The organism is Pseudomonas sp. ADAK21, from assembly GCF_012935735.1.
Lineage (GTDB): Bacteria > Pseudomonadota > Gammaproteobacteria > Pseudomonadales > Pseudomonadaceae > Aquipseudomonas > Aquipseudomonas proteolytica.
This window is the reverse complement of record NZ_CP052857.1, coordinates 3,957,726-4,073,068: the sequence shown is the minus strand read 5'-3', so window position 1 is coordinate 4,073,068 and position 115,343 is coordinate 3,957,726. Positions and strand designations below refer to the sequence as shown.

Annotated in this window: 95 protein-coding genes, 1 other RNA gene and 2 pseudogenes (2 of these 98 cut by a window edge); 51 read left to right on the top strand and 47 right to left on the bottom strand. The window is 60.8% G+C overall.

The genetic code is table 11. The annotated features are described in order from the left end of the window. Positions 1-111, bottom strand: the start of a protein-coding gene (locus HKK57_RS18460) for a hypothetical protein (protein WP_169390521.1). Its footprint begins 882 nt before the window's first position; 111 of the gene's 993 nt are visible here — the first part of the coding sequence; the start codon lies at positions 109-111; its stop codon lies off the left edge, out of view. A gap of 123 nt (positions 112-234) precedes the next feature. On the opposite strand from HKK57_RS18460, the gene HKK57_RS18455 reads away from it, so the two are divergent. Further along, complete coding sequence (locus HKK57_RS18455) at positions 235-1,083, top strand: LysR family transcriptional regulator (protein ID WP_029293949.1); 849 nt, start codon at positions 235-237, stop codon at positions 1,081-1,083. Positions 1,084-1,191: 108 nt separating this feature from the next. On the opposite strand, the gene mqo is transcribed toward HKK57_RS18455, so the two are convergent. After that, positions 1,192-2,838, bottom strand: coding sequence for a malate dehydrogenase (quinone) (gene mqo, locus HKK57_RS18450; RefSeq protein ID WP_029293947.1), 1,647 nt, complete (start codon positions 2,836-2,838; stop codon positions 1,192-1,194). Positions 2,839-3,328: 490 nt separating this feature from the next. On the opposite strand from mqo, the gene HKK57_RS18445 reads away from it, so the two are divergent. The 3 genes from HKK57_RS18445 (at position 3,329) to tal (ending at position 6,935) form a co-directional block, all read left to right on the top strand. After that, positions 3,329-4,516, top strand: a complete 1,188-nt coding sequence (locus HKK57_RS18445; RefSeq protein ID WP_092231583.1) for an MFS transporter — start codon at positions 3,329-3,331, stop codon at positions 4,514-4,516. A 249-nt stretch (positions 4,517-4,765) separates the two neighbouring features. Next, positions 4,766-5,752, top strand: coding sequence for a tRNA dihydrouridine(20/20a) synthase DusA (gene dusA / locus HKK57_RS18440; protein ID WP_169390520.1), 987 nt, complete (start codon positions 4,766-4,768; stop codon positions 5,750-5,752). Between the two features lie 256 nt (positions 5,753-6,008). Further along, the gene (gene tal / locus HKK57_RS18435; RefSeq protein WP_029293848.1) at positions 6,009-6,935 is read left to right on the top strand and encodes a transaldolase; all 927 of its coding nucleotides are present in this window, start codon (positions 6,009-6,011) and stop codon (positions 6,933-6,935) included. 134 nt (positions 6,936-7,069) lie between these two features. On the opposite strand, the gene rssC is transcribed toward tal, so the two are convergent. Together rssC and rssB are read right to left on the bottom strand one after the other, a co-directional pair. Next, positions 7,070-7,552, bottom strand: a complete 483-nt coding sequence (gene rssC / locus HKK57_RS18430; RefSeq protein ID WP_029293846.1) for an anti-sigma factor antagonist RssC — start codon at positions 7,550-7,552, stop codon at positions 7,070-7,072. Further along, a complete protein-coding gene (gene rssB, locus HKK57_RS18425) occupies positions 7,552-8,733 on the bottom strand; it encodes a two-component system response regulator RssB (protein ID WP_029293844.1) in 1,182 nt (393 codons plus the stop codon). The genes rssC and rssB overlap by 1 nt, the downstream gene beginning before the upstream one ends. A gap of 277 nt (positions 8,734-9,010) precedes the next feature. Between rssB and HKK57_RS18420 the strand changes: the two genes are divergently transcribed. Beyond that, complete coding sequence (locus HKK57_RS18420) at positions 9,011-9,307, top strand: PilZ domain-containing protein (RefSeq protein WP_029293842.1); 297 nt, start codon at positions 9,011-9,013, stop codon at positions 9,305-9,307. Positions 9,308-9,366: 59 nt separating this feature from the next. Here the strand turns inward: HKK57_RS18420 and HKK57_RS18415 are convergent, their stop codons facing one another. Beyond that, complete coding sequence (locus HKK57_RS18415; RefSeq protein WP_029293840.1) at positions 9,367-10,053, bottom strand: MlaA family lipoprotein; 687 nt, start codon at positions 10,051-10,053, stop codon at positions 9,367-9,369. Between the two features lie 195 nt (positions 10,054-10,248). On the opposite strand from HKK57_RS18415, the gene HKK57_RS18410 reads away from it, so the two are divergent. Then, positions 10,249-10,860 (top strand): phosphatase, encoded by a 612-nt coding sequence (locus HKK57_RS18410; RefSeq protein WP_104910671.1) that lies wholly within the window; start codon positions 10,249-10,251, stop codon positions 10,858-10,860. Between the two features lie 110 nt (positions 10,861-10,970). Beyond that, on the top strand, positions 10,971-11,237 hold the full coding sequence (locus tag HKK57_RS18405) for a DUF4404 family protein (protein WP_029300769.1): 267 nt from the start codon (positions 10,971-10,973) through the stop codon (positions 11,235-11,237). A 75-nt stretch (positions 11,238-11,312) separates the two neighbouring features. Here HKK57_RS18405 and queF read toward each other — a convergent pair whose 3' ends face one another. Next, complete coding sequence (gene queF / locus HKK57_RS18400; RefSeq protein ID WP_029300772.1) at positions 11,313-12,143, bottom strand: NADPH-dependent 7-cyano-7-deazaguanine reductase QueF; 831 nt, start codon at positions 12,141-12,143, stop codon at positions 11,313-11,315. A gap of 67 nt (positions 12,144-12,210) precedes the next feature. Then, a complete protein-coding gene (gene copI, locus HKK57_RS18395) occupies positions 12,211-12,735 on the bottom strand; it encodes a copper-resistant cuproprotein CopI (RefSeq protein ID WP_070994627.1) in 525 nt (174 codons plus the stop codon). 156 nt (positions 12,736-12,891) lie between these two features. On the opposite strand from copI, the gene HKK57_RS18390 reads away from it, so the two are divergent. Both HKK57_RS18390 and HKK57_RS18385 read left to right on the top strand, forming a co-directional pair. After that, complete coding sequence (locus HKK57_RS18390; RefSeq protein WP_029300776.1) at positions 12,892-13,572, top strand: heavy metal response regulator transcription factor; 681 nt, start codon at positions 12,892-12,894, stop codon at positions 13,570-13,572. After that, positions 13,572-14,933 (top strand): heavy metal sensor histidine kinase, encoded by a 1,362-nt coding sequence (locus tag HKK57_RS18385; protein WP_169390519.1) that lies wholly within the window; start codon positions 13,572-13,574, stop codon positions 14,931-14,933. Before HKK57_RS18390 ends, HKK57_RS18385 begins: the two co-directional genes overlap by 1 nt. A gap of 956 nt (positions 14,934-15,889) precedes the next feature. Here the strand turns inward: HKK57_RS18385 and HKK57_RS18380 are convergent. The 3 genes from HKK57_RS18380 to HKK57_RS18370 are packed head-to-tail and all read right to left on the bottom strand — an operon-like array spanning position 15,890 to position 19,135. After that, a complete protein-coding gene (locus tag HKK57_RS18380; RefSeq protein WP_029300111.1) occupies positions 15,890-17,134 on the bottom strand; it encodes a lipoprotein-releasing ABC transporter permease subunit in 1,245 nt (414 codons plus the stop codon). Between the two features lie 59 nt (positions 17,135-17,193). Next, the gene (lolD, locus tag HKK57_RS18375; protein ID WP_166647875.1) at positions 17,194-17,877 is read right to left on the bottom strand and encodes a lipoprotein-releasing ABC transporter ATP-binding protein LolD; all 684 of its coding nucleotides are present in this window, start codon (positions 17,875-17,877) and stop codon (positions 17,194-17,196) included. Between the two features lie 7 nt (positions 17,878-17,884). After that, positions 17,885-19,135 (bottom strand): lipoprotein-releasing ABC transporter permease subunit, encoded by a 1,251-nt coding sequence (locus tag HKK57_RS18370; protein WP_029300109.1) that lies wholly within the window; start codon positions 19,133-19,135, stop codon positions 17,885-17,887. A 94-nt stretch (positions 19,136-19,229) separates the two neighbouring features. On the opposite strand from HKK57_RS18370, the gene HKK57_RS18365 reads away from it, so the two are divergent. Then, positions 19,230-19,814, top strand: coding sequence for a PilZ domain-containing protein (locus HKK57_RS18365; RefSeq protein WP_029300107.1), 585 nt, complete (start codon positions 19,230-19,232; stop codon positions 19,812-19,814). Between the two features lie 42 nt (positions 19,815-19,856). Beyond that, entirely contained in the window at positions 19,857-20,579 is a 723-nt protein-coding gene (locus tag HKK57_RS18360) for a glycerophosphodiester phosphodiesterase (RefSeq protein WP_070994690.1), read from the top strand. Between the two features lie 42 nt (positions 20,580-20,621). Here HKK57_RS18360 and sthA read toward each other — a convergent pair whose 3' ends face one another. Next, on the bottom strand, positions 20,622-22,016 hold the full coding sequence (gene sthA, locus HKK57_RS18355; RefSeq protein WP_029300105.1) for a Si-specific NAD(P)(+) transhydrogenase: 1,395 nt from the start codon (positions 22,014-22,016) through the stop codon (positions 20,622-20,624). A gap of 190 nt (positions 22,017-22,206) precedes the next feature. Continuing rightward, positions 22,207-23,220: an FAD:protein FMN transferase gene (locus tag HKK57_RS18350; protein ID WP_178121976.1), complete on the bottom strand. Its 1,014-nt coding sequence runs from the start codon at positions 23,218-23,220 to the stop codon at positions 22,207-22,209. A gap of 262 nt (positions 23,221-23,482) precedes the next feature. On the opposite strand from HKK57_RS18350, the gene HKK57_RS18345 reads away from it, so the two are divergent. Continuing rightward, a complete protein-coding gene (locus HKK57_RS18345; protein ID WP_029300103.1) occupies positions 23,483-24,781 on the top strand; it encodes an MFS transporter in 1,299 nt (432 codons plus the stop codon). Positions 24,782-24,891: 110 nt separating this feature from the next. On the opposite strand, the gene HKK57_RS18340 is transcribed toward HKK57_RS18345, so the two are convergent. Continuing rightward, complete coding sequence (locus HKK57_RS18340) at positions 24,892-26,355, bottom strand: glyceraldehyde-3-phosphate dehydrogenase (protein ID WP_029300102.1); 1,464 nt, start codon at positions 26,353-26,355, stop codon at positions 24,892-24,894. Between the two features lie 338 nt (positions 26,356-26,693). Between HKK57_RS18340 and mfd the strand changes: the two genes are divergently transcribed. The 3 genes from mfd to HKK57_RS18325 are packed head-to-tail and all read left to right on the top strand — an operon-like array spanning position 26,694 to position 33,426. Next, complete coding sequence (gene mfd / locus HKK57_RS18335; protein WP_029300101.1) at positions 26,694-30,143, top strand: transcription-repair coupling factor; 3,450 nt, start codon at positions 26,694-26,696, stop codon at positions 30,141-30,143. 10 nt (positions 30,144-30,153) lie between these two features. Then, positions 30,154-30,723, top strand: a complete 570-nt coding sequence (locus HKK57_RS18330) for a CsiV family protein (RefSeq protein ID WP_029300100.1) — start codon at positions 30,154-30,156, stop codon at positions 30,721-30,723. 9 nt (positions 30,724-30,732) lie between these two features. Then, entirely contained in the window at positions 30,733-33,426 is a 2,694-nt protein-coding gene (locus HKK57_RS18325; protein ID WP_070994691.1) for a DEAD/DEAH box helicase, read from the top strand. Between the two features lie 95 nt (positions 33,427-33,521). Here the strand turns inward: HKK57_RS18325 and nagZ are convergent, their stop codons facing one another. Continuing rightward, the gene (nagZ, locus tag HKK57_RS18320; RefSeq protein ID WP_169851773.1) at positions 33,522-34,520 is read right to left on the bottom strand and encodes a beta-N-acetylhexosaminidase; all 999 of its coding nucleotides are present in this window, start codon (positions 34,518-34,520) and stop codon (positions 33,522-33,524) included. Between the two features lie 152 nt (positions 34,521-34,672). Further along, a complete protein-coding gene (locus HKK57_RS18315) occupies positions 34,673-35,380 on the bottom strand; it encodes a TetR/AcrR family transcriptional regulator (protein ID WP_029300097.1) in 708 nt (235 codons plus the stop codon). 263 nt (positions 35,381-35,643) lie between these two features. On the opposite strand from HKK57_RS18315, the gene lexA reads away from it, so the two are divergent. After that, a complete protein-coding gene (gene lexA, locus HKK57_RS18310; protein ID WP_029300096.1) occupies positions 35,644-36,252 on the top strand; it encodes a transcriptional repressor LexA in 609 nt (202 codons plus the stop codon). Between the two features lie 10 nt (positions 36,253-36,262). After that, on the top strand, positions 36,263-36,742 hold the full coding sequence (gene sulA, locus HKK57_RS18305; RefSeq protein WP_070994692.1) for an SOS-induced cell division inhibitor SulA: 480 nt from the start codon (positions 36,263-36,265) through the stop codon (positions 36,740-36,742). A 149-nt stretch (positions 36,743-36,891) separates the two neighbouring features. Here sulA and HKK57_RS18300 read toward each other — a convergent pair whose 3' ends face one another. The 7 genes from HKK57_RS18300 to HKK57_RS18270 form a co-directional block, all read right to left on the bottom strand. Next, positions 36,892-37,125 (bottom strand): hypothetical protein, encoded by a 234-nt coding sequence (locus HKK57_RS18300; RefSeq protein ID WP_029300092.1) that lies wholly within the window; start codon positions 37,123-37,125, stop codon positions 36,892-36,894. A 198-nt stretch (positions 37,126-37,323) separates the two neighbouring features. Beyond that, positions 37,324-37,845, bottom strand: a complete 522-nt coding sequence (locus HKK57_RS18295) for a DUF6586 family protein (protein WP_029300090.1) — start codon at positions 37,843-37,845, stop codon at positions 37,324-37,326. A gap of 140 nt (positions 37,846-37,985) precedes the next feature. Beyond that, positions 37,986-40,607, bottom strand: a complete 2,622-nt coding sequence (gene topA / locus HKK57_RS18290) for a type I DNA topoisomerase (RefSeq protein ID WP_092231741.1) — start codon at positions 40,605-40,607, stop codon at positions 37,986-37,988. A 114-nt stretch (positions 40,608-40,721) separates the two neighbouring features. Further along, positions 40,722-40,958, bottom strand: coding sequence for a DUF1653 domain-containing protein (locus HKK57_RS18285; RefSeq protein ID WP_029300088.1), 237 nt, complete (start codon positions 40,956-40,958; stop codon positions 40,722-40,724). 94 nt (positions 40,959-41,052) lie between these two features. Next, a complete protein-coding gene (gene fadA, locus HKK57_RS18280) occupies positions 41,053-42,228 on the bottom strand; it encodes an acetyl-CoA C-acyltransferase FadA (RefSeq protein WP_029300086.1) in 1,176 nt (391 codons plus the stop codon). 29 nt (positions 42,229-42,257) lie between these two features. Next, positions 42,258-44,405, bottom strand: coding sequence for a fatty acid oxidation complex subunit alpha FadB (gene fadB, locus HKK57_RS18275; protein WP_029300084.1), 2,148 nt, complete (start codon positions 44,403-44,405; stop codon positions 42,258-42,260). 570 nt (positions 44,406-44,975) lie between these two features. Then, entirely contained in the window at positions 44,976-45,413 is a 438-nt protein-coding gene (locus HKK57_RS18270) for a hypothetical protein (RefSeq protein ID WP_070994694.1), read from the bottom strand. 95 nt (positions 45,414-45,508) lie between these two features. On the opposite strand from HKK57_RS18270, the gene HKK57_RS18265 reads away from it, so the two are divergent. Continuing rightward, entirely contained in the window at positions 45,509-45,946 is a 438-nt protein-coding gene (locus HKK57_RS18265) for a universal stress protein (protein ID WP_029300080.1), read from the top strand. Positions 45,947-46,061: 115 nt separating this feature from the next. On the opposite strand, the gene HKK57_RS18260 is transcribed toward HKK57_RS18265, so the two are convergent. Continuing rightward, on the bottom strand, positions 46,062-47,978 hold the full coding sequence (locus tag HKK57_RS18260; RefSeq protein WP_029300078.1) for an ATP-binding cassette domain-containing protein: 1,917 nt from the start codon (positions 47,976-47,978) through the stop codon (positions 46,062-46,064). A 212-nt stretch (positions 47,979-48,190) separates the two neighbouring features. Between HKK57_RS18260 and HKK57_RS18255 the strand changes: the two genes are divergently transcribed. Further along, positions 48,191-50,119 carry a transglycosylase SLT domain-containing protein gene (locus HKK57_RS18255; protein WP_029300076.1) on the top strand — a complete coding sequence of 643 codons (1,929 nt, stop codon included), beginning with the start codon at positions 48,191-48,193 and terminating at the stop codon, positions 50,117-50,119. Between the two features lie 64 nt (positions 50,120-50,183). Here HKK57_RS18255 and HKK57_RS18250 read toward each other — a convergent pair whose 3' ends face one another. Then, positions 50,184-51,959 (bottom strand): ABC transporter transmembrane domain-containing protein, encoded by a 1,776-nt coding sequence (locus tag HKK57_RS18250; protein WP_169391206.1) that lies wholly within the window; start codon positions 51,957-51,959, stop codon positions 50,184-50,186. 245 nt (positions 51,960-52,204) lie between these two features. Between HKK57_RS18250 and HKK57_RS18245 the strand changes: the two genes are divergently transcribed. Continuing rightward, on the top strand, positions 52,205-52,378 hold the full coding sequence (locus HKK57_RS18245; RefSeq protein ID WP_029300072.1) for a PA1571 family protein: 174 nt from the start codon (positions 52,205-52,207) through the stop codon (positions 52,376-52,378). A 54-nt stretch (positions 52,379-52,432) separates the two neighbouring features. Here the strand turns inward: HKK57_RS18245 and pdxB are convergent, their stop codons facing one another. Continuing rightward, positions 52,433-53,566, bottom strand: coding sequence for a 4-phosphoerythronate dehydrogenase PdxB (gene pdxB, locus HKK57_RS18240; RefSeq protein ID WP_169390518.1), 1,134 nt, complete (start codon positions 53,564-53,566; stop codon positions 52,433-52,435). Between the two features lie 142 nt (positions 53,567-53,708). On the opposite strand from pdxB, the gene HKK57_RS18235 reads away from it, so the two are divergent. Further along, positions 53,709-55,091 (top strand): MATE family efflux transporter, encoded by a 1,383-nt coding sequence (locus HKK57_RS18235; protein WP_070994697.1) that lies wholly within the window; start codon positions 53,709-53,711, stop codon positions 55,089-55,091. A gap of 28 nt (positions 55,092-55,119) precedes the next feature. On the opposite strand, the gene tusA is transcribed toward HKK57_RS18235, so the two are convergent. Beyond that, on the bottom strand, positions 55,120-55,371 hold the full coding sequence (gene tusA, locus HKK57_RS18230; protein WP_070994698.1) for a sulfurtransferase TusA: 252 nt from the start codon (positions 55,369-55,371) through the stop codon (positions 55,120-55,122). A gap of 39 nt (positions 55,372-55,410) precedes the next feature. Next, the gene (rlmM, locus tag HKK57_RS18225) at positions 55,411-56,484 is read right to left on the bottom strand and encodes a 23S rRNA (cytidine(2498)-2'-O)-methyltransferase RlmM (protein WP_029300064.1); all 1,074 of its coding nucleotides are present in this window, start codon (positions 56,482-56,484) and stop codon (positions 55,411-55,413) included. A 190-nt stretch (positions 56,485-56,674) separates the two neighbouring features. On the opposite strand from rlmM, the gene acnA reads away from it, so the two are divergent. The 3 genes from acnA to HKK57_RS18210 all read left to right on the top strand — a co-directional run bounded on the left by acnA (position 56,675) and on the right by HKK57_RS18210 (position 62,043). Further along, entirely contained in the window at positions 56,675-59,416 is a 2,742-nt protein-coding gene (gene acnA, locus HKK57_RS18220) for an aconitate hydratase AcnA (protein WP_029300063.1), read from the top strand. Positions 59,417-59,569: 153 nt separating this feature from the next. After that, positions 59,570-60,358 (top strand): CPBP family intramembrane glutamic endopeptidase, encoded by a 789-nt coding sequence (locus tag HKK57_RS18215; RefSeq protein ID WP_029300061.1) that lies wholly within the window; start codon positions 59,570-59,572, stop codon positions 60,356-60,358. A 119-nt stretch (positions 60,359-60,477) separates the two neighbouring features. Next, the gene (locus tag HKK57_RS18210) at positions 60,478-62,043 is read left to right on the top strand and encodes a methyl-accepting chemotaxis protein (RefSeq protein ID WP_029300060.1); all 1,566 of its coding nucleotides are present in this window, start codon (positions 60,478-60,480) and stop codon (positions 62,041-62,043) included. Positions 62,044-62,368: 325 nt separating this feature from the next. Here the strand turns inward: HKK57_RS18210 and HKK57_RS18205 are convergent, their stop codons facing one another. Then, a complete protein-coding gene (locus tag HKK57_RS18205; protein WP_237150380.1) occupies positions 62,369-63,061 on the bottom strand; it encodes an alpha/beta family hydrolase in 693 nt (230 codons plus the stop codon). 79 nt (positions 63,062-63,140) lie between these two features. Between HKK57_RS18205 and ccoN (HKK57_RS18200) the strand changes: the two genes are divergently transcribed. From ccoN (HKK57_RS18200) to hemN, 16 genes are all read left to right on the top strand, one after another. Further along, entirely contained in the window at positions 63,141-64,565 is a 1,425-nt protein-coding gene (gene ccoN / locus HKK57_RS18200) for a cytochrome-c oxidase, cbb3-type subunit I (RefSeq protein ID WP_070994710.1), read from the top strand. Positions 64,566-64,575: 10 nt separating this feature from the next. Further along, positions 64,576-65,184: a cytochrome-c oxidase, cbb3-type subunit II gene (ccoO, locus tag HKK57_RS18195; RefSeq protein ID WP_029300055.1), complete on the top strand. Its 609-nt coding sequence runs from the start codon at positions 64,576-64,578 to the stop codon at positions 65,182-65,184. A gap of 3 nt (positions 65,185-65,187) precedes the next feature. After that, positions 65,188-65,406 carry a cbb3-type cytochrome oxidase subunit 3 gene (locus HKK57_RS18190; RefSeq protein ID WP_029300053.1) on the top strand — a complete coding sequence of 73 codons (219 nt, stop codon included), beginning with the start codon at positions 65,188-65,190 and terminating at the stop codon, positions 65,404-65,406. After that, positions 65,403-66,326, top strand: a complete 924-nt coding sequence (gene ccoP / locus HKK57_RS18185) for a cytochrome-c oxidase, cbb3-type subunit III (protein ID WP_029300050.1) — start codon at positions 65,403-65,405, stop codon at positions 66,324-66,326. The genes HKK57_RS18190 and ccoP (HKK57_RS18185) overlap by 4 nt, the downstream gene beginning before the upstream one ends. Before the next feature lie 545 nt (positions 66,327-66,871). After that, positions 66,872-68,314 (top strand): cytochrome-c oxidase, cbb3-type subunit I, encoded by a 1,443-nt coding sequence (gene ccoN, locus HKK57_RS18180; RefSeq protein WP_057439486.1) that lies wholly within the window; start codon positions 66,872-66,874, stop codon positions 68,312-68,314. After that, a complete protein-coding gene (gene ccoO / locus HKK57_RS18175; RefSeq protein WP_029300047.1) occupies positions 68,314-68,922 on the top strand; it encodes a cytochrome-c oxidase, cbb3-type subunit II in 609 nt (202 codons plus the stop codon). Before ccoN (HKK57_RS18180) ends, ccoO (HKK57_RS18175) begins: the two co-directional genes overlap by 1 nt. A gap of 5 nt (positions 68,923-68,927) precedes the next feature. Then, complete coding sequence (locus HKK57_RS18170; protein WP_169390517.1) at positions 68,928-69,113, top strand: cbb3-type cytochrome oxidase subunit 3; 186 nt, start codon at positions 68,928-68,930, stop codon at positions 69,111-69,113. After that, entirely contained in the window at positions 69,110-70,084 is a 975-nt protein-coding gene (ccoP, locus tag HKK57_RS18165) for a cytochrome-c oxidase, cbb3-type subunit III (protein ID WP_029300040.1), read from the top strand. The genes HKK57_RS18170 and ccoP (HKK57_RS18165) overlap by 4 nt, the downstream gene beginning before the upstream one ends. Before the next feature lie 158 nt (positions 70,085-70,242). Next, positions 70,243-70,497 (top strand): type II toxin-antitoxin system Phd/YefM family antitoxin, encoded by a 255-nt coding sequence (locus tag HKK57_RS18160; RefSeq protein WP_029300038.1) that lies wholly within the window; start codon positions 70,243-70,245, stop codon positions 70,495-70,497. Continuing rightward, complete coding sequence (locus HKK57_RS18155; RefSeq protein ID WP_070994712.1) at positions 70,497-70,907, top strand: type II toxin-antitoxin system VapC family toxin; 411 nt, start codon at positions 70,497-70,499, stop codon at positions 70,905-70,907. The genes HKK57_RS18160 and HKK57_RS18155 overlap by 1 nt, the downstream gene beginning before the upstream one ends. Positions 70,908-71,114: 207 nt before the next feature. Beyond that, positions 71,115-72,530, top strand: coding sequence for a cytochrome c oxidase accessory protein CcoG (ccoG, locus tag HKK57_RS18150; RefSeq protein ID WP_029300034.1), 1,416 nt, complete (start codon positions 71,115-71,117; stop codon positions 72,528-72,530). A 14-nt stretch (positions 72,531-72,544) separates the two neighbouring features. Beyond that, complete coding sequence (locus HKK57_RS18145; RefSeq protein WP_029300032.1) at positions 72,545-73,084, top strand: FixH family protein; 540 nt, start codon at positions 72,545-72,547, stop codon at positions 73,082-73,084. Positions 73,085-73,199: 115 nt separating this feature from the next. Further along, positions 73,200-75,650 (top strand): heavy metal translocating P-type ATPase, encoded by a 2,451-nt coding sequence (locus HKK57_RS18140; RefSeq protein WP_092231770.1) that lies wholly within the window; start codon positions 73,200-73,202, stop codon positions 75,648-75,650. Between the two features lie 22 nt (positions 75,651-75,672). Then, positions 75,673-75,900 carry a cbb3-type cytochrome oxidase assembly protein CcoS gene (gene ccoS / locus HKK57_RS18135; RefSeq protein ID WP_029298166.1) on the top strand — a complete coding sequence of 76 codons (228 nt, stop codon included), beginning with the start codon at positions 75,673-75,675 and terminating at the stop codon, positions 75,898-75,900. Beyond that, positions 75,893-76,576 (top strand): sulfite exporter TauE/SafE family protein, encoded by a 684-nt coding sequence (locus HKK57_RS18130; RefSeq protein WP_092231773.1) that lies wholly within the window; start codon positions 75,893-75,895, stop codon positions 76,574-76,576. The genes ccoS and HKK57_RS18130 overlap by 8 nt, the downstream gene beginning before the upstream one ends. 102 nt (positions 76,577-76,678) lie before the next feature. Further along, the gene (gene hemN / locus HKK57_RS18125) at positions 76,679-78,061 is read left to right on the top strand and encodes an oxygen-independent coproporphyrinogen III oxidase (RefSeq protein ID WP_169390516.1); all 1,383 of its coding nucleotides are present in this window, start codon (positions 76,679-76,681) and stop codon (positions 78,059-78,061) included. Positions 78,062-78,067: 6 nt separating this feature from the next. On the opposite strand, the gene HKK57_RS18120 is transcribed toward hemN, so the two are convergent. Further along, positions 78,068-78,538, bottom strand: coding sequence for a hypothetical protein (locus HKK57_RS18120; protein WP_029298171.1), 471 nt, complete (start codon positions 78,536-78,538; stop codon positions 78,068-78,070). 154 nt (positions 78,539-78,692) lie between these two features. On the opposite strand from HKK57_RS18120, the gene fnr reads away from it, so the two are divergent. After that, a complete protein-coding gene (gene fnr, locus HKK57_RS18115; RefSeq protein WP_029298173.1) occupies positions 78,693-79,427 on the top strand; it encodes a fumarate/nitrate reduction transcriptional regulator Fnr in 735 nt (244 codons plus the stop codon). 90 nt (positions 79,428-79,517) lie between these two features. Next, positions 79,518-80,066, top strand: a complete 549-nt coding sequence (locus HKK57_RS18110) for an adenine phosphoribosyltransferase (protein ID WP_029298174.1) — start codon at positions 79,518-79,520, stop codon at positions 80,064-80,066. 104 nt (positions 80,067-80,170) lie between these two features. On the opposite strand, the gene HKK57_RS18105 is transcribed toward HKK57_RS18110, so the two are convergent. The 5 genes from HKK57_RS18105 to dnaX form a co-directional block, all read right to left on the bottom strand. Next, entirely contained in the window at positions 80,171-81,319 is a 1,149-nt protein-coding gene (locus HKK57_RS18105) for an acyl-CoA dehydrogenase family protein (protein ID WP_169390515.1), read from the bottom strand. Positions 81,320-81,442: 123 nt separating this feature from the next. Next, positions 81,443-82,045, bottom strand: a complete 603-nt coding sequence (recR, locus tag HKK57_RS18100) for a recombination mediator RecR (RefSeq protein WP_070994718.1) — start codon at positions 82,043-82,045, stop codon at positions 81,443-81,445. A gap of 59 nt (positions 82,046-82,104) precedes the next feature. Beyond that, positions 82,105-83,130, bottom strand: a complete 1,026-nt coding sequence (locus HKK57_RS18095) for an NADP-dependent oxidoreductase (RefSeq protein ID WP_169390514.1) — start codon at positions 83,128-83,130, stop codon at positions 82,105-82,107. Positions 83,131-83,269: 139 nt separating this feature from the next. After that, positions 83,270-83,608 (bottom strand): YbaB/EbfC family nucleoid-associated protein, encoded by a 339-nt coding sequence (locus HKK57_RS18090; protein ID WP_003193199.1) that lies wholly within the window; start codon positions 83,606-83,608, stop codon positions 83,270-83,272. 66 nt (positions 83,609-83,674) lie between these two features. Continuing rightward, positions 83,675-85,714 carry a DNA polymerase III subunit gamma/tau gene (gene dnaX / locus HKK57_RS18085; RefSeq protein WP_169390513.1) on the bottom strand — a complete coding sequence of 680 codons (2,040 nt, stop codon included), beginning with the start codon at positions 85,712-85,714 and terminating at the stop codon, positions 83,675-83,677. 134 nt (positions 85,715-85,848) lie between these two features. Here dnaX and HKK57_RS18080 point away from each other — a divergent pair, with 134 nt between their 5' ends. Further along, complete coding sequence (locus HKK57_RS18080) at positions 85,849-86,616, top strand: substrate-binding periplasmic protein (protein ID WP_169390512.1); 768 nt, start codon at positions 85,849-85,851, stop codon at positions 86,614-86,616. Here HKK57_RS18080 and HKK57_RS18075 read toward each other — a convergent pair. The 3 genes and pseudogenes from HKK57_RS18075 to HKK57_RS27385 form a co-directional block, all read right to left on the bottom strand. Then, positions 86,589-88,286 (bottom strand): putative bifunctional diguanylate cyclase/phosphodiesterase, encoded by a 1,698-nt coding sequence (locus HKK57_RS18075; protein WP_050492965.1) that lies wholly within the window; start codon positions 88,284-88,286, stop codon positions 86,589-86,591. The two genes, HKK57_RS18080 and HKK57_RS18075, sit on opposite strands and share 28 nt — an antisense overlap. Positions 88,287-88,304: 18 nt before the next feature. Next, positions 88,305-88,796: pseudogene (locus HKK57_RS27390) on the bottom strand (methyl-accepting chemotaxis protein); the annotation flags it as partial. Positions 88,797-89,588: 792 nt separating this feature from the next. Further along, a pseudogene (locus tag HKK57_RS27385) lies at positions 89,589-89,870 on the bottom strand (PAS domain-containing protein); the annotation flags it as partial. Between the two features lie 458 nt (positions 89,871-90,328). Between HKK57_RS27385 and HKK57_RS18065 the strand changes: the two are divergent. Next, on the top strand, positions 90,329-90,643 hold the full coding sequence (locus tag HKK57_RS18065) for a helix-turn-helix domain-containing protein (RefSeq protein WP_029298195.1): 315 nt from the start codon (positions 90,329-90,331) through the stop codon (positions 90,641-90,643). A 190-nt stretch (positions 90,644-90,833) separates the two neighbouring features. After that, positions 90,834-91,736, top strand: a complete 903-nt coding sequence (locus HKK57_RS18060) for a DUF2167 domain-containing protein (protein ID WP_029298197.1) — start codon at positions 90,834-90,836, stop codon at positions 91,734-91,736. 131 nt (positions 91,737-91,867) lie between these two features. Here the strand turns inward: HKK57_RS18060 and ffs are convergent. From ffs to HKK57_RS18030, 6 genes are all read right to left on the bottom strand, one after another. After that, positions 91,868-91,964: signal recognition particle sRNA small type (gene ffs, locus HKK57_RS18055), an RNA gene on the bottom strand. A gap of 228 nt (positions 91,965-92,192) precedes the next feature. Beyond that, positions 92,193-93,356 carry a zinc-binding metallopeptidase family protein gene (locus tag HKK57_RS18050; protein ID WP_092231801.1) on the bottom strand — a complete coding sequence of 388 codons (1,164 nt, stop codon included), beginning with the start codon at positions 93,354-93,356 and terminating at the stop codon, positions 92,193-92,195. Between the two features lie 192 nt (positions 93,357-93,548). Further along, a complete protein-coding gene (ligA, locus tag HKK57_RS18045) occupies positions 93,549-95,906 on the bottom strand; it encodes an NAD-dependent DNA ligase LigA (protein ID WP_169390510.1) in 2,358 nt (785 codons plus the stop codon). 88 nt (positions 95,907-95,994) lie between these two features. Beyond that, positions 95,995-96,858, bottom strand: a complete 864-nt coding sequence (gene zipA, locus HKK57_RS18040) for a cell division protein ZipA (RefSeq protein ID WP_029298204.1) — start codon at positions 96,856-96,858, stop codon at positions 95,995-95,997. Positions 96,859-97,111: 253 nt separating this feature from the next. Beyond that, positions 97,112-100,600, bottom strand: coding sequence for a chromosome segregation protein SMC (gene smc / locus HKK57_RS18035; RefSeq protein ID WP_133715017.1), 3,489 nt, complete (start codon positions 100,598-100,600; stop codon positions 97,112-97,114). 2 nt (positions 100,601-100,602) lie between these two features. Then, positions 100,603-101,262, bottom strand: a complete 660-nt coding sequence (locus tag HKK57_RS18030; RefSeq protein ID WP_029298208.1) for a GntR family transcriptional regulator — start codon at positions 101,260-101,262, stop codon at positions 100,603-100,605. A gap of 267 nt (positions 101,263-101,529) precedes the next feature. On the opposite strand from HKK57_RS18030, the gene xdhA reads away from it, so the two are divergent. The 4 genes from xdhA (at position 101,530) to guaD (ending at position 107,640) form a co-directional block, all read left to right on the top strand. Then, positions 101,530-102,978 (top strand): xanthine dehydrogenase small subunit, encoded by a 1,449-nt coding sequence (gene xdhA / locus HKK57_RS18025; protein ID WP_092231814.1) that lies wholly within the window; start codon positions 101,530-101,532, stop codon positions 102,976-102,978. Beyond that, positions 102,971-105,370: a xanthine dehydrogenase molybdopterin binding subunit gene (xdhB, locus tag HKK57_RS18020; RefSeq protein WP_169390509.1), complete on the top strand. Its 2,400-nt coding sequence runs from the start codon at positions 102,971-102,973 to the stop codon at positions 105,368-105,370. Before xdhA ends, xdhB begins: the two co-directional genes overlap by 8 nt. Before the next feature lie 115 nt (positions 105,371-105,485). Beyond that, positions 105,486-106,328, top strand: a complete 843-nt coding sequence (xdhC, locus tag HKK57_RS18015) for a xanthine dehydrogenase accessory protein XdhC (protein ID WP_169390508.1) — start codon at positions 105,486-105,488, stop codon at positions 106,326-106,328. Between the two features lie 7 nt (positions 106,329-106,335). Further along, positions 106,336-107,640 carry a guanine deaminase gene (gene guaD / locus HKK57_RS18010; RefSeq protein WP_169390507.1) on the top strand — a complete coding sequence of 435 codons (1,305 nt, stop codon included), beginning with the start codon at positions 106,336-106,338 and terminating at the stop codon, positions 107,638-107,640. A 123-nt stretch (positions 107,641-107,763) separates the two neighbouring features. Here the strand turns inward: guaD and HKK57_RS18005 are convergent, their stop codons facing one another. After that, the gene (locus tag HKK57_RS18005; protein WP_029298219.1) at positions 107,764-108,528 is read right to left on the bottom strand and encodes a GntR family transcriptional regulator; all 765 of its coding nucleotides are present in this window, start codon (positions 108,526-108,528) and stop codon (positions 107,764-107,766) included. Between the two features lie 354 nt (positions 108,529-108,882). Between HKK57_RS18005 and HKK57_RS18000 the strand changes: the two genes are divergently transcribed. Beyond that, positions 108,883-110,073, top strand: coding sequence for a benzoate/H(+) symporter BenE family transporter (locus HKK57_RS18000; protein ID WP_029298221.1), 1,191 nt, complete (start codon positions 108,883-108,885; stop codon positions 110,071-110,073). A 51-nt stretch (positions 110,074-110,124) separates the two neighbouring features. On the opposite strand, the gene HKK57_RS17995 is transcribed toward HKK57_RS18000, so the two are convergent. Then, positions 110,125-110,469 carry a YggL family protein gene (locus HKK57_RS17995; protein ID WP_003219101.1) on the bottom strand — a complete coding sequence of 115 codons (345 nt, stop codon included), beginning with the start codon at positions 110,467-110,469 and terminating at the stop codon, positions 110,125-110,127. Positions 110,470-110,706: 237 nt separating this feature from the next. Here HKK57_RS17995 and dacB point away from each other — a divergent pair, with 237 nt between their 5' ends. After that, complete coding sequence (gene dacB, locus HKK57_RS17990; RefSeq protein ID WP_029298225.1) at positions 110,707-112,167, top strand: D-alanyl-D-alanine carboxypeptidase/D-alanyl-D-alanine endopeptidase; 1,461 nt, start codon at positions 110,707-110,709, stop codon at positions 112,165-112,167. Between the two features lie 217 nt (positions 112,168-112,384). Here dacB and HKK57_RS17985 read toward each other — a convergent pair whose 3' ends face one another. After that, the gene (locus tag HKK57_RS17985) at positions 112,385-114,784 is read right to left on the bottom strand and encodes a sensor domain-containing diguanylate cyclase (protein ID WP_154906801.1); all 2,400 of its coding nucleotides are present in this window, start codon (positions 114,782-114,784) and stop codon (positions 112,385-112,387) included. Between the two features lie 135 nt (positions 114,785-114,919). Continuing rightward, a protein-coding gene (gene rlmKL, locus HKK57_RS17980) for a bifunctional 23S rRNA (guanine(2069)-N(7))-methyltransferase RlmK/23S rRNA (guanine(2445)-N(2))-methyltransferase RlmL (RefSeq protein ID WP_057439518.1) crosses the window boundary here: on the bottom strand, positions 114,920-115,343 show its end. 1,847 nt of this gene lie beyond the right edge of the window; only the last 424 of its 2,271 coding nucleotides appear in the window; its start codon lies beyond the right edge, outside the window — the gene reads right to left on this strand; it ends in the stop codon at positions 114,920-114,922.

Here is a 115,343-nt window from a genome sequence, read left to right as displayed (position 1 = left end):
GGTATACCCAGGCAATGTCGAATATTTCTCAGCGTTTTCAATCGTCCAAATGTGCCCGCCAAACTCATGATGACTCTGCAAAGATGCGACAACCAGCGTGTTGATATCCATATGTACGCTCCGACTCTTTTTATTCGATATGCAGGCGCGCTCCTGTTTGACCCAAAGACTAGGATGAAGGCATGATTTTGTATATTTGAATAATCCGCATAACTAATCCCGAAAAGAGGGATCATGAACAAGCAACTGAACATTGACCTCTTGCGTACCTTTCATGCTGTTGCCCGCTTCAGGCGTTTCAACGAAGCCGCCAACCATGTGCATCGCAGCGCCTCGACCGTCACGACACAAATTCACAAGCTGGAGAACCTGGTAGGCCAGAGGCTCTTCAGTCGCAACAACCAGGGCGTAGAACTGACGATGTATGGCAAGAAATTGCTGAGTGAGACCACTGATTTCCTGAAAAGCCATGACCGTTTACTCGCCTCGCTAACCCCACAGCGCATGCAGGGCAAAATCCGCCTGGGTTTACCTGACTCCTACGCGCCGGCGTTTATGCGTGACTTCCTTCCGCAACTGATTGCAGACAACCCTCTGCTCGAACTGGAAGTGGAGGCAAGGTCCAGCGGCGAACTGTCCATGATGTTCAGTCGTGAGCAAGTTGACCTGGCATTGATCGTCAGCGCGCAACCGCTGGAACAAGGCGAGCGGCTGGGTGCAATACAGCCGGTGTGGGTCGTGGCCGAGCACTTCCAGAGACCTGAACAGGCACCGCTTCCCATCGCCGTCCAGTTGAGCGGGTGCCCATACCGGGAGTCGGCCCTGCGTGTGCTGAAAGAGCACGGGGTGTATTACCGAATCCTGCTTGAGAGCGCCAGTTCAACAGCCGTAGAAGCCGCCATCATGTGTGGGTTGGCGGTGGGGCTGATCGAGGAGGAACGTATGGTCGCAGGGCTGACCCAAGTCATTCCTGGCGTTCAGTTACCGGGGTTGTCGCCGCATCAGGTTTATCTACTGTCTGATAGCGGCAATCACCTGGCGCTTCATCTGCATGAACAGGTCAAAAAAGGTTTCCGTATTTGACCGGTGTAAATACATCGAAACGCCACAACCAAAAAACCCGCTGACCGTTTCCGGTTCAGCGGGTTTTCAAGTATCGATGCAGCCCTGGATCAGGACTGCCTCAACCGCTTACAGCGCGATATCAGCCGCCGGCTTGCTCGGCTCGGCCGCAGGCTTGGCAGCCTCGGTCGCTTGAGGCGCTGCCATTTCAGGAATGGCTGGCGGAGGCGTCAGTTGCAGAACCTTGGCGGTGTAGGCCCATTCTTGCGCAACGCGCTCAGGGCTGCCGTTCAGCTTGGTGCCATAGCTTGGCACGATCTGCTTCAGCTTTTCCTGCCAGGCCGGGGTAGCGACCTTGTCCTTGAACACTTTTTCCATCACGGTCAGCATGATCGGCGCTGCGGTGGACGCACCTGGCGATGCACCTAACAGGCCTGCGATGGTGTTGTCGGCAGAGCTGACCACTTCGGTACCGAGTTTCAGGACGCCGCCCTGCTCTTCGTCACGCTTGATGATCTGCACACGCTGACCGGCCTGCCACAGGCGCCAGTCTTCTTTCTTGGCGTTCGGGAAGTACTCTTGCAGCGCCTTGAAGCGGTCGTCATCCGACTGCATCAGTTGGCCGGCAAGGTACTCGACCAGCGGGTATTCACGAATACCGACTTTGGTCATTGGCCAGATGTTGTGGGTCGTGGTGCTGGTCAGCAGGTCCAGGTACGAGCCTTCTTTCAGGAACTTGGTGGAGAAGGTCGCGAATGGGCCAAACAGGATCACGCGCTTGCCATCCAGCACACGGGTGTCCAGGTGCGGCACCGACATCGGCGGCGAACCCACCGAAGCCTTGCCATAGGCCTTGGCCAGATGCTGCTCGGCAATCGTTGGGTTCTCGGTTACCAGGAACGAGCCGCCAACCGGGAAGCCGGCGTATTCCTTGCCTTCAGGAATGCCCGACTTTTGCAGCAGGTGCAGGGCACCGCCGCCCGCGCCGATGAACACGAACTTGGCGTCGGTCTCGGTCTTGGTGCCGTCTTTCAGGTTTTTGTAGCTGACGCGCCACGAACCGTCGGCGTTCTTGGTGATGTCCTGCACTTCGCTCGACAGTTTCAGGTCGAACTTGGGCGTGGTCTGCAGGTGAGCGACGAACTGGCGGGTAATCTCGCCGAAGTTCACATCGGTACCGATCGGAGACCAGGTAGCGGCGATTTTCTGGTTCGGGTCACGCCCTTCCATCATCAGCGGAACCCACTTCTTGATCTGTACCGGATCTTCGGAGTATTCCATGCCGGCAAACAGCGGGCTCGCCTGCAGCGCTTCGTAACGTTTCTTCAGGAACTTGATGTTGTCATCGCCCCACACAAAGCTCATGTGCGGCGTGGAGTTGATGAACGAGCGAGGGTTCTTCAGAACGCCTTGCTGAACCTGCCACGACCAGAACTGGCGGGAGATCTGGAACGCTTCGTTGATCTCGACCGCTTTCGGGATCTCAACGATGCCGTCCTTGTTTTCCGGGGTGTAGTTCAGCTCAGCCAACGCGGAGTGACCGGTACCGGCGTTGTTCCAACCGTTGGAGCTTTCTTCGGCGACGCCGTCCAGGCGCTCGACCATCTCCATCGACCATTGCGGCTCCAGCTCATTGAGCCAGACACCCAGGGTCGCGCTCATGATGCCGCCGCCGATCAGCAGCACATCAACTTTCTTTGCCTCTTCCGCCTGAACGGAAGTAATCCCCATCGACAAAGCCAACCCCAGCAGGGCGGTGTTCACTTTTTTAAACATCGTAGCACCTATGATAAAACGCCTTCCGCCCGACCGCCCTCGACCTTCCGGCAACCGTGGTGCGCAAAACATCAGGCAATGTTTTGCTGGTTCCCGTACTCGCAAGAACTGCAGGGTGGGCACACAAGGCCGACGTATCGACCTCACTTTTATGTCCCTTCTGCGCTGACTTCTTATCATTATTGGCTTCAGCTACCTCGGCGACAGCCAATCGCTGGGACGTATGCGGATGTACGCACCAGAGAAAGACTAGACCAAGACGGCGCGCAGAATATCACGGCAAAAGGCGTTTATGCGCCGTTTGGCCAATTGACAGCTCTAAATCGAGGGTTTTAACGCGCCAGTGTCAAGCGCGGGAGACGCGACGTGGAGTCACAGGGCCGCCATCCACATGGAACTCTGTGAAAAAAGCCTGTTCTAGACACTTTCGCCGCTGCTTACGTAGGATCGGCGGCGTTCCTTCGTGCAATCCACTCAAACAGAGCGATCCATGTCTATCCACCAAACACCCGGGCACGTACTGCCCGCGCGCAGCGCCGCCAAAATGGAAGCTGCCATGGCCGTGGGCGCTTTCGCGATCGGCACCGGCGAATTCGCCATCATGGGCCTGATGCCCGACATCGCCGGCAATCTCGGTTTAAGCGAACCTCAGGTTGGCCACGCCATTAGCGCTTACGCCCTGGGCGTAATGGTCGGTGCTCCGCTACTGGCCATCCTCGGCGCCAAGCTGCTGCGCAAACATATGTTGCTGTTGCTGATGGGGCTGTATGCCCTGGGCAACCTAGCCACCGCGTTCACCCCGACCTTTGGCTCGCTGGTGGCATTCCGCTTTATCAGCGGCCTGCCCCACGGCGCCTACTTCGGCATTGCCGCCGTAGTGGCATCGAGTATGGTGCCTAACGACAAACGCGCCGGTGCCGTCGCCCGCGTGATGATGGGCCTGACCCTGGCGATGCTGCTCGGCAACCCCATCGCCACCTTCCTCGGCCAGCATCTGGGCTGGCGTTCAGCGTTTGCCCTGGTCAGCGTGATCGCCCTCTTCACCATCGCCCTGGTCTGGCAATTCGTCCCCCACCGCCATGATGAACAACGTAGCGACCCGCGCAAGGAACTGCGCGCCTTCACCAAGCCGCAGGTGTGGATGGCGCTGTCCATTGGCGCTATTGGCTTTGCGGGAATGTTCTGCGTATTCAGCTACCTTGCCCCGACCATGCTGGAAGTGACCAAAGTGTCGCCGCAGTGGATCCCATTCGGCCTCGCCGCGTTTGGCGTGGGCGGCATTATCGGCAACATCGCGGGCGGCAAATTGTTTGATCGCATGCAGTTTCGCGCAGTCGGCTTGATTCTGGTGTGGTCGATGGCGGTGTTGCTGTTTTTCCCCTTCGCGGCGTCCTCGCTATGGGGCGTGCTGCTGAGCATGGGCCTGGTCGGCACCATGGTGGCCTTGGCCGCACCGTTGCAGATCCGCCTGATGGACATCGCCCATGAAGCACCGAGCTTGGCCGCGGCTTCCAACCATGCCGCGTTCAACCTGGCGAATGCCCTGGGACCGTGGTTTGGCGGAATGGCAATTACCGCAGGGTATGGCTGGACCAGCACCGGCTACATAGGCGCAGCGACAGCACTGGTCGGTTTAGGCCTCTACCTGATCGCCCGCCGCATGAAGGGCGGGCACTAACGCCCACGCCACTGAACCCACCGGCGCGCCAATATGGGAACGCCGGTCCTCACAAAGCTCTGCAACTGATGGCGCGCCTATCACGCAGGGTTTTCTCCCACACTTCCTGGGACTCTCGACCAGCGAAATCCGTACAACCGCATTAATACTCCAGACCTGCGTGCGCCATGAAAGCACTCGCCTCTCCCGACACCCAAGATCCATCCCTGATAAACTGCGCGCCACTCGCCTTGTTGACTCAGATTCCCAATGTCCTTACAAACTGCTGCACTCTCACGCCGCTTCTCCGTCGCGCCGATGATGGATTGGACCGACCACCACTGCCGCTACTTCCTGCGCCTGCTCTCCAAGCACGCCCTGCTCTACACCGAGATGGTCACCACCGGCGCCATCTTCCATGGCGATCACGAACGTTTCCTGCGGCACAATGAAGCCGAGCACCCGTTGGCGTTGCAGTTGGGCGGCAGTGTTCCGGCGGATTTGGCCGCTTGTGCCCGCATGGCCCAGGACGCGGGTTATGACGAGGTGAATCTGAACGTCGGCTGCCCCAGCGACCGGGTGCAGAACAATATGATCGGGGCATGCCTGATGGGGCACCCCGCTCTTGTGGCGGACTGTGTGAAGGCAATGCGCGATGCGGTGTCGATTCCGGTGACGGTCAAGCATCGTATCGGGATTAACGGGCGGGACAGTTATGCCCAGCTGTGTGATTTCGTCGGGCAGGTGAAGGACGCCGGTTGCACCAGTTTTACCGTGCATGCGCGGATTGCGATTCTGGAGGGGCTCTCGCCCAAGGAGAATCGGGACATTCCGCCGCTGCGTTATGACGTGGCGGCGCAGTTGAAGCGCGATTTTTCCGAGCTGGAGATTGTTCTCAATGGCGGGATCAAGACGCTGGAGCAATGTGCAGAGCATTTGCAGGTGTTTGATGGGGTGATGCTGGGGCGCGAGGCCTATCACAACCCGTACTTGCTGGCAGAAGTGGATCAGCGGCTATTTGGCAGTACGGCGCCGGTGATCAGTCGGGCCGAGGCGTTGGCGCAGTTGCGGCCGTATATCGCCGCGCACCTGGCTACGGGTGGGGCGATGCATCACATTACGCGGCACGTGCTGGGGTTGGGCACCGGGTTTCCTGGGGCGCGCAGGTTTCGGCAGTTGTTGTCGGTGGATATTCATAAGGCTGCGGACCCGCTGGCTTTGCTGGATCAGGCTGGGGCGCTGCTGGAGGGTCGCTGACGGAGGGTGCCAGTCAGTTTATGCGGTGCTCGGTCCGTCGCTATCGCGGGCAAGCCCGCTCCCACCTTTGATCTCGGCGTTTATTGCATCGGGTTGAACCCGATTACGATTTTGCCCTCCTATTTACCTGCAAGGTCGGTCATTCAAACGCCTGTTTTCAGGTTGTTGCCCTCGCAAACGATCGAACGCATTTGCGCCCTTGAGCGGCTAGCAGCCCTCGGGTAATGTCATCAGACCCATAGGACAGAGCACGCCCATGACTTCCAAGCTGGAACAACTCAAGCAATTCACTACTGTAGTTGCCGACACCGGCGATTTTGAAGCTATCGCTCGCGTCAAGCCGCAGGATGCCACCACTAACCCTTCCCTTCTGCTCAAGGCTGCGTCAATTCCAGCCTACGCCAAGCTGCTAGATGCCTGCGTGCAGGATTGCAACGGTGATGTGGGCCTGGCCAGTGACCGTTTTGCGGTGGCTGTCGGTCAAGAGATCCTCAAAGTGGTGCCGGGGCGTATTTCCACCGAGGTGGATGCGCGCCTGTCGTTCGACACTGACGCGGTACTCAAGCGTGCGCATCGCCTGATCGACCTGTACGAAAAGGCAGGTATTGGCCGCGACCGCGTGCTGATCAAGATTGCATCCACTTGGGAAGGCATTCGCGCCGCCGAGCAATTGGAAAAGGAAGGCATCCAGACCAACCTGACCCTGCTGTTCTCCTTCGCCCAGGCCGTGGCCTGCGCTGAAGCCGGGGTGTTCCTGATTTCGCCGTTTGTCGGTCGTATCTACGACTGGTACAAAAAGGCCAATGGCAACGACTACACCGGCACCGATGATCCAGGCGTGCAGTCGGTAACGCGCATCTACAACTACTACAAGGCCAATGGCTACAAGACGGTGGTGATGGGCGCGAGCTTCCGTAACCTGAGCCAGATCGAAGAGTTGGCCGGCTGCGACCGCCTGACCATCAGCCCGGACTTGCTGGAGAAACTGGCGGCCGACAATGGCAAGCTGGAACGCAAACTGGCGCCAGGCAATGCCGGTGAACCTCGTGTGCACATGACAGAAGCGCAGTTCCGCTGGGAGTCCAACGAGGATGCGATGGCCACGGAGAAGCTGGCTGAGGGCATTCGCCAGTTTGCTCGTGATCAGGAGAAGCTGGAGGCATTGCTGAGCGCCAAGCTGTAAAAAGCGGGCGTGGTAAAAAGGGCGGCATCCGTTAGGGTGCCGCCCTTTTTTGTACCGTTCAGTATGTGTTGGTTGGGCTGGCGCTATCGCAGGCAAGCCAGCTCCCACATTTTGACCGTGCTCCAACCGTGAGGTCAGTGCCGCTCGAGGGCGTTGACCAGGTCGTGGAAGGCTTCGCGGTTGGATTCGTTCAGGCCCATGAGAATCTTATGCGCCTCCAGCACCTTGAGCCGCACCACTTCCTCGGATTGATCCTGGGACGGCAAGTCGGTCAGGCACTCCGGGCATGGGATCGGGCGGTCAACGATGTTGAACACCTGGTCGAAACCCATCGACTGCAACAGCCGGGTGATGTCTTCGTGGGTGGTGACGACGGTCGGCAGCAGTCCTACCTTCTGCCGAGACAGAATGGACAACTTGGCCAACAGCCCAAGGGTGGTGCTATCGATGCTGCGGGTTTCGGTCAGATCGATCACGATCGCCGAGAAATTCAAGGCAGTGAAAATCCGCTCAATCGTTGCATCCAGCGCCGAACACAAGGTCAGGCGCACTTCACCGACAAACTTCAGGACGAAGGTCCCATCTTGCTCGGCGAATTGGATTCTTCCGGTACTCATCAAAGATTCCTGCTCAACACCAATAGGGCGATATCATCCGGCATCTCCCCTAGCGTGGCCAATCCAAAAACCTGCCGCAGGCCATCCAGGCTGCCGCCCGCCGACCTGACCCGTTGGGGCAAGGCGGCTTCTTTCTCCTTGAGTGTAGGCTCTGGAAGAAGGTCCAGGATGCCATCAGACATCAGCGTCAGGCTGAAGGCCGGTGGCAATTCCAGGATGTGGTCTTCATAGGTGGCTTCATTGAACAAGCCAACCGGCAGACCACGCCCTTCCAGATAACGCACACTGTCCGGAGTGTATAAAACCGGCAATGGCAGGTGACCGCCAATGCTATAGGTCAAAAGACCGGTTTCTTCGTCAATCACGCCGCCGACCATCGTCACGTGCTTGCCCAGCTTGCAACTGATCAGGCCTCGGTTGATGTGGCCCAGCACTTGCGAGGGAGTGAACTCCGGCAAGGTGCCGTTGCGCTTGGATTCGAACAACAGCCGTGTGGTCATGAACTTCAACAACACGGTCACGAATGCAGAGGATGCGCCGTGTCCGGAGACATCGGCCAGATAGAACGCGACACGGCGCTCATCCACGCGAAAATAGTCGACAAAATCACCCGACAGGTACAACGACGGGATGATCTGGTGGGCGAACTGGAACTCGTCGATAGTCCAGGGACTGACCGGCAGCATGTTCATCTGTACCTGGCGACCGGCGTTCTGGTCTTCCTGGAGCAGGTTGAGGCTGGCTTCGAGTTCACGGTTGGCGGTTTCGAGCTTCTCGCGATAACGCTGGTTTTCCAGCAGCAGGCGGGCACGATCCAGCGCTCGGCGCACTGAGTGCTCCAATACGGCCAGGTCTTCCAGGGGTTTGATCAGGTAATCGGCGGCGCCCAGGCGCAAGGCTTCCACGGCGTCGTTCATCACCCCGGCACCGGACACGACAATCACCGGCGTCTGCGGGGCAAGCTCAGTCACCTGGCGGATCAGCTCAAGGCCGCCCATCTGGGGCATGCGCAGGTCGCAGATCACCAGGTCGGGCTGGTCGCGCTCAAACACCTGGAGACCCTGAAGACCATTGCCGGCCTGCAGGACGCTGAAGCCACTGTCTTCCAAATAGGCCGCGAGACTCGCGCGCACTACTTCGTCGTCATCGATTATCAGCAGCGTGGCACTGGTTTTTTGCATGTGGGCAAACGGCGCCAGAATTAGGTTGGCGTAGGCAGCTTGGCAATGGCCGGGCTCGCACTACTGGATTCGCTTTCTAGCCTCTCTGTCCTACAAAACATGAGCTTTTGGCTCACGCACAAAGGTAAAGCAGAGGTGCCCTTCTAAGGCGCAGACGGTACTCCCATCCGCCAGGGGTTTCAAGCTCATGCCGATGGTCGCTGGGCGTCTTTACATCGCAAATCACCGGGAGTTATAAGAACAGGCAAAACCACAACGCAATGGAAGGATGAAACCTATGAGCGCAAATGAACGTGACTACGCGGAAAAGCGCGATTTCATCCGCATGCGGGTGGAGGCCGACGTGTCGCTGATCCACGCCGGCCAGGAGATTGCCGGGGTCTGCCTGGACCTCTCCAGCTCTGGAATGCAGGTTCAGGCGCAGCACCCATTCAACGTGGGCGACCAACTGAAGGTGCGTATCGACTCAGAACATGCCGCACTCAAAGGACTGGAAGCGGACACCGAAGTGGTATGGGCCAGGAAAGAAGGCGACGACCAACACTTGGGCCTGAAAATTCTCAAGATGTACTGAAATCAATGCACACAAAAAAGGCGGCCTCGATGGCCGCCTTTTTCATTCAAGGTTTAACCTTAAAAATCATCCACTACATTGCCGTCCTTGACCTTGAACTCACGGTTCTGCAGGTAGGCATTGCGGATAAAGGTGTATTTGTCGCCGTTGATCAGCTTTTCAGCCGACAGCAGGCTGGCGCGGGTATCGATGATATCCAGGCCCATGGCGCTGTTACGCGTAGGAATGTCGTTCATGTAGCGGTACGGTTCGGTGTAGCTGTCGACATACTTGGACGGAGCATCACGCAGGGTGCTTGGGCCCAGCAATGGCAGCATCACGTAAGGACCGCTGCCCACGCCCCAGTAACCGAGGGTCTGGCCGAAGTCTTCATCACTGCGTTGCAGCCCCATTTTGGTGCCGACATCAACCAAGCCCAACACGCCAAACGTGGTGTTGACCAGCAAGCGCGCGGTATCGACACCCGCCTGATGAGGCTTGAGCTGCAGCACGTTGTTGGCCAGGTTGCCCACGTCACCGATATTGCGGAAGAAGTTATGGATACCGTCTTCGACAAATTGCGGAGTAATGAACTGATAGCCCTGGGCCAATGGCTTGAGTGCGTAGGTATCAACGGTGTCGTTGAAGGTGAAGATCGGGCGGTTGATGCTTTCCCATGGGTCGTCTTCCGCAGCCTGGGCGGCGAAAGGTACCAGCAGGACACTGGCACACACGGATAGTTGAGCAAGACACTGGCTCCAGCGCATAGCTTGAACTCCTTGAATAATCTGTCATGGGCGCTATGCCCTGAATAAGGCGGCAGTATATGACGGAAGTGTAAGATTAGGCAGCTTGACGGAAGTGTCATTCAGAAAATGTACAATTTTCCCACAATCTAATCAGGTGTCATCTACCTGTCACGGACCTTCGATAGCGTCACAGCTATTTTCAGGGACGTCCCAATGCCCCACCCCCAGATCGTTGCAGAGAACGCCCCCGCCCTCACCGCCGTATTGTTTGGGCTCAGTGGCTGCCTGGTGGACTTCGGTTCCATGGCCCACGCCGACACCATCCCCGCTGGCGAAACCCTGGCCACCCCTGGCGCCCTGAATATCCTGCAATCGCTCAGTCGACAAGGCACCCCCTGCGCCTGGCTGGATGAGTTGCCCTCCACCGTCACCACGGCACTGGCCGCAGCCCTGCCCGGCTGGGTCCAGGGCACCCGTCCCGCGGCCACCCCTTGGCCTGCGCCCCATGCTTGCTGGCAAGCCTTGATGGACCTGAACATTGAGCGCCTGGACGGCTGCGTGCTGGTCAGTGGAGAGCCTCGACTGCTGCAATCCGGGCTCAATGCCGGGCTCTGGACAATTGGCCTGGCGTCCTGCGGATCGCTATGCGGGCTCTCTCCGACCCAATGGCAAGCGTTGGACGAACAGGCGCGCGAACACAAGCGTGCCAAGGCTACCGTCGCACTGTACGGGCTTGGCGTGCACTCGGTGATCGACCACCTGGGTGAATTGGACACGTGCCTGGCAGACATCAGCCTGCGCCGGCTCAAAGGCGAAAAGCCCTGATCAAGATCATGCACAGTCGGCGCCAGTGGATTAATCTACAGGTCATCCCGTAGACCTTTCTCGGCGTGCCGTGGTCTATGCCAGTGCCTATCGATAAAAGGAAGAACGCCATGCCTGCCCGCGAAAAACTGCAAGAACAGGTTTCCATCCTGCGCGAGCAATTGAATCAGGACCCGCCTCTGCCACTGGAAAAACGCGAAGCGCTGGAAGCCTTGATTGCCAAGTTTGAAGTGCAACTGGAACTGGAACCTGCCACTCAACCGCCCAGCATTGCCGATGATGTAAACCTGGCAGTCGAACGTTTCGAATTGGACCATCCGGGCATTGCCGGGACATTGCGCAATATTGTGGTGGCCTTGGGCAATATGGGCATCTGATCCAAACCCCAAGCCAAGCACAGAACCCAATGTGGGAGCAGGCAAGCCAGCTCCCACATTTGTTTGGTGTAAAGCTTACTGCCGGGCCAGGCGCAGGTTCTGGAACGGCACGTCCTCGGTACTGCGGTAAGGATTGATATCCAACCCGCCCCGACGCACATACCGCGCATACACCGTCAACTTCTCAGGCTTGAGCAAGCGCTGCAGGTCGAGAAAGATCCGCTCCACGCACTGCTCATGAAAGTCCGAATGCTGGCGAAAACTCACCAGGTATTCCAACAGGCTGGCGTGATCCAGCGCTGCGCCGCGGTACTCCACCGCCACGCTGCCCCAATCCGGTTGGCTGGTCACCGGGCAGTTGGACTTGAGCAGATGGCTGTGCACGCTCTCCTCGACCACACGGGAATCGTCGCAACGCAGCAGTTCCGGGCGCGGGTGCTCGTAGTTGCTGACACTGATATCCAGGTCATCAATGCATACCCCCGGCAGGCGTACCAGGCCTTCGTCTTCCACCTCGGCAAGGCTGCGGATGCGCACGCCCACCGGCTTGCCGGCCGCCGCGCTCAAGTCGGCACGCAGGGTCGCCTCAAGGTTGGACACCTGGGCAAACGGCGTCTGGTTCAACGAATTGAGGTAGAGCTTGAAGGACTTCGACTCGATGATGTTCGGCGAGTCAGCCGGGATGCTGAACTCACCGATCGCCACCACCGGCTTGCCGGACGGCAACAGCCAGGACAGTTCAAAGCAGTTCCAGAAATCCACGCCGTTGTAGGGCAGCGTTTCGGCGGTGAGGCCCAACTCGGCCCATTTGGCGGCACGAGGGATAGGGAATAGCAATGAGGGTGTGTAAGTGGAAATGTATTCACTGGACTTGCCCAGCGGCGAATGTTCGGCTGCGGGATGCATGGCGGAAACCTGGCTAAATAAACCCCGCCAGTCTACCAGCCTTTGCGCCCGCCTTTGAGCATCGCCTTTATGGACTGACGTGCAGCTTGCCAACCATTCCCGCCTGATAGTGCCCTGGGAGGTTGCAGGCAAACTCCAGCGCGCCGGCCTTGCTGAAGGTCCAAGTCAGTTCGGCGGTCTTGCCCGGCTCCACCAGCACGCTGTTGGGATCATCATGTTTCATCCCGCCCATGTCGCCATGGCCCATCGCCGCGTGGTCCATCTGGCCCATACCGGTGGCGGTCAGCATGCCGCTGGCCTGCATCTTGAGCATTTCTTTCTGGTGATCGGCATGCATGCTCGCATCCCCCAGGTTGAATTCGTGCAGCAACTGGCCCTTGTTGACCAGCACAAAGCGCACCGTCTCACCGGCTTTTACGTCAAGTGAGGTGGGGGCAAAGGAAATATCCTGCAGCACCACCTCCACCGTACGAGTGGCCTTGGTCGCCGGCGCCGCCTGGCCAAAGGCAAAAGTGTGGGCGCCATCGGCCAGCGCCGGAACACTCAACACCATCAGGCAACCTGCCAGCCACCAAGATTTACGCAAAAACATGTTTATCCTCCAAAGGTATAAAGCCAGCCTGTGGGACACTCTAATAATGCGCCGCTGCCAGCTACCTGACTGCTAGATTACAACTTTGTCAGGTTGCGCCAGCCCCCTGGCGCACACGGTATAAAGCCCGCTGCTACCCGTTGCCATGAGTTGCCTATGAAACTGCTGATCGTCGAAGACCAACCCAAAACCGGCCAATACCTGCGCCAGGGCCTGACTGAAGCCGGGTTCAATACCGAACTGGTGGCCGACGGCACCACCGGCCAGCATCTGGCGCTGACGGGCGACTACGACTTGCTGATTCTGGATGTGATGCTTCCCGGGCGCACCGGCTGGCAAATCCTCCAGGCCGTGCGCAGCGCCGGCCTGGAGATCCCGGTGCTGTTCCTCACCGCGCGGGATGCGGTCGAGGATCGGGTCCATGGCCTGGAGTTGGGGGCCGACGACTACCTGGTCAAGCCTTTCGCCTTTTCCGAACTGCTGGCCCGGGTGCGCAGCCTGTTGCGCCGGGGCAGCAGCACGCCCCAAGAGACCAGCCTGCACCTGGCCGACCTGCGCCTGGACCTGATCCGCCGTCGCGTAGAACGCAGCAACCAGCGCATCGACCTCACCGCCAAGGAGTTCGCCCTGCTGGAAATGCTCCTGCGCCGCCAGGGTGAAGTGCTGCCCAAGTCGCTGATTGCCTCCCAGGTCTGGGACATGAATTTCGACAGTGACACCAATATCATCGAAGTCGCCATCCGCCGCCTGCGCTTGAAGATCGATGACGGGTTTCCCAATAAACTGATCCACACCGTGCGCGGCATGGGCTATGTGCTGGAAGAGCGGTTCAGTTGATGAAGCGTATCTCCCTGGCCAGCCGTCTGGCGTTGTTGTTTGCCGGCTGCACTGCCGTGGTCTCGCTGTTGGCGGGCGTACTGTTCAGCCAGGCCAGCGAAAAGCACTTCATCGAGTTGGACCAACAACTGCTCGACAGCAAACTGATGGCCCTGCGCAGCGCCCTGCAAGATGCCGATACCCCGGCGCTGTTCGCCCAACGCGTGGCCGCACTGACAGAAGAACTGAGCCATCAACCCGACCTGTCGGTGCGCATCAACGCCGCCGATGGCCAGCGCTGGTTTGACAGCTCCCCGTCCATTCCCGCCCAATTGCCCGCCACCCCTGGCCTGCACAGCCTGCAAAACGCCGGCACCCATTACCGGGTGTACAACGCCCCCTTGAATCCCGGCAAGCCAGGTTCGGCGCAGCTTGTACTAATGCTGGACATCACCCATCACCAACACTTCCTGCAACGCATGCAGCACCTGATCTGGCTGACGGTCGGCCTGTCCGCCGTGGCGACCGCACTCCTTGGCGCCTGGGCCGCACGTAGCGGCCTGCGGCCCCTGCGACGGATGACCGAAGTGGCCAGCCGCGTGCGTGCCCACTCCCTGACCCAGCGCCTGCCCCAGGAACAGATGCCGGCCGAACTGGCGGAACTGGCCCAGGCCTTCAACGCCATGTTCAGCCGCCTGGACGACGCGTTCCAGCGACTTTCGGCGTTCTCTGCCGATATCGCCCACGAACTGCGCACGCCGTTATCGAACCTGCTGACCCAGACCCAGGTGATCCTCACCCATCCCCGCCCTCTGGAGGACTACCGCGAAGCGCTGCACAGCAATCTGGAAGAGCTGCAATGGATGGCCCAACTGGTCAATGACATGCTGTACCTGGCCAAGGCCGACCACGGGTTGCTGAACCCCAGACGCGAACCGCTGGCCCTGGCCAACGAGGTGGACGCACTGCTGGAGTTTTTCGCGCCATTGGCCGAAGACGCCCAGGTCAACCTGCTGCGCGACGGCAGCGCCAGTACCGCCGGTGACCGCAGCATGCTGCGCCGGGCGTTTTCCAATCTGCTGGACAATGCCGTGCGCTTTACGCCTCCGGGGGGTGAAGTACGGGTGCGGATCAGCGAAAACACCCAGGGCGTAACGCTGAGCGTGGAAAACACCGGGACCGGAATTCCCCAAGGGTTACTGCCCAAGCTGTTTGACCGGTTCTACCGCGTTGATCCGGCGCGGCATGAGGGTAGCAGTGAGCATGCGGGGCTTGGGTTGGCGATCACCCAGTCGATTGTGCGGGCGCACGGGGGGAGGATTTTCTGTGAGTCACAGCCGGGGTGGACGCGGTTTGTGATTGAGTTGCCCAAGGGGGATTGATGCAAGCCGGGCGGGCCTCATCGCGGCATGAGTATCTACACAACTCTCTGATACTTCTGGGCTCTGGGTTTTGGGCTGATGTAGGGGGCATATCCATTGCTGCGGTAACGGCGGCCATGGGTTCCGCTTTTACAGCGGCCCACTTTTGAACAGCGCAAAAGTAAGCAAAACGCTCTTGCCCACCACTCGGTGCCTCGCCTAGGCTCGGCATGCCCGCAGTCAGGCATTGCTCCGTGGGCCCGCCGCGATCGGCCATCCATGGCCGTGTCGCGGCTACCCCGGCATCCTGCCGGGGTGCTCACTGCGCAATACCTGCCTGCGGCCATCGTGGTTTAACGGGGCGCCTTAGATCAAAAGCCAGATCAAAAGCAGAGCAATAGCAACGCCAGAACGCGGAGCTGCATTCCCCTGTGGGAGCTGGCTTGCCTGCGATAGCGGTGTATCAGCCGATAAATATATTGACTGATCGACCGCTATCGCAGGCAAGCCAGCTCCCACAGGTATACGCGTAAGCCTCACCGATCAGGTCGGCTGTCAGGCCGCCTCGCTCTGCTTGTGATTTTGATCTTAGGCGCCCCGTTAAACCACGCTGGCCGTCATCCGATATTGATTTGGGGGGTAAACCGGCAGGACGCCGGTTTAGCCGCGCTGGGCCATGGATGGCCCATCGCGGCGGCCCCCCAAATCAATGTCGGATTACGGGCACACCGAGCCTAGGCGAGGTGCCGAGTGGTGGGGCAAGAGCGTTTTGCTTACTTTTGCGCTGTTCAAAAGTGAGCCGCCGTAAGGGCGGAACCCATACCCGCCGCGACCGCGGCAACGGATATATACACATACCCAGAAGAGCGAGTTGTGTAGATACTCATGCTCATCGCGGGCAAGCCCGCTCCCACATTTTGATTTGTGAATACAGTCAAATGTGGGAGCTGGCTTGCCTGCGATAGCGATCTCAAGACCTACGAGTATCTCAGGGCATGCGCCGGCTCAATCTTCGCCGCGCGATACGCCGGGTAGATCGTCGCCAAAAAGCTCAATACAAACCCGGCGCTGCAAATCAACAACACATCGCCGCCTTGCAGTTCCGAAGGCAGGTTGCTGACAAAATATACGTCCGAACTGAAGATATGCTGCCCAGTCACGCGCTCCATCCAGCCCACCAGTTCGCTGACGTTGAGCGCGGCAATCACCCCCAGCACACCACCGATCAACGTGCCGACAATACCGATTACCGTGCCCTGGACCATGAAGATCGCCATGATCTGCCGTGGCGTGGCGCCAATGGTGCGCAGGATCGCGATGTCCGCGCCTTTGTCGTTCACCACCATGATCAGCGTGGCGATGATATTGAAGGCCGCGACGGCGACGATCATCAGCAACAGCAGGCCGATCATGGTCTTTTCCATCTTCATCGCGCTGAACAGGCTGCCCTGGGTATGGGTCCAGTCGTCCGCCTTATAGGCTGCGCCGAGGCCAGTGGCGATATCCGCCGAAACCTTGGGCGCCGCATACAAATCCTTGACCGCCAGGCGCACGCTTTGCACCTGGTTGGGCTGCCAACGCAGCATTTGTGCGGCATCGGCGACGTGGATCAGGGCCATCGAACCATCCAACTCGGCACCGACCTTGAACACGCCCACCACATTCAAACGCTGCATGCGCGGGGTGATGCCACCGGGTGCAGTGCTGATTTCGGGGACGATCAGCGTCAGCTTGTCGCCCACGTTCAGGCGGAAACGGCGCGCGGTGATTTCCCCGATCACCACGCCGAATTCACCCGGTTGCAGGTTCTCCAGATTGCCCTGGACGATATGCTGGGTGACGATGGACACCTTGCCTTCCTGGGCCGGGTCGATCCCGCTGATCTGGATCGGCTGCATCGAGCCCTTGTACGACAGCATGCCCTCCATCTCGGTAAACGGCACGGCCGCTGTGACTTCCGGGTTCTTCAGGGCCGCAGCAGCCACCGGTTGCCAGTCGCTGATCGGGTTGACGCCAACAATCGTCGCGTGCGGCACCATGCCGAGAATGCGTGAACTCATTTCCCGCTGGAACCCGTTCATCACCGACAACACCACGATCATCGCCAGCACGCCCAGGGCGAGGCCGATCATCGAGGTCATCGAGATAAACGAAACAAAACGGTTGCGGCGCTTGGCACGGGTATAGCGCGTGCCGATGAAAATCGATAACGGTCTGAACATTCGCTTGCACCGCCTGGAAAAATAGAAAACCCGGCGTCAGGCACCGGGCTTGAAACAGGTCAGATGGCGACCAGATGACCTTCCTGCAGGTGCAGCACACGGTCCATCTGCCGGGCCATGCTCATGTCATGGGTCACCACCAGGAACGCGGTGCGCATCTGGGTGCTCAGCTCCAGCATCAAGTCCTTGATGCCCTGGGCGGTGTGGGAGTCGAGGTTGCCGGTCGGCTCGTCGAGCATCACCAGGCCCGGGTTGTTCACCAGGGCACGGGCAATCGCCACACGCTGGCGCTCGCCACCGGACAACTCTGCCGGCTTGTGCTCCAGGCGATGGCCGAGGCCGACGCGCTCGAGCAACGCCGTGGCACGCTGGCGAGCCTCCGGGATCGCGGTCTTGCCGATCAAGAGCGGCATGCACACGTTTTCCAGGGCGGTGAACTCTGGCAGCAAGTGGTGGAACTGGTACACAAAGCCCAGGGAGCGATTGCGCAACTGGCCACGGGCCTTCTCGTTCAGCGCCGAGAGCTCTTCACCGGCCAGCCACACACTGCCTTGGGACGGCGTATCAAGGCCGCCCAACAGGTTGAGCAAGGTACTTTTGCCAGAGCCGGAACTGCCGACGATCGCCACGCGCTCGCCGGGATGCAGTTCCAGTTGCAGGTTGGACAAGACCACCACCGATTCCGGGCCTTCCTCGTAGGATTTGCCCAGGTCGCGGCAGCTCAGGATTGCTTTTTCACTCATGCCCGATTCACTCATAACGTAAAGCCTGCGCCGGCTGGGTACGTGCCGCGCGCCAGGCTGGATACAGGGTGGCAAGGAAACTCAGGACCAACGCGGCGCCGCCCACCATCAACACATCCTGGCTCTGCACCTGGGATGGCAAGTAGTCGATGAAATAGACGTCGGCGTTGAGAAACTTGTGGCCGATCAGGGTTTCGACACCGGCGATGGCGGCGCTGACGTTCAGCGCGGCGAAAATGCCCACCACCGTGCCGATCAAGGTGCCGACCACGCCAATCACCGTGCCCTGGACCATGAAGATCGCCATGATCTGCCCCGGCGTGGCGCCGAGGGTACGCAGGATGGCGATATCGCCCTTCTTGTCGTTCACCACCATCACCAGGGTGGAGATGATGTTGAAGGCGGCCACGGCGACAATCAGCAGCAGCAGCAGGCCGATCATGGCCTTTTCCATGCGGATCGCCTGGTACAGGTTGCCGTGGGTACGGGTCCAGTCGCGGGCGTAGTACTGGCTTTCACCCAGGTGCTGGGCGATTTCCCAGGCACCGCGCGGGGCCTCGAATAAGTCGTTGAATTTCAGGCGCAGGCCCTGCACCTGGTCCGGCTTCCAGCGATGCAGGCGGGCCAGGTCAGTGAGATTGGTCAAGCCGAGGAAGCCGTCGATCTCGCCGGCACCCACATGAAAGATGCCGACCACGGTAAAGCGCTTCATGCGCGGGAACATACCCGCCGGAGTCACCGTGACTTCTGGGGCGACGAAGGTCAGTTTGTCGCCGATGGCCACGCCCAGCTTGGCTGCTGCGCGGTCGCCAATGACGATGCCGAAGCTGCCAGGCGCCAGATCGTCAAGTTTGCCCTGCTGCATGAACTGGTCAATGATCGAGACCTTGCGCTCCTGCGCCGGGTCGATGGCATTGAGCAGGACTTTCTGCACCTTGCCATCGTTGGTCAGCAGCCCCTGCATCTGGGTAAATGGCGCGACGGCCAGCACCTTGGGGTTCTGCTTGACCTTGTCGGCCAGGCTTTGCCAGTCGCCCAGGGGCTCACCGGACTCGATGGTCGCGTGGGGCACCATGCCCAGCACGCGGGTACGCATCTCATGATCGAAGCCATTCATCACCGATAGCACCACGATCATCACGACCACGCCCAGGGCGAGTCCGATCATGGAAGTAAGAGAAATGAACGACACAAAATGATTGCGACGCTTTGCACGGGTATAACGCGTGCCGATAAATACGAAGAGAGGTCTGAACATGTCGGGGCTTGTTCGGAGGAAAAGAAGACGTCCCGGTGGCGGGGTCTGGTAAGCAGCTTTACACTCAGACCATTACCGTTACCTGGGGTTCGCCATGACGACATTAGATGAAGAAGATCGCCGCGAATACTACCGTATCGACGACATGATCGCACTCCAAATCAAAAGCCTGTCTGCCCCCCAAGCGGCGAGCAAGGAAGTGTTGCTGGATGATTCCCCACTGTTCAACCTGCTCAGTGAACTGCACCTGAGCGAATTCGAGTCCCAGCACCTGCTGCGCCAGCTCGGCGAGCGCGACCGCACACTCGCCGCCTTCCTCAAGGTGCAGAACAAACGCATGGATTTGCTCAGCCAGGTCATGGCGCAGAGCCTGCTGGGCGAGATCGGCGCACCGCAGCCGGTGATCATCTCCGAAGGCGGCATCGACTTCCAGCACCCCACGGTACTCGCACCGGGCAGCCACCTGGCGGTCAAGCTGGTGCTGATGCCCCAGGCCCTTGGCCTGCTGCTAAGAGCCAAAGTCACCCATTGCGACCCAAAAGGCAGCGGCTTCGATGTGGGCACCGAGTTCGAATCCATGACCGACGCTCAGCGTCAGTTGCTGGCCCGCTACATACTGCAAAAGCAGGCCCAGGAACGGCGCCTGGCCCGGGAACAAAGCGACGGCCAAGACACCTGATCTCGTATCTATCCAGCCAGCACCTGGCGAAAAGGAGCAACTGTGACCCTGATTTATGGCCATCGCGGCGCCAAAGGCGAAGCACCGGAAAACACCCTGACCAGCTTCCAGCAATGCCTCAAGCACGGCGTGCGCCGTTGCGAACTGGACTTGCACCTGTCCATGGACGGCGAGTTGATGGTGATCCACGACCCGACCCTCAAGCGCACTGCCGACCGCCGCGGCAAGGTGGTGGAATACTCCGCCGCCGACCTGGTGAAGATGGACGCTCGCAAAGGCGGCCCGGGCTGGGTCACTCCCTGCCCGATCCCGCGCCTGGAAGAGCTGTTCGAAAAGTGCGATTTCGACCACTGGCAACTGGAAGTCAAAAGCGCCTCACGCACCCGCGCCGCGACCACCGTGCTGGCGATTCGGGAAATGGCCCAGCAGTTTGGCCTGCTGGATAAGGTCACTGTGACCTCAAGCTCGCGGGAAGTATTGAAGGCCGCATTGGACCTGACGCCGGACCTGTCCCGTGGACTGGTGGCCGAATATGCCTGGCTCGACCCGCTGAAGGTCGCGCAGAACTATGGCTGTGAGATTCTGGCGTTGAACTGGACGCTGTGCACCCCCGAGCGACTGGAAAAAGCCCAGCGCCAGGGCTTGCACGTGTCCGTGTGGACAGTCAACGAACCCGCGCTGATGCGCAGGCTCGCCGACTTCGGCGTAGATAGCCTGATTACAGACTTTCCCGGTTTGGCCACTGCCACTCTCGGGAATTACTGAAATCGGTCTCCCCGGCCGGCTCAGGCCACCGGCCGGAGCCGCTCAAAAAAGCCGGTTGAGGCCGTCGTACGCGGCGACCCGATAGGCTTCGGCCATGGTCGGGTAGTTGAACGTGGTGTTCACAAAATACTTCAAGGTATTTTGCTCACCCGGCTGGCTCATGATGGCCTGGCCGATGTGCACGATCTCCGAGGCCTGGTAGCCGAAGCAATGCACGCCGAGCACTTCCAGGGTCTCGCGGTGGAACAGGATCTTCAGCATGCCTTGCGGCTCGCCGGCGATCTGCGCACGCGCCATGCTCTTGAAGAACGCCTTGCCCACTTCGTAAGGCACCTTGGCCTTGGTCAGTTCGTGTTCATTCTTGCCGATGGAGCTGATCTCGGGAATCGTGTAGATCCCGGTCGGCACATCATTCACGTAGCGCCAGCTGCCATTGTCGACAATGCTGCCAGCGGCCGAACGGCCCTGGTCGTGGGCGGCACTGGCCAGGCTCGGCCAGCCGATCACGTCACCCGCACCGTAGATGTTGGTGACGCAGGTGCGATAGTTCTCATCCACCTCGATCTGGCCACGGCTGTTGACCTTGACCCCGATGTTTTCCATGCCCAGCTTGTCGGTGTTGCCGGTACGGCCGTTGCACCAGAGCAAGGCGTCGGCCTTGATCTTCTTGCCGGACTTGAGGTGCAGGATCACCCCGTTGTCCAGGCCTTCAACACGGTCGTATTCCTCGTTGTGGCGCACGGTGATGTTGTTGTTGCTGAAGTGGTAGCTCAACGCCTGGGAAATTTCCGAGTCGAGGAAGCTCAGCAACTGGTCACGGTTATCCACCAGCTCCACCAGTACACCCAGGCCACTGAAGATCGAGGCGTATTCACAGCCAATCACGCCGGCGCCATAGATGATCAGTTTGCGCGGGGTGTGGCCCAGGCTGAGGATGGTGTCGCTATCGTAGATACGCGGGTGGTGGAAATCGATATCCGCCGGGCGATACGGGCGCGAACCGGTGGCGATGATGATGTGCTTGGCCACCAGCTTCTCGACCACGCCGTTGGCGCAGACCACTTCGACGGTTTGCTCGTCGGCGAAGCTGCCGGTGCCGAAGAACAGGTCGACGCGGTTACGGGCGTAGTAGCCGGTACGCGAGGCGACTTGCTTGGAAATGACTTTCTCGGCGCTTTTCAGTACGTCCGGGAACGAGAACCAGCGCGGCTCACCAATGGCCCGGAACATCGGGTTGGTGTTGAACTGCATGATCTGGCGCACCGAGTGACGCAAGGCCTTGGACGGGATGGTGCCCAGGTGGGTGCAGTTACCGCCGACCTGACGACGGCTATCGACCATCGCCACCTTGCGTCCTGCTTTGGCGGCATTCATCGCCGCACCTTCTCCAGCTGGGCCGGAACCCAGTACCACCACGTCGTAGTTGTAGACAGCCATGCGTACTCCTCAGAACAGGCCAGGGCGCACGGTTGGGCGCCTGGCTAAATCATGCCGCGGCCAGCGGTCATGAAGGATCAAATAGGCTCAGGTGTGTGAGCCGGGGCACAGTCTATATAAGGCTCAACGCCGCGCACATTAACCCTTGGTCGCGTCGTAGGCCAGTTTTGCCTTTACTACACAGTATTGATTACGGCTTGACCGCCGTCAGTTGTTCGAACGCTTTGTTGCTGCGTGTGACGAAAGCATCCCCCTCACGCATCACAAAAAAAGCCGCGATTTGCTGTTTTTCTGCATAGTCCCAACCCTCTTCCGGCCCCAGCACCAACAGCAAGGTCGACAAACCATCGGCCATCAGCGCCGAAGGCTCCAGTACCGTGACCGACGCCAGGTGGTGGGTGATAGGTGCGCCGGTCCGGGCATCGAGGGTGTGGGAATAGCGGCGACCATCCTGCTGGAAATAATTACGATAGTCACCTGAAGTAGACACGCCGAAACCGTCCACCGCGATAATCCGCTGCGCGACCTGCTGGTCATCACGGGGCTCCTCCAGGGCCACGCGCCAGGGCGTACCGTCGGGTTTGCGCCCGGCAGCCTTGAGCTCGCCGGTCACTTCAACCAGGTAGCGCTCAATACCCAACTGCCCCAGCCGCTCGGCAATCCGGTCCACCGTGTAGCCGGCGGCGATGCTGTTGAAGTCCACCTGCACTGCCGCGTCCTTGCACAACTGGCCAGCGTCGACACGCAGGTGCTGATGGCCGACATGCTGGCGTGCCTGGGCCAATGCCATGGGGTCCGGGATCTTGACTTGCCGCGCCTGGGGACCGAAGCCCCACAGGTTCAGCAGTGGCTCGACCGTCAGGTCAAACGCCCCGCCACTGGCCTGGGACAACTGCTCGCCAGTGCGCACCAAGTGCAGGATCGGCTCGGGCATCGGTTGGCACGTGTTGGCCGGCAGGTCATTGAAGCGCTCGATGTCGGAGTCGCTGCGATAGGTCGACATCTGCCGATCGACCTCGGCAAGGATGCTCTCGACCTGCGGCTGGACAACCTCGGCCGCCGGCGTACCGGAGGTGCGCACGTATTTGATCGAATACGTGCTGCCCATGGTCGGGCCGCCAAACGCCTCCAGCACCTCACCGTTGCCACAGCCCGCCAAGATCGCCAGCAAAGCCCCCACCACCGCGTATCGCAAACCGCCCATAGGCCACACACCCTTATCGCTATTGAAACTGAATGAAGCCGCACTCAAGCATATTTCCGGGGCGGGCCATTATGCGGCATGTCGTCGCCTGGCGAGGGTTGGCGCGCAACAAATAGCCAGCTTGCTAACGGTTTTTGTTGCTCGCCAACACGGACACACATATGGTTACAAAACTCTTTGGCGCCGCCGCGCGCCCGGATTCAGCAGCACGGACGAACAACGACCAGGGATTTCCAACAAGATAGCCAGTTGAGTAAATGACATGTCCAGCACCACGGGCAAAGGCAAGGCGATCTTTCGCGTTGTCAGCGGTAACTTCCTTGAAATGTTCGACTTCATGGTCTACGGCTTCTACGCCACGGCCATCGCCAAAACCTTCTTCCCTGCCGACAGCGCCTTTGCGTCCCTGATGTTATCCCTGGCGACCTTCGGTGCCGGGTTCTTGATGCGCCCGCTGGGGGCGATCTTCCTTGGCGCCTACATCGACCGCCACGGCCGTAAAAAGGGCCTGGTGATCACCCTGGCCATGATGGCCGCCGGTACCGTGCTGATCGCCTGCGTGCCCGGCTACGCCACCCTCGGGGTGGCTGCCCCGCTGATCGTGCTGTTTGGCCGGTTGCTGCAGGGCTTCTCCGCCGGCGTAGAACTGGGCGGGGTCTCGGTGTACCTGGCGGAAATCGCCACGCCGGGGCGCAAGGGCTTCTTCGTCAGCTGGCAGTCCGCCAGCCAACAAGCTGCGGTGGTATTCGCCGGCCTGTTGGGCGTGGGCCTGAATCACTGGCTGAGCCCAGAGGAAATGGGGGAATGGGGCTGGCGCGTACCGTTCCTGATCGGCTGTCTGATCGTGCCGGTGATCTTCGTGATTCGCCGCTCCCTGGAAGAAACCCCGGAATTCCAGGCACGTAAACACCGCCCTACCCTGCAGGAAATCATCCGCTCGATTGGCCAGAACTTCGGCATCGTTGTGGCAGGCATGGCGCTGGTGGTGATGACCACCGTGTCGTTCTACCTGATCACCGCCTATACACCGACCTTCGGCAAGGCCGAGTTGCACCTCTCAGACCTGGATGCGTTGCTGGTCACCGTATGCGTGGGTATTTCCAACTTTATCTGGCTGCCGGTGATGGGCGCGGTGTCCGACAAGATCGGCCGCAAGCCGTTGCTGCTCGGTGCGACGATCCTGGCGATTCTTACGGCCTACCCGGCGCTGTCGTGGCTGGTGGTCAACCCGAGTTTCAGTCACCTGCTGATCGTGCTGTTGTGGCTGTCGTTCCTGTATGGCTCATACAACGGCGCCATGGTGGTGGCGCTGACCGAGATCATGCCGGTGCAGGTCCGCACCACCGGTTTCTCCCTGGCCTACAGCCTGGCGACCGCGACCTTTGGCGGCTTTACTCCAGCGGCCTGTACCTACCTGATCCATGTGCTGGATAACAAGGCCGCGCCGGGGATCTGGCTCAGCGGGGCAGCGGTGCTGGGGTTGATTGCGACCTTGGTGCTGTTCAAGGGTAACCGGCATGAACTGCGTACGGCGCAGGCTTCGGTGGTCGGTGGGGCCTGATAGATCGCTATCGCGGGCAAGCCCGCGATGAGGCCTTAAACCCCAACACAAAACCCCCAGGCATAAAAAAGCCCCGAACCAGTCGGGGCTTTTTCATTTAGCGCTGATGCTTAGCGTGGGAACGCAGGCGGGTTGACCCCGGCCATGTCTTCCATCACACGAACCACCTGGCAGCTGTAACCGAACTCGTTGTCGTACCAAACGTACAGTACAACGCGGTTATCCTGGGTGATGGTCGCTTCAGCATCCACCACACCGGCGTGGCGCGAGCCAACGAAGTCGGTGGACACCACTTCCTGGGAATTGACGAAGTCGATTTGCTTATGCAGATCGGAGTGCAGCGCCATGTAGCGCAGGTACTCGTTCATCTCTTCACGGGTGGCGGCTTTCTCAAGGTTGAGGTTGAGAATGGCCATCGACACGTTCGGCGTGGGTACGCGGATCGCGTTACCGGTCAGCTTGCCGGCCAGCTCAGGCAGGGCCTTGGCAGCAGCGGTGGCAGCACCGGTCTCGGTGATGACCATGTTCAGCGCGGCGCTACGGCCACGGCGATCGCCCTTGTGGAAGTTGTCGATCAGGTTCTGGTCGTTGGTGTACGAGTGAACGGTTTCGACGTGACCGTTGATGATGCCGAACTTGTCATTCACTGCCTTGAGCACCGGCACGATGGCGTTGGTGGTGCAGGAAGCGGCGGACACGATCTTGTCGTCAGCGGTGATTTCGTTGTGGTTGATACCGTGAACGATGTTCTTCAGCTTGCCCTTGCCAGGCGCGGTCAACACAACGCGATCGACACCCGGGCAGGCCAGGTGCTGGCCCAGGCCGTCGGCATCACGCCATACACCGGTGTTGTCCACCAGCAATGCGTTCTGGATGCCGTACTGGGTGTAATCCACCTCGGTCGGGTTCTTCGCGTAGATCACCTGGATCAGGTTACCGTTGGCGGTGATGGTGTTGTTTTCTTCGTCGATGGTGATGGTGCCATTGAACGAACCGTGTACCGAGTCGCGGCGCAAGAGGCTGGCGCGCTTGGTCAGGTCATTCTCGGCGCCTTTGCGCACGACAATGGCCCGCAGGCGCAGGCCGTCGCCACCGCCGGTTTTTTCGATGAGGATGCGTGCCAGCAGGCGACCGATACGACCGAAGCCGTAGAGCACAACGTCAGTGCCTTTACGGGCGGCGGCGTTCTGCTGGCCAACGACTTCGGCCAGCTCTTCACGCACGAACTGCTCGGCGCTGCGGCCATTGCCTTGGGCGCGGAATTTGAACGCCAACTTGCCCAGGTCTACGGAGGCCGCGCCGAGCTTGAGCTCGCTCATGGCTTTAAGCAGAGGGAATGTTTCGTGGACGGAGAGTTCGCTATCGTCGGCAGAACGATGGCGAGCAAAGCGATGAGCCTTGAGAATCGCGATGACTGATTGGTTGATCAGGCTGCGGCCATAGATCGAGCTCACCACATTGTTATTGCGGTACAGCTGACCGATAAGCGGGATCATCGCTTCTGCGAGTGCTTCACGGTCGATCCATTCACCAAGACACTGGTCGGGCTTCTGAGTCACGGGAACCTTCCACATGTAGGGGCTGAAAAAAGGGGCTACATTATGCCGCCCGACCGCCCCTGGAGCAATGCGCGCCACGCAACAAAAGCCCTTGCAAATAATTTTCACCGCGCTACAAGCCAGTAAATACGCGGCTTCCAGCGCACCCCTCGGAGAAAGACCTGGGCGTCTTGTCCGTAACCCTCCGAAACATACATGCATTTTGGCACTACATATTGAGTCAAAACGGCACATTGTTTGTCTTAGCCACTACATTTCCTACAAACCGTAATAGGCACAGTCAGCAACTGACAGGCGGCACTCCAGGCCGTTACAATTACCGACTTTGTCGCAACGCTGGAGCTCAACCTTCCGTGCCCGTCCTGCGTCTACCGCTACTCCCTGCCGAGGCAGGTAAACAGCATTGGGGCAATTTGCCCGGTGCCGCCCTGAGCCTGGCCATTGCCGAGGCTGCCAGTGCAGCCAAACGCTTTACCCTGCTGCTGACCGCCGACAGCCAAAGTGCCGAACGGCTGGAGCAGGAGCTGAGCTTCTTCGCCCCCGATTTGCCGGTGCTGCATTTCCCGGACTGGGAGACCCTGCCCTACGACTTGTTCTCCCCGCACCAGGACATCATTTCCCAACGCATCGCCAGCCTGTACCGCTTGCCGGAACTGGCCCACGGTGTGCTGGTGGTGCCGATCACCACGGCCCTGCACCGCCTGGCGCCGACCAAGTTTCTGCTGGGCAGCAGCCTGGTGTTGGATATCGGCCAGAAGCTCGATGTAGAGCAGATGCGCACCCGTCTTGAAGCCAGCGGCTATCGCTGCGTCGATACGGTGTACGAGCATGGTGAGTTCGCCGTGCGCGGCGCGCTGATCGACCTGTTCCCGATGGGCAGCAAACTGCCCTACCGCATCGACCTGTTCGACGACGAAATCGAGACCCTGCGCACCTTCGACCCGGAAAACCAGCGGTCCATCGACAAGGTGCAATCGATCAAGCTGCTGCCGGCCCGGGAATTCCCCCTGCAAAAAGACGCGGTCACACGCTTCAAGGCGCGCTTTCGCGAACGCTTCGACGTGGACTTCCGCCGCTGCCCGATCTTCCAGGACCTGAGCAGCGGGATTACTCCCGCCGGTATCGAGTACTACCTGCCGCTGTTCTTCGATGAAACCTCGACCCTGTTCGATTACCTGCCCCAGGACACCCAGGTGTTCTCGCTGCCCGGCATCGAACAGGCGGCGGAAAATTTCTGGAACGACGTACGCAACCGTTACGAAGAGCGCCGCGTCGATCCCTCCCGGCCTTTATTGCCGCCTGCCGAGCTGTTCCTGCCGGTGGAAGACTGCTTTGCCCGCCTGAAGAACTGGCCGCGCGTGGTCGCCAGCCAGCAGGATGTAGAAGCCGGTGTCGGTCGCGAACGCTTCCCGGCCCAAACCCTGCCGAACCTGGCCATCGAAGCCAAGGCCACCCAGCCGCTGCAAGCATTGTCCGACTTCCTTGGCGATTTCCCGGGCCGCGTGCTGTTTACCGCCGAATCCGCCGGGCGCCGCGAAGTGCTGCTGGAGTTGCTGGAACGCCTGAAGCTGCGGCCAAAAACCGTCGACAGCTGGCCGGACTTCGTGGCCGGCAAGGACCGCCTGGCGATCACCATTGCCCCGCTCAACGAAGGCTTGCAACTGGATGATCCGGCCCTGGCGCTGATTGCCGAGAGCCCGCTGTTCGGCCAACGCGTGATGCAGCGCCGGCGCCGGGAAAAACGCGCCGACGCCAACAACGATGCGGTCATCAAGAACCTCACCGAACTGCGCGAAGGCGCACCGGTGGTGCATATCGACCACGGCGTGGGGCGCTACCTGGGCCTGCAGACCCTGGAGATCGACAACCAGGCCGCCGAATTCCTCACCATGGAATACGCCGAGGGCGCCAAGCTCTACGTCCCGGTGGCCAACCTGCACCTGATCGCGCGCTACACCGGCAGTGACGACGCCCTCGCGCCGTTGCACCGCCTGGGCTCCGAGACCTGGCAGAAAGCCAAGCGCAAGGCCGCCGAACAGGTGCGCGACGTGGCCGCCGAACTGCTGGACATCTATGCCCGCCGCGCGGCCCGCGAAGGTTATGCGTTCGCCGACCCGAAGGCCGACTACGCCACCTTCAGCGCCGGCTTCGCCTTCGAAGAAACCCCGGACCAGCAAACCACCATCGACGCCGTGCGCGCCGACATGCTCGCGCCCAAGCCCATGGACCGCCTGGTCTGCGGCGATGTGGGCTTCGGCAAGACTGAAGTGGCGATGCGTGCCGCGTTTATCGCAGTGCATGGTGGCCGCCAGGTGGCGATCCTGGTGCCCACCACCCTGCTCGCCCAGCAGCACTACAACAGCTTCCGCGACCGCTTTGCCGATTGGCCGGTGACTGTGGAAGTAATGAGCCGCTTCAAGTCGGCCAAGGAAGTGAATGCCGCTGTCGCCGATCTGGCCGAAGGCAAGATCGATATCGTCATCGGCACCCACAAACTGCTGTCGGACGACGTGAAGATCAAGAACCTGGGCCTGGTGATCATCGACGAGGAGCACCGCTTTGGCGTGCGCCAGAAGGAGCAACTCAAGGCCCTGCGCAGCGAGGTCGATATCCTCACCCTGACTGCCACACCGATCCCGCGCACGCTGAACATGGCGGTGTCGGGCATGCGCGACCTGTCGATCATCGCCACGCCGCCAGCGCGGCGCTTGTCGGTGCGCACGTTCGTCATGGAGCAGAACAACAGCACGATCAAGGAAGCCCTGCTGCGCGAATTGCTGCGCGGCGGCCAGGTCTATTACCTGCACAACGACGTAAAAACCATCGAGAAATGCGCCGCCGACCTCGCCGAACTGGTGCCGGAAGCGCGGATCGGCATCGGCCACGGGCAGATGCGCGAGCGCGAACTCGAACAGGTGATGAGCGACTTCTACCACAAGCGCTTCAACGTGCTGATCGCCTCGACCATTATCGAGACCGGTATCGACGTGCCAAGCGCCAATACCATCATTATCGAGCGTGCGGATAAATTCGGCCTGGCACAACTGCACCAGTTGCGTGGTCGGGTCGGCCGCAGTCACCACCAGGCCTATGCCTACCTGCTGACGCCACCGCGCCAGCAAATCACTGGCGATGCGGAAAAGCGCCTGGAGGCCATCGCCAACACCCAGGACCTGGGCGCGGGCTTTGTGCTGGCCACCAACGACCTGGAAATCCGTGGTGCCGGCGAACTGCTGGGCGACGGCCAGAGCGGGCAGATCCAGGCGGTGGGCTTCACCCTCTATATGGAGATGCTCGAGCGCGCGGTGAAGGCCATCCGCAAAGGCGAACAACCGAACCTCGACCAGCCACTGGGCGGCGGCCCGGAAATCAACCTGCGCCTGCCGGCGTTGATTCCCGAGGACTACCTGCCGGATGTGCATGCGCGGCTGATCCTGTACAAGCGCATCGCCTCGGCCACCGACGAAGAAGGCCTCAAGGACCTGCAAGTGGAGATGATCGACCGCTTCGGCCTGCTGCCGGAACCGACCAAGAACCTGGTGCGCCTGACCCTGCTCAAATTGCAGGCCGAGCAACTGGGGATCAAGAAGGTCGATGCGGGTCCTCAGGGTGGGCGTATCGAATTCGAAGCGCAGACGCCGGTGGACCCGTTGGTGTTGATCAAGTTGATCCAGGGCCAGCCCAACCGCTACAAATTCGAAGGCGCCACGTTATTCAAGTTCATGGTACCGATGGAACGTGCGGAAGAGCGCTTTAATACATTGGAGGCGCTGTTTGAGCGCCTCATCCCCAAATCTGCTTGAAGGACGCCCCATGCGCCTGCTTCGTATCCTGAGCCTGTTGTTGGTGGTAGTCGCACCTTCGGCGTTTGCCGACAGCCTCTACCAGGTGGAAATGATCCTGATCCGCCAGAATGCGGAACCGGTCATCAACAGCCGGCCGGCCCCGGAAAACTGGGATGCCGGCGCTCCACGCCAGGGGATCGAGAAAATCAGCCCGCCGCGCCTGACCAACATCGTCGAAAAACTCCAGGCCAATGGCGATTACACCGTGCTGCTGCACAAGGCCTGGGAGCAGAACCTGGGCGAACAGCCCGTGAAGGTGAAAATCACCGACGGCCAGGAACAGTTCGGCCAGTTCCCCATCCAGGGCACCCTGGACCTGCAGTTGGGGCGCTTTACCCGGATTGATGCGAGCTTCTGGCTCAACCAGTTCGACAACCACGGCAGCGTGATTGCCAGTGAGCACCTGAGCCAGCCGGACGTGCGCACCAAGAACAACCAGCTCAACTACCTGGACGGCGGCCACCTGGCCCTGCTGATCAAGATCACCTCCCTCACGGCCAAGCCACCGAGCGCACCACCGCCCGGCCTGGCGGACTGATCCAGCGCCATGCCCCTGCCGTCGTCGCTGACCAAACCCCTGGCGCCTTCCTGGGCTAACCGCTTCAAGGAGCAAAGCCTGGAGCGCGGCCGGCGCTACGCCCTGGAAAACCGCGTGCGCATCGTCGAGTCGGGCGACAGCACCATCATCGCCAGTTGCGAAGGCTCAGGCGGAAATGTCTACCGCCAGACCATCGCCCTGCGCGAGTCGGCCAAGGGCACCTTGATCCTGGTGGACAGCCGCTGCACCTGCCCCGTGCATACCAACTGCAAACACATTGCCGCAGTGCTGCTGCAGGTCCAGGAAACCCTGGCCTATCCGGCAGCGGCCAAGGATGCCGAGCTGCTGGAAAAGCTCCAGGCCGTGCTCGACAACCGCGTGGTGCTGCCTCAAGTGGTGCTCGAGGATGTGCAGCCCATTCCCCGGCTGTGGCTGGCCAGCATTGAGTTCAGTGCCTTTGAGCCGCGCAACGGCAAGATGCAGCGCTACATCCAGCACCGGGCGGCGCTGTCGTTCAATTATCAGGGCAACTACGTCAGCGGCCAGAAAAACGCCGATATCATTGTGCGCCAGGAAACCCAGAGCCTGCGGATCAAGCGCCACCCCGAGGTCGAGCAAGGTTTTCGCGAACACCTGCGCTTGCTGGGTTTCAAGATCGCCACGCGCCAGAGCAAGGCCTTGCCGGAAAGCGCCGGCGAGCTGTTTGAGATGGTCAACGACAGTGCCTGGCTGAACTTCACCCTCAACGCCTCGCCGAGCCTGCGTGCGGAGGGCTGGGAGCTGCAGATCGATGAAGATTTCGGCTTCGACCTGAGCCCCGTCGATGACTGGTACGCCAGCGTCGATGAAGTACCGGAGCGCGACTGGTTCGACCTGGAGCTGGGGATCATCGTCAACGGCGAACGCCTGAGCCTGTTGCCGATCCTGTTGAACCTGATGCGCTCCCACACCGAAATCCTCAACCCGGAAAAACTCGCGCGCCGCCGCGACGACGAACTGATCCTGGTGAACATCCCCGGCCTGCCCAATGGCGGCCACGGCCCGCTGCAAGTGGCGCTGCCCTATGGCCGGCTCAAACCGGTGCTGGCCACCCTCGGCGAGTTCTACCTGCAAGAGCCCGGCAGCACCGCCTTACGCCTGGCCAAGGCTGACGCCATTCGCCTCAACCCGCTGGAAGACCTGCCCCTGCAATGGGAAGGCGGCGAACAGATCCGCAACTTTGCCCAGCGCCTGCGCGATATCAAGGACTTCACCTGCACAGCACCCGAGGGCCTGAATGCGACCTTGCGCCCCTACCAGCTCGAAGGCCTGAGCTGGATGCAGTCCCTGCGCCAACTGGAAGTGGGCGGGATTCTTGCGGACGACATGGGCCTGGGCAAAACCCTGCAGACCCTGGCGCATATTCTCAGCGAAAAAATCGCCGGGCGCCTGGACCGGCCGTGCATGGTCGTGATGCCCACCAGCCTGATCCCCAACTGGCTCGACGAAGCGGCGCACTTCACCCCGCAACTCAAGGTGCTGGCGCTGTATGGAGCCGCACGCAAGAAGCACTTCGCACAACTGCAGGATTATGACCTGCTGCTGACCACCTATGCCCTGCTGCCCAAGGACATCGAGCAACTGGCCGCGCAGCCGCTGCATGTGCTGATCCTCGATGAAGCCCAATACATCAAGAACCCCACCAGCAAGGCCGCCCAGGCCGCCCGCGAGCTGAATGCCCGGCAGCGCCTGTGCCTGAGCGGCACACCGCTGGAAAATCACCTGGGCGAGCTGTGGTCGCTGTTCCACTTCCTGCTGCCGGGTTGGCTGGGGGATGTTAAGAGCTTCAACCGTGATTACCGCGTGCCCATCGAAAAACGCGGCAGCGACGTGCGATTGCAGCACCTCAACGGTCGGATCAAACCGTTCTTGCTGCGCCGCACCAAGGAACAGGTGGCCACTGAGTTGCCGCCCAAGACCGAGATCATCCATTGGGTCGATCTCAATGAAGCGCAGCGCGACGTGTACGAAACCATGCGCCTGGCCATGGACAAGAAGGTGCGCGACGAAATCACCCGCAAGGGCGTGGCCCGCAGCCAGATCATCATCCTTGAAGCACTGCTCAAGCTGCGCCAGGTCTGTTGCGACCTGCGCCTGGTCAACGATGCAACCCTGCCAGCGCGCGGCAGCAGCTCCGGCAAGCTCGACAGCCTGATGGAGATGCTCGACGAGCTATTTGCCGAAGGGCGCAGGATCCTGCTGTTTTCCCAGTTCACCTCAATGCTCAGCCTGATTGAGATCGAGCTGAAAAAACGCGGTGTCGCCTATGCCTTGCTGACCGGCCAGACCCGCGATCGGCGCACGCCGGTGAAGGATTTCCAGAGCGGCAAGTTGCAGATCTTCCTCATCAGCCTCAAGGCCGGTGGCGTCGGGCTTAACCTGACCGAAGCCGACACCGTGATCCACTACGACCCGTGGTGGAACCCGGCCACGGAAAACCAGGCCACCGACCGTGCGTATCGCATCGGCCAGGAGAAGCCGGTGTTTGTGTACAAGATGATTGCGCGCGGCACTGTGGAAGAGAAGATCCAGGCGTTGCAGCAAGAGAAGTCAGACCTGGCGGCGGGCGTGCTGGATGGTCGCACCACTGGCGACTGGAAGTTGGGCAACGAAGATATCGAGGCGCTATTTGCGCCGTTGCCCAATAAGCAAGAGAAGCGTTGACTGCCAGGTCGCTATCGCAGGCAAGCCACACATTTTGATCTGTGAATACATTCAAGTGTGGGAGCTGGCTTGCCTGCGATAGGCGCACCTCAATCTCATTCGATCAACTGAGCATCCCGAAGCGCACCGAGCGCCGCCAACCAACGCGGGTCTTGCTTATAGTCAGTCGAGGCAATCGCCTGCCCACGCATCCGGGCAATCCGCGCCGACGGCGTGACCTTCATGCGCTGGGCGGCACTCAGGGCCAACTCGGCGGCCGCACGGTCATTGCACACCAGCCCCATATCGCAACCCGCGCTCAAGGCCGCCTCGATACGGCTCGCCGCATCCCCCACCACATGGGCACCGGCCATGGACAGGTCATCACTGAAAATCACCCCATCGAACTGCAACTCACCGCGCAGGATGTCTTGCAACCAACGGCGCGAAAAGCCGGCCGGCTGGTTATCCACCTGGGGGTAAATGACATGGGCCGGCATGACGGCGGCCAATTGCTTGCTCAAGCGCGCGAACGGCACCAGGTCATGGCTGCGAAGCTGCTCCAGGCTGCGTTCATCCACGGGAATGGCGACGTGGGAATCAGCCTCGGCCCAACCATGACCCGGAAAGTGCTTGCCGGTGGCGGCCATACCGGCGCTGTTCATGCCTCGGATAAAGGCGCCGGCCAACAACGCGGCACGCTCGGGATCACCTTCGAACGCACGTGTACCTACGACGGCGCTGCGCTGGTAATCGAGGTCCAGCACCGGGGCGAAGCTCAGGTCCAGGCCAACGGCCAACACTTCTGTGGCCATGACCCAGCCACACTGCTCGGCCAAGTATTCGGCATTGGGATTATCTGCCAGGGCACGCATGGCCGGCAGGCGGACAAACCCCTGGCGCAGGCGCTGGACACGGCCGCCTTCCTGGTCGACAGCCAGCAACAGGTCCGGGCGCACCGCGCGAATGGCAGCGCTCAATTCCCGCACCTGGCGCGGATGTTCGATGTTGCGCGCAAAAATGATCAGGCCGCCCACTTCAGGCTGGCGCAACAAGTGGCGATCCTCAGCCGTCAGCCAGGTGCCGGCGACGTCCACCATCAAAGAGCCTTGCAGGGCAGCAGTCATAAATTTTCCTTGAATGACGCGCGCACTCCACCGCGTCGCCAGGTCAAGCCTGGCAAGGCGGTGGAGTGCGGGTAAATATTTGAAATCGGCATGGGCGGCTAGCTTAGCGGATGCAAGCGGTGGCGCCCAGACGCCAGTGGTTAAACCTTGGCAGCCACCGGGGCGGACTTGCTGCGCGGGCGCAACTGGGCGGCCGCCATGGCCGGGTCGGTGACACCGCTTTCGGCGCGCATGCCGGCGGCCAGGAATGGCACCATCAAGCGCATGACCTGTTCGATGGAGGTGTTGACCCCGAAATCCGTCTCGGCGATGGCGCGCAAGGCCTTGATCCCGGACATGCTGAACGCCGCGGCGCCGAGCATGAAGTGCACGCGCCAGAACAATTCGATAGGAGGAATGCGCGGCGCCGCCTCATTCACCAACAACATGTAGCGACGGAATACCTTGCCATACATGTCTTCGAGATAACGCCGCAAGTGGCCTTGGCTCTGACTGAAAGCCAGGCCCAGCAGACGCATGAAGATCGACAGGTCGTTGCCACTGCGTGGCTGTACCACCAGCGCCTGCTCGACGAGAATTTCCAGCAGCTCTTCCAGGCTCGGCTTGTTGTCGGGCTTGGTCTGGCGCCGCTCCAGCTCACGGTCGAGACTGACGCAGAACGGTCCCAGGAAACGTGAGAATACTGCCTGGATCAGGGCTTTCTTCGAGCCGAAATGATAGTTCACTGCCGCCAGGTTGACCCCAGCCTTGCTGGTGATCAGCCGCAATGAAGTTTCAGCAAATCCTTTTTCCGCGAACAACTGCTCGGCAGCATCGAGAATGCGTTCAACGGTTTCCGACTGGGCCATGGCTACTCCGCCTGACAAACACTTGTTTGAAACATACGTTTCACCTTGTGCAATGTCAAGCCTGCAGGTCCGTTTTCCGGCCGGGCAGTCACCCGATTCGCACCTATTTAATCACATCTTCAACAGCCTGTAGGCAGCGCTATCTCCAGGCTTGGCAAGGACCGACGGATGACCGTCCGGCGGAGTCGGCAAAAACGATGATTGCCAAGCGCAGTTCACTGTATATAATCCCAGTCACTGTATAAAAAGACAGAGCGATCAACATGCTAAAACTGACGCCACGCCAAGCTGAGATTCTCGCTTTTATCAAGCGCTGCCTCGACGACAACGGCTATCCGCCGACCCGGGCGGAAATCGCCCTGGAGCTGGGGTTCAAATCCCCCAACGCTGCTGAAGAACACCTGAAGGCCCTTGCCCGCAAGGGTGCGATCGAAATGACCCCAGGTGCATCCCGTGGCATTCGTATCCCTGGCTTCGAAGCCAAGGCTGACGAATCGACGCTGCCGATCATCGGCCGGGTCGCTGCCGGTGCGCCGATTCTTGCACAGCAGCACGTCGAAGAGTCCTGCAATATCAACCCGACTTTCTTCCATCCTCGCGCCGACTACCTGCTGCGGGTCCATGGCATGAGCATGAAGGACGTGGGGATCTTCGACGGCGACCTGCTGGCCGTCCATACCACCCGTGAAGCACGCAACGGTCAGATCGTCGTGGCGCGTATTGGCGACGAAGTGACGGTCAAGCGCTTCAAACGCGAGGGCAGCAAAGTCTGGCTGCTGGCGGAAAACCCTGAGTTTTCACCGATTGAAGTCAACCTGAAGGATCAGGACCTGGTGATCGAAGGCTTGAGTGTCGGCGTTATTCGCCGCTAACGGAGGCATCATGCAGTTCCCACACGCGCAACAACATACACAACTGCCGCTGTTTGAGGCCTTCTTGGCCCAGCCACTTGCACCGATCCTCAACGAGGTGGTGGAGTCCCCATGGACCGCCCCCGCCGAACCAGAGGTATTCAGTGAATTGTCGTTGCGCGGCGCTGCCGGGAATTGCCTGAGCTTGCTGGCTCCGATTCTGCGTGAACTGAGCGAGGAACAGAACGCCCGCTGGCTGACCCTGATCGCCCCGCCCTCCAGCCTGACCCAGGCCTGGTTGCGGGATGCGGGCCTGAACCGCGAGCGTATCCTGCTGCTGCAACCACGCGGCACCCAGAGTGCCCAGCAACTGACCTGCGAAGCGTTGCGCCTGGGGCGTAGCCATACGGTCGTCAGTTGGCTGAATCCGCTGGGCGCTTCGGCCAAGCAGCAGTTGATCAGCGCAGCGCGCACAGGCGATGCACAAAGCTTGAATATTCGTTTGGGATAAGCCCGAGCCTGACGCGCAACGCGTTATCGGGAATGCTACAGGTCGTCCGATTGCAGCCTGACGTCAAGTCAGTGCCTGCGATGGACGCAAGGCTTCTACAGAACTGAGAAGCCGATTGTTAGTTTGAATCTTGAAATCGACAAACGGACTCAGTGAAGAATTCGCGGACCGTCGTCTTTCTCTGGTTCGCCTTCAGCCAAGCGCCCCGCCATCTGCACGCCCACGCTCAACATGGCTTTTGCCACTTCCACGTGCTGGCCTTGCAGGAATGCCTTGGCGTCCTCGGAAAAGTCCAAAGTCACCAGAGAACCCTCGTCCTCGGCCCTACGCAGCTCAATTCGGCCGTCGGGCAATTCAACAATTTCCAGAAAGGACGTTGGCATAAAAATCTGTTCTCCACGAAAGGCCGGCATTATATCAGTCATCAACGCGGCCTCGCTCAGGATCTGAACAGCTTTCTTTGCGGCTTGATGAATGGTCTGTAGGAGCTGGCTTGCCAGCGATAGCGGTCTGCCGGCCAACTTTGCATTGCTTGATCAATTGTTATCGCCGGCAAGCCGGCTCCTACATTGCCCTGCCACTCAGCACTCGTTCAAGCCATCCCGAAAGCGGATAGCCAGCTTCTTCAGCTCCTGACGCCAGCTCTCCAACTCGGCCCGGCTCAGCGGCTCGGGACCTTCGTCTTCCAGACTCACCGCAACAATCAACGGCTGGGTCACATCGCCCTTGGGCTTGTGCGGCACACGCGGCGGCTGGAACATCGCCGAATGGGCAGCCAGCAAGCGCGCCAGCCAGCTGTCAGGGCTGCGGGCCATTTCCACCAACTCGGCCAACTCAGGGATGGCCAAGGACTCCAGCACCTCGCGGGTCAGGATATCCTCGGCCCGTGGCGCATGCGCCTGGGGCAAGCGATAGAAGCCGGCAATTTCATGACACAGCCCCAGCAAGGCGCCATACAGATGGAACAACGCCGACTCCCGCCCCGCCTGCACCAGCGCGATAGCGTTCATCTCCTTCCCTTCCTCGGCACGGCCAAGGGCTTCAAGGGACAAACCCGCGAAGTAAATTTTCTGGTTGGTACGGGTATAGAGTTCGTTAGCCATGACGGCAGTCTCCACAACGACATAAGTATGATACGGCCTGTAGGAGCGAGCTTGCTCGCGAAAAACCCGAGAGCACCGCAGTGCACCAGGTTTATCGCGTTATCGTTAACGACCTTCGCGAGCAAGCTCGCTCCTACAGATCAAGCGCCCTGGCGCTTGTCCTCGACCTTCCACTTGCCGCCGTCGTAGAACGCCTTCCAGCCCGTAGGCTTGCCGTCCACTTCGGTCTGCACGTACTGCTCCTTGGTCTTGCGGCTGTAGCGGATCACGGCCGGACGACCGTCGGGATCCTTCTTCGGCGCTTCACACAGGAAGTGGTACTTCGGATCGATCTCATCCTTGTGCGGCACGATCTCCATCACCAGTGGCGCACGGGTCTCGCGGTTTTTCGGGAACTGGCTGGCGGCCAGGAACAGGCCCGAAGCGCCGTCACGCAGGATGTAGGTGTCGTTGACCTTCTCGCACTTGAGCTCAGGCATCTTCACCGGGTCCATCTTCGGCGGCGCCGCGTCACCGCTTTTCAGCAGTTTGCGGGTGTTCTTGCAGGTCGGGTTGGTGCAACCGAAGAACTTGCCGAAGCGGCCGGTCTTGAGTTGCATCTCACTGCCGCACTTGTCGCACTCCAGGCTCGGGCCTTCATAGCCCTTGATGCGGTAGGTGCCTTCTTCGATTTCGTAGCCGTTGCAATCCGGGTTGTTACCGCAGATGTGCAGCTTGTGCTTTTCGTCAAGCAGATAGGCATCCATCGCCGTGCTGCAGATCGGGCAACGGTGCTTGCCACGCAACACCAGCGACTCGGATTCACCCTCGTCGTCGGCCGCAATTTCATCACCCGGTACCAGGTTGACGGTGGCCTTGCAGCGCTCTTTGGGCGGCAGGCTGTAGCCCGAGCAACCCAGGAACACACCGGTAGACGCGGTGCGGATCTGCATCGGCCGCCCGCAGGTGGTGCACGGAATATCCGTCATCACCGGCTGGTTGGCGCGCATACCGTTTTCCGGGCTTTCGGCTACTTCGAGTTTTTTCTTGAAGTCGCCATAGAACTCGTCGAGTACGTTTTTCCAGTCACGCTCGCCCTGGGCCACGTCATCGAGATTCTCTTCCATGCCGGCGGTAAAGCCGTAGTCCATCAGGTTAGAGAAACTCTCGGACAGACGCTCGGTGACGATATCGCCCATCTTTTCCGAATAGAAACGACGGTTATGCAGCGCCACGTAGCCGCGGTCCTGGATGGTGGAAATGATCGCCGCGTAGGTCGAAGGACGACCAATACCACGCTTTTCCATCTCTTTGACCAGGCTCGCTTCCGAATAACGCGCAGGCGGCTTGGTGAAGTGCTGGGACGGATCAAGCTTGACCAGCTTCATCACATCGCCCTGGGCCATGTCTGGCAGCACGTCGTCATCGCCGGGCTTGGCGATTTGCGGCATCACACGGGTGTAACCGTCGAACTTGAGGATACGGCCCTTGGCACGCAGCTCGAAGTCCCCGGCACCCACGGTGACGGTGGTGGACAAGTATTGCGCCGGCAGCATCTGGCAGGCCAGGAACTGGCGCCAGATCAGCTCGTAGAGGCGCTCAGCGTCGCGCTCCATGCCTGTGAGCTTGCTTGGCTCGGTATTGGCGTCAGACGGACGAATCGCTTCGTGAGCCTCTTGTGCGCCTTCCTTGCTGCTGTAGACGTTCGGGTTCTCCGGCAGGTACTTCTTGCCGAATTCGCTTTCAATATAAGTGCGCGCCATCGCCACCGCGTCTTGCGACAGGTTGGTGGAGTCGGTACGCATATACGTGATGTAGCCCGCTTCGTACAAACGCTGGGCCATCATCATCGTCTTCTTCACCCCAAAGCCCAGGCGGTTGCTCGCGGCCTGTTGCAGGGTGGAGGTGATGAACGGCGCCGACGGCTTGCTGCTGGTGGGCTTGTCTTCGCGCTTGACGATGCTGTAGCTGGAAGCCTTGAGCTTCTCCAGCGCGGCCATGGCCTGGGCTTCGTTGAGCGGCTTGAAAGCCTCGCCTTTCTCACGGGCCACGTCAAAGCGTACGGTCGCGCCCTTGGCGGTGCCGAGGTCGGCGTGGACTTCCCAGTATTCTTCAGGGATGAACGCGCGGATCTCGCGCTCACGCTCCACCACCAGCTTCACCGCTACCGACTGCACACGGCCAGCGGACAGGCCACGGGCAATCTTGGCCCACAGCAATGGCGAGACCATGTAGCCGACGACGCGGTCAAGGAAGCGTCGAGCCTGCTGGGCATTGACGCGGTCAATATCCAGCTCGCCCGGCTTGGAGAAGGCTTCCTGGATCGCCTTCTTGGTAATTTCGTTGAACACCACGCGTTTATAGCGGCTGTCATCCCCACCGATGGCTTCGCGCAGGTGCCAGGCAATGGCTTCCCCTTCGCGGTCCAAGTCCGTCGCGAGATAGATGGTGTCAGCATCCTTGGCGAGCCGGCGCAGCTCCTCGATCACCTTTTCCTTGCCCGGAAGGATTTCGTACTTGGCCTTCCAGCCATGATCAGGGTCCACCCCCATGCGCGAAACCAGCTGCTTGCGCGCTTTTTCTTTGGGCGAGAGCACCGGACCTTCGCCCGCAGCCGCCTTGCCGCGCTTGGCAGCAGGCTCCTTGCTGGCGCTAGCCGAACCGCTGGTGGGCAGGTCTCGGATATGGCCGATACTCGACTTCACCACGTACTCGTTACCCAAGTACTTGTTGATGGTCTTGGCCTTAGCCGGGGATTCCACAATGACCAGCGATTTGCCCATGGATCGGAAAATTCCTGAATTCGAGAAGAGAAAGGCGGTTGGCGCCTGACGCGGCAACGCTATATATAGTGGCAACACAGTGAGGTCAAGCGCAGCATTGTGCGCTACCAGCCGTTATTGCCCTGAAAAAAGACTGGGTTCGACCTGCACCAAAGCAAAGCGCGGGACCTGCTTGCCGTCAACTTCGACAGTCTCCAGGAACATGCTCAAGGGGCGCACCCAAAAGCCGTAATCGCCATACAGTGCTTGGTAGAACACCACTTCTTCTTCGGTCTCGGAGTGCCGCGCCACATTAAAAACGCGGTACTTGGGACCTTTATAATGCTGGTAGAGCCCTGGTTCGACTTTCATGCTCTGGCCCTCTTACAAAATTTATTAAAAAAAATTAAAAATTCCAAAAAACAAAAACCGGGGCACTGGGCCCCGGCTTCCGTCAACTCAACGCTTAGACGCGTTCGAAGACGGTAGAAATGCCTTGGCCGAGACCAATGCACATGGTTGCAACCCCAAGGTTGCCGCCATTTTGCTTCATCACGTTAAGCAAAGTGCCGGAAATACGTGCACCGGAGCAACCGAATGGGTGGCCCAAGGCAATCGCACCGCCGTGCAGGTTAACCTTCTCGTTCATCTTGTCGAGTACTTTCAGATCTTTCAGCACGGGCAGAGCCTGTGCGGCGAAAGCTTCGTTGAGCTCGAAGAAGTCGATGTCGGAGATGCTCAGACCTGCGCGCTTCAAGGCTTTTTGTGTGGCCGGTACTGGACCATAGCCCATGATCGCCGGGTCCACACCCGCCACGGCCATGGAACGGATCACTGCCAGAGGCTGGATCCCCAGGTCCTGGGCGCGCTGGGCCGACATCACGATCATGCATGAGGCACCATCGGTGATCTGCGACGAAGTACCGGCAGTCACGGTGCCGCCCTTGGGATTGAATGCCGGCTTCAAGGCCGCCAGGCTTTCCAGGGTGGTATCCGGACGAATGGTTTCGTCGTAGTCGAACAGTTTCAGGAAACCGTTCTCGTCGTAGCCGTTCATCGGGATGATTTCATCCTTGAACTTGCCTTCCAGGGTTGCCTTGTGGGCGAGCTGGTGCGAGCGCAGGCCAAAAGCGTCCTGGGCTTCACGGGTGATGCCGTGCATCTTGCCGAGCATTTCTGCGGTCAGGCCCATCATGCCCGAGGCTTTTGCCGCGTACAGCGACATATGCGGGTTTGGATCGACGCCGTGCATCATGCTGACGTGGCCCATGTGCTCCACGCCGCCGACCACGAACACATCACCGTTGCCGGTCATGATCGCCTGGGCGGCAGTGTGCAGTGCGCTCATGGAAGAACCACACAGGCGGCTGACGGTCTGGCCGGCAGCAGTATGCGGGATCTGCGTCATCAGGGACGCCATGCGGGCGATGTTCCAGCCCTGCTCCAGGGTCTGGTTGACGCAGCCCCAGATCACGTCCTCGACTTCGTTCGGGTCGACCTTGACGTTGCGCTCCAGCAGTTTGCTGATCAGGTGCGCCGACATGTCTTCGGCACGGGTGTTGCGGTGCATGCCGCCCTTGGAGCGGCCCATCGGAGTACGACCGAAGTCGACAATCACGACGTCTCTTGGATTCAAGCTCATAAATATTCTCGCTCTAGTCGTCTGGGCACTTAACCGAAGAAGCTCTGGCCGTTCTTGGCCATCTCGCGCAGCTTCGCAGTCGGGTGGTACAGCGGGCCCAGATCAGCGTATTGATCAGCCAGGGCAACGAATTCGGCTACACCGATCGAGTCGATGTAACGCAGCGCACCACCACGGAATGGAGGGAAACCAATACCGTACACCAGGCCCATATCGGCTTCGGCGGCGGTTTCAACGATGCCGTCTTCCAGGCAACGCACGGTTTCCAGGCACAGGGCGATCATCATCCAGTTGATGATGTCCTCGTCGGACACTTCACGCTGCTCGTAGACGATAGGCGCCAGCACTTCGTGAACCGATGGATCGGCAACTTTCTTCTGCTTGCCTTTCTTGTCAGTCTCGTAGGCGTAGAAGCCCTTGCCATTCTTCTGGCCAAGGCGCTTGGCCTCGTAAAGCGCATCGACAGCCGAGCGACGGTCGTCTTTCATGCGGTCAGGGAAGCCTTCAGCCATAACGTCGCGACCGTGGTGGCCGGTGTCGATACCGACCACGTCCATCAGGTACGCCGGGCCCATTGGCCAGCCGAATTTTTCCATGACCTTGTCGATACGCACAAAGTCCACGCCAGCGCTGACCAGCTTGGCGAAACCGCCAAAGTACGGGAACAGCACGCGGTTGACCAAAAAGCCCGGGCAGTCGTTGACCACGATCGGGTTCTTGCCCATTTTCTTGGCGTAGGCAACGGTGGTGGCAACGGCCAGCTCGCTGGACTTCTCGCCACGGATCACTTCCACCAGCGGCATCATGTGCACCGGGTTGAAGAAGTGCATGCCGACGAAGTTTTCCGGACGCTTGAGGGCCTTGGCCAGCAAGGTGATGGAAATGGTCGAGGTGTTGGACGCCAGGATCGTGTCTTCTTTGACCTGGGCTTCAACTTCAGCCAGTACCGCTTGCTTGACCTTCGGGTTCTCGACAACCGCTTCGACCACCAGGTCGACGTGGCCGAAATCGCCGTAGGACAGCGTAGGACGAATGCCGTTGAGCACTTCAGCCATCTTCGCAGCCGTCATGCGACCTTTATCAACGCGACCCACCAGCAGCTTGGCGGCTTCTGCCAGGCCTTGCTCGATACCGTGCTCGTTGATGTCTTTCATCAGGATCGGCGTGCCTTTGGACGCCGACTGATAAGCGATACCGCCACCCATGATACCGGCGCCGAGGACGGCAGCCTGTTTCACGTCTTTGGCGATTTCGTCGTAGGCCTTGGCCTTTTTCTTCAGCTCCTGATCGTTCAGGAACAGGCCGATCAGGCTCTGGGCAGCAGACGTCTTGGCCAGTTTGACGAAGCCGGCGGCTTCGATTTCCAGGGCCTTGTCGCGACCGAAGTTCGCGGCTTTCTGGATGGTCTTGATCGCTTCGACCGGAGCCGGGTAGTTAGGACCCGCTTGACCGGCGACGAAACCCTTGGCGGTTTCGAACGACATCATTTGTTCGATGGCGTTGAGCTTGAGTTTTTCCAGCTTCGGCTGACGCTTGGCCTTGTAGTCAAATTCGCCGCTGATGGCGCCCTTGATCAAGTTCAGGGCAGCTTCTGCGAGCTTGTCCGGCGCAACCACGGCATCGACTGCGCCCACTTTCAGCGCGTCTTCAGCACGGTTTTCCTTGCCGGCGGCAATCCACTCGATGGCGTTGTCGGCACCGATGATGCGCGGCAGGCGCACGGTACCGCCGAAGCCTGGGTAGATGCCCAGCTTGACTTCCGGCAGGCCGATTTTCGCGCTGGAGGCCATGACGCGGAAGTCCGCGGCCAGGCACATTTCCAGACCGCCACCCAGAGCGATGCCATTGATCGCGGCAACGGTCGGCACGTTGAGGTCTTCGAAATCGCTGAAAATCTTGTTGGCTTCGAGGTTGCCAGCCACAAGCTCGGCATCGGGCAGCTTGAAGTTGTCGACGAATTCGGTGATGTCAGCGCCGACGATGAACACGTCCTTGCCGCTGGAGACGATCACACCTTTGATCGATGCATCAGCCTTGATGGTGTCTACGGCCTGACGCAGTTCGTTCAGGGTTAGACGGTTGAACTTGTTGACGGACTCACCCTTGAGGTCGAATTTCAATTCGACGATGCCACTTTCAAGAGCCTTAACCGTGATGGCTTTACCTTCGTAAATCATCAACTGATCTCCACGATATGGAAGCTGAACAGTACACGTCGGACGCTGGCCGAAGCGTAAACACAAACGTTACCGTCGATGCTAACGCCCATTTGCCAGGCACACCCGCCAACGCGATAGTCGGGATTCTGTACGAACGGTCTGAAAGACAAACGCTCAATTCATACGCCCGTTTGATTTGGGTACGCCACCTTCAGCCAATTTCCGACAATTGTCAATCGCTCGAAAGGGCCGCTAAAACGCGACTTTTCAGTCATTTCAGAACCGCCAAGGCGAATCAATGCGCAGGTATTCACCCGATCAATAATGTAAAAGGGCCCGCAAAGGCCTGTACAGCGACGGATATCCGGCTAGGCTAGCCGCAGGTGTGAACGCCTGTGCGAATGCGCGGCGTGTTGAATCAGAGATTTACCGGCCTGCCTGGCCAACTCCAGCCCGATGATGATGTCGGGCTTTTTATTGCCTGCGATTTCATCACTGTAGGAGCGAGCTTGCTCGCGAAAAACCTGAGCGCGCCGCGTTAAACCAGGTTTGCCACGTTTTCGTTGACGCTCTCGGGCGCAGACGGTGTCAGGCCAGGGCTTTGAGCAAGGCATTGATGTTCTGCAAGACGCTCAATTCGCCCTTCTCACCCCAATACAAAGCGATCATCTGCCCATCGGCTTCGATTTTGTAGACGTTATCCGGCAGCGTTGCAAAATGCGGCAACAACTTCTCGTCGACACAGGTTTCCCGCCATTGATTGACCCATACCCCCGGCTCCAACTGCCAGTAACACCAGAGGGCCGGCTTACTGCCCCGCCGCGGCCGACAGTACTGCGCACACGGGCTGGGCGGCTCTTGCTTGAGCCAGTGCGGCCACTCCTGGGGCGACAACTGCATCGCCAGGCCAATGCGGCGGGCCTCCATGCGCAGGGCCATGCGCCCGCTCTGGTGGCGCGAAGGTCGCAGCCATGCCAGGGGGCTCAACACCACTAGAAGGATTGACACCACTATCCAGACCGTCATATGTGTACTCCCGAATTTCTAGATGAGCGGATCCAACCCCATCCGCTTGAAAGCAGCCATACTGAACTTATTGCAGTCCCCTGGAGGAACGCCTCATGACTTACGAACATATTCTGGTCGCCGTGGACCTGACCGAAGAGTGCGATCCGGTGATCAAGCGCGCCGTGGCCATTGCCGGCGATACCGTGAAGCTATCCCTGGTGCATATCGTCGAACCCATGGCCATGGCCTTTGGCGGCGACGTACCGATGGACCTTTCGCAACTGCAACAGCAGCAGTTCGACCAGGCCAAGGAGCGCCTGGACCGCCTGATTGCCAAGTATCCCGCGCTGAAAAAGGACCAAAGCCACCTGACCTATGGTCAGCCACGCCAGGAAATCCACCACCTGGCCAAAGAGCAGAACTGCGACCTGATCGTGGTCGGCAGCCATGGTCGTCATGGCCTGGCGTTGCTGCTGGGCTCCACGGCCAACGACGTCCTGCACGGCGCGCCGTGCGACGTACTGGCGGTAAAACTGGTAAAAAGTTCGTAAGAACACCAGAGATCAAATGTAGGAGCTGGCTTGCCAGCGCCTACATTTGGATTGCATTTCATATAAAAAAACCGGTGCTCGTAAGAGCGCCGGTTTTTTATTGCCGCCGAATCAATCAGGCATCCAGCTCGGCCCAACGCTCAACCAGCACTTCCAGTTCCTGGTTAAGCTTCTCCAGGGACTCGATGACCTTGGCAGTTTCCGCCGCAGGACGCAGGTAGAAGCCTGCGTCAGCCATTTCGGCTTCCACGGCTGCGATCTGTTGCTCCTTGGCGTCGATATCACCCGGCAAGGCTTCCAACTCACGCTGCAGCTTGTAGCTGAGCTTTTTCTTGGCCGCCGGCGCAGCGTCCTGAACAGGTTCAGCAGCGGCAGGTGCAACCACCGCAGAGTTCAAGTCGGCCTTGCCAGACTTGCTCTCGGTCACGCCCAGCAGGCGCGGCGAACCGCCCTGGCGCAGCCAGTCCTGGTAACCACCGACGTATTCGCGCACCTTGCCTTCACCTTCGAAGACCAGGGTACTGGTGACCACGTTGTCGAGGAATGCCCGGTCGTGGCTGACCATTAGCACAGTGCCGTTGAAGGTCAGCAGGACCTCTTCCAGCAGCTCGAGGGTTTCCACGTCGAGGTCGTTGGTCGGTTCGTCGAGCACCAGCAGGTTGGCCGGTTTGCTGAACAGCTTGGCCAATAGCAGGCGCGCACGCTCACCGCCAGACAAGGCCTTGACCGGCGTGCGGGCACGTTGTGGGCTGAACAGGAAGTCGCCCAGGTAGCTCAGGACGTGGCGGCTCTGACCATCGATATCGATAAAATCGCGGCCTTCGGCGACGTTGTCGATCACGGTCTTTTCCAGGTCCAACTGGTGGCGCAACTGGTCGAAGTAGGCCACGTCGATGCGCGTGCCCTCTTCCACGGTGCCGCTGGTCGGTTGCAGGCCGTTGAGCATCAGCTTGAGCAAAGTGGTCTTGCCGGTACCGTTGGCGCCCAGCAGACCAATACGGTCGCCGCGCTGCAGGACCATGGAGAAGTCCTTGATCAGGAACGGGCCATCCGGGTGATGGAAGCTGACGTTCTCCAGGACCATGACCTGCTTGCCCGACTTGTCGGCGGTATCCAGCTGGATATTGGCCTTGCCGGTGCGCTCGCGACGTTCGCTACGCTCGACACGCAAGGCTTTCAGGGCGCGTACACGACCTTCGTTACGGGTGCGGCGTGCCTTGATGCCCTGGCGGATCCAGACTTCTTCCTGGGCCAGCTTTTTGTCGAACAGCGCGTTGGCGGTCTCTTCAGCGGCCAGGGTGGCTTCCTTGTGCACCAGGAAGCTGGCGTAGTCGCCGTTCCAGTCGATCAGGCCGCCGCGATCCAGTTCGAGGATGCGCGTGGCGAGGTTCTGCAGGAAAGAACGGTCGTGCGTGATAAACAGCACGGCGCCCTGGAAGTCCTTGAGGGCTTCTTCCAGCCAGGCAATCGCGCCGATATCCAGGTGGTTGGTCGGTTCGTCGAGCAGCAGCAGGTCCGGCTCGGAAACCAGGGCCTGGGCCAGCAGCACGCGGCGACGCCAGCCGCCGGACAGTTCGGCAAGGGTCTTGTCGGCCGGCAATTGCAGGCGGCTCAAGGTGCTGTCGACCAGTTGCTGCAAGCGCCAGCCATCACGGGCTTCGAGGTCTTGCTGGACGTGCATCAGCTTGTCCAGGTCAGCGTCGGTGACGCAGTTCTGCGCCAGGTGATGGTACTGGGCAAGCAATTCGCCGACGCCATCGAGGCCTTCGGCAACCACGTCGAACACGGTCCGTTCGTCGGCCACCGGCAATTCTTGCGGCAATTCGCCAATCTTCAGGCCCGGCGCGCGCCATACGGAGCCGTCATCGGGCTTCTGGTCGCCCTTGACCAACTTCATCATGCTGGACTTGCCGGTGCCGTTGCGGCCGATGATGCACACCCGCTCACCACGGGCGATCTGCCAGGACACCTTGTCCAACAACGGCATAGCGCCGAAAGCAAGGGACACATCGCTGAATTTGAGCAGGGTCATACGCTTCTCCAAAAACTGGGCGCGCATTCTACCTGAGTTGGGGGGTGAAGCGGCCGGCATTTTCATGCCCGACACGTTCTGTAGGACATTTCTTGAGAACTTCAGCGAAGCAGCCTGCAAAGCTTTCACCGGCTGCGGGCAAAAGGCTAAGCTAGGGGCAATCAGTGTCGACAGCGTCGGCACTAGTCCTGATTTCTTTGCACGGACGTCTCATGCGCAGTCGCCTTTTCAGCTTTTTATCTTGCCTGCTTCTTTCCTCCACAGCCGTCCAAACCGCCCAGGCAGTGGACCTGACCACCCAACGCCAATATTACGACCAAGCCAAGCGTGCCCTGGCCAAAGGCGACACCGGCCCCTACATGCAATACAGCCAGGCCCTGGCCGATTACCCGCTCACGCCGTACCTGGCCTACGACGAACTGACCGCACGCCTCAAGTCCGCCAGCAACCAGGAAATCGAACAGTTCCTGGCCAAGCATGGCGACCTGCCCCAGGCCAACTGGATGAAGCTGCGCTGGTTGCGCTGGCTCGCCGAGCGTGGCGACTGGAAGACCTTTGAAAAGTACTACGACGCCAAGCTCAACTTCACCGAACTGGACTGCCTGCACGGCCAATACCAGTTGAGCAACAACCTCAAGGCCGAAGGCTACAAGACCGCCGAAGCCCTGTGGATGACCGGCAAATCCCAACCGGCCGCCTGTGACGCGACCTTTGGCCAGTGGGCTGCCGCCGGGCAATTGACCGAGCAGAAGATCTGGGACCGCACCAAGCTCGCCGCCGAAGCCCGCAACTACCCGCTGGCCAACAGCCTGGTGAAAACCCTGCCCACCCTGGGTGCCCAGGGCCGCCTGATGGTGGACGTGGCGCAAAAGCCCGCCATGCTCAGTGACCCCTCGCGCTTCCTGCCTGCCACTGAAGCCATGTCCGACGCCGTCGGCCTGGGCCTGCGCCGCCTGGCGCGCCAGGACCCGGAACAAGCCATGGCCCTGTTGGATGGATATGCCAGCAGCATGCACTTCTCCCGCGATGAAAAAGTGTCCATCGCTCGGGAAATCGGCCTGACCCTGGCGCGACGCTACGACCCGCGCGCCCTGGACGTGATGACCAAATACGACCCGGAGCTGCGTGACAACACCGTCTCCGAATGGCGCCTGCGCCTGCTACTACGCCTGGCCCGTTGGGAAGATGCCTACCAGTTGACCCGCAAGCTGCCCCAGGACCTGGCCACCACCAACCGCTGGCGCTACTGGCAGGCCCGTGCCCTGGAACTGGCCGAGCCGAAGAACCCACAAGCGCTGGTGCTGTACAAAGGCTTGGCCAAGGAGCGGGATTTTTATGGCTTCCTTGCCGCAGATCGCTCCCAGGCCCCGTATCAACTGAACAACCAGCCGCTGGTCATGAGCCAGGCGCTGATCAACAAGGTGCGCAACACCCCGGGTGTGCGCCGCGCCCTGGAATTTTATGCCCGTGGCCAGATCGTCGACGGTCGCCGCGAGTGGTATCACGTCAGCCGCCACTTCAACCGTGACGAAATGGTCGCCCAGGCCAAGCTCGCCTACGACATGAAATGGTACTTCCCGGCGATCCGCACCATCAGCCAGGCCAAGTACTGGGACGACCTGGATATCCGCTTCCCGATGGCCCACCGCGACACCCTGGTGCGTGAAGCCAAGGTCCGTGGCCTGCATTCAAGCTGGGTGTTTGCTATCACCCGCCAGGAAAGCGCCTTTATGGATGACGCCCGTTCCGGCGTCGGCGCCAGCGGCCTGATGCAACTGATGCCCGCCACCGCCAAGGAAACCGCGCGCAAATTCAGCATCCCACTGGCGTCACCGCAGCAGGTGCTGGACCCGGACAAGAACATCCAGCTCGGCGCCGCTTACCTGAGCCAGGTGCACAGCCAGTTCAACGGCAATCGCGTACTCGCCTCCGCCGCCTACAACGCCGGCCCAGGGCGCGTACGCCAATGGCTGCGCGGCGCCGATCACCTGAGTTTCGATGTATGGGTGGAAAGCATTCCATTCGACGAAACCCGTCAGTATGTGCAGAACGTGCTGTCTTATTCGGTGATCTACGGGCAGAAGCTCAACTCTCCACAGCCGTTGGTGGATTGGCATGAGCGTTATTTTGATGACCAGTAAAAGCAGGTAAAAGCTGCCCGTTTGAAGCTGCAAGTGCCCGCGTTGTGAGACGCGGGCATTTTTTTTAGGGTTCGTCGTGACCATCGCTAAATTGCAGGGCCGCCAGCCGCGCATACAGCGGGTTGGTGGCGATCAGTTGCTGATGGGTGCCCACCGCGACCAATTTGCCTTGATCCATCACCGCAATCCGATCGGCGTTTTTCACCGTGGCAAGGCGGTGGGCGATCACCAGAGTGGTACGCCCCTGCATCAGTTGCGGCAATGCCTGTTGGATCAGATGCTCGCTCTGGGCATCGAGGGCGCTGGTGGCTTCGTCCAGCAGCAGGATCGGCGCATCCACCAACAAGGCCCGGGCGATAGCCAGGCGCTGGCGCTGCCCACCAGAAAGGCCCATGCCGCCATCCCCCAGGTGGGTCTGGTAGCCGTCGGGCATTTGCAGGATGAAATCATGGGCATGGGCAATGCGCGCCGCTTCTTCGACCTGGGCTAGTGTGGCCTTGGGGTTGCCGTAGCGGATGTTTTCTTCAACGCTGCCAAAAAACAGCGCCGGGCTCTGGGATACCAGGGCAAAACAGCGGCGCAGATCCAACGGGTCCAATGCGCTCAGAGGCTGGCCTTCCAGCAGCACTTGCCCCTGTTGCGGGTCGTAGAAGCGCAGCAACAGATCAAAAATCGTTGATTTACCCGCACCGGACGGCCCCACCAAGGCCAGGGTTTCACCGGCATTGATGCTCAGGCTCAGCCCATCGATGGCGTAGCGATCAGGACGTGATGGGTAGGAAAAATGCAGGTCTTGTAGCTCCAGGCGACCACTGACCCGTTCTGGCAGTTTGACCACACCATAGGACGGAGCCTGGATTTCATTAGGCGACTGCAACAACTCGGCAATTCGCTCCGCCGCCCCGGCAGCGCGCTGCAACTCGCCAATCACTTCGCTCAAAGTGCCAAAGGCGCTGCCCACGATCAGGCTGTAGAACACAAAGGCCGCCAGTTCGCCACCGGAGATGCGCCCGGCGATCACATCCATGCCGCCCACCCACAGCATCACGCCCACGGCGCCCAGCACCAGCACAATCACCAAAGTGATCAGCCAGGCGCGCTGCACGATACGCTTGCGCGCCGTGGTGAACGCTTCCTCGACCGTCACGGCGAAGCGCTGCTCATCCTGCACCTGATGGTTATAGGCCTGCACGGTTTTGATCTGGCCCAGGGTCTCGGAGACGTAGCTGCCGACGTCGGCAATCCGGTCCTGGCTCTGGCGCGACAGGCTGCGCACGCGCCGGCCAAAGATCAGGATCGGGGCCAACACCAGCGGCAACGCCACCACCACGATGCTGGTGAGTTTTGGGTTGGTGATAAACAGCAACACAATCCCGCCGATCACCATCAAAGCGTTGCGCAGGAACAGCGACAGGGATGAACCGATCACCGATTGCAGCAAAGTGGTATCGGCGGTCAAGCGTGACTGGATTTCCGAGCTGCGATTGTTTTCATAAAAACCCGGATGCAGGTAGATCAGATGGTTGAACACCAGCCGGCGAATGTCCGCGACCACCCGCTCACCGATCCACGACACCAAATAAAACCGCGCAAACGTGCCCACCGCCAGGCCCAGCACGAGGATCATGAACAGGCCGATGGACTGGTTGAGCAAGTGTGGCGATTGGGTCATGAAGCCCTGGTCCACCAACAGGCGGATGCCCTGGCCCATGGACAAGGTGATGCCTGCCGTGACGATCAGTGCGAGCAACGCACCGACGGCCTGCCAGCGATACGGAGCGATAAAGCGCAGGGCCAGGCGGATGGCGCGGCGTTGACGGGCTGAAAGCATGGAGAGCATCACCTGAGGAAGACAATGCCAAGCCTACACCGCAATCGGATTGAACTTGGGTAAATCACAATGAGTCAGGTTAATTATGCCCGGCAAGACTAGGCCCTAGAGGCTATCGGTCTAAAGTCCGGCTGGAAATCCGGCGCGATTTCTGCTGGACTGGGCATTCGATCCGCCGACGGGCTAAGGAGTTGTAACAGCTCGGTCACGCGGGGGAATTAGAGTAGGTACACAACCTGATGAGGAGACAGGCCATGTCCTTGCAAAACAGCAGCACTGACAAAGTTGAAGTAATCCGCCAGCCACAGCAGTTGCCTTGCTCGTACATCGATGCCCAGGGCCGCGAAGTGCAGATTACCGAAGAGATGATCCAGGGCGCCTGCGCCGAACTGGAGCAGAAACTGGTCAAGCCTGCCCAGCAAGGCTGATACGCCCCAGCTCTTTCAGAACCGGCCCCAGTGGCCGGTTTTTTTATGCGTTTTTTATGCTCCCAGTGCGGCGACGATGCTCGACAAAGCTGGCGACTCACCATTGATCCGCACCTTCAAGCCGTCAATCTCGCGGCGATCCGGGTAGTGCTTGCGCAGCAGGTCGAATGCCTTGCGCTGTTCTTCGACTGTTCCTACCAGGCTACGGCGAAAGTCCGCATCGTCACGGCGCGGGTCGTAGACGCTGCGGCACAACGTCGCCAGGGCCCAGGCCGGGTCGGTGCTGGCATTGAGAGTGACCTCGGCCAGCGATGGCTCGGGCAGCAGGTCACTCAACTGAATGCTCGCCGGTTGCCCAAGGTGCGCGCACAACGCCTGGTAGATCTGCGCCGTGCCGCGCTGCTTGCCGTCGAGGCTGTAGCCGGCGATGTGCGGAGTCGCCAGCACGCACAGCTCGGCCAGCTCCACATCCACTTCGGGCTCGCCTTCCCACACATCCAGCACTGCCTGTAAATCTTCGCGCTCCAGCAACACCTCGCGCAGCGCCGTGTTATCCACCACCGGGCCACGGCTGGCGTTGATCAGCCAGGTGCCCGGCTTGAGCTGCTCCAGACGCTGGCGATCCAGCAGGTGCCAGGTCGAGCCATTGCCGGATTTTTTCAGCGGGGTGTGCAGGCTGATCACATCGCACTGCTCGATGATCTGTTCCAGGCTCACATAATCGCCCTCTTCGGCGACCTGGCGGGGCGGATCGCAGACCAGCACTTTCCAGCCCAGGCCCTTGAGCACCTTGACCAGGCGCCCGCCCACCTCACCGGCACCAACGATGCCATAGGTACGCTGGGTCAGGTCAGCACCTTCGATTTCAGCCAGGGTCAGCAGGCTGCCCAGCACATAGTCCACCACACCACGAGCGTTGCAGCCCGGCGCGCTGGACCATTGGATCCCGGCCCTTTGAAAGTAATCGAGGTCCAGGTGATCGGTGCCGATGGTGCAGGTGCCGACAAACCGTACCGCCGTGCCCTCCAGCAACGCACGGTTGACGTTGGTCACCGAACGCACCAGCAGCACATCGGCCTGTTCAATGGCGGCGCGGTCGATGGCGCGGCCCGGCACCCGGCGGATCTCGCCGAAACCTTCAAAGAACGCATCGAGCAGCGGGATATTTTCGTCGGCAACAATCAGCATGGCAGGCTCCTTTGGCGGACCAGCAGTGTACAGGCACCGGCCCCTGGAACGTTTACAAATCCGCTACACAGGTAATTTCCTGACCTATCCGTCAAGGCGTAGAATGCGCCGTCCTGCGCTCCCCCTTATCGGACATCTGCACGTGAACACTGCCACTTTGCCCCTCTCCCGCCCTGCCCGCGTTCGCCGGGAAGTCTATAGCCTGCTGGCGCTGGCCTTGCCCATCATGATCGGGCAACTGGCAACCACCGCCATGGGCTTTGTCGATGCGGTGATGGCCGGGCGTGTCAGTTCGCGGGACCTGGCGGCGGTGGCCCTGGGCAACTCCATCTGGATCCCGGTGTATCTATTGATGACCGGAACCTTGCTGGCCACCACCCCCAAAGTCGCCCAGCGCTTCGGCGCCGGCAGCCACACCGAAATCGGCCCGCTGGTACGCCAGGCGTTGTGGCTGGCGTTGGTGGTGGGGTGCACCGCCTCATTGCTGTTGATCAGTGCCGAGCCGATCCTGCATGCAATGAACGTCGACCCCGAGCTGATCGCCCCCTGCATGGGCTACCTGCACGGCATCGCTGCGGGCATGCCGGCGGTGGCGCTGTATTACGTGCTGCGCTGTTTCAGTGACGGGCTGGGCCGCACGCGCCCGAGCATGATCCTCGGGCTGGGCGGGCTGGCATTGAACATCCCGCTGAACTACGTGTTCATCTACGGCCATTTCGGCGTGCCGGCCATGGGCGGCGTAGGCTGCGGCTGGGCCACCGGGATTGTGATGTGGGCGATGATGCTGGGCTTCGCCGCCTGGACCCGCTGGGCACCGGCCTATCAGGCCAGCGAGTTGTTCAAGCGCTTCGACTGGCCAAAATGGTCGGTGATCAAGCGCATCCTGGGCATCGGCCTGCCGATTGGCATCGCGGTGTTTGCCGAGTCGAGCATCTTTGCGGTGATCGCCCTGCTGATCGGCAGCCTGGGCGCAACCGTGGTGGCCGGGCACCAAATCGCCCTGAACTTCAGCTCCCTGGTGTTCATGATCCCCTACTCCCTGAGCATGGCCGTGACCGTGCGGGTGGGCCAGGCCCTGGGCCGTGGCGAACCCCGTGAAGCACGCTTCGCCGCAGGCGTGGGGATGGGCACCGCGCTGGCCTATGCCTGCCTGTCATGCAGCCTGATGCTGCTGTTCCGCGAGCAGATCGCCACGATCTACACCGCCGACCCGCTGGTGGTCCAGGTGGCGGCGATGCTGATTGTGTTCGCGGCGCTGTTCCAGTTTTCCGATGCGATCCAGGTCACGGCGGCTGGCGCCCTGCGCGGTTATCAGGACACCCGGGTGACCATGATCCTGACCCTGTTCGCCTACTGGGGCGTGGGCTTGCCGGTAGGTTACTTGCTGGGGCTGACCGACTGGCTGGGCCAGGCCAACGGCCCGAGCGGCTTGTGGCAGGGGCTGATCGTCGGCCTCAGTTGCGCAGCGGCAATGCTGGTGGTGCGCCTGGCACGCAGTGCGCGCAAGCGCATTCGCCAGGTTTAAGCGCGACTGCCCACTGTAGGTATCAGTCTCAGGTGGCCTTCTTGCGGATCCAGTACAGGTAAGTACCGGCCTCTTCGCGCTGCTCCACCAGTTCATGGTCCAGGAACACGCAGAACTTGGGGATGTCGCGACGGGTCGAGGGATCGGTCGCGATGACCTTGAGCAGGCCACCCGGCGCCAGGTCGCGGATGTGCTGGTGCAGCATCATCACCGGTTCCGGGCAGTTGAGGCCGGTGGCGTCGAGGGTGCCGTCAACGGCAGGGTCAAAAATGTCACTCATAACTCACTCCTGAAAGGCCGGTTCCCACGGGGCTTGCATTTACCGGGCCTTGGGTTTCTTTACGTCCAGGCGGCGCAGGTGGCAGGTGACCTCCTCGCGGTCGTGGTACAGCTGCTTGCAGCCGATTTCCACGCGAATGCCCCGCGCCTTGAAGCCTTCTTCGATGCGCTCCAGCAGGCGCTTCACCTCGGCGTAGCGCTGTTTCATCGGCAACTTGAGGTTGACCACCGCTTCGCGGCAATGCCCTTCGCCGATCCAGGTTTCCAGCAGGGCCGCGTTGCGCGCCGGTTTCTCGACGATATCGCAGACCATCCAGTCCACCGGCTGCTTGGGGGTGAAGGTAAAACCATCCGCCATCAAGTGTTGCACCAGGCCGGTGTCCATCAGGCTTTCGGCCATCGGCCCGTTATCAATCGCCGTCACCAGCATGCCCCGGTTGACCAGTTGCCAGGTCCAGCCGCCCGGCGCTGCGCCGAGGTCGACGCCGGTCATGTCGCCGTGCAGGCGCTCGTCCCACTGGTCCCGGGGGATAAAGTGGTGCCAGGCCTCTTCCAGCTTCAAGGTCGAGCGGCTTGGCGCGTCGCGGGGGAATTTCAGGCGCGGGATGCCCATCGGCCACATGGCCGAGTTATTTGACTCGGCCAGGCCCATAAACACTTCGCGCCCGCTCTTGAAGGTCAGCAGCAGGCGCGGCTTGCTCGGGTCTTCGACCAGCTTGCCGGCGGCCAGCAGGGCCTTGCGCAGGTGCACTTCGAATTTCTTGCAGAAGTTCGACAGTTCCTTGCCATCGTTGGTATCGACCATTTCCAGCCACAGGCTGCCGCATACCGGGAAATCCCGCAGGTGCGCGAGGATCACGCTGATGCGGTCGGTTTCCGGCAGATCGATGAAAACCCCACGCGCCCACTGCCTCGGGAAGATCAGTTCGGCAAAGCGTTGGCCGCGCATCAGGCGCTGGGCGCCGTCTTCTTCAGTGCAGACAAATTCGGCGCAGGCGCTGCCGGTCTTGGCCTTGGCATAGCCGGAAACGTTCAGGCGCGCGGCGTGTTCCGCGATCTCGGAACAGACTTCGCCTTCAAAACCCGGGCGGCAATGCATAAAAAGGGTGTTCATCAACTCTCCTGGTAACACGCTTGCTGTAGCGCAAGGCCTGTCATGAAAACGCGCGCATGATAGCTGAGTTCGGAACCTTGGACTTGTCCATAGAGTCCAGTTATTAGCCTGCTACTGAAAACAGGGCTAGCTTGTAAGCTCTGTTCGTCCCGTCAGGTCCGTAGCCGTGCGGACCATAAGGAGTCATGTAATGTCATCCGTTGATAGCCTGAGAACCCTTAAGACCCTGCAAGTCGACAGCAAGACTTACCACTACTTCAGCTTGCCCGAAGCCGCCAAGAGCCTGGGTGACCTGGACAAGTTGCCGATGTCCCTCAAGGTGCTGCTGGAAAACCTGCTGCGCTGGGAGGACGAAAAAACCGTGACCGGCGCCGACCTCAAGGCGCTTGCCGCCTGGCTCAAGGAGCGGCGCTCCGACCGCGAGATCCAGTACCGCCCGGCCCGGGTGCTGATGCAGGACTTTACCGGCGTACCCGCCGTGGTCGACCTGGCCGCCATGCGCGCCGCCGTGGCCAAGGCCGGTGGCGATCCGCAGCGCATCAACCCGCTGTCGCCGGTGGACCTGGTAATTGACCACTCGGTGATGGTCGACAAGTTCGGCAACGCCGACGCCTTCGAGCAAAACGTCGATATCGAAATGCAGCGCAACGGCGAACGTTATGCGTTCCTGCGCTGGGGCCAGAGCGCCTTTGATAATTTCAGCGTGGTACCACCGGGTACCGGCATCTGCCACCAGGTCAACCTGGAATACCTGGGTCGCACGGTGTGGACCAAGGACGAAGACGGCCGCACCTATGCCTTCCCCGATACCCTGGTGGGCACCGACTCCCACACCACCATGATCAACGGCCTCGGCGTTTTGGGCTGGGGCGTGGGCGGTATCGAGGCGGAAGCGGCTATGCTTGGCCAGCCGGTCTCGATGCTGATCCCCGAAGTGATCGGCTTCAAGCTCACCGGCAAACTCAAAGAAGGCATTACCGCCACCGACCTGGTGCTGACAGTCACGCAAATGCTGCGTAAAAAAGGCGTGGTGGGCAAATTCGTCGAGTTCTATGGCGACGGCCTGGCTGACCTGCCCCTGGCCGACCGCGCCACCATTGCCAACATGGCACCGGAGTACGGCGCAACCTGCGGCTTTTTCCCCGTGGACGAAGTGACCCTGGACTACTTGCGCCTCTCCGGCCGGCCTGACGCCACGGTCAAGCTGGTGGAGGCCTATACCAAGGCCCAGGGCCTGTGGCGCAATGCCGGTGAAGAACCGGTATTCACTGACAGCCTGGCGCTGGACATGGCCAGCGTCGAAGCCAGCCTGGCCGGGCCAAAACGCCCGCAGGACCGAGTCTCGCTGCCAGATGTGGGTCAAGCGTTCAGTGACTTCCTGGACTTGCAGTTCAAACCCGCAAGCAAGGAAGAAGGCCGCCTGGAAAGCGAAGGCGGCGGCGGTGTCGCCGTGGGCAATGCCGACCTGGTGGGCGAAGCCGACTACGACTTCGAAGGCCAGACCTATCGCCTGAAAAACGGCGCGGTGGTGATCGCCGCGATTACCTCCTGCACCAACACCTCCAACCCCAGCGTGATGATGGCCGCCGGCCTGGTCGCGAAAAAAGCCGTGGAAAAGGGCCTGACCCGCAAGCCGTGGGTAAAAAGCTCCCTGGCGCCTGGCTCCAAGGTGGTTACCGACTACTACAACGCCGCCGGCCTGACACCGTACCTCGACCAACTGGGCTTCGACCTGGTGGGTTACGGCTGCACCACCTGTATCGGCAACTCCGGGCCATTACCGGAGCCTATCGAGAAAGCCATCCAGAAAGCCGACCTGACCGTGGCGTCGGTGCTGTCCGGCAACCGTAACTTCGAAGGCCGCGTGCACCCCCTGGTGAAAACCAACTGGCTGGCCTCGCCGCCCCTGGTGGTGGCCTACGCCCTCGCCGGGACCGTGCGCATTGATATCAGCAGCGAGCCCTTGGGCACCGGCAAGGATGGTGCGCCGGTATACCTGCGCGATATCTGGCCCAGCAGCCAGGAGATCGCCGACGCGGTGGCCCAGGTCAGCACCAGCATGTTCCATAAGGAATACGCCGAGGTGTTTGCCGGTGACGAACAGTGGCAAGCCATTGAAGTGCCGCAGGCCGCGACTTATGTGTGGCAAAAAGACTCCACCTATATCCAGCACCCGCCCTTCTTCGACGACATCGCCGGCCCCTTGCCGGTGATCAAGGATGTGCAAGGCGCCAACATCCTGGCCCTACTTGGTGATTCGGTGACCACCGACCACATCTCCCCGGCCGGCAACATCAAGGCTGACAGCCCGGCCGGCCGCTACCTGCGCGAACAGGGCGTGGAACCACGGGACTTCAACTCCTATGGCTCGCGCCGCGGCAACCATGAAGTGATGATGCGCGGCACCTTCGCCAACATCCGGATCCGCAACGAAATGCTCGGCGGCGAAGAAGGCGGCAACACCCTCTACATTCCCACCGGCGAGAAGATGCCGATCTACGACGCTGCCATGAAATACCAGGCGTCCGGCACGCCGCTGGTGGTGATCGCCGGCCAGGAGTACGGCACCGGTTCCAGCCGCGACTGGGCCGCCAAGGGCACCAACCTGTTGGGCGTCAAGGCGGTGATTGCCGAGAGCTTCGAGCGTATCCACCGTTCCAACCTGGTGGGCATGGGCGTGCTGCCATTGCAGTTCAAACTGGACCAGAACCGCAAGGCGCTGCAACTGACCGGCAAGGAGAAGATCGATATTCTCGGCCTGACCGATGCCGATATCGAACCACGCATGAACCTGACGCTGGTGATTACCCGCGAAGACGGCCGCAGCGAAAAAGTCGAGGTCCTGTGCCGGATCGATACCCTCAATGAAGTTGAATACTTCAAGGCGGGGGGGATTCTGCATTACGTACTGCGCCAGTTGATTGCTTCATAACGCGACAAGCCAGACCCAACACCGCCTTCGGGCGGTGTTTTCATTTTTACCGCCTGCAACTGTCGCTATAATCCGCGCCCTCATTTGTAGGCGCCGGCTTACCGGCTGCTACATCAAGCAATTGCGTCACGTTGACCGTCACAAGGATTTTTTATGCCCGCTTTGCCCTGGCTGTACCTGGCCCTTCTTTCCATTGGCTATGGATTGGCCCTGACCTACGGGCAACTGGGTTTGCTGGCAGGGGCTTCCATCGGGCTACTGCTGGTCGCAGGTTACGCCGTACGCCAACAGCACGTCCCATGGGCGCGCTACCTTGGCCATGGCCTGTTCATCGTATTGGCCCTGGGCCTGGCGATGCACTGGCTACCCGGCTTCCAAAACGGTCGCGCCATCGACCCCCAGCGTTTCACCGCCGACGCCGTGCCCTTTTCGTTGTACCTGAACCAGGACAAACCACTGATTGGCTTCTGGCTGCTACTCGCCTGCCCGTGGATCGTCGCCCGCCGCCCGTTGCGCCTATCGATCTATGCCACCGCGCTGGCCTTGACCCTGACCACCATCGCCGCCCTGGGTGGCGCGGTACTGCTGGGCATCATCAGTTGGGCCCCCAAATGGCCAGACCAGGCCTGGCTCTGGGTGTTGAATAACCTGTTGCTGGTGACCCTGGTTGAGGAAGCGTTGTTTCGCGGCTATATCCAGGGCGGCCTGAGCCGGCGCTTCAAGCAAATGCCCTACGGCGAAAACCTCGCCTTGCTATTGGCTTCGCTGCTGTTTGGCCTGGTGCATGTGGGCGCGGGCTGGCAATGGGTGCTGCTGGCCAGTATTGCTGGCGCGGGTTATGGCCTGGCCTACCGCTTCGGCGGCCTGGGCGCGGCGATTGCTACGCACTTTGGTTTGAATCTGCTGCATTTCGGGTTGTTTACCTACCCAATGCTGGCCTGATCGCCAGCGCTGAGGCTGCGCCGGCAGGAGCTTTCGCTGGCGCGGATTATTGCAAAAATAAGTTAAATAAACCCCCGCACTGGCCGACAACCTGTCAAAGCCTTGCGGATTGATCAATCATGCGTAATAACCAACCCGTTACCCAGCGCGAACGTACCTTCCCCGCTCAACAACGGTTGATCTCCACGACCGATGCCAAAGGCGTGATCACTTACTGCAACGATGCGTTTGTCGAGATCAGTGGGTTTTCCCGGGATGAACTGATGCGCGCCCCGCACAACCTGGTTCGCCACCCGGATGTGCCGGCGGCCGTGTTCGCGCATATGTGGACGACGCTCAAACAAGGCTTGCCATGGATGGGCATCGTCAAGAACCGCTGCAAGACCGGCGATCACTACTGGGTCAACGCCTATGTGACCCCGGTATTCGACGGCGAACAGGTGATCGGCTACGAATCGGTACGAGTCAAGCCGACCGCCGAGCAGATCCGCCGTGCCGAAGCGCTGTACCAGCGTATCAACCAAGGCAAGTCGGCCATCCCGCGCAGTGATAAATGGCTGCCGGTGTTGCAGGACTGGCTGCCGTTTATCATGGTCAGCCAACTGAGTTTCCTGATTGGCATCTGGCTCAATTCCCATTGGGGCTTTGCCTTGGCCGCTGCCTTGTCAGTGCCACTGGGCCTGCTCGGCCTGAGCTGGCAGCAGCGCGGCCTCAAGCGCCTGCTGCGCCTGGCCGAACAGACCACTTCCGACCCGCTGATCGCACAGATGTACACCGACAGCCGTGGCGCACAAGCACGCCTGGAGATGTCGATCCTCAGCCAGGAAGCCCGCCTGAAGACCTGCCTGACCCGTCTGCAGGACACCGCCGAGCACCTCAACGAGCAGGCGCGTCAATCCAACACCCTGGCCCACAACAGTTCGACCGGCCTGGAACGCCAGCGCGTGGAGACCGAGCAGGTCGCCACCGCCGTCAATCAGATGGCCGCCACCACCCAGGAAGTCGCCAGCCATGTACAGCGCACGGCCGATGCGACCCAGGAAGCCAATCGCCTGACCGGGCGCGGGCGTGATATCGCCGGCGAAACCCGTGAAGCCATCCAGCGCCTGTCGGTGGTGGTCGGGGAAACCGGCGTGACCGTGACCCAACTGGCCAAGGACAGCGACGAGATCGGCGGCGTGGTGGATGTGATCAAGGGTATTGCCGACCAGACCAACCTGCTGGCCCTGAACGCAGCCATCGAAGCGGCCCGTGCCGGTGAAATGGGTCGCGGGTTTGCGGTGGTGGCCGACGAAGTGCGGCAACTGGCGCAACGCACCAGCGAGTCCACCGGGCAGATCCATGCCCTGATCGCCAAGCTACAACAGACCGCCAGCACCGCCGTGCAGACCATGGACGCCGGGCATCGCCAGGCTGAAGAAGGTGTGGCGCGGGTAATGGAAGCGGACGCTGCGCTGGTGGGAATCAGCGAGGCGGTGGCGCATATTACCGACATGACCACCCAGATCGCCGCCGCGACCGAGGAGCAAAGCTCGGTGGCCGAAGAGATCAGCCGCAATATCAGCACCATTGCGCTGTTGGCGGACCAGACGTCGGAGCAGGCGTTGAATTCGGCGCAGTTGAGTGAGGAGTTGACGCATACGGCGAATACGCAGTATTCGTTGGTGGAGCGGTTTAACCGTTAGATCGCTATCGCAGGCAAGCCAGCTCCCACATTTTGAATGTATTCACACATCAAAATGTGGGAGCTGGCTTGCCTGCGATGGGCATCGGTATCTACACAACTTTCAGAAACTGACGATCTCTCCTGTGGCGAGCGGGCTTGCCCCGCGCCGGGGTGCGAAGCAGCCCCAAAACCAGCCACTACGGAGTATCTGATACACCGCATACAGCTTACTGGGGCTGCTTCGCACCCCGGCGCGGGGCAAGCCCGCTCGCCACAACAGCCCTATCTGCTTGGCTTTATGCGATGCAGCAAAATTGTGTAGATACCTATGCTGCGATGAGGCCCTAACAGGCGCCGAGAAACCCAGCCACCTTCACCGCCGCCGCCTCCAGATGCTGCTCATGGGTAACCCCCGAAGCCTTCAACGGCTTCAAATCATGATCCCCTGCCACCAGCCACATCACCTCGATGCTCGGCGACAGCACATAACCCTCCACCGCCGCCCGATTGCCCAGCGCATCACGCTCGCCCTGCACAATCAACGTCGGCGTCTTCAGCCCGGCCAGGTGCTCGACCCGGGGTTTTTCCGGCTTGCCCACCGCATAGAACGGATAACCCAGGCATACCAGGGCATCAGCCGCCAATTCATCGGCCAATAGGCTGGCCATGCGCCCGCCCATGGACTTGCCGCCCACCGCCAGGGGCCCAGCGACATGACGTCGCACCTGGGCATATACCTCGCGCCAGCATTCCAGCAGTTTCGGCGCCGGATTCGGCGGGCGTTTGCCGCCGTCCACACGGCGCTGGGCCATGTACGGGAACTCGAAGCGCAACACGCTCACGCCATGCCCGGCAAGGCGTGCAGCCATGTCGTCCATAAAGCCCGAGTCCATCGGCGCGCCGGCTCCGTGGGCGAGGATCAGCGTCGGTGAGGGGCCTGCGCCAACGCGCGTGGCCGCATTCCATAACCAACCCTGTTCACGCACACACTGCGCCCATTGATCCCCGTCAATACTGGCCTTGTGCTCTTTGCCCATGCTTGCCTCGCTTTTTAGTCTGCCTATAACTCCAGCCCAAGTGCCGCATCTGCTTGGGTTGAACCGTGGATGGGGAACCATGAACACTACTTTAAGTACCGCCTATAACTACAAGGTGGTCCGCCAATTCGCCATTATGACGGTGGTGTGGGGCATCGTCGGCATGGGGCTCGGGGTTTTTCTCGCTGCCCAGTTGGTATGGCCCGAACTCAACTTCAACCTGCCTTGGACCAGTTTCGGTCGATTGCGCCCACTGCACACCAACGCGGTGATTTTCGCGTTTGGTGGCTGTGCGCTGTTTGCCAGCTCCTTCTACGCGGTGCAACGCACCTGCCAGACCCAGCTGTTCGCGCCGAAAGTCGCGGCGTTCTGCTTCTGGGGCTGGCAATTGGTGATCCTGCTGGCGGCAATCAGCTTGCCATTGGGCTACACCAGTTCCAAGGAATACGCCGAGCTGGAATGGCCGATCGACATCCTGATCACCATCGTCTGGGTCGCCTACGCCATCGTGTTCTTCGGCACCGTGGCCAAGCGCAACACCAAGCACATCTACGTCGGTAACTGGTTCTTCGGTGCGTTCATCATCACCGTGGCGATCCTGCATATCGTCAACAACCTGGAAATCCCGGTCAGCCTGACCAAGTCCTACTCCCTCTACGGTGGTGCGACGGATGCCATGGTGCAGTGGTGGTACGGCCATAACGCCGTAGGTTTTTTCCTCACTGCGGGCTTCCTGGGGATGATGTACTACTTCGTGCCGAAACAGGCCGAGCGTCCGGTTTACTCCTATCGCTTGTCCATCGTGCACTTCTGGGCATTGATCACCCTGTACATCTGGGCCGGTCCTCACCACTTGCACTACACCGCGCTGCCGGACTGGGCACAGTCCCTGGGCATGGTGATGTCGCTGGTACTGCTGGCGCCAAGCTGGGGCGGCATGATCAACGGCATGATGACCCTCTCGGGCGCCTGGCATAAGCTGCGCAGCGACCCGATCCTGCGCTTTCTGGTGGTATCGCTGGCGTTCTACGGCATGTCGACCTTTGAAGGTCCGATGATGGCGATCAAGACGGTCAACGCCCTGTCCCACTACACCGACTGGACCATCGGCCACGTACACGCCGGCGCTCTGGGTTGGGTGGCGATGATTTCCATCGGCGCGCTGTACCACATGATCCCGAAAGTCTTCGGTCGCGAGCAGATGTACAGCCTCGGCCTGATCAACGCGCACTTCTGGCTGGCTACCATCGGCACCGTGCTCTACATCGCTTCGATGTGGGTCAACGGCATTGCCCAGGGCCTGATGTGGCGTGCGGTCAACGAAGACGGCACCTTGACCTACTCCTTCGTCGAAACCCTGGTGGCTAGCCACCCAGGCTTCATCGTGCGGTTGGTGGGCGGTGCGATCTTCCTCAGCGGCATGTTCCTGATGGCTTACAACACTTGGCGCACCGTGCGTTCGGCACAACCTGCCGAAGTAGCCGCTGCGGCGCGGATGGCCTGAGGAGTCGATGATGAAACACGAAACGATTGAAAAGAACGTCGGCCTGCTGATGCTGCTGATGGTGCTGGCCGTGAGTATCGGCGGCCTGACACAGATCGTCCCGCTGTTCTTCCAGGACGTGACCAACAAGCCGGTGGAAGGCATGAAGCCCTATACCGCGCTGCAACTGGAAGGCCGTGACATCTACATCCGCGAAGGCTGCGTACAGTGCCACTCGCAAATGATCCGGCCGTTCCGCGCCGAGACCGAACGCTATGGCCACTACTCGGTCGCCGGCGAAAGCGTTTGGGACCACCCGTTCCTGTGGGGTTCCAAGCGTACCGGTCCGGACCTGGCCCGGGTTGGCGCCCGCTACTCCGACGACTGGCACCGCGCGCACTTGTACAACCCGCGCAACGTAGTGCCTGAGTCGAAGATGCCGGCCTACCCATGGCTGGTCACCGCGCAGGTCGACAGCAGCCACACCGAAACCAAGCTCAAGGTCATGCGTACCCTCGGCGTGCCGTACACCGACGCGGACATCACCGCGGCCGTGGACAGCCTCAAGGGCAAGACCGAAATGGACGCCCTGGTCTCCTATCTGCAAGTGCTCGGCACTGCAATCAAGAGCAAGAGGTGAACCATGGGTTTTGAACTGGATACCGGAATGATCCGCGGCCTCGGCACGCTGGTGGTGGCAATTGCCTTCATCGGCTTGTCGCTGTGGGTGTTCAACTCCAAGCGCAACCCGGAGTTCGCCGAGGCCTGCCTGCTGCCATTTGCCGATGAGCCTAAGCCTGACGCCATTGGCACCCCATCCGACGCTCAAGAAGAGCCTGTAACAAGGAGCATTCGGCCATGACTACCTTTTGGAGTACATGGATCTGTGTACTGACCCTGGGCAGCCTGATCGGCCTGACCTGGCTGTTGTTCGGCACCCGCAAGGGCGAGACCAAGGGCAGCGTCGACCAGACCATGGGCCACGCGTTCGACGGGATTGAGGAGTACGACAACCCCCTGCCCCAATGGTGGTTCATGTTGTTCGCCGGCACCCTGGTGTTTGCCGTCGGCTACCTGATCCTCTATCCGGGCCTGGGCAACTGGAAAGGCGTATTGCCGGGCTATGAAGACGGCTGGACCCAGACCAAGGAATGGGACAAGGAAATGGCCAAGGCCGACGCCAAGTTCGGGCCGATCTTCGCCAAATTCGCCGCCATGCCCGTGGAAGAAGTGGCCAAGGACCCGCAAGCGTTGAAAATGGGCGGTCGCCTGTTTGCCTCCAACTGCGCGGTGTGCCACGGCTCCGACGCCAAGGGCGCCTACGGCTTCCCGAACCTGGCGGACGACAACTGGCGCTGGGGTGGTTCGGCTGATGCAATCAAGCTGACCATCATGAACGGTCGCCATGCCGCGATGCCGGCCTGGGGTGAAGTGCTGGGTGAAGACGGGGTGAAAAACGTCGCCGCTTATGTGCGTCACGACCTGGCCAAGTTGCCGCTGCCGGCTGACAGCAAAGTCGACCTGGCTGCCGGCAAGCAAGCGTTCGACACCACCTGCGTGGCATGCCACGGCCCAGAAGGCCACGGTGTTGAAGCCATGGGCGCGCCGAACCTGACGCAGCCTGCCGGTTTCATCTACGGCACCAGTCTTGCGCAGTTGCAACAGACTATCCGCCATGGCCGCCAAGGCCAGATGCCGGCGCAGGAAGCGCTGCAAGGCAACGACAAGGTCCACCTGCTGGCGGCCTACGTCTACAGCCTGTCGCAGAAAGATCAGAAGTAAGCTTCACGCAATAAGCTGCAAGAGAAGAGTTCTCAACTCGGCTCTTGCAGCCTTTTCAACCCTCTCCCTCCCCGCTTCAAACTTGCCGCTTGCAGCTCGCTATTAACCGCTGCGCCCTGCGCCAGATTGTCACACCCTTCTAAAGCACACCTTTCCCCTCTCGCCAATCGGGTCTACGCTTGTTTCGACAGTGGGCCGGCGTTGATCGGCCGCAGCTCGACTTGCACTCGATGAGTCAGACATTCCAGCAGGGTGACAGGCGCAAGGGCTGACAGTTACCGGCTGTCGCGCCACCGACCATTCGTCACCTTGGCAACGTGTCCCTACGCATCGCGTTGCAAGTACCTGCGCCCCCTCAAAATTCCTGTCCAACCCGTCAGCTTTTCATTTTTGATTTTGTCCTTACTCCAAATAGGGAAAGGGCGCAGAATCTGGCTTGAAACGCATTGACGCAGGTCAGCGTTACGTTGCAATGGCACTTCGCATTGTCCATACTTGCGGCCGATTTTTATCCTAATAAAACACCTAAACCGTGGAACCTTAGAATGAGCACAGCAATCAGTCCGACTGCTTATAACTATAAGGTAGTCCGCCAGTTCGCCATCATGACGGTGGTCTGGGGGATCCTTGGCATGGGGCTCGGTGTCTTCATCGCCTCGCAACTGGTCTGGCCGGAGTTGAACTTCGACCTGCCATGGACGACGTTTGGACGCCTACGCCCACTGCACACCAACCTGGTGATCTTCGCCTTCGGCGGATGTGCACTGTTTGCCACTTCCTACTATGTCGTGCAGCGAACCTGCCAGACGCGACTGATTTCCGACGGCCTCGCCGCCTTCACCTTCTGGGGCTGGCAAGCAGTAATCGTCGGCGCCATCATCACCCTGCCAATGGGCTTCACCACCACCAAGGAATACGCGGAATTGGAATGGCCCCTTGCCATCCTTCTGGCGATCGTCTGGGTGACCTACGGCATCGTGTTCTTTGGCACCATCGTCAAGCGCAAGACCAAGCACATCTACGTCGGCAACTGGTTCTACGGTGCCTTCATCGTCGTGACGGCGATGCTGCACATCGTCAACCACGCGTCCCTGCCGGTGAGTTTCTTCAAGTCCTACTCGGCCTACGCCGGTGCGACCGATGCAATGATCCAGTGGTGGTACGGCCACAACGCCGTAGGGTTCTTCCTGACCACCGGCTTCCTGGGGATGATGTACTACTTCGTGCCGAAACAGGCCGAGCGTCCGATCTACTCCTATCGCCTGTCCATCGTGCACTTCTGGGCGCTGATCACCCTGTATATCTGGGCCGGTCCTCACCACTTGCACTACACCGCACTGCCGGATTGGGCACAGTCCCTGGGCATGGCCATGTCGATCATCCTGCTGGCTCCGAGCTGGGGCGGCATGATCAACGGCATGATGACCCTCTCGGGCGCCTGGCATAAGCTGCGCACCGACCCGATCCTGCGCTTTTTGGTGGTATCGCTGGCGTTCTACGGCATGTCGACCTTTGAAGGGCCGATGATGGCGATCAAGACCGTCAACTCGCTGTCCCACTACACCGACTGGACCATCGGCCACGTACACGCCGGCGCTCTGGGCTGGGTCGCGATGATCTCCATCGGCGCGCTGTACCACATGATTCCCAAGCTCTATGGCCGGGCTCAGATGCACAGCACCAGCCTGATCAACACCCACTTCTGGCTGGCCACTATCGGCACCGTGCTCTACATCGCTTCGATGTGGGTCAACGGCATCACCCAGGGCCTGATGTGGCGTGCAATCAACGATGACGGCACCCTCACCTACTCCTTCGTTGAAGCGCTGCAAGCCAGCCATCCTGGCTTCATCGTACGTGCCCTCGGTGGTGCGTTCTTCGCCAGCGGCATGCTGTTCATGGCCTACAACGTGTGGCGCACCGTGCGTGCCTCCAACCCTGTAGAGGCTGAAGCCGCCACCAAGATCGCCGTCGTGGGAGCTCACTGATGAAGCATGAAGTAGTCGAGAAGAATATCGGCCTGCTGGCCTTCTTCATGGTCATCGCCGTGAGTATCGGCGGCCTGACCCAGATCGTTCCGCTGTTTTTCCAGGACGTGACCAACAAGCCGGTCGAAGGCATGAAGCCGCGCACCGCCCTTGAACTGGAAGGCCGCGACGTGTACATCGCCAACGGCTGTGTCGGCTGCCACTCGCAGATGATCCGTCCGTTCCGTGCTGAAACCGAACGCTATGGCCACTACTCGGTTGCCGGTGAAAGCGTGTGGGACCACCCGTTCCTGTGGGGTTCCAAGCGTACCGGTCCGGACCTGGCCCGTGTGGGTGGGCGTTACTCCGATGACTGGCAGCGTGCGCACTTGTACAACCCGCGCAACGTGGTGCCCGAGTCGAAAATGCCGGCGTACCCGTTCCTCGTGGAAAACAAGCTCGACGGCAAAGACACTGCCAAGAAAATGGAAGTCTTGCGCACCTTAGGCGTGCCTTACACCGATGAAGACATCGCCGGTGCCCAGGCAGCCGTCAAGGGCAAGACCGAAATGGACGCGCTGGTGGCCTATCTGCAAGGCCTGGGCACCATCATCAAAAGCAAACGGTGATCTGAATGGATATCGGGATGATTCGAGGCCTGGGCACCGTTGTCGTGATGGTGGCCTTTATCGGCCTGACGTTGTGGGTGTTCAGCCCCAAGCGCAAGTCAGAGTTTGAAGACGCGACCTTGCTGCCTTTTGCGGATGATCCCGAAGCCATCAAGCACGTCGAGCAAGCTTCTAGGAGTAACAAAGAATGACTACGTTCTGGAGTCTGTACGTCACAGTCCTCAGTCTGGGTACCATTTTTGCCCTGACCTGGCTGTTGCTGTCGACCCGCAAGGGCCAGCGCGCCGAGCAAACGGACGAGACGGTTGGCCACTCGTTCGATGGCATCGAGGAATACGACAACCCACTGCCTAAGTGGTGGTTCATGCTGTTCGTCGGCACCATCATCTTCGCCCTGGGCTACCTGGTGCTGTACCCGGGCCTGGGTAACTGGAAGGGCCTGCTGCCGGGTTATGCCTACCTCGACAACGAGAAGCAAACCCCGTTCGCCAATGGCCAGAGCGGCTGGACCGGTGTGCACGAGTGGGAAAAGGAAATGGCCCGCTCCGACGCCAAGTTCGGACCGATCTTCGCCAAGTTTGCCGCCATGCCCATTGAGGAAGTGGCCAAAGATCCACAAGCCCTGAAGATGGGTGGCCGCCTGTTCGCCTCCAACTGTTCGGTATGCCACGGTTCCGACGCCAAGGGTGCCTATGGCTTCCCCAACCTGACCGACGCCGACTGGCGCTGGGGCGGCGAGCCGGAAACCATCAAGGCCACCATCATGGCGGGCCGTCACGCGGTGATGCCGGGCTGGGCTGAAGTGATCGGTGAACAAGGCGTGGCTGACGTCGCCGGTTTCGTGCTGACCAACCTCGATGGCCGCAAGCTGCCGGAAGGCGCCAAGGCCGACGTAGCCAACGGCGAGAAGCTGTTCGCCGCCAACTGCGTGGCCTGCCACGGCCCGGCCGGCAAAGGTACGCCAGCGATGGGCGCACCTGACCTGACCCACCCGGGCGCGTTCATCTACGGCTCCAGCTTCGCCCAACTGCAGCAGACCATCCGTTACGGCCGTCAGGGCCAGATGCCTGCGCAGGAGCAATTGCAGGGTAATGACAAGGTGCACTTGCTGGCGGCGTATGTTTACAGCCTGTCGCACAAAGAGCAGCAAGAGCAGAAGTAAGCGGCAAGCCGCAAGAAAAAGCCCCTGTCGCCCTAGCGGTGACAGGGGCTTTTTTATTGCCGGTGAAACACATCGACCGCTTGTAGCTTGAAGCTTGTAGCGTTTCAGTTCGGCGTAGTAACGTAACTACATTCACCCACCCTACTGGGAGGCGCCCCATGACAATTACGACCATCTCCAGCCGCGAATTCAACCAAGACACAAGCGGTGCCAAAAAAGCCGCGCGCCAAGGACCGGTTTTTATCACCGACCGAGGCAAGCCTGCCCATGTACTGCTAAGTATTGAGGACTACCAAAAATTGACAGGCATCAACGCCGATATCGTTGACCTGTTGGTGATGCCCGAAGCGGCGGACATCGAGTTTGAAACCGAGCGTGCCGTAATTATCCATCGACCCGTGGACCTCTCTTGATGTATCTGCTCGATACCAATGTCATTTCCGAGTTACGCAAACCCCAGGCCGACAAAAATGTGGTGGCCTGGGCCAAAACCGTCGCCGCACCGCGCATGTATATTTCGGCGATTACCTTGAAAGAACTGGAGACTGGGGTGCAGCGAATGGAGCGCCGTGACCCCGCGCAGGGCAAGGTCTTGCGCACCTGGCTCAAACGCCATGTCATGCCGGCCTTCGATGCCAGAATCCTGCCAATTGACGCTGCCGTGGCATTACGCTGCGCCAGCCTGCATGTGCCGGATCGTGCTAACGAAGGTGACGCGCTGATCGCCGCAACCGCTCTGGTTCACGGCCTGACCGTGGTCACCCGCAATGTCACCGACTTCCAAAGCAGCGGTGTGACATTGATCAACCCATGGGACGAATGACCTACAGGCCCTGAAAAACTGTCCATACTCACGCTGTCAATTGATTCAAGTCACGTACACCATCAATTGATTTCCCCCAACGCGACCAAAGGTCGCACCCGTTCACCGGTGCTACAGGCGTATCATTACGCCACTGCAAGACCCCTATTTTGACCCCGGCTGGCACGTACTGGCCGAGGCAAATCTCCACTGCCGTGGGATGCAATGATGAGCAACCAGATTCCGGTACATGACGTTACCCCGCCTGCCAAAAAAACCAGCGACACCGTCGATCTCTACGCCTCGCGGGAGAAAATCTACACCCGCGCCTTCACCGGGATGTTCCGCAACCTGCGGATGCTCGGCGGTGCCGGCTTGTTCCTGCTGTACTTCGGTACGGTGTGGCTGAACTGGGGCGGGCACCAGGCCGTCTGGTGGAACCTGCCAGAGCGCAAATTCTTCATTTTCGGTGCGACATTCTGGCCCCAGGATTTCATCCTGCTGTCGGGGATCCTGATCATTTCGGCCTTTGGCCTGTTCTTTATCACCGTCTACGCCGGGCGTATCTGGTGCGGCTACACCTGCCCGCAAAGCGTGTGGACCTGGATCTACATGTGGTGCGAGAAGGTCACAGAAGGCGACCGCAACCAGCGGATCAAGCTGGACAAGGCGCCGATGAGCGCCAACAAGTTCCTGCGTAAACTCAGCAAGCACACGCTGTGGCTGCTGATCGGCTTTGTTACCGGCATGACCTTTGTCGGCTACTTCTCGCCGATCCGCGAACTGGTGTTCGAGTTCTTCACCGGCCAGGCCGATGGCTGGTCGTACTTCTGGGTCGGCTTCTTCACCCTCGCCACCTATGGCAACGCCGGCTGGCTGCGTGAGCAGGTGTGCATCTACATGTGTCCGTATGCGCGCTTCCAAAGCGTGATGTTCGACAAAGACACCCTGATCGTGTCCTACGACCCGCGCCGCGGCGAAGTGCGTGGCCCGCGCAAGAAAGGTGTCGACTACAAGGCCCAGGGCCTGGGGGATTGCATCGACTGCACGATGTGCGTGCAGGTCTGCCCTACCGGCATCGATATCCGCGACGGCCTGCAAATCGAGTGCATTGGCTGCGCCGCCTGCATCGACGCCTGCGACACCATCATGGACAAGATGGATTACCCTCGCGGGTTGATCAGCTACACCACCGAACATAACCTGTCGGGGCAAAAGACCCACAAGCTGCGCCCGCGCCTGATCGGCTACGCGCTGGTGCTGCTGGCGATGATCAGCCTGCTGGCCGCGGCGTTCTTCATGCGTTCGCTGGTGGGTTTCGACGTCAGCAAGGACCGCGTGCTGTACCGCGAAAACGCCGAAGGGCGGATCGAGAACGTCTACAGCCTGAAGATCATGAACAAGGACCAGCACGACCACACCTACGTGCTGGACGCCACGGGCCTGCCGGACCTCAAGCTGCAAGGCAAGCGCGAGATCAAGGTCGCCGCCGGGGAAATCTTCACCATGCCGGTGGAACTGTCGAGCGCGCCGGAACAAATGCCGTCGACCACCAACGAGGTGAAATTCATCCTCAAGGATGCTGATGATGACAGCGTCCACGTTGAAGCCAAGAGCCGGTTCATCGGCCCACAAATTCGTTAAAAGAGAGCAGAACAATGCCCGTAGCAACTGCCGCAAGCCCCTGGTACAAGCACCTCTGGCCCTGGATCATCATTGCCATCCTGGCCTGCTCGGTGACGCTGACCTTGTCCATGGTGACCATCGCGGTGAACAACCCGGACAACCTGGTCAACGACAACTACTACGAGGCGGGCAAGGGCATCAACCGCTCCCTGGACCGCGAACTGCTGGCCCAGACCCTGCAAATGCGCGCCACGATGCACCTGGATGAGTTGACCGGCGAAGTCGAGTTGCACCTCACCGGCAACAGCGGGCCGACCACACTGGAATTGAACCTGATTTCGCCGACCCAGCCGGAGAAAGACCGCAAGGTCATGCTCACCCGCAGCGAGAGCGAGCCGGGTCGCTATATCGGCCAGGTCACTGACAAGGTCGAAGGCCGGCGCTTCGTCGAGCTGTTGGGGGTGGAAGGCGACAGGACCTGGCGCATGTTTGAAGAGGAAGAAGTCAGCCATGGCACCGACCTGAAGTTGGGTGACGAGCCGTTGCAGGGTGCTGAAGACCTGAAAAACTGAAAGTCTGCGCTTCGCGCATCGCCGGCAAGCCGGCTCCTACAGGGAGTGTGCGATAACCTTGTAGGAGCCGGCTTGCCCGCGATGAGGCCCTCCCCGCCCACACAGATCCAAAACCATGACCACCCCAATCCCCTGCTACCACTGCGCCCTCCCAGTCCCGCCCGGCAGCCGCTTCACTGCGGTGATCCTCGGCGAGCCCCGCGAGCTCTGCTGCCCGGGCTGTCAGGCGGTGGCCGAAGCAATTGTCGCAGGTGGGCTGGAAAGCTATTACCAACACCGCAGCGAGGCCTCAGCCAACCCAGAGGCGTTGCCCGTGCAGTTGGTCGACGAACTGGCGCTGTACGACCGCGCCGATGTGCAAAAGCCCTTCGTGCGCCACGACGGCGACCTGGCCGAAGCCACGCTGTTGATGGAAGGCATCAGTTGCGCCGCCTGTGGCTGGCTGATCGAGAAACACTTGCGCAGCCTGCCGGCCGTGGCCGAGGCGCGGCTGAACCTGTCCAACCACCGCCTGCATGTGCGCTGGGCCGATGGGCAATTGCCGTTGAGCCAGGTGCTCAGCGAGCTACGCCATATCGGCTACGCTGCCCACCCTTATCAAGCCGACCGTGCCGCTGAACAGTTAGCCAGTGAAAACCGCCTGGCCTTGCGCCAACTGGGCGTGGCCGGCCTGCTATGGTTCCAGGCGATGATGGCGACGATGGCCACCTGGCCGGAGTTCAATATCGACCTGAGCCCAGAGCTACACGAGATCCTGCGCTGGGTTGCGCTGTTTCTGACCACCCCCATCGTGTTCTACAGTTGTGCACCGTTTTTCAAGGGCGCCATGCGTGACCTGCGCACCCGCCACCTGACCATGGATGTGTCGGTCTCGCTGGCCATTGGCGGCGCCTACCTGGCGGGGATCTGGACCGCGATCACCGGGGTGGGCGAGCTGTATTTCGATGCCGTGGGCATGTTCGCGCTGTTCCTGCTGGCCGGGCGCTACCTGGAGCGTCGCGCCCGGGAACGCACGGCTGCCGCCACCGCCCAACTGGTCAACCTGCTGCCGGCCTCGTGCCTGCGCCTCAAAGCCGATGGCCAGAGCGATCGTATCCTGCTCACCGAACTGGCCCTGGGCGACCGAGTGCTGGTGCACCCGGGCGCGATTCTGCCCGCAGACGGGGTGATCCTCGATGGCCAATCGAGTATCGATGAGTCGCTGCTTACCGGCGAATATCTGCCACAACCACGACAGGCCGGCGACACCGTCACCGCGGGCACCCTCAACGTCGAGGGTGCGCTGACCGTTGAAGTACGCGCCCTGGGCCATGACACCCGCTTGTCGGCCATCGTGCGCCTGCTGGAGCGGGCCCAGGCAGAAAAACCGCGCCTGGCGCAAATCGCCGACCGCGCCGCCCAATGGTTCCTGCTCTGCTCGCTGATCGCCGCCGCGCTGATTGGCCTGCTGTGGTGGGAGCTGGATTCTTCTCGGGCGTTCTGGATTGTCCTGGCGATGCTGGTTGCCACCTGCCCCTGCGCCTTGTCGCTGGCAACCCCCACCGCCTTGACTGCCGCCACCGGCACCCTGCACAAACTCGGCCTGCTGCTGACCCGCGGCCATGTGCTCGAAGGCCTCAATCAGATCGACACGGTGATTTTCGACAAGACCGGTACCCTCACCGAAGGCCGCCTGGCCCTGCGTGCCATCCGGCCGTTGGGCAGCATGAGCAGCGATCTGGCCCTGGCCCTGGCCGCCGCCCTCGAAAACCGCTCCGAACACCCGATTGCCCGGGCCTTTGGCCGCGCCCCACTGGCGGCTGACGAAGTGCTCAGCACCCCGGGCCTGGGGCTCGAGGGCCGCGTCGGCGAACGCCTGCTGCGCATCGGCCAGCCCGGCTTTGTCTGTGAATTGAGTGGCTGCGCGATTCCTCAATCGCCGCAAGACGCTGGCCAATGGTTGCTGCTGGGCGATACCAGCGGCGCCCTGGCCTGGTTTGTCCTGGATGATCGCCTGCGCAGCGATGCACCGGCGCTGCTGGCCGCGTGCAAGGCGCGGGGTTGGCGTACCTTGCTGCTATCGGGTGATAGCTCGCCGATGGTCGCCAGCGTCGCCGCCGAACTGGGCATCGACGAAGCCCATGGCGGCCTGCGCCCCGATGACAAGCTGCTGGTGCTGCAACAGTTGCACAAGGAAGGCCGCAAGGTGTTGATGCTCGGTGATGGCGTGAATGACGTGCCGGTACTGGCCGCCGCTGATATCAGCGTGGCCATGGGTTCGGCCACTGACCTGGCGAAAACCAGCGCCGATGCGGTGCTGTTGTCCAACCGCCTCGACGCCCTGGTACAAGCTTTCAGCCTGGCACGGCGCACGCGCCGCGTAATCATTGAAAACCTGCTGTGGGCCGGGCTATACAATGGCCTGATGTTGCCGTTCGCCGCCCTCGGTTGGATCACGCCGATCTGGGCCGCGATCGGCATGTCCCTCAGCTCGTTGACCGTGGTGCTCAATGCCCTGCGCCTGACTCGCCTGCCGCGCACCAGCGCTGCGAGCGCCACCCCACAGTCCCGTCCGCTGCCGGCTTGAGCCGCAAGGGCATGGAGTAGCGATGCCAGCTCTTTACGTAATGATTCCAGCGGCGCTGCTGATCGTCGCCATCGCCATCTACATCTTCTTCTGGGCGGTGGACAGCGGCCAGTATGACGACCTCGACGGGCCGGCCCACAGCGTGCTGTTCGACGACCAGGACCCCAAGCACTTGGCCGCTGTCGACGAGGCCAGCAGCCATGCGCAGCCACCGAGCAAGCCTGACGAGCCGGCACCGCCCCATGCTTGACCTCGCGCCGCTGCTGGTTTCCGCGCTGATCCTCGGCCTGTTGGGCGGCGGCCATTGCCTGGGCATGTGTGGTGGCCTGATGGGCGCACTGACCCTGGCGATCCCCCCGGAGCAGCGCAGCCGGCGTTTTCGCCTGCTGCTGGCCTATAACCTGGGACGCATCCTTAGCTATGCCTGCGCCGGCGTATTGATCGGCCTGGCCGGCTGGGCGGTGGCCAACAGCCCGGCGGCGATGTTCATGCGCATCCTTGCCGGCCTGCTGTTGATCAGCATGGGCCTGTACCTGGCCGGCTGGTGGAGCGGCCTGACCCGTATCGAAAGCCTCGGGCGCGGCCTGTGGCGCCATATCCAGCCGTTTGCCAACCGTTTACTGCCGGTGTCCAGCCTGCCCCGCGCCTTGCTGCTGGGCGCGCTGTGGGGCTGGCTGCCCTGCGGCCTGGTCTACAGCACATTGCTGTGGGCTGCCAGCCAGGGCAACGCCTTGGATAGCGGGCTGTTGATGCTGGCCTTCGGGCTCGGCACCTGGCCGGTATTGCTCGCCACCGGGCTGGCGGCAGAACGCGTCACCGCGCTGTTGCGCAAGCGCAGTGTGCGCATGGCCGGTGGCCTGCTGGTGATTGTGTTCGGTATCTGGACCCTACCCGGCCCCCATCAGCACTGGCTTATGGGCCACTAAAAGGCCATGTGGCATAGCGCCGCTCCCCGTTGATACAAATCAAGATGACCGTCCAGCCATGCCCCTAGACTCGGCCCACTAGCCAATCCGGGGAATGCCCGCATGCTCGACGCCATTCGTTGGGACACAGATCTGATTCATCGCTACGACCTCGCGGGGCCGCGCTACACCTCCTACCCCACCGCCGTACAATTCACCAGCCAGGTCGGCACCTTCGACCTGCTGCACGCCCTGCGCGACAGCCGCAAGGCCGTGCGCCCGCTGTCGTTGTATGTGCACGTGCCGTTCTGCGCGAACATTTGCTACTACTGCGCCTGCAACAAAGTCATCACCAAGGACCGCGGTCGCGCCCAGGCCTACCTGCAGCGCCTGGAGCAAGAGATTCAACTGGTCGCCTGCCACCTGGCCCCCAACCAGCGAGTACAGCAGCTGCATTTTGGCGGCGGCACGCCGACCTTTCTCAGCCACGACGAGTTGCGCCAGTTGATGGCGCAACTGCGCCAGCACTTCAACTTGCTGGATGACGACTCCGGCGACTACGGCATCGAGATAGACCCACGGGAAGCCGACTGGGCCACCATGGGTCTGCTGCGTGAACTGGGCTTCAACCGCGTGAGCATCGGCGTGCAAGACCTGGACCCCGAGGTGCAACGGGCGGTCAATCGCCTGCAAAGCCTGGAAGAAACCCGCGCGGTGATCGATGCCGCGCGCACCCTGCAGTTTCGCTCGATCAATATCGACTTGATCTACGGCCTGCCCAAGCAGACACCGGAGCATTTCGCCAGCACCGTGGCCGAGGTCATCAGCCTGCAACCCGACCGGCTCTCCGTGTTCAACTACGCCCACCTGCCGGAACGTTTCCTGCCCCAGCGGCGGATCAACAGCGACGACCTGCCGGCCCCCGCCGTCAAGTTGCAGATGCTGCAGGAAACCATCGAACAGTTGACGGCGGCCGGCTACAACTACATCGGCATGGACCACTTCGCCCTGCCCGATGACGAACTGGCCATTGCCCAGGAAGAGGCCACCCTACAGCGCAATTTCCAGGGCTATACCACCCATGGGCACTGTGACTTGATCGGGCTTGGGGTATCGGCCATCAGTCAGATTGGTGACTTGTACTGCCAGAACGGCAGCGACCTGAGTCATTACCAGAACGCCCTGGCTGGGGCGCAATTGGCCACCAGTCGCGGCCTGCTCTGCACGGCCGACGATCGTTTGCGGCGCGCGGTGATCCAGCAGTTGATCTGTCACTTCAGCCTGGATTTCGAAAGCATCGAGCAGGCATTTACCGTGGATTTTCGCGGCTATTTCGCCGAACTCTGGCCGCAACTGGAAGCGATGGCCAATGACGGCCTGATCGAACTGGACGCCGAGGGCATTCGCGTACTGCCGGCCGGACGCCTGCTGGTGCGCTCGGTGTGCATGGTGTTCGATGCCTATCTGGAGCAACAGAATAGGCAACGATTTTCCCGGGTGATCTGAGCCGGGTTACTTGGCCACCAACGCGGCGGCCTTCACCGCATCCTCGGCACTCAGGTTCTTCATCGCTTCGTTCAAGGATGCATAGGCGGAGGTCAGCGCAGCTTGCAGGCCGCCCAATGCCGCTTGCACGCCACCCAGTTTCGCCTGGGCCTGATCCGGGCTCAGGCGCTTGTCGGCCATGATCGACGACATCTCTGCCATCTTTTCTGCGATCTGCTGCTTCAACTGGCGAATCATCTTCAGCAGCTTCTGCACGTTCTCGTCCAGCCCGCTTTCTTCGATATCGTTGTTGGCCGCTTTCTCGGCGTTGGCGGCTTTGAGCGACGCACCGGAAAAGGTCACGCTTACGCCTTCGGCAGGCTTGGTTTCACCGAGCGCTGGCGTTTGGGCCTCAGCGCCAACAGCGCTGGCTTTTTTCGGCTCAAGCAAAGTCGGCACCATGGTGCGGGACGGAAGATTGCCGTCAATGGAAAGCATATCGGGAGCCTCCAAGCTCTTGGTCGTTAGCAGTCCATCGGCCGCTGTGCAAAATTCTTTATACCCCTGCCGGTTTTTTGTACAGGCTGGCCTGATAGTCCCTCAGTGCGGTACCCTTACGTCTTATGTGTGTTTTCCCACAAGGATTTAAGAAATGTCCGAGCCAGTTAAACTGCGCGCTCACAGCCAGGCTCACTGCAAGGATTGCAGCCTGGCGCCCCTCTGCTTGCCACTTTCGCTGAATCTGGAAGACATGGATGCGCTGGACGAAATCGTTAAACGTGGTCGCCCACTGAAGAAAGGCGAGTTTCTGTTTCGCCAGGGTGATCAGTTCGATTCCGTCTATGCAGTACGCTCGGGCGCCTTGAAAACGTTCAGCTTGAGCGATAGCGGCGAAGAGCAGATCACCGGTTTCCACTTGCCCAGCGAACTGGTAGGCCTATCGGGCATGGACACCGAGATCCACCCGGTGTCGGCCCAGGCCCTGGAAACCACGTCGGTGTGCGAGATTCCGTTCGAACGCCTGGATGAACTGGCCCTGCAACTGCCACAGTTGCGCCGCCAGTTGATGCGCGTGATGAGCCGGGAAATCCGGGATGACCAGCAAATGATGCTGCTGTTGTCGAAAAAAACCGCCGACGAACGGATTGCCACCTTCCTGGTCAACCTGTCGGCACGTTTCCGCGCCCGTGGTTTCTCGGCCAACCAGTTCCGTCTGAGCATGTCGCGCAACGAAATCGGCAATTACCTGGGCCTGGCGGTGGAAACCGTCTCCCGGGTGTTCACCCGCTTCCAGCAAAACGAACTGATTGCCGCCGAGGGCAAGGAAGTTCATATCCTCGACCCGATCCAGCTCTGCGCACTGGCCGGCGGCTCCCTCGACGGCTGACCGCCGCACGCGGGATGCGACACTTGCGGCCAAGCCAACCGGCCAGGCCGCAGGTATACTGGCGAGTCTTTGCCCCCAGGACTCCCGACGATGGCTTTCGACTCCTTCGACATCAAATCCCTGATCCGCCCCGTCATCGACTTCCCCAAGCCTGGGGTGATCTTTCGCGATATCACGCCGCTGTTCCAGTCGCCCAAGGCCATGCGCCTGGTGGCTGACACTTTTATCCATCGCTACGTCGAAGCCGAGTTCACGCACATCGGCGCGATGGATGCCCGGGGCTTTTTGATCGGTTCGGTGATTGCCTATCAACTGAACAAACCACTGATCCTGTTCCGCAAACAGGGCAAGCTGCCAGCGGACGTGCTGTCCGAGGGCTATCAGACCGAATACGGTGAAGCCTTCCTCGAAGTGCACGCCGACAGCCTGTGTGAAGGGGATTCGGTGCTGATGTTCGATGACCTGATCGCCACAGGTGGCACCTTGATTGCTGCGGCCAACCTGGCACGGCGCATGGGTGCACGGATTTTTGAAGCCGCAGCGATCATTGACTTGCCGGAACTGGGTGGCTCACAGCGGTTGGAGGATATGGGGGTTCCGACGTTCTGTTTGACCCAGTTCGGGTTGACTGAGCGCTGATTTGCTGTGTCTGGGCGGGCCTCATCGCGGGCAAGCCCGCTCCCACATTGGATCGAGTTCCAACTTTTGAATGCCCGCGATGAGGCCCCTGAGAACCCTATCAATCACAACCCCATCTGCTTACTGATGATCTCGTTCATCACCTCCCGAGTGCCGCCACCAATCGACAAAATCCGATTGTCCCGGTACAGCCGCTCCACCAGGCTGCCGCGCATATAACCCAGCCCGCCAAGAATCTGCACCGCGTCATACGTCACCCGGTCAGCCGTGTCGGTGGCAAGATTCTTGGCCATGGAAATCTCCTTGATCACACTCTTGCCCGCGGCCATCTTCGCCGCCTGGCGGTAAGTGAACTCCCGGGAAACCTCGACCGCCGTGGCCATCTCCGCCAGGCGGTGCTTGAGCACCTGGAACTTGCCGATCGGTTTGCCAAAGGCCTCCCGCTGGGCGGCCCACTTCAAGCTCTCTTCCAGCGCCATCTGCGCCGTCATGTTGGCCATCAACGCCAGGGCCAGGCGTTCGCTCTGGAAATTGCCCATGATGCAGGCAAAGCCCATGTTCTCGCTGCCGATCAGGTTGCCTACCGGCACCTGGCAATCGTCGAAGAATAATTCGGCAGTATCCGACGCCCACCAGCCCATTTTCTTCAACGGTTGGCCGACGGTGAAGCCTGGCGTGCCCTTCTCGATCAGCAACAGGCTGATGCCGCCAAAGCCCGGCCCGCCAGTACGTACAGCCACGGTGTAGTAGTCGGCGCGCACGCCGCTGGTGATAAAGGTTTTGCTGCCACTGACCCGATAACAGTCGCCCTCACGCACGGCTCGGGTTTGCAGGCTGGCCACGTCAGAACCACCCCCCGGCTCAGTGACGGCCAAGGCCATGATCTTCTCGCCAGACAAGACCTGGGGAGCGACACGCGCGCGGATCTCGGGGCGGGCCCATTTGACGATGGGCGGCAGGCCGATATCCAGCGAGCCCAGCCCCGCCACCACGCCTGCGGAACCACAACGCATCAACTCTTCGCTGGCGGCGACCTTGGCGAACAGGTCGCCCTCGTGGCTACCGCCCAGGGCTTCGGCGTAACCGATGCCCAGAATCCCCGCCGCACCGGCCTTGAGGTACAACTCGCGCGGGAAGTGCTCGGCCTCCTCCCATTGCTCGATGCCCGGCAGAATCTCGCGCTCGACAAAACGGCGCACGCTGTCGCGGACCAATTGGTGGCTGGGATCGAAGTATTCCTGATAGGCAGGCATCGGCAAGCTCCACGGAGAGGTGGAGCGAACTTACCAAGCGCTTGCTTGGTTATCAAGCCAAACACAGAACTGGCCGACAACACACAATCCATGTAGGAGCTGGGTTCCACGGGAAGATTTGGCTTAGAGGGCGATAGGTTTGCGACCGGCAAACGAGTGCGCCAGGGTGCCGCCGTCCACCAACTCCAGCTCGCCACCCAGTGGAACGCCGTGGGCGATGCGCGAAGTGATCAAGCCTTTGTTGGTCAGCAGTTGCGCGATGTAATGCGCAGTGGCTTCGCCTTCCACCGTCGGGTTGGTAGCCAGGATCACTTCGGTGAAGGTGCCCTGCTCTTCAATGCGCGCCACCAGTTGCGGGATGCCAATCGCCTCCGGCCCCAGGCCGTCGAGGGGCGAAAGGTGGCCCTTGAGCACAAAGTAGCGCCCGCGATAGCCGGTCTGCTCCACGGCGTACACGTCCATCGGGCCTTCGACCACGCACAGCAGCGTGTCATCACGACGAGGATCGGCACATTGCGGGCACAGTTCTTCTTCGGTCAGGGTGCGGCACTGGCGGCAATGGCCCACGCCTTCCATGGCCTGGCTCAAGGCCTGGGCCAGCCGCGAGCCACCGCTGCGGTCACGCTCCAGCAGTTGCAGCGCCATGCGCTGGGCGGTTTTCTGGCCCACGCCCGGCAAGGTGCGCAGGGCGTCGATCAGTTGGCGAATCAGGGGGCTGAAGCTCATGGGGGCAGAGGTCCGACAAAACAACGAGACGCGGTTTATACCCGCGCCTCGGATAAGCGTCAAATACGCACGACCAACTTGCCGAAGTTACGTCCTTCCAACAGCCCGATAAATGCCCCGGGTGCCTGCTCCAGGCCATCGACCACGTCTTCGCGGAACTTGACCTTGCCGTCACGCACCCAGGGCGCCATGGCGCTGATAAATTCCGGATGGCGGTCGCCATAGTCGTCGAACACGATAAAGCCCTGGATGCGCACGCGCTTGGTCAGCAAGGTCCGTTGCAACGCCGGCAGCCGATCGGGCCCGGTGGGGGTTTCGTGGGCGTTGTAACCGGCAATCAGGCCGCACAGCGGGATCCGCGCCTTGGGGTTGAGCAAAGGCAGTACGGCGTCGAATACCTTGCCGCCGACGTTCTCGTAATAGATGTCCACCCCGTTGAAACAGGCCTTGGCCAGCTCATCGGCGAAATCTGCGCTCTTGTGATCGATGCAAGCGTCAAAACCCAGCTCCTCCACCACATAGCGGCACTTGTCGGCGCCGCCCGCGATGCCCACCACGCGCAGCCCCTTGAGCTTGGCCACCTGGCCGACCACCGAACCCACCGCGCCCGAGGCAGCCGCTACCACCAGGGTTTCCCCGGCCTTCGGTTGGCCGATATCCATCAGGCCCATGTAGGCGGTCATGCCAGGCATGCCCAGCACGCCAAGGGCCATGGACGGGCTTGGCAAGCCCTTGGGCACGGGGATCAGGTTGCGGCCGTCACTGATGCTGTGACTTTGCCAACCCGTGGCGCCGACCACCAGGTCGCCCACCTCGAACTTGGGGTTGCGCGACTGTTCGATGCGACTGACAGCACCGCCGGTCATTACCTCGCCGATTTCTACCGGTGCGGCGTAGGACAGTGCGTCGCTCATACGCCCACGCATGTAGGGGTCCAGGGACAGGAACAGAGTCTTGAGCAGGACCTGGCCGTCTGCCAGGTCAGGCAGCGCCACGCGCTCCAGGCGGAAGTTCTCTGGCACGGGTGCACCCTGCGGGCGGGATACCAGGACGATGCGCTGGTTAAGGGTCATGGCTTGAGTCATCAGCAAGGCTCCTTTTATCGGTGATTGAATTCAGCGGTATAGGGTGCAGACAGCTGTTGCAATACTGACGTTCGATTTTGACCGACACAAACAAAAATGCCAGGCACGAGGCCTGGCATTTTTTGTTGCATGTCACCGATCAGAACGGCAGCTTCATGCCCGGCGGCAGTTGCATGCCCGCGGTCACACCGGACATTTTGTCCTGGCTGTTGGCTTCGATCTTACGCACGGCGTCGTTGACGGCCGCGGCGAACAGGGCCTCGAGCATTTCCAGGTCGTCTTCGCCAACGCCCGGCAATACGCTTGGGTCGATGCTCACGCGCTTGATGTCGTGACGACCGGTCATCACCACGCTGACCATATCGCCACCGGCTTTACCGGTGACTTCGGCGTTGGCCAGTTCTTCCTGCATCTTGGCCATTTTTTCCTGCATTTGCTGCGCCTGCTTCATCAGGCCGGCCATGCCACCTTTCATCATGGGAATCACCTCAAAAGTACGTGGATCAATACGGCGCCGTGCCTCGGGGCACGACGCCTTCAATTATCAGCCCGCTGCGGCCTGGGCTTCGACGGGCTCAATAGTATCGTGTCGCACCACCGCGCCAAACTGCTCCATCATCTGCTGGATGAGCGGATCGGCCTGGATCGACTCCTCGGCCTCGCGCTGGCGGTTGAGCCGGCGACGGGTGGCGGCCTGGGCCGGGGTTTCCTGCTCGGGCTTGATCAGCTCGATGGTCACCGTCAGGGTGCGTTCGTGGAACTGGTTCAGGGCATCGTTGAGCCGGCGCTGCTGGGTCGCGTTAAACAGGGCACTGTGGGCGGGGTCCAGGTGCAACAGCCAGTGATCGCCATCGACGGCAATCAGCGTGCAGTTGGCGGCGATGCTCCCGGTCATCCCGGAGATCGGCAATTTCGGGAACAGCTCCAACCATTGCAGGGCCAGGCCGGTGGCCGGCATGGCGGCAGGTTCCGCCTCGGGCTCGGGCGCAGGCTCGGCGGTGTGCTCGCTGGCCAGGTCGTCCAGGTAGCTGTAGGCCGAATCCATGTCCGGCTCGATGTAGTCTTCATCCAGCGGCGGTTCGTCATCCAGGTCGATGCCCGGGGTGGCGGCGTCCACGTCGGCAATGGTTGGCTCGGGTACGGGTGCCGAGACCCACTCCGGCGCGTCCGGCACCACGCTGTCGGGGGTTGGCGTGGGCATCGGCGTCAGTTCAGGCTGCTCGGCGATGGTTTCCAGGACAGGCTCTTCGGCAGGTGCCTGCTCGACCACGGTCTCTACCGGCTCATTCCAGGGCAGGTCGACCACCGGCGCGGGCGCAGGCTCGGCAGCCGGTGCCGGCGCCACTACAGGCACCACAGGCTCGACCGCGACCGGGGCTGGGGCGACTGCCACAGGTTCTGGCGCGACGACCGCCGCGCCAGCCACTGATTTGGCGGAATCAACTGTGGCCTGGCTGATCCCCACTGGCTTTAGCGGCTGTCTCGGCGCGTCGGCGGTGTCTGCGGGGCGAAACGCCAACATGCGCAGCATGACCATTTCAAACCCGCCGCGCGGATCGGGTGCCAACGGCAGGTCACGGCGCCCGATCAGGCCCATCTGGTAGTAGAACTGCACATCTTCGGCTGGCAATGCCTGAGCCAGGGCCAGCACGCGGTCGCGGTCACCGTGGCCGTTATCGACCCCTTCAGGCAGCGCCTGGGCGATAGCGACGCGGTGCAGCACGTTGAGAATTTCCGAAAGCACCCCATTCCAGTCCGGCCCCTGCTCCGACAGATGGCGCACGGCTTCAAGCAATGCCTTGGCATCGCCTTCGATCAACGCATGGAGCACGTCAAACACTTGCCCGTGGTCGAGGGTGCCGAGCATGGCGCGCACGTCGGCGGCCATTACCTTGCCTTCACCGAAGGCAATGGCCTGATCGGTCAGGCTCATGGCGTCACGCATCGAGCCATCGGCGGCGCGGCCCAGCAGCCACAGCGCGTCGTCTTCGAACGGCACGTTCTCCACACCGAGCACGTGGGTCAAATGCTCGACCACACGCTCGGGGGTCATGTTCTTGAGAGAGAACTGCAGGCACCGCGACAAGATCGTTGCAGGAAGTTTCTGCGGGTCGGTGGTGGCCAGGATGAACTTAACGTAGGGCGGCGGCTCCTCCAGAGTCTTCAACAGGGCGTTGAAGGAATGGCTGGAGAGCATGTGCACTTCGTCGATCAGGTAGACCTTGAAGCGCCCGCGGCTGGGGGCGTACTGCACGTTGTCCAGCAGTTCGCGGGTGTCCTCGACCTTGGTGCGGCTTGCGGCGTCGATCTCGATCAGGTCGACAAAGCGCCCTTCGTCAATCTCCCGGCATACCGAGCAGGTACCGCAGGGGGTCGAAGTGATGCCCGTTTCACAGTTCAGGCATTTGGCAATGATCCGCGCAATGGTGGTCTTGCCCACCCCGCGCGTGCCGGTGAACAGGTAGGCGTGGTGCAGCCGTTGGCTGTCCAAGGCATTGATCAGAGCCTTGAGCACATGGGTCTGGCCGACCATTTCGCGGAACGAGCGCGGACGCCATTTACGTGCAAGAACCTGATAACTCATCGAAAACCGTCGCAACTGGGAAGCGGGAGCCGGTAATGCTAGCGGAGCAGGGGGGAAATTGCATCCGGCACGCTCGCCTAATCTGACTAAGCTGGTAGTGGCATGCCCTGCAAAGGGCTGATCCCGGAGAGTTTATGCGCGTAGTCCTGGGCGCTTTATGGATGATCACCTCACTGAGCCTGGCGGCGCCCGCCCCGTTGCGCTTTGCCATTTCCGACAGTTGGGCCATGCCCATGGTGCAGATCGACGGGGGCCAGCCGACCCAAGGCATTTTGCATGACCTGATGTTGAGCCTGGCAAACCAGGTGGGCCACCCGGCCCAATTCCAGGTATTGGCCCGGGCCCGCATCGCCCCGGCCATGGAACGCGGTGAGGTCGATGTGCGCTGCTACGTCGCACAGGCGTGGCTCAACAACCTGTCGGGCGATTATGTCTGGAGCATTCCGTTATGGGTCCAGCGCAATGTGATGGTCAGCGCCCATGTCCCGCCGCTGTCGGTGAATGTGACGAAGCTGGCAACACAGAATATCGGCACAGTGCTCAACTACACCTACCCAACCCTTGAACCGCTGTTCGCCAAGGGCCAACTCAAGCGCGACGACGCCCGCAGCGAGGAGCAAGTGCTGAACAAGCTGGTGGCGGGCCGCTTCAAGTACGCGGTGACCAACGAATGGACCCTGGAGCGCTTTAATCAGCAGTTGCCGCCAGGCCGGGGGCTGCACGTGGTGGCGGTGGTCGAGGAGCAAAGCCTGGGTTGCTACGTGCGTAACGACCCGGCCCTGCCCGTGCAACGGATTTTGCGCACGCTGCTGCGCATGAAGATGTCAGGGGAAATTGACGAAATCATCAAGCTCTATACCGGCGACGGTGGACGTCAGCTTTCACCTGCGCCGGCGCCATAGTTGAGCAGATCAAACCCCGCCGCCCAAGCCGGCACCTCGGCAGCCGGCATCGGCTGGGCGAAGTAGTAACCCTGGGCCACTTCACAGCCCATGCGCAGCAGCAGTTGGCCGTGCTCCAGGGTTTCCAGGCCCTCGGCGATCACCTCACGACCAAATGCCCGGGCCAGGCCGATCACAGCCTGGGTCAGGGCCAAATCGTCCTTGTCGTGGAGGATGTCGCGTACAAACGACTTGTCGATCTTGATGGTCTGCGTCGGCAGGCGCTTGAGGTAGCTGAGGGACGAATAGCCGGTGCCGAAATCGTCCAGGGAAAACCGCACCCCCAGCGCCTGGCAGGCCGCAAGGTGCTCGGTGACCCGCTGGATGTGATCGATGGCCACCGATTCGGCAATCTCCAGGTCCAGCATGTGTGGCGCCACGTCGGGGTGCTGGGCCAGCAGTTGTTGCAGGCGCTCGACAAAATCCGCGCGCTGGAAATGCCGCGCCGAGATATTCACGCTGACCGGCCAGCGATGTCCGGCTTCCTGCCACTGGCGCATTTGGGCAAGCACCTGGTCCATGACCCATTCGCCGACATCGACGATCAAGTCGGTCTGCTCGATCAACGACAGGAAATCCTTGGGCGATACCAGCCCGCGTATCGGGTGCTGCCAGCGCAGCAATGCCTCGAACCCCACGACCTGGCCGTGGCGCAAATTGATCTTGGGATGGAAGTGCAGGCACAACTCCCCCGCCGCCAGGGCCTGGCGAATCTGCTGCACGGTCTGGTGGGTGGCCTTGACCTCCTGCTCCAGGGACACGTCAAACAACTGGTAGCGGTTACGGCCACTTTGCTTGGCCACATACATGGCCTGGTCGGCGTGGCGCAGCAGCGTATCGGCATCCTCGTCATCCAACGGGAACAGCGTGACGCCGATGCTGGCAAACACGTTGATCTGCGCGCCCAGGATCGAGTACGGCTCGGAAATGGCCGTGAGGATGCGCCGCAATGCGCGGTTCAACTCTTCGGCGTCGCGCACGTAGCGCAGGATCAATACGAATTCGTCACCGGCGAGCCTGGCGACCACATCTTCACCACGAATGATGTCACGCAGGCGGCTGGCGACCTCCACCAGCAACAGGTCGCCAGAGGCATGGCCATAGCCATCGTTGACCGCCTTGAAGCCGTCCAGGTCGAGCATGCACACCGCCAGGGGAATGTGCTCGCTGCGGGAGAACTCCAAAGACTGCACGAGTAATTCGGAAAGATAGGCGCGGTTGGGCAGGCCGGTCAGCACATCGTGACCGACCCGCCATTGCAGAGTCTGCAACAGCTGGCGCTTTTCGCTGACATCAAAACGAATCGACACGAACTTCTGCACCTTGCCGGTGCGTTCGTCGACCAACGGCACCATGGTGCTGTCGACCCAATACAGCGAACCATCCTTGGCGCGGTTGCAGATTTCCCCGCGCCAGACCTTGCCCTCGGTGATGGTGCGCCACATGCCCTGGAAAAACCCGGCAGGGTGCAACCCGGAACTGAGGATCCGGTGGTTGCGCCCCAGCAACTCGTCGCGGCTGTAGCCGGACATGCCGCAGAATTGGTCGTTGACGTAGGTGATGCGGCCGGTGAGGTCTGTCTCGGAGAAAATGGCGGCGGCATCCACGGCCCTGCGGTATTTCTCATCCATGAATGAGGCTCTAGGTGGCTAGCGGTTGAACCGCTCGACCAGGGCACGCAACCCGGAAGAGATGCTTTCAAGTTCGCGGCCACGGATGACTGCAGCGTTGGCATTGCCCGCTGTCTTTTGTACCGTGGCCGCGACGTTATTGATCTGTTGTGAAACATCCTCTGCGACGTGGGATTGTTCCTGTGAGGCTGCAGCCATTTGCTGACTCATGCCGCTAATGCGCTCCACCGCCTGGCGAATACCCAGCAGTGCCTGTTGCGCTTGCAACACTTGTTGCACGCCCTGCTCGGCTTCGTGAATGCCGGTGCTGGCAATTTCCACTGCTTCTTCGGCGCCAGCGCGCAGATTCTGGATGATGCCCTGAATCTGCTCGGTCGACTCCCGCGTCTTACCCGCCAGTGCCCGCACTTCATCGGCCACCACGGCAAAGCCACGCCCCTGCTCACCGGCCCGCGCCGCTTCGATGGCGGCATTCAGTGCCAGCTGGTTGGTCTGGTCGGCAATGGCCTGGATCATGCTCGCCGCCACGCGGATTTCCTGGGTCTGGCCGGCCAGATGGCCCACCGCCTGGTTGATCTGGGTGACGGTGGCCGCCAACAGCTGGATCGCCTCGCGTGTGGTACCGACGACATGGCTGCCCTGCCCGGCCAGGTCATTGGCGGTGCGAGCTTCGCTGGCAGTCTGCTGTACATGCGTCGCCACTTCGGCGATGGACGCGGCCATTTCGGTCATGGCGGCGGCAGTCATATCGGTCTCGGCGCGCTGCTCCAGGAGCGCCGACTCGGTATTGCCCGACAACACACTGGAATCGGTCGCCGCCTCGGCCATCTGGGTGGCAAGGTCACTGAGGCGCGTGAGGGCGGTTTTCAAACGCGCCTCTTCGCTGATCAGGATCATCTCCAATTGCGCGGCCGGACCCAGCGCATCGCTGTAGGTCATGGCGCTGATGGGGTCGGAAAAGGTGTTGGGGGTATGCTCGACGATCTGGCTGAGCTGTCGCCCCAGACGCAGGTGAGCCCAAGCGCCCAGGCCGAGAAACAGCAGTGCGGTGGATGCCTGCGCCCAACCAGCGGGCAGCCATTGCACCGCACCGCCAGCGAGCACCGCTGCCAGGGCGGGGATGGCCAGGGCATTGCCGACCTGGCCCAGGCGTTGCTGCAGCGAAACCGCCGAACGTCCGGCACGCAAGCGGGCGTAGAGCGCTTCGGCCCGCTTGACCTGCTCACGCGTTGGCTTGACCCGTACCGACTCGTAGCCCACCAACCGGCCATCTTCGAGGATCGGCGTCACATAGGCGCTGACCCAATAGAAGTTGCCATTCTTGCAGCGATTCTTGACCACGCCCATCCAGCTCTGGCCGGCCTTGAGGTAGCGCCACATCAGTTCGAAGACCGCGGACGGCATGTCTGGGTGGCGTACCAGGTTGTGGGTGCTGCCGATCAGTTCAGCCTGGGTGAAGCCGCTCATGGCAGCAAACTCGGCGTTGCAGTAGGTAATGTGGCTATTGATATCAGTAGCGGAAATGAGCCGTTGCTGCTCCCCGAAAGTCTGTTCAACTGTGGTGACCGGCAAATTGACGCGCACTTTAAAGCTCCATGGACAGCATTCGATCTACCGGCCCGGGATCGGGTAGATCCGGCAGGTAGAGGGGTATTTCCAGACGGGTAAACCGTCAATCGGCTGGCTGGCCCCATTCGGCGGCCAAACCAGGTTTTGCCCAGCTCCTGACCTTCGACTTGACGAAGATCAACTAGGCTTTAATTCGAGCGTCTGGTGTGAGAGGCGGGGGCTGCATGGGCGCGCAAAAGGGAGCCTGGCGCTGGGGCCAAGCCACTGTTTTGCAACTACCTTTATGAAAGTGAGGAGAAAGCAATGATTTCCTGTTTCATAAAGATGCCCTGTGAAACGACACCGCCAAATACTTGTCCTAAACGCCGATTCTACGAATTACATCACATTTTGCAAGAAAAGGTGATGGTGCGTGCCGTTGTCTAATGCCAATATTTATCGTTAAGTTCTTGATTCTAAATGGGAATTGAGCGATGCAAATTTCAAGTTTGGGTCCAGCCATCAGACGCTATCGAAAGGTAGCGGGGCTTACTCAGGCTGAACTAGGTGAGAAAACCGGTTTTGACCCTAAAACCATTAGCCGCTTCGAAACCGGCACCTATACACCCAGCGTTGACGCTCTCTTCTTGTTTGCAGAGGCTCTGGGAGTGAAGCTGAAAGTCTTTTTTGCCGATCTGGGCGATGAGGAAGAACAGCGCGCTTATCTGTTCGGTGTCATTCATAAGGCCACCCCGAAGGATCTGGGAAAGCTGATAGCGGCGGTAGACCAGGCCTTGTCCAAGCCTTAGAGCTCGTACGACATAAAAGAGAGCAGGTCGCTGATGCAACCTGTTCTTTGCTCTTTGCCTACTGACATGATCCGACCGGACAGCCCCTCTCCTGGCAGGCGCTGGGCCACGCCTTTTGCCAGCCTGCTCGCGCGGCACAGGCGGATTCGGTATCCTTCCGCGCAATTATTTCAAAATGTAAGGGACTACCATGAACTACCTCCGTCTACTGGTGGTGGCTGCCGCCTTGAGCCTGCCTGGCGCGCCGATCTACGCCACCACAGCGCCAGCGCCGGTCGAAGCCAGCGCACCTGCCGAAACCGCCGAACACTTCCTAGCCTCCCTCAAGCAGCAGACCGGCACCGTCACCCTGCCCGGCGGCATCGCCACGCTCAAGCTCAACGACGAGTTCTACTACCTCGACCCCAAGGACACCGAACGCCTGCTCACCGATGGTTGGGGCAACCCTCCAGGCTTCAACACCTTGGGCATGATCGTACCCAAGGCCGTCAGCCCGCTGTCGGCACGCGGCTGGGGCGTCATCGTCAGCTACAAGGACGACGGGCATATTTCCGACGAAGACGCGGCAAAAATCGACTACGCCGAACTGCTCAAGCAAATGCAGGAAGACGATGCCCAAGACAATCAGGAACGCCAGAAACAGGGCTACGCGGGCCTGCACCTGCTGGGCTGGGCCGAACCGCCGCACTATGACCAACAGTCCCACAAAATGTACTGGGCCCGCGAACTGAAAGCCGACGACGCCGACCAGAACACCCTCAACTACAGCATCCGCGTGCTGGGCCGCGAGGGCGTGCTGGAACTCAACGCCGTCGCCGCCATGGCCGACCTGCCTACCATCAAACAGGAACTGCCCAAAGTCCTGGCTTTCACCAACTTCACCGACGGCAATCTTTACACCGACTACAACCCCAGCACTGACAAACTGGCCTCTTACGGCCTCGCAGCGCTGGTCGCAGGCGGCATAGCCGGCAAAGCCGGGCTGTTTGCCAAGATCGGCATCTTCCTGCTGGCGGCGAAGAAATTTCTGGTGATTGGTGTGGTGGCGTTGCTGGCTGGCGCGCGCAAGTTCTTCAATCGCAACAAGGGCTGATTGCCAGATACGAAAACGCCGCGAGAAATCGCGGCGTACGGCTACCTTGCCCCTGGCAGAACAGGCTGGGACAGGCGAAAAATTCTATCGGATTGAAAATGGATGCAAACAGGAGAGCGTTATGGAGGCAACCCCACCAGCCACACCCCGGCACACAATGTTCCCGCTGTGGCTGCTTCCTTCCGGATCTGACCAGGTTCACGGGTAATCGTTGCGGGGGGACCGATGGGGTCACCATAACGACGCTGGCCTCTCGGCAAGCGGGGCCATTGTACCGATCTCATCGGAAGTTACAACCGTCAGTTCAGGATTAAAAATCTTATGAGGTTCAAGTACTTGCCCACTGGTTTCGCCGAAGCCCTGTAGCAGCGAGCTTGCTCGCGAAGAATCCGGGTGCTCCACATTCATCCAGAATGCCCGCGTTATCGTTAACGATCTTCGCGAGCAAGCTCGCGCCTACAGATGAACGGCTTCGTCGGCCCGGCCGCCCTCTTCCTGGATCACCAGGTGAATGAAGTGCAGCTTGGCGATCACCGCCGGCGGCAGCACGAACGGGTAGAAATCCGGCTGCCCCATGCTGCGGGACAGTTCGTTGAGCATGCCAGCCAGTTCGATCCAGGCGTTGACGAATGACAGGAACGCCGCCCCGCCAGGATGCTCAGGGTCATAGAGGGTCGTGAGGGGAAACGGCTGATAGTCCAGGTCCATTTCCCGCGCACTCATGCCAAACCCCAGAGCCGTGTCGACCGCGTCCATCATGTGCAGGTAGTGGGCCCAGGTTTCCGCCCAGTCCTCCCATGGGTGCATGGTGGCATAGGCGCTGACGCAGGTTTGCTGCCAGTCTGGGCGCGGGCCGTTCTGGTAGTGCTGGTCGAGGGCGTCGGCATAGCTGGCGCGCTCATCGCCGAACAGGTTGCGAAAGGGCTCAAGCCAGTGGCTGCCGGCGATCAGGCGATCCCAGTAATAATGGCCCACCTCATGCCGGAAATGGCCGAGCAAGGTGCGGTACGGCTCCCGCATCTGCACCCGGATTTTTTCACGATGCTCGTCGTCGGCTTCCTTGATATCCAGGGTGATCAGGCCATTGGCATGCCCTGTTGTGGGAGCCTTGCCTTCCAGGTCGATGCCCACGAAGTCAAATGCCAGGCCGCTGTCTTCATCAACGGTTTTGGGGATGACTTGCAACCCCAGGCTGATCAGTTGCGCCACCAGCCGGCGCTTGGCGGTTTCGACTTTGCGCCAGCGCTCGTGGTTTTCCGGGATCGACAGGTCGGGGATGGTGCGATTGAGGCTGCACGCCACACACAGCGGCGCGGTGCTGTACGCCGGGATCAACCAGTTACAGGCGGCCGGGGTGTCGAGGTTGGCGCAGCGGCGAAAGGCACCGGCGTCGAGGTTGTCGTCCTGGAGCCAAGTATCGACGACGGGCCCCGGCTGCAGGGACGACAGCCGGCTTTGCTGGGGCAAGTAGCCCAGCAGCGCCGAGCAGGCCAGGCACTGGCTGTTGCGAAAGAACAGCGACTGCCCGCAACGGCACTGCCACACCTTGCTGTTGCGCGACGGGCCCGCCGTGAACGGCGCAGCAATGCGCGAACTGAGTTGCTCGAAGTAGCGGAACATGGCGATCTCTCCAGGGGCGTGCCCAAGACTAGATCATTCCCCACGCAAGATCGTTCAAAGTGGATGCAATCAGTCCCTTGCAGGAGCGAACTGGCTCGCGAAGAACCTGAGACCGCCACGGGGAACCAGACACCCCGCGTTATCGTTGAGTTTTTTCGCGAGCAAGCTCGCTCCTACAAGATCGGGCCGGTATCAGACAGTGATGTGGTGCTTGGCCAGGAAGGCGACGAAAGCCTCCTCGTCCAAGACCTTCAACCCCAGCTCACTGGCCTTGGCCAGCTTCGACCCGGCGCCCGGCCCTGCGACCACGCAATGGGTTTTCGCCGAGACCGAACCCGCCACCTTGGCGCCCAGGCTTTCGAGCTTTTCCTTGGCCACGTCGCGGCTCATCAACTCCAGCGAGCCGGTTAGCACCCAGGTATGACCCGCCTCAGGCAAGCCCTCGACCACCCTCTTCTCGCTCTGCCAGTGCATGCCGAAGTCCTTGAGCTGCTGCTCGATGGCCAACGCACGGCGGGCATTCTCCGGATTATCAAAGAACTCCCGCACCGCCTTGGCCTGCTTCTCTGGCAGCGCCTGGCGCATGTCCAGCCAGTCGGCCTGGATAACGCCCTCCAGGGAGCCGAACTTGTCCGCCAGTTTCTGCGCAGCCCCCGGCCCCACGGAAGGCACATGCAACTTGTCAAGAAAGCCGCCCAAGGTGGTGCTGGCGGCAAACTCGGCGCTCAGTTCGCCCTGATCCTGCAGCACCAGCGCGCATTCGTCCGGCGACAGCAGCGCGCCAATCACCTGCTGGTTGTGACTGTCTTCAAAGAAGCTGTGGATCTCGTGAGCCACTTCCAGGCCCACATCCGGCAAGTACGTCAGCACTTCCGGCAAGGCTTGCTGCACGCGCTCAAGGGACGCCAGGGAGCGCGCCAGTACCTTGGCGGTTTCCTCACCCACATCGGGAATGCCCAAGGCGTAGATAAACCGGGCCAGGGTCGGGGTCTTGCTGTTTTCGATGGCGGCGATCAGCTTCTTGCTGGAAACATCGGCAAAGCCTTCCAGGTCGATGATCTGCTCGTACTTGAGCTTGTACAGGTCAGCCGGCGAGCCAATAAGCTTTTCATCGACCAACTGCTCGATGGTCTTGTCGCCCAAGCCATCGATATCCATCGCCCGTCGCGAAACGAAATGGATAATCGCCTGCTTGAGCTGCGCACCACAGGCCAGGCGCCCGACACAGCGATACACCGCGCCTTCGCTGACGGTTTCCTTGCCCTTGCTGCGCTTGACCAGTTGCGTGCGCTCCACGTGGGATCCACACACCGGGCAATTCTGTGGGATCTGCACGGCGCGGGCGTTTTCCGGGCGACGCTCGGCAACCACCGACACGACTTGTGGGATCACATCCCCCGCACGGCGGATGATCACGGTGTCACCGATCATCAGGCCCAGGCGCGCCACTTCGTCCATGTTGTGCAACGTCGCATTGGACACGGTGACGCCAGCCACTTTGACCGGTTTCAAGCGCGCTACCGGCGTCACGGCGCCGGTGCGGCCGACCTGGAATTCAACGTCCAGCAACTCGGTCAGTTCTTCCATTGCCGGAAACTTATGGGCGATAGCCCAGCGCGGCTCGCGGGCGCGGAAGCCCAGTTCACGCTGATAGGCAATGCTGTTGACCTTGAACACCACCCCGTCGATTTCATAGGGCAGGCTGTTACGCCGCTCACCGATATCGCGGTAGTACTCCAGGCAATCCTCGATGCCCTTGGCCAGCTTCAGATCATGGCTGATAGGCATGCCCCACTTCTGCAACTGCTGCAGGTTGCCGATATGGGTGTCGCTGATATCCGTGGTCACGCCGTAGCAGCAGAACTCCAAGGGCCGGCTGGCGGTAATCTTCGAATCGAGTTGGCGCAGGCTGCCCGCCGCCGCGTTACGCGGGTTGGCGAAGGTCTTGCCGCCGACTTCCAGTTGCGTGGCATTCAAGCGCTCGAAACCGGCCTTGGACATGAATACTTCACCGCGCACTTCCAGGGTCGCCGGCCAACCTGTGCCGTGTAGCTTCAACGGGATATTGCGCACGGTGCGCACATTCACGCTGATGTCTTCGCCGGTGGTGCCATCGCCGCGGGTCGCGCCGCGCACCAGTTCGCCGTCCTGATACAGCAGGCTGACCGCCAGGCCATCAAGCTTGGGCTCACAACTGTATTCCACCGCCGCCCCACCGCCAAACAGATCGCCCACCGGCAGGTCGAGGCCCTCGGTGACCCGGCGATCAAACTCCAGCATGGTGGTTTCATCAAAGGCGTTGCCCAGGCTGAGCATCGGGATCTCGTGGCGCACCTGGGTAAACGCAGACAACGCCGCGCTACCGACGCGCTGCGTGGGCGAGTCGCGGGTCACCAGGTCCGGATGCTCGGCTTCCAGCGCCTTGAGTTCGTGGAACAACCGATCGTACTCGGCGTCCGGGATGCTCGGTTCGTCGAGTACGTGGTAACGGTAGTTGTGCTGATCCAGTTCAGCGCGCAGTTCGAGGATGCGGGTATGGGCGGCGGTCATGGGTGTTCTCTCAGAAAGCAAAAGAGCAGCCGAAGCTGCTCAATATGTTAGTGCGCTTAATTCTACTGACAACGCTGGAGACCAATCCTCAGCGTTTCTGTGTCAGGGCACGACGCTCGAACTCGACGATGCGCTGACGGTAGTGCTCGATGGTCTGGGCGGTCAGCACGCTGCGCTGGTCGTCCTTGAGCTCGCCGTTGAGCTCCTGGGACAGCTTGCGGGCTGCGGCCACCATGACGTCGAACGCCTGTTTCGGATGACGCGGGCCTGGCAGGCCAAGGAAGAAGCTCACCGCCGGAGTGCTGAACAGGTCGATATCGTCCAGGTCGAAGGTGCCCGGCTTGACCGCATTGGCCATGGAGAACAGCACTTCGCCATTGCCCGCCATGCTTTCATGACGGTGGAAAATATCCATCTCGCCAAAACGCAGGCCGCTTTCCAGGATGTTCTGCAACAGCGCCGGGCCCTTGAAACCGGCCGAGTCGCGGCAGATCACGCTGATTACTAGCACTTCTTCAGCTGCCGGCTGATCCTTGGTGGACTCACGCGGCGCGCTCTTGGCCGGGCTTTCATCCGGGAAGTCGCCGTCACGGCTGCTGAAGCTCGGGCCTTCGTCGACGTCGAGGTTCAGGTCACCCTGATGGGGCTCGGCCACGGCAGCGCTGCCACGCTTGCCGCGCTTGGACGACGGCTCGCGGGCTTCACGCACCGGCGCGCTCATCGACGGCAAGTCATGCTCGTCAAGCTGTGGCTCTTTATGGGTATCCAGGACACGGGGCGGCCCTAGCAGCTCGGCAGCGCCGTCGTCGTCGGGCAAATTCGACAGGTTACGGTCCAGGCGAAATTTCAGCTTGCCCTTGCCCCCGCGCATACGGCGCCAGCCATCAAAAAGAATACCGGCTATTACAATAATGCCGATGACGATCAGCCACTCGCGCAGACCGATTTCCATGTAATCCCTTGCCTCTATAAAAAATGCTGAAAAATAAGGGGTTTAGCACCGTGCAAACCGCTTTAAAACGTGGCGCCAACTCTATGTTCTGACTGACGTTTTGCCCACGCATACGAAAAATTGACATTAAACTAGCACGACCAAAGATAACTTTACACAGTTGGCGCAAAATGTGTCGGCTGACGCAGGAATTAAGCTACAAACCATAAGCTTCAAGCCGACGCTATTGCCGCTTGAAGCTAGCAACTTGCGGCTAACTTTCCACCATCGCCATCGCCTCTTCGACATCCACTGCCACCAGTCTCGAACAGCCCGGCTCATGCATGGTCACCCCCATCAATTGATCGGCCATTTCCATGGCGATCTTGTTGTGGGTGATATAGATGAACTGCACCGTCTGGGACATCTCTTTAACCAAGCGGGCATACCGTCCAACGTTAGCGTCATCCAGCGGCGCGTCAACTTCATCGAGCATGCAGAACGGCGCCGGGTTCAACTTGAAGATGGCAAATACCAACGCCAATGCAGTCAGGGCCTTCTCGCCGCCGGACAACAAATGGATGGTGCTGTTCTTCTTGCCCGGAGGCCGCGCCATGATCGTTACCCCTGTATCGAGTAGATCTTCGCCCGTCAGTTCCAAGTAAGCGCTGCCACCACCGAAAACTTTTGGGAATAAGGCCTGTAAACCGCTATTAATCTGATCAAAGGTATCTTTGAAGCGGTTACGGGTTTCCTTGTCGATCTTGCGAATGACGTTTTCCAAAGTGTCCAGGGCTTCCACCAGATCGGCGTCCTGGGCATCCAGATAACGTTTACGCTCGGACTGCTGCTGGTATTCATCGATGGCCGCGAGGTTGATCGCGCCGAGTCGTTGAATACGTGCAGCAATGCGCTCAAGTTCTTCTTCGGCTTCTTTCTCGTTGGCCTGGGCGGTCAAGGTATTGAGTACGCCGTGCAGGTCATAGCCATCTTCCAGCAATTGGTCCTGCAAGGTTTTGCGGCGCACCGTGAGGGCTTGCCATTCCATGCGCTGCTGCTCGAGTTGGCCGCGGATCAATTGCGATTGCTGCTCGGCCTGGGTCCGGCGCTTTTCTGCATCGCGCAGTTCGCGGTCGGCGTCTTCCATGGCGATTTGTGCAGTCTTGAGTTCTTCGTCGACGCTCATGCGTTTGTCGAGCAACTCTTCGAGCTTCAAGCGCAGCTCTTCCAGCGGCGCTTCGCCCTCCTCCAGGTTGAGGCTCAGTTGCTCGCGTTTTTCCGTCAGCCGTTCGGATTGCATCTCCAGGCGTTCCAGAGCCTGGCGCGTGGAGTCGTGCTGGGCGCGCAACGAGCCGAGGCGCACGGCCAACTGATGGGCGTGGTCCTTGTGCTGGCGCGCTTCCTGGCGTACCCGGTCGAGGCGCTCGCGCAGGCTGTCACGCTGGGCCAGCAACAGCTCGCGCTGCTCGGTGTCGAGGGCCATGCTGTCTAGGGCCTCCTGCAACTGCAGGCGCGCTTCACCGACTTGCTCGTGTTCAAGGGCGCGCTGCTCGCCCATCTCGGCCACTTCTTCATCGAGCCGGGTACGACGCAGGGTCAATTGTTCGGCCTTGGCCTTGCTGGCGGAAAGCTGGGCTTTCAATTCGCCCTGCTGGCGCGCTTCGTCCTGCAACAGGCGACGCAAATGTTCGCGGCCGGTCTCTTGTTGGCGCTGGGTGGCGCGCAGGGTTTGCAGTTGGGTTTCCAAGGCCTCAAGAGTGGCCTCGCGCTCTTCGCGCTCGGCACTCAGGTTGACGATTTCCTGGCCACGGGCCAATACGCCACTTTCGGCTTCACTGGCGCGACGCACCCGCAAAAAGTGCCGGCCAACCCAGTAGCCGTCGCGGCTGATCAGGCTTTCGCCAGAGGCCAATTGGCCTCGCAACGCCAAGGCCTGCTCCAGGGAATCCACCGGTTTTACCAGGCCCAGCCATGGCGACAGATCAATCTGCGCCTCGACTTTATCCAACAGGCTGCCCGGCACGCGGGTGCCATCGGCTGCGGGGCTGAGCAGGCGCAAATCGCCTTGAGCAAAGCCCGCTAGATCAAAACCGCCGAAATCGTCCACCAACACGGCCTGCAAGTCCGCACCCAGCACGGTTTCCACGGCCAGTTCCCAACCGGCTTCAACCTTCAAGCCTTCAGCCAGGCGCGGGCGCTCGGCCAAGTGCTGGTCGCGCAGCCATTCGGCGGTGCCGGTGCCTGGGTCCAATGCGGCTTGCTGCAAGGCCTCGAGGGAGGCCAGGCGCCCATTGAGGCGCTGCAAATCCCCTTGGGCCTGCTGCTGCGCCTGGGTCGCCTGTTGCAGCTCCTGGCGCAATTGTTCCAGGCGCTCAACTTGCTGTTCTTCGCTGGCCTCCAGCTCTTCCAAGGTCATTTCGCTTTCGGCCAACTGCTCGCTCAGCGCCATGATCGCCGCGTCTTCCGGAGCAGAGGCGAGCAACGCGCGCTCCTCCAGGACCCGGCGCTGGCGCTCGGCCAAGCGCTCCATGCTGGTTTCCAGTTGCTGGATGCGTGATTGCTGCACCTCAGCCTGGCGACGCGGTTCGGCGGAGCGCAGGTTGAAAGCGTCCCACTGCTCCTGCCAGCCGTGCATGGTAGTTTCGGATTCTTCCAGGGCGGCGGCGGCTTCTTCGGCGGCGGCGCTGGTGATTTCCTGCTCGGGGGTGAGCATGTCCAGCTCCTCCCCGAGGGTCAGCAGCAAGGTGCGGTCATGGCCCAGGTGGGATTCGGTTTCCAGCCGCGCCCGCTCCGCTTCCTTGAGGTCATCCTGCAACTGGCGCAAGCGCTGCTGGCCGTGCTGGATGCTCTGCTCGACCCGCGCAATGTCGCCGCCCACCGAATAGAAGCGGCCCTGCACCAGGTTGAAGCGCTCGGACAGGTCATGGTGACCGTCGCGCAGGCGTTCGATGCTCGCATCGGCGTTGCGTTGTTCGGCCACCAGGGCTTCGAAGCTGATTTCCTGGGTGCCGATGATCGCTTCGCGCTGGCCCACCTGGTCATTCAAGGCCTGCCAGCGCAGCGCCGAGAGTTGCGCCTTGAGCTGGCGTTCTTCGCCTTTGTATTCCTGGTATTTCTCGGCGGCCTGGGCCTGGCGGTGCAGGCGCTCCAACTGGCGCTCCAGCTCTTCGCGCAGGTCAGTCAGGCGTGCCAGGTTTTCGTGGGTGCGGCGGATACGGTTTTCGGTCTCGCGACGGCGCTCCTTGTACTTGGAGATGCCGGCCGCTTCCTCGATAAAGTTGCGCAGGTCCTCGGGCTTGGCTTCGATCAGCTTGGAGATCATGCCCTGCTCGATGATCGAGTAGCTGCGCGGGCCCAGGCCGGTGCCGAGGAAAATATCGGTAATGTCCCGGCGCCGGCACTTGGTGCCGTTGAGGAAGTAACTGTTCTGGCTGTCGCGCGTGACTTTGCGGCGGATGGAAATTTCCGCATACGCCGCGTACTCGCCAATCAGCGTGCCGTCGGAGTTGTCGAACACCAGTTCGATGCTGGCCTGGCTCACCGGCTTGCGGCTGGTGGAACCGTTGAAGATGACATCGGTCATCGACTCGCCACGCAGGTTCTTTGCCGAGCTCTCGCCCATCACCCAACGGACGGCGTCGATGATGTTCGACTTGCCGCAACCATTGGGCCCGACCACTGCCGCCATATTACTGGGGAAGTTCACCGTGGTCGGGTCGACGAAGGATTTGAACCCCGCCAGTTTGATGCACTTGAGCCGCACGCTTAGGCGTCCGCCAGGGCTGCGATAACCAACGAGCTGCTGCGCTGGCAGTAGGCCGACAGCACCTGGCGAATTTGCGGCAGGTCACGGGCCAGTACGGCGGCGAGCAGTTGCTCGAACAGCGCCAGGTACTCGCTCATGGAGGCCTTGCGCTGATCCAGGGCCAGGTAATAGGCGCGGTTCATCGCCGGCTGCAGGTTCTCGACGGTTTCCTGCAGGTACGGGTTATTGGCGAAGGGGTACGCGGCGCGCATCACGTTGAAGCATTCTTCGACGAAGGCGCGGATGTCCTCGCGCTCGAAATTGCTCACCAGCCGTTGCTGGATCTGCACGAAGGGCGCCATGTCGGCCTGGGTCTGCCAGCCTTCGGCGACCGCGTTGCCCAGCAGGATGTACAGCTCGCTCATCAGCGTGCACAGGCTCTGCACCTTGTGCGCGGTGAGCTCGGTGACGTGTGCCCCACGGCGCGGCAAGATGGCGATAAGGTGCCGGCGCTCGAGGATCAGCAAGGCTTCGCGCACGGAGCCGCGGCTGACATTGAGTGCCAGCGTGACTTTCTGTTCCTGGATCCGCTCCCCAGGCTTGAGATCGCCGCGAATAATGCGCTCGGCAAGGTGGTGAGCGATTTGCTCGGCGAGACTGTCCGGCGCCTTGAACGTCATGTTTTCCCTTCAAAATCTTCTATCGGTACAAGGGCGGCAGTGTAGCGCAATCGCTGGGCCGACAACGCCGAATTTGGCATGAAATAAGCAGACGATAAAGCCCAGGCACCGCTTGAAACGGCGGTTACAAGGATCTGAACCATAATCAAAGGTGTTGCAATCGCACTTTCTTGACCTTTCGGTCAGAAAATCGTTGACCGAAAAGTCAGACATGACTAGATTCGGCGCAAAGCGGTTAACAACAATAATGAGTCTGCGAGGCCTTCCGTGATCCAGTTTTTACTAAACCAGGAGCTCCGTAGCGAGCATGCCCTGGACCCGAACCTGACTGTGCTCAACTATCTGCGTGAGCACCTGGGCAAATCCGGAACCAAGGAAGGCTGCGCCAGCGGCGACTGTGGCGCCTGCACTGTGGTGGTGGGTGAGCTGCAGACCGACGAGCAAGGCGCCGAACAGATTCGCTATCGCAGCCTCAATTCGTGCCTGACCTTTGTCTCGTCCCTGCACGGCAAGCAACTGATCACTGTCGAAGACCTCAAGCACCAGGGCCAACTGCACAGCGTGCAACAGGCGATGGTCGAATGCCATGGCTCGCAATGCGGCTTTTGCACCCCAGGTTTTGTGATGTCGCTGTTTGCCCTGCAAAAAAACAGCGACGCCCCGGACAGCGCCAAGGCCCACGAAGCCCTGGCCGGCAACCTGTGCCGCTGCACCGGCTACCGCCCGATCCTGGCCGCCGCCGAACAAGCCTGTTGCAACAAGCCCCAGGACCAGTTCGACAGCCGTGAGGCGCAAACCATTGCCCGCCTCAAGTCCATCGCACCGACGCAAACCGGCGAGCTGAACAGCGGCGACAAGCGCTGCCTGGTGCCCTTGACCGTCGCCGACCTGGCCGACCTCTACGACGCCTATCCCCAAGCCCGGCTGCTGGCCGGCGGCACCGACCTGGCGCTGGAAGTCACCCAGTTCCACCGCACACTGCCGGTGATGATTTACGTCGGCAACATCGAAGCCATGAAACGCATCGAGACCTTTGACGACCGTCTGGAAATCGGCGCCGCCACCGCCCTCTCCGACTGCTACAGCGCGTTGCACCACGAATACCCCGATTTCGGCGACCTGCTGCACCGCTTCGCGTCTCTGCAAATCCGCAACCAGGGCACCCTCGGTGGCAATATCGGCAACGCCTCGCCCATCGGTGACTCGCCGCCGCTGCTGATCGCCCTTGGCGCGCAGATCGTGCTGTGCAAGGGCAACGTGCGCCGCACCCTGGCCCTGGAAGACTATTTCATCGACTACCGCGTCACCGCCCGCCAGGACAGCGAGTTCATCGAGAAAATCATCGTGCCCAAGGGCCATGCGCTGTTCCGCGCCTACAAGGTTTCCAAGCGCCTGGACGATGACATTTCTGCGGTCTGCGCGGCCTTCAACCTGAAGCTCGACAACGGCGTGATCAGCGATGCCCGCGTGGCTTTCGGCGGCATGGCCGCCACGCCCAAACGCGCGCAACACTGCGAAGCGGTACTGATCGGCGCCACCTGGAACAGCGCCACGGTGGAGAAAGCCTGCGCCGCCCTGGCCGAAGATTTCACCCCGCTGTCGGACTTCCGTGCGAGCAAGGAATACCGCCTGCTCAGCGCGCAGAACCTGCTGCGTAAATACTTCATCGAGCTGCAAACACCGCACATCGAGACTCGGGTGACCGCTTATGTCTAATCATCACGCCGTGGTAAAAACCCAAGCCGAAATGGCCACGCTGTTTGCCCAGGACCTGACGTCCGGGGTCGGGCGCAGCGTCAAGCATGACAGCGCCGCCAAGCATGTGTCGGGCGAAGCGCAGTACATCGATGACCGCCTGGAATTCCCCAACCAGTTGCACCTGTATGCGCGCATGTCCGACCGCGCCCACGCCCGTATCCTCAGTATCGACACCGCGCCGTGCTACGCCTTCGAGGGTGTGCGGATCGTCATCACCCACGAAGACGTGCCGGGCCTGAAAGACATCGGCCCGCTGATGCCCGGCGACCCGTTGCTGGCCATCGATACCGTGCAATTTGTCGGCCAGGTGGTGCTGGCCGTCGCCGCCCGCGACCTGGAGACCGCGCGCAAGGCCGCCATGGCGGCGGTGATCGAATACGAAGACCTGGAGCCGGTGCTGGATGTGGTCGAGGCCTTTCGCAAAAAACACTTCGTGCTGGACAGCCACACCCACCAGCGCGGTGATTCGGCAGGCGCCCTGGCGAGCGCGAAAAACCGTATCCAGGGCACCCTGCATATCGGTGGTCAGGAACACTTCTACCTGGAAACCCAGATCTCCTCGGTGATGCCCACCGAAGACGGCGGCATGATCGTCTACTGCTCCACCCAGAACCCCACCGAAGTGCAGAAGCTGGTGGCCGAAGTGCTGGACGTGTCGATGAACAAGATCGTCGTCGATATGCGCCGCATGGGCGGTGGTTTCGGCGGCAAGGAAACCCAGGCCGCCAGCCCGGCATGCCTGTGTGCGGTGGTCGCGCGCCTGACCGGCCAGCCGACCAAGATGCGCCTGCCGCGGGTCGAAGACATGCTGATGACCGGCAAGCGCCACCCCTTCTATATCGAATACGACGTGGGCTTCGACGACACCGGGCGCCTGCACGGGATCAACCTGGACCTGGCCGGTAACTGTGGTTGCTCACCGGACCTGTCCAACTCGATTGTCGACCGTGCGATGTTCCACTCCGACAACTCGTATTACCTGGGCGACGCCACGGTCAACGGCCATCGCTGCAAGACCAACACCGCGTCCAATACCGCGTACCGTGGCTTCGGTGGCCCCCAAGGCATGGTAGCGATCGAGGAAGTGATGGACGCCATCGCCCGCCATCTGGCGCTGGACCCGCTGGCCGTGCGCAAGGCCAACTACTATGGCAAGACCGAGCGCAACGTCACCCATTACTACCAGACCGTCGAGCACAACATGCTCGAAGAGATGACTGCCGAACTGGAAGCCAGCAGCCAATACGCCGAGCGCCGCGAAGCCATTCGCCGCTATAACGCCAACAGCCCGATCCTGAAAAAAGGCCTGGCGCTGACCCCGGTCAAGTTCGGCATTTCGTTCACCGCCAGCTTCCTCAACCAGGCCGGCGCGTTGATCCATATCTACACCGACGGCAGCATCCACCTGAACCACGGCGGCACCGAAATGGGCCAGGGCTTGAACATCAAGGTCGCGCAGGTGGTGGCCGAGATTTTCCAGGTGGAAATCGATCGGGTGCAGATCACCGCGACCAACACCGACAAGGTGCCCAACACCTCGCCGACCGCTGCCTCCAGCGGTGCCGACCTTAACGGCAAGGCCGCGCAGAACGCCGCCGAGACCATCAAGCAACGCCTGGTGGAATTTGCCGCGCGCAAATACGACGTCAGCGAGGCCGACGTTGAGTTCCACAACGGCCATGTGCGGGTGCGCGAGCAGATCCTGACCTTTGAGGAGCTGATCCAGCAGGCGTATTTCGCCCAGGTCTCGCTGTCGAGTACCGGGTTCTACAAGACCCCGAAAATCTTCTACGACCGCAGCCAGGCACGGGGCCGACCGTTCTACTACTTCGCCTTCGGCGCGGCTTGCTGCGAAGTGATCGTCGATACCCTGACCGGCGAATACAAGATGCTGCGCACCGACATCCTCCACGATGTGGGCGCCTCGCTGAACCCGGCCATCGATATCGGCCAGGTCGAGGGCGGTTTCATCCAGGGCATGGGCTGGCTGACCATGGAAGAGCTGGTGTGGAACAACAAGGGCAAGCTGATGACCAATGGCCCGGCCAGCTACAAGATCCCGGCGGTGGCGGACATGCCCCTGGATTTGCGGGTGAAGTTGGTGGAAAACCGCAAGAACCCGGAAGACACGGTGTTCCACTCCAAGGCCGTGGGTGAACCGCCGTTCATGCTCGGGATTGCCTCGTGGTGCGCGATCAAGGATGCCGTAGCGAGCCTGGGTGACTATCGCCATCAACCGAAGATCGATGCACCGGCCACGCCGGAGCGGGTGTTGTGGGGCTGTGAGCAGATGCGGCAGTTGCAGACGGCGAAGGCGGTTGAGGCACAGGCCGAGATGGCTTCGCTCTAGACCGAGGTGCTGCCATCGCAGGCAAGCCAGCTCCCACATTTGGAATGCATTTCCCTGTGGGAGCGGGCTTGCCCGCGATGACGGCCGAACTGACAACAGAAATGTTGAGGTAGACATGAACAACTGGATCAGTGCCCTCGCCAACCTGCAAACCCAGGGCGAGCCCTGCGTGCTGGTGACCATCATCGAAGAGCTGGGCTCCACGCCGCGCAACTCAGGCTCCAAGATGGTCGTCAGTGCCACCCACACCTTCGACACCATCGGCGGCGGCCACCTGGAATACAAGGCCATGCAGATCGCCCGCGACATGCTCGTGCGTGGCCAGCACAACACCCACCTGGAGCGCTTCAGCCTGGGCGCCAGCCTCGGCCAGTGCTGTGGCGGGGTGACCGTGCTGCTGTTCGAACCCATGGGCCAGGTGCAGGCGCAGATTGCCGTATTCGGCGCAGGCCATGTCGGCCGCGCGCTGGTGCCGCTGCTGGCCAGCCTGCCGTGCCGGGTGCGCTGGATCGATTCGCGGGAGCAGGAATTCCCGGAGCATATCCCCCAGGGCGTGCGTAAAATCGTCAGCGAAGAGCCGGTGGATGAAATTGCCGACCTGCCCGCCGGCAGTTATTGCATCGTCATGACCCACAATCATCAGCTAGACCTGGAACTGACCGCCGCCCTGCTCAAGCGCAATGACTTTGCCTACTTTGGCCTGATCGGCTCGCAGACCAAGCGCGTCAAGTTCGAACACCGCCTGCGTGAGCGCGGCTTCGAGGCCGCACAGTTGCAACGCATGCGCTGCCCCATGGGCCTCACCGAGGTGAAGGGCAAACTGCCGGTGGAAATCGCCATCTCCATCGCCGGCGAGATCATCGCCACCTATAACGCCAACTTCGGCCAGCACACCGCGAGTGCCGAACCCATTGCCAAACTGCTGCCGGCTTCGCGCCGCAGCCAAGCTATCAATTGAGACGACCATGCCTTTGACTCGCAAAGCCTACCGTGCCGCCATCCTGCACAGCCTCGCCGACCCGGCCATCGTCGGGATCGAAGCCTCCTATGAGTATTTCGAAGACGGCCTGCTGGTGATCGACAACGGCCAGATCAGTGCCCTCGGGCACGCCAGCGACCTGCTGCCGACGCTGCCCGCCGACATCGAAATCACCCATTACCAGGATGCGCTGATCACTCCCGGCCTGATCGACACCCACATCCACCTGCCGCAAACCGGCATGGTCGGTGCCTACGGCGAACAACTGCTGGATTGGCTGAACACCTACACCTTCCCTTGCGAAAGCCAGTTCGCCGACAAGGCCCACGCCGAAGAAGTCGCGGATATCTTTATCAAGGAACTGCTGCGCAACGGCACCACCACTGCCCTGGTGTTCGGCAGCGTGCATCCGCAATCGGTGAACTCATTCTTTGAAGCCGCCGAGAAGCTCGACCTGCGCATGATCGCCGGCAAGGTGATGATGGACCGCAATGCACCGGACTACCTGACCGACACCGCCGAGTCCAGCTACCAGGAAAGCAAGGCGCTGATCGAGCGCTGGCACGGCAAGGGCCGCTTGCACTACGCCGTAACACCGCGCTTCGCCCCCACCAGCACACCGGAACAACTGACCCTCGCCGGCCAATTGCTGGGGGAATACCCGGACCTGTACATGCAGACTCACATCAGTGAAAACCTGCAGGAAGTGCAATGGGTCAAGGAGTTGTTCCCAGAGCGCAGTGGCTACCTGGATGTGTACGACCACTACAAGCTGCTGGGGGAACGCTCGGTATTCGCCCACGGCGTGCACCTGTGCGACGACGAGTGCGCGCGGCTGGCCGAAGCCGGTTCAGCCGTGGCGTTCTGCCCGACTTCGAACTTCTTCCTGGGCAGCGGCTTGTTCAACCTGCCGATGGCCGAGAAGCACAAACTCAACGTAGGCCTGGGCACAGATGTGGGGGGCGGCACCAGCTTCTCGCTGCTGCAGACGCTGAACGAAGCTTACAAGGTCATGCAATTGCAGGGCGCACGGCTGAGCCCGTTCAAATCGCTGTACCTGGCGACCTTGGGCGGTGCAAAAGCGCTGCGCCTGGAAGACAAGATCGGCACCTTGCAGCCGGGCACCGATGCAGATTTCCTGGTACTGGACTACAACGCCACGCCCCTGCTCAGCTATCGCTTGAAGCAGGCCAATAACATTGCCGAGACGTTGTTTGTACTGATGACGCTGGGGGATGATCGGGCGGTGATGCAGACCTATGCAGCGGGCAATCTGGTACACCAACGCTGACCCAAAGAACACCACAAAACCCTGTAGGAGCTGGCTTGCCAGCGATGCAGGCACCGCGGTGTATCTGTTACACCGCGGTGATGCTATCGCTGGCAAGCCAGCGCCTACACAGTTTGATCGGGTTTACAGCTTGATCGAGGAGCGGCCCGGCTTCTTGGTTTGCAGCAGATGCGAGAACACCGCATGCAAATCATCCGACGCGCTTTCCTCATCGAGGTTGAGCTTGCTGTCGATGTGATCCATGTGATGCATCATCAGGTTCACCGCCAACGCCGAGTCCCGGGCCTCGATCGCGTCGATCAACTGGGTATGTTCGTCATAGGAACAGTGCGAGCGGTTGCCGCTTTCATACTGGGCGATGATCAGCGAGGTCTGGGACACCAGGCTGCGCTGGAAGCTGATCAGCGGGGCATTCTTTGCCGCCTCGGCCAGTTTCAGGTGGAACTCGCCGGATAGCCGGATACCCGCGCCGCGGTCCCCGCGGGAGAAGCTGTCGCGCTCGTCGTTGACCATCTGGCGCAGTTCGGCCAGCTCTTCGGTCGATGCATGCTGCACCGCCAGTTCGGTGATCGCCCGCTCCACCAAACGCCGGGCCAGGAACACCTGGCGGGCTTCCTCGACACTAGGGCTTGCCACGACCGCACCACGATTGGGGCGCAGCAACACCACGCCTTCATGGGCCAGGCGCGACAAGGCGCGGCGGATGATGGTGCGGCTGACGCCAAAGATCTCGCCCAGTGCTTCTTCACTCAATTTGGTACCGGGCGCCAGGCGTTGTTCGAGGATGGCCTCGAAGATATGCGCGTAAACGATATCGTCCTGGGTTCCACTGCGACCGGCCTTACCGGCTCGCGGCTGTTTCTTGAGGGGCTGCAACTGTTCGTTCATGGGCACTCGGGTCGGGAGAACGGCGGCGAATTGACGTTGACTGTAATAAAGGTACAGCGGGTCGCTGGCAAGTATCGCGTAAAAACAGCGCACATTGTACACAACCCGTTGCGCCAACACACTGTACGGCTGTTTGCGCGGCCGGCTGTATTGCAACAGTCAGTTACGTTTGAGTTTAGGCTTGATTCCACGATTTCCCCACCCATCAATGCTGCCCCGATGCCCCTGTAGGAGCGAGCTTGCTCGCGAAGAACCTGAGAGCGCCGCCTTCCACCAGAATGCCCGCGCCATCGCTGAAGATCTTCGCCCGCAAGCCGGCGCCTACAAGTTGCCGGGTACAAGGAAGACTTTTCCATGACCGACGCGACCCAGGCGCCCCTGCGCCCACTGGCCGACACTTCGCCCTCGGCCATCGTTGCCGGCTTTATCGCCATGATGACCGGCTACACCAGCTCGCTGGTGCTGATGTTCCAGGCCGGCCAGGCTGCCGGCCTGACCACCGGGCAAATCTCCTCATGGATCTGGGCAATTTCCATCGGCATGGCGGTGTGCAGCATCGGCTTGTCCCTGCGTTACCGCACGCCCATCACCATCGCCTGGTCGACCCCCGGCGCGGCACTGTTGATTACCAGCCTGGGCGGGGTCAGCTACGGCGAGGCTATCGGCGCCTATATCACCTGCGCGGTGCTGGTGACGATCTGCGGCCTCACCGGCAGCTTTGAAAAGCTGGTCAAGAAGATTCCCGCTTCACTGGCCGCCGCGCTGCTGGCCGGGATTCTGTTCAAGATCGGTAGCGAGATTTTCGTCGCCGCGCAGCACCGCACCGCCCTGGTGCTGGGCATGTTCTTTACCTACCTGATCATCAAGCGCCTGTCGCCCCGTTATGCGGTGCTGGCCGCACTGTTGATCGGCACTGCCTTGTCCGGGCTGATGGGGCTGCTGGATTTCAGCGGGTTCAGCCTGGAAGTGGCGACGCCGGTATGGACCACGCCGCACTTCTCTCTGGCGGCGACCATCAGCATCGGAATTCCGCTGTTCGTGGTGGCGATGACCTCGCAGAACATGCCGGGGGTCGCGGTCCTGCGTGCCGATGGCTACGACGTGCCGGCCTCACCGCTGATCACCACCACCGGCCTGGCCTCGCTGGTGCTGGCCCCGTTTGGTTCCCACGGTATCAACCTGGCCGCCATCAGTGCGGCCATCTGCACCGGGCCCCACGCCCACGAGGATCGCAACAAGCGCTACACCGCCGCCGTGTGGTGCGGGATTTTCTACGGGGTCGCCGGGGTATTTGGGGCCACGTTGGCGGCCTTGTTCGCCGCACTGCCAAAGGAGCTGGTGCTGTCGATCGCGGCATTGGCGCTGTTTGGCTCGATCATCAATGGCCTGAGCGTTGCCATGAATGAGCCCAAGGAACGGGAAGCAGCGCTGATCACCTTCATGGTCACGGCGTCGGGGCTGACGCTGTTCTCCATCGGTTCGGCATTCTGGGGGATTGTGGCGGGGGTGTTGACGCTGGTGATTCTGAATTGGCGCAAGGCCTGATAATTACCCTGAAACGAAAAAGCGACCCGGGCGGGTCGCTTTTTCATGCCATCAGACAGCCGGGTTGATCGGCTTTTCTGGGTGCCAGGCGTCCAGCAGTGCGCTGACTTCAACGCGGGTCAGCTCTGGACGAGCCTTCAACCACGCTTCAACAGCGGCACGCTGTTCTTCGTTGACCGAACCACGGGTGGCTTTGCAGACCAGACCGAAGTCATCACCGCCAACGTAGTCCAGGCCATTGCCGTCCATCGCTTCAGTCAGGAATGCTTCGAGGAAAGCGTCAACCGCTTCATCGTCCAAACCTTCTTTGAAGTCCAGGTTCAGTTCGAAACCCAGCTCTTGAAATTCATCAACGCACAGTTTTTTGCGCAGACGCCGGGAACGGTTAGTCGCCATTGGAACAATCCTCTTAAGTATTAACGGCCGGCACTCTACCAGTTTAAGGCGCTGAATGCCCGGCAATCCAAGACGGGTGGCACGTCAGGGCTAAAAAAAACCACCATTTGCAGCTATCGTTGAGGCACAAGTAGCCCCACCTTGGGGCATAATGCCGACACTTTCATGACCACTGGGGGATTTTCTTACATAGCCCCCGCTACATTCACCCTCCTATGCAGTAGGGTCTTACTTCTTATGATCAAATCCTTGCGTCCATTGTTGCTCGCCAGTTTCCTCTTGCCCCTGGCCCTCTCCGTCACCGCCGCACCGATCAATACCACCTTGCCACCTAAAGTCCAGGAAGCCCTGCAGAAAGCCAAGCTGCAGAACAATGCGCTGTCCCTGGTGATGATTCCGCTCAATGGCCCCGGCACCGCCACGGTGTTCAACGCTGACGTTTCGGTCAACCCGGCATCCACCATGAAGCTGGTCACCACCTATGCCGCCCTGGAAATGCTCGGCCCCAACCATCAGTGGAAGACCGAGTTCTACACCGACGGCACCCTGAGCGGTGGCGTCCTGCGGGGCAACCTGTACCTCAAGGGCGGTGGCGATCCCAAGTTGAACATGGAGAAACTCTGGCTGCTGATGCGCGACCTGCGCGCCAATGGCGTACAGCAAGTGACCGGCGACCTGGTACTGGATCGTGGTTTCTTCATCCAGCCGCAATTGCCGGAATTCAACGACGACGGCAACGATGCCAACAAACCATTCCTGGTCAAGCCGGACGCCCTGCTGGTCAACCTCAAGGCCCTGCGCTTCGTCACCCGCAATGACTCGGGCCGGGTGCTGGTTTCGGTCGAACCGCCGATTGCCAGCATCCAGATCGACAATCAGGTCAAGGCCACCAACGCCAAGCAGTGCACCGGTGACGTGCGCTACAACCCGGTCACCGCCGCCGATGGCAGCGTCACCGTGACGGTCAGCGGCCAGTTGGGCGACGGCTGCAGCTCGCAGACGTATCTGTCGCTGCTCGACCATGCCACCTACACCGCCGGTGCCGTGCGGGCGATCTGGAAAGAGCTGGGCGGCACTATCCAGGGCCGCGACGTACTGGCCCCGGTGCCGAAAACCGCCAAGGTCCTGGCCCGTGCGTTCTCCCCGGACCTGGCAGAGATCATTCGCGACATCAATAAATACAGTAACAACACCATGGCCCAGCAACTGTTCCTCAGCCTCGGCGCGCAATACCGCAACGATGCCGACGGCGACGATGCCAAGGCCGCGCAACGCGTGGTCCGCCAGTGGCTGGCGAAAAAAGGCATAACGGCACCGCACCTAGTGATGGAAAACGGCTCCGGCCTGTCCCGTGCCGAACGCGTGAGCGCCCGGGAAATGGCGACCATGCTGCAAGCCGCCTGGAGAAGCCCGTACGCGGCAGAATTCATCAGCTCGATGCCAATTGCCGGCAGTGACGGCACCATGCGCAAGCGCCTGAAAACCACGGCCCTGCGCGGCGAAGCCCACGTCAAGACCGGCACCCTGAACACCGTGCGCGCCATTGCCGGCTTCAGCCGCGACAACAATGGCAATACCTGGGCAGTGGTGGCGATCCTCAACGATCCGAAGCCGTGGGGTGCATCATCGGTGCTGGACCAGGTATTGCTGGACCTGTATCGCCAGCCGAAGCTGGCGGCGGCTGCACCGGGCCTATAAACAGCCTGTTGTGATTGTGGCTTTGCCAGCGGGCTTACTGTGGCAAGCAGGCTTGTTGTGGCGAGCGGGCTTGCCCCGCGCTGGGCTGCAAAGCAGCCCCCATTGCGTCACTGAGCTAGGTCAGATAGACCGCGAAGGCAGGTTTTGGGGCTGCTTCGCAGCCCAGCGCGGGGCAAGCCCGCTCGCCACAACAAGCCCGCTCGCCACAACCGGCCCATCAGGCGGGTAGCGGCTGTGCCTCGACCCGATCCCGGCCCGCTTGCTTGGCGGCGTACACCGCCGAATCCGCGCGCAACAACAAGCCATCCACACCGTCATCGACCCGCCAACTGGCCACGCCAAAACTGGCGGTCACGGTGCCGACGCCTTCCATCGGTGTACTGCGCAGCACTTCCCATAATTCAACTGCCAGGCTGTAGGCCTGAACGCCATCGGTGTTCGGACACAGCACCATGAACTCCTCGCCGCCCAGGCGACAGAACACATCGCTGCGGCGCAAACGCTGGCTGATCCGCCGACACAACTCCTGTAGCACCCCATCCCCGGCAGCGTGCCCGTGCTGGTCATTGATGCGCTTGAAATGGTCGATATCCAGCATGATCACGGCCAGCGTACCCGCTGTGCGCCGCACCCGGCTCATCTCGGCCTTCAGCCGGTCCTGGAAGTAGCGGCGATTATGGATACCCGTCAATGAGTCGGTGATCGACAGCGCCCGCAGCTCCTCCTCCACCCGCTTTAGATCGGAGATATCCGACACGTAGCCATGCCATAAGGTACCGCCGCCGGGTAACTCTTCCGGCGTCGCCTCGCCACGGATCCATCGCAGGCCGCGGCCTGGCAGTTGCACCCGATATTCTTCGCGCCAATGGCTCAATTGCAGCGCTGACAAGCGGATAGAAGCGCGGATGCGTTCAGCATCGAGGGGGTGAATACGCTCGAAAACTTGCTTGGCATCCTGTTGCAACAGCCCCGGATCGATTTCATAGATATCGCGCATACCGTCGCTGGCGTAGATAAACCGCCAGTTGTCGTTGGGCTCCAGGGTGAACTGGAAAATCCCGCCCGGCACATGGGCACTGAGTTTTTTCAGCAAGCGATCCCGCGCAGCCAAGGCCTCATAGGCGCGTTTCTGCTCGGTGACATCCAGGCAGATCGCCAGGTGTCCGATCCATAAGCCATGGTCATCAAGCAATGCCGTGGCCAGCATATTCACGGTCAACTGGCTGCCGTCCTGGCGGACCAGCGTCCATTCCCGAGCCTCATGCAGGCTGTCGGCCCCCTCCACCAGCATCGCCTGGCCCGGCATGATCCGTTTGCCCAGCGCTTGGCTCAGCTGCATGGCACGGGTTTCCAGTTCCGACGCCAGGTGCAGGCTTTCGAGGGTCATGTGACCGAGCACCTGCTGCGCCGGATAACCCAGCATCTGCTCGGCACCGGCATTGAAGGTGTTGATCACCCCCCGCAGATCCGTGGCAATGATTGCCACCTGGGTCGCGGCATTGAGCACACTGCGCAACTGGCCGTGGGCGCCGCGCAACTCATACTCACGCTGGTGCAATTGCCCGGTGCGCTGTTGTACCAGCCTCACCGCCCGCTGGCGCTGGCTGACCAGCACGTAGAGCAAGGCACTGAGCAACAGGCTGAGCAAGCAACCCATGACCAGGATACTGGTGACCGCAGAGTGATTGGCCTGGGCAAATACCTGACTGGGGCGCAGGCTCAGGGCATAGACATGATCACCCAGGGTAAGCCGGCGGATCGCCTCCAGGCCGCTATCGGCCACGGCGTTGTCCGACTCGTACAACACTCGCTGCTGGGTGTCGGAAGTATCGACAATCTGCATGACCAGGTTGTCCCGCGCGGGCTTGGGCAAGCCGTCGGCCACCAACTGGCGCATGCTGATCACCGCCATGACGAAACCATAGGGTTCGTTGTAGGTCATTTGCGCGGTGTGCGGCCGGGTGACGGGCGCTACCAGCAACACCCCCATGGCATACGCCGGCTCCACACCCACCAGCAACATGGGTTGGGACACGGCGATGCTCCCGGACCGGTACGCCCGCTCGACGGTTGAGCGGCGCAGTGGTTGGGCCAGCAAGTCAAACCCCAGGGGCGAGCCGATCAGGCTTTGGGTCTGGCTATACAACACCGGCACATATTCGTCGCGCTCGCCTGCCGGCAGCAGGGTCCCGTTGTCGTTCAGTTCGCGAATGGAGAAAGGCGCGCCACGCTGGAGTGACACTTGTTGTTCGAAAGCCTGGCGCTGATCGCGAAATATCCGTGGCGCCCAGGCATAGGCCCGCGCGCGCATGAGCAACGGCTGGGCGAACCCATCGAACTCTTCACGGGAAACCGTATTGGAATTGACGAAAAAACGCCGCAGGCTGCCCAGACGCTGTTCCTGGTCTTCAAAACGCTCTTCCAGGCGGCTATAGCGTTCGTTGACCAACAACTGAAAACGATGGCGGACTTCCTGCTGATGCAAATCGGCCGTGGCCAGCGCCAGCACAACGGTGAGCACCACACCCACCAGCAATACTACCGACGCTACCAGCCAAGCCGACGCCTGTTCGCTGATAAATCCCAGTATTTTCGGGCGGACGTCTTGCAACGGCATAGGCAAAACTCGAAACACCAGCGTGCAGGGGCGCCACTTTGGCTAAGAGATTAGTTATAGCCATCGAGCCCACTTTTGACCAGCGTAAAAAAGCCGCGAACCCGGAAAAATCCGGACCCGCGGCTTCAAGGTCGATCAGCGTGCGGTGATTTTCCAGGCCCGGTGGATTTTCGGGTTACGGGCAAAATCCGGATCGATGGTTTTATCGCTGATTTCCTCGACGGCATAGCGCTCGCCCAGGTTGTCCTCCAACTGGAACTTGCGGAAGTTGTTGGAGAAATACAGCACCCCACCCGGTGCCAGACGGGCCATGGCCAGGTCGAGCAACTGCACGTGGTCGCGCTGGACGTCGAACACGCCTTCCATGCGCTTGGAGTTGGAGAAGGTCGGCGGGTCGATGAAGATCAAGTCGAACTCATCACGGCTGGCTTCCAGCCAGGCCATCACATCGCCCTGCTCCAGGCGGTTCTTGTCGGAAAAACCATTGAGGGACAGGTTGCGGCGCGCCCAGTCCAGGTAGGTTTTCGACAAGTCGACACTGGTGGTGCTGCGCGCACCG

Coding starts and splice junctions, on each gene's coding strand:
- HKK57_RS18445 (WP_092231583.1), top strand. CDS start 3,329: ATGTCTATCCACCAAACACCCGGGCACGTACTGCCCGCGCGCAGCGCC.
- HKK57_RS18075 (WP_050492965.1), bottom strand. CDS start 88,286: ATGGATGAGAAATACCGCAGGGCCGTGGATGCCGCCGCCATTTTCTCC.
- xdhB (WP_169390509.1), top strand. CDS start 102,971: ATGTCTAATCATCACGCCGTGGTAAAAACCCAAGCCGAAATGGCCACG.
- rssB (WP_029293844.1), bottom strand. CDS start 8,733: ATGCAAAAAACCAGTGCCACGCTGCTGATAATCGATGACGACGAAGTA.
- HKK57_RS18120 (WP_029298171.1), bottom strand. CDS start 78,538: ATGCTTTCCATTGACGGCAATCTTCCGTCCCGCACCATGGTGCCGACT.
- topA (WP_092231741.1), bottom strand. CDS start 40,607: ATGGGCAAATCGCTGGTCATTGTGGAATCCCCGGCTAAGGCCAAGACC.
- HKK57_RS18095 (WP_169390514.1), bottom strand. CDS start 83,130: ATGACTCAAGCCATGACCCTTAACCAGCGCATCGTCCTGGTATCCCGC.
- HKK57_RS18380 (WP_029300111.1), bottom strand. CDS start 17,134: ATGTTCAGACCGTTATCGATTTTCATCGGCACGCGCTATACCCGTGCC.
- HKK57_RS18270 (WP_070994694.1), bottom strand. CDS start 45,413: ATGACGGTCTGGATAGTGGTGTCAATCCTTCTAGTGGTGTTGAGCCCC.
- HKK57_RS18345 (WP_029300103.1), top strand. CDS start 23,483: ATGTCCAGCACCACGGGCAAAGGCAAGGCGATCTTTCGCGTTGTCAGC.
- mqo (WP_029293947.1), bottom strand. CDS start 2,838: ATGTTTAAAAAAGTGAACACCGCCCTGCTGGGGTTGGCTTTGTCGATG.
- HKK57_RS18000 (WP_029298221.1), top strand. CDS start 108,883: ATGACCGACGCGACCCAGGCGCCCCTGCGCCCACTGGCCGACACTTCG.
- HKK57_RS18455 (WP_029293949.1), top strand. CDS start 235: ATGAACAAGCAACTGAACATTGACCTCTTGCGTACCTTTCATGCTGTT.
- rlmM (WP_029300064.1), bottom strand. CDS start 56,484: ATGAACACCCTTTTTATGCATTGCCGCCCGGGTTTTGAAGGCGAAGTC.
- HKK57_RS18325 (WP_070994691.1), top strand. CDS start 30,733: ATGCCCCTGCCGTCGTCGCTGACCAAACCCCTGGCGCCTTCCTGGGCT.
- recR (WP_070994718.1), bottom strand. CDS start 82,045: ATGAGCTTCAGCCCCCTGATTCGCCAACTGATCGACGCCCTGCGCACC.
- ccoN (WP_057439486.1), top strand. CDS start 66,872: ATGAGCACAGCAATCAGTCCGACTGCTTATAACTATAAGGTAGTCCGC.
- HKK57_RS18155 (WP_070994712.1), top strand. CDS start 70,497: ATGTATCTGCTCGATACCAATGTCATTTCCGAGTTACGCAAACCCCAG.
- lolD (WP_166647875.1), bottom strand. CDS start 17,877: ATGAGTGAAAAAGCAATCCTGAGCTGCCGCGACCTGGGCAAATCCTAC.
- guaD (WP_169390507.1), top strand. CDS start 106,336: ATGCCTTTGACTCGCAAAGCCTACCGTGCCGCCATCCTGCACAGCCTC.
- ccoO (WP_029300055.1), top strand. CDS start 64,576: ATGAAACACGAAACGATTGAAAAGAACGTCGGCCTGCTGATGCTGCTG.
- ccoN (WP_070994710.1), top strand. CDS start 63,141: ATGAACACTACTTTAAGTACCGCCTATAACTACAAGGTGGTCCGCCAA.
- HKK57_RS18285 (WP_029300088.1), bottom strand. CDS start 40,958: ATGAAAGTCGAACCAGGGCTCTACCAGCATTATAAAGGTCCCAAGTAC.
- copI (WP_070994627.1), bottom strand. CDS start 12,735: ATGTTTTTGCGTAAATCTTGGTGGCTGGCAGGTTGCCTGATGGTGTTG.
- HKK57_RS18005 (WP_029298219.1), bottom strand. CDS start 108,528: ATGAACGAACAGTTGCAGCCCCTCAAGAAACAGCCGCGAGCCGGTAAG.
- HKK57_RS18050 (WP_092231801.1), bottom strand. CDS start 93,356: ATGTTCCGCTACTTCGAGCAACTCAGTTCGCGCATTGCTGCGCCGTTC.
- sthA (WP_029300105.1), bottom strand. CDS start 22,016: ATGGCTGTCTACAACTACGACGTGGTGGTACTGGGTTCCGGCCCAGCT.
- HKK57_RS18030 (WP_029298208.1), bottom strand. CDS start 101,262: ATGACGTTCAAGGCGCCGGACAGTCTCGCCGAGCAAATCGCTCACCAC.
- ccoO (WP_029300047.1), top strand. CDS start 68,314: ATGAAGCATGAAGTAGTCGAGAAGAATATCGGCCTGCTGGCCTTCTTC.
- HKK57_RS18250 (WP_169391206.1), bottom strand. CDS start 51,959: ATGCTCTCCATGCTTTCAGCCCGTCAACGCCGCGCCATCCGCCTGGCC.
- tusA (WP_070994698.1), bottom strand. CDS start 55,371: ATGAGTGACATTTTTGACCCTGCCGTTGACGGCACCCTCGACGCCACC.
- rssC (WP_029293846.1), bottom strand. CDS start 7,552: ATGAGTACCGGAAGAATCCAATTCGCCGAGCAAGATGGGACCTTCGTC.
- HKK57_RS18370 (WP_029300109.1), bottom strand. CDS start 19,135: ATGTTCAGACCTCTCTTCGTATTTATCGGCACGCGTTATACCCGTGCA.
- ccoS (WP_029298166.1), top strand. CDS start 75,673: ATGCCAGCTCTTTACGTAATGATTCCAGCGGCGCTGCTGATCGTCGCC.
- HKK57_RS17995 (WP_003219101.1), bottom strand. CDS start 110,469: ATGGCGACTAACCGTTCCCGGCGTCTGCGCAAAAAACTGTGCGTTGAT.
- dacB (WP_029298225.1), top strand. CDS start 110,707: ATGATCAAATCCTTGCGTCCATTGTTGCTCGCCAGTTTCCTCTTGCCC.
- HKK57_RS18160 (WP_029300038.1), top strand. CDS start 70,243: ATGACAATTACGACCATCTCCAGCCGCGAATTCAACCAAGACACAAGC.
- queF (WP_029300772.1), bottom strand. CDS start 12,143: ATGCATCCCGCAGCCGAACATTCGCCGCTGGGCAAGTCCAGTGAATAC.
- xdhC (WP_169390508.1), top strand. CDS start 105,486: ATGAACAACTGGATCAGTGCCCTCGCCAACCTGCAAACCCAGGGCGAG.
- HKK57_RS18350 (WP_178121976.1), bottom strand. CDS start 23,220: ATGGGCGGTTTGCGATACGCGGTGGTGGGGGCTTTGCTGGCGATCTTG.
- HKK57_RS18405 (WP_029300769.1), top strand. CDS start 10,971: ATGCCTGCCCGCGAAAAACTGCAAGAACAGGTTTCCATCCTGCGCGAG.
- HKK57_RS17985 (WP_154906801.1), bottom strand. CDS start 114,784: ATGCCGTTGCAAGACGTCCGCCCGAAAATACTGGGATTTATCAGCGAA.
- HKK57_RS18170 (WP_169390517.1), top strand. CDS start 68,928: ATGGATATCGGGATGATTCGAGGCCTGGGCACCGTTGTCGTGATGGTG.
- HKK57_RS18340 (WP_029300102.1), bottom strand. CDS start 26,355: ATGTGGAAGGTTCCCGTGACTCAGAAGCCCGACCAGTGTCTTGGTGAA.
- HKK57_RS18255 (WP_029300076.1), top strand. CDS start 48,191: ATGCGCAGTCGCCTTTTCAGCTTTTTATCTTGCCTGCTTCTTTCCTCC.
- HKK57_RS18260 (WP_029300078.1), bottom strand. CDS start 47,978: ATGACCCTGCTCAAATTCAGCGATGTGTCCCTTGCTTTCGGCGCTATG.
- fadA (WP_029300086.1), bottom strand. CDS start 42,228: ATGAGCTTGAATCCAAGAGACGTCGTGATTGTCGACTTCGGTCGTACT.
- HKK57_RS18190 (WP_029300053.1), top strand. CDS start 65,188: ATGGGTTTTGAACTGGATACCGGAATGATCCGCGGCCTCGGCACGCTG.
- dusA (WP_169390520.1), top strand. CDS start 4,766: ATGTCCTTACAAACTGCTGCACTCTCACGCCGCTTCTCCGTCGCGCCG.
- HKK57_RS18410 (WP_104910671.1), top strand. CDS start 10,249: ATGCCCCACCCCCAGATCGTTGCAGAGAACGCCCCCGCCCTCACCGCC.
- ccoP (WP_029300040.1), top strand. CDS start 69,110: ATGACTACGTTCTGGAGTCTGTACGTCACAGTCCTCAGTCTGGGTACC.
- HKK57_RS18110 (WP_029298174.1), top strand. CDS start 79,518: ATGGCTTTCGACTCCTTCGACATCAAATCCCTGATCCGCCCCGTCATC.
- dnaX (WP_169390513.1), bottom strand. CDS start 85,714: ATGAGTTATCAGGTTCTTGCACGTAAATGGCGTCCGCGCTCGTTCCGC.
- HKK57_RS18295 (WP_029300090.1), bottom strand. CDS start 37,845: ATGGCTAACGAACTCTATACCCGTACCAACCAGAAAATTTACTTCGCG.
- HKK57_RS18145 (WP_029300032.1), top strand. CDS start 72,545: ATGCCCGTAGCAACTGCCGCAAGCCCCTGGTACAAGCACCTCTGGCCC.
- HKK57_RS18215 (WP_029300061.1), top strand. CDS start 59,570: ATGCCCGCTTTGCCCTGGCTGTACCTGGCCCTTCTTTCCATTGGCTAT.
- HKK57_RS18300 (WP_029300092.1), bottom strand. CDS start 37,125: ATGCCAACGTCCTTTCTGGAAATTGTTGAATTGCCCGACGGCCGAATT.
- HKK57_RS18205 (WP_237150380.1), bottom strand. CDS start 63,061: ATGGGCAAAGAGCACAAGGCCAGTATTGACGGGGATCAATGGGCGCAG.
- lexA (WP_029300096.1), top strand. CDS start 35,644: ATGCTAAAACTGACGCCACGCCAAGCTGAGATTCTCGCTTTTATCAAG.
- HKK57_RS18420 (WP_029293842.1), top strand. CDS start 9,011: ATGAGCGCAAATGAACGTGACTACGCGGAAAAGCGCGATTTCATCCGC.
- acnA (WP_029300063.1), top strand. CDS start 56,675: ATGTCATCCGTTGATAGCCTGAGAACCCTTAAGACCCTGCAAGTCGAC.
- HKK57_RS18090 (WP_003193199.1), bottom strand. CDS start 83,608: ATGATGAAAGGTGGCATGGCCGGCCTGATGAAGCAGGCGCAGCAAATG.
- zipA (WP_029298204.1), bottom strand. CDS start 96,858: ATGGAAATCGGTCTGCGCGAGTGGCTGATCGTCATCGGCATTATTGTA.
- HKK57_RS18415 (WP_029293840.1), bottom strand. CDS start 10,053: ATGCGCTGGAGCCAGTGTCTTGCTCAACTATCCGTGTGTGCCAGTGTC.
- HKK57_RS18065 (WP_029298195.1), top strand. CDS start 90,329: ATGCAAATTTCAAGTTTGGGTCCAGCCATCAGACGCTATCGAAAGGTA.
- HKK57_RS18365 (WP_029300107.1), top strand. CDS start 19,230: ATGACGACATTAGATGAAGAAGATCGCCGCGAATACTACCGTATCGAC.
- HKK57_RS18080 (WP_169390512.1), top strand. CDS start 85,849: ATGCGCGTAGTCCTGGGCGCTTTATGGATGATCACCTCACTGAGCCTG.
- pdxB (WP_169390518.1), bottom strand. CDS start 53,566: ATGCTGATTGTTGCCGACGAAAATATCCCGCTGCTCGATGCGTTCTTT.
- HKK57_RS18130 (WP_092231773.1), top strand. CDS start 75,893: ATGCTTGACCTCGCGCCGCTGCTGGTTTCCGCGCTGATCCTCGGCCTG.
- fnr (WP_029298173.1), top strand. CDS start 78,693: ATGTCCGAGCCAGTTAAACTGCGCGCTCACAGCCAGGCTCACTGCAAG.
- hemN (WP_169390516.1), top strand. CDS start 76,679: ATGCTCGACGCCATTCGTTGGGACACAGATCTGATTCATCGCTACGAC.
- fadB (WP_029300084.1), bottom strand. CDS start 44,405: ATGATTTACGAAGGTAAAGCCATCACGGTTAAGGCTCTTGAAAGTGGC.
- HKK57_RS18210 (WP_029300060.1), top strand. CDS start 60,478: ATGCGTAATAACCAACCCGTTACCCAGCGCGAACGTACCTTCCCCGCT.
- ccoP (WP_029300050.1), top strand. CDS start 65,403: ATGACTACCTTTTGGAGTACATGGATCTGTGTACTGACCCTGGGCAGC.
- ccoG (WP_029300034.1), top strand. CDS start 71,115: ATGAGCAACCAGATTCCGGTACATGACGTTACCCCGCCTGCCAAAAAA.
- HKK57_RS18330 (WP_029300100.1), top strand. CDS start 30,154: ATGCGCCTGCTTCGTATCCTGAGCCTGTTGTTGGTGGTAGTCGCACCT.
- HKK57_RS18315 (WP_029300097.1), bottom strand. CDS start 35,380: ATGGCCCAGTCGGAAACCGTTGAACGCATTCTCGATGCTGCCGAGCAG.
- ligA (WP_169390510.1), bottom strand. CDS start 95,906: ATGACCGCCGCCCATACCCGCATCCTCGAACTGCGCGCTGAACTGGAT.
- HKK57_RS18385 (WP_169390519.1), top strand. CDS start 13,572: ATGAAGCGTATCTCCCTGGCCAGCCGTCTGGCGTTGTTGTTTGCCGGC.
- HKK57_RS18265 (WP_029300080.1), top strand. CDS start 45,509: ATGACTTACGAACATATTCTGGTCGCCGTGGACCTGACCGAAGAGTGC.
- sulA (WP_070994692.1), top strand. CDS start 36,263: ATGCAGTTCCCACACGCGCAACAACATACACAACTGCCGCTGTTTGAG.
- HKK57_RS18140 (WP_092231770.1), top strand. CDS start 73,200: ATGACCACCCCAATCCCCTGCTACCACTGCGCCCTCCCAGTCCCGCCC.
- HKK57_RS18060 (WP_029298197.1), top strand. CDS start 90,834: ATGAACTACCTCCGTCTACTGGTGGTGGCTGCCGCCTTGAGCCTGCCT.
- HKK57_RS18245 (WP_029300072.1), top strand. CDS start 52,205: ATGTCCTTGCAAAACAGCAGCACTGACAAAGTTGAAGTAATCCGCCAG.
- HKK57_RS18105 (WP_169390515.1), bottom strand. CDS start 81,319: ATGCCTGCCTATCAGGAATACTTCGATCCCAGCCACCAATTGGTCCGC.
- tal (WP_029293848.1), top strand. CDS start 6,009: ATGACTTCCAAGCTGGAACAACTCAAGCAATTCACTACTGTAGTTGCC.
- HKK57_RS18390 (WP_029300776.1), top strand. CDS start 12,892: ATGAAACTGCTGATCGTCGAAGACCAACCCAAAACCGGCCAATACCTG.